Here is a 112,073-nt window from a genome sequence, read left to right on the forward strand (position 1 = left end):
AGAAAGCCACGTCTGCTGGATTTCTATGCAATCGCTCGATGCGTGGCTATCATGCGGGCCTCATTGTGAGGCGAGACCTGCATGCTGACGTTGTTAAAGCTTCTTAAAGATGGCCGATTCCATTCGGGTCAAGCATTGGGTGCCGCCCTGGGCGTCAGTCGTAGTGCTGTGTGGAAGCAGCTTCAGCATTTGGAAGCTGAGCTGGGTCTGTCTATTCATAAGGTTCGTGGGCGCGGCTATCAACTGTCCGCGCCATTGGCGCTGCTCGATCCTGCCGAGATTAGCGCTCAGGCGCACTCCTGCGCCTGGCCCGTCCAGGTTTACGACTCAATCGACTCCACTAATGCCGAAGCACTGCGCGCTATCGAGCGTGGGCAAGCGGCACCCTTTGTGGTGCTTTCGGAGCGGCAGACAGCCGGACGCGGGCGGCGTGGTCGCAAGTGGGTCAGTCCATTCGCAGAAAACGTCTATTACAGCCTGGTGCTACGCATTGATGGTGGGATGCGCCAGCTGGAGGGCTTGAGTCTTGTCGTTGGGCTCGCTGTCTTGCAGGCGTTGCGCGAGCTCGGTATTGCATCCGCTGGATTGAAGTGGCCTAACGATGTCCTTGTAGGCCAGAAAAAGATCGCGGGAATACTGCTCGAGTTGGTTGGTGATCCTGCTGATGTGTGCCACGTGGTCCTGGGGGTGGGGATCAATGTGAACATGCAGTCCGCTGATGAGGTGGACCAGCAATGGACATCCCTGCGGCTCGAGTCAGGCAAATTTTTTGACCGCAACCAATTGGTTGCGGTGCTGGGGGAGATGCTGCAGCGATACCTGGCTCGTCACCAGGCGGGTGGTTTTTTGGCCATCCAGTCGGAGTGGGAGCAAAATCATCTATGGCAGGGGCGAAGCGTGTCCTTGATTGCCGGCGTCAATCAAATTGATGGTGAAGTACTTGGTATTGATGGCCAGGGCGCTTTGCGCCTGAAGGTGGATGGTGTGGAGAAAGTCTTCAGTGGTGGTGAGTTGAGCCTGAGGTTGCGTGATGATTCTTGAGCTCGATTGTGGGAATAGTTTCATCAAGTGGCGTGTGCTTGCCGCTAATGCCGGGCAGGTGCTCGGTGAAGGGGTCGTCGATTCCAATCTTGGATTGCTGGAGGGTTTGGGGGCGATCAAAGGGCTTGCCCTCACGTTTTGCCGGTTGGTGAGCGTCAGGACCGCGGAGGAAACCGCTGCGTTGACGTCATTGCTCGGCGATACCTTTGATGTGCCGGTTGTATGCGCAACGCCTGCTCGCGAAATGTCAGGCGTGCGCAATGGCTATGAAGAGTTTGAGCGGTTGGGGCTGGATCGCTGGCTCGCAATGCTCGGAGGCTTTCATCTGGCCTCGGGTGCGTGTCTGGTGCTCGATTTCGGTACGGCCGTGACCGCTGACTTTATCGCGGCGGATGGAGAGCACCTGGGTGGTTTCATCTGTCCAGGGATGCCGTTGATGCGCAACCAGTTGCGCACCCACACCCGCAAAATTCGTTATGGGGATCTGGCGGCCGAGCAGGCTCAGGAAAGTCTTGTTCCTGGTCGCGCGACTGTCGAGGCTGTAGAGCGTGGTTGTCTGTTGATGTTGCGCGGCTTCGTGCTGACCCAGCTCGAGTTGGCGCGCAGTTACTGGGGTGAGGACTTTGTCGTGTTCCTCACCGGGGGGGATGCGAGCCTGGTTGCCGAGGTCGTGCCTCAGGCCAGGGTTGTTCCGGACTTGGTGTTTGTCGGATTGGCCATGGCCTGTCCCTTGTCCTGAGGTTTTTATGCGTTGGTTGTTTCTGCTGCTGCTTGTCCTCAATGGCTTCTACTACATCTGGCATCAACAAGAGGCTCCTTTGCGCGCGAAGGATGTCACGCCTTTGAGTCTGTATCGCGGATCTCAACAAGATATTCGCTTGTTGAGCGAAGCAAGTGACGTATCCAAGGATAAGGGAAAAGCTGCCTCGGCAGACAATGGCTGCCTTTATCTGGGCGGCTATGCGCGCCAGGAGGCCGCACAGGCGGTTGAGCGTCGTTTGAGCGGGATGGAGGTCAAGTTTCAGTCCCTGCCGAAAGCTGCGGCTGAAGGAGCGGCGTATTGGGTGCGTATCGCACCGGAAAGCCGGCGTTGGCTGGACGATTTGCAGCTGCAAAACCTTTCTAAAGAATTCAATGAGTTAAAACATAAAATAATGCCGTGCGAGGGGGTTGCACCCACCGAATAGTTTGCATAGAATGGCGCCCGCTCCACAGCGAACACCGGAAACGGTAAGCGGTGTGAAGCGAGGTCAACGCAGCTAAGCTCAGGTTTTTAATGAGAAAAATGCTTGACAGAAGGCTGGCATGATGTAGAATGCCGGCTCGCTTAGGAGGGGTTCCCGAGCGGCCAAAGGGATCAGACTGTAAATCTGACGTCTACGACTTCGAAGGTTCGAATCCTTCCCCCTCCACCATTTTTAGCGAGAGCTGTAAGCCTCGCGGGTATAGTTTAGTGGTAGAACCTCAGCCTTCCAAGCTGATGATGCGGGTTCGATTCCCGCTACCCGCTCCAAGTTTACGGGTTTTGCACAGTGTTACGCTCTTGTAGCTCAGTTGGTAGAGCACACCCTTGGTAAGGGTGAGGTCAGCGGTTCAAATCCGCTCAAGAGCTCCATATAACAAGGCAGATATGAAAATATCTGCCTTTGTTTTAGGTGGTAGTGGTTGCGCCTGATTGTGTTTCTGAGGGTTGCCGGTGTCATGGATGTCGGTGTTGCAGCCAGGATTGCCTCGTAAGTGTTGTAAAGTCTTTTTCGGGTCGGCATAATGGTCGGCCTGATTTTGTTTTAGGTCAGTAGCTCAATTGGCAGAGCGACGGTCTCCAAAACCGTAGGTTGGGGGTTCGATTCCCTCCTGACCTGCCAGATTCACTCGGTGTGTCTGGCTTTCTTTTCACAGGATCTTCATAGATGACTCCTAAAGCTGAAGCTCAAGGCTCTCGTTTCGACCTCCTCAAGTGGCTTGTAGTAGTCGCTCTGGTGGTTGTTGGCGTTGTTGGCAATCAGTACTTTTCTGCTTCGCCGATCCTGTACCGCGTACTCGCATTGCTTGCTATTGCTGCCGTAGCTGCCTTTGTAGGCCTGCAGACAGTCAAGGGCAAGTCTTTCTTTGTACTGGTTAAGGAAGCGCGCACCGAAATTCGTAAAGTCGTTTGGCCAACTCGCCAAGAAACCACGCAGACCACGTTGATCGTTGTGGCTGTTGTCCTGGTTATGGCGTTGCTGTTGTGGGGGCTTGATTCCCTGCTCGGCTGGCTTGTTTCCTTGATCGTCGGCTAAGGGTGTCCCGTGGCTAAGCGTTGGTATGTTGTGCATGCTTACTCCGGTTACGAGAAGCATGTAATGCGCTCGCTGATCGAGCGCGTAAAGCTGGCTGGTATGGAAGATGGCTTCGGCGAGATTCTGGTTCCCACTGAAGAAGTGGTCGAGATGCGCAATGGCCAGAAGCGCAAAAGCGAACGCAAATTCTTCCCTGGCTATGTGCTGGTGCAGATGGATATGAACGAGGGTACTTGGCACTTGGTCAAGGATACGCCTCGGGTGATGGGTTTCATTGGCGGTACTGCCGATAAGCCTGCACCAATCACCGATAAAGAAGCAGAAGCGATTCTGCGCCGCGTTGCCGATGGCAGCGACAAGCCGAAGCCGAAGACGTTGTTCGAGCCGGGCGAGTCGGTGCGTGTCAATGACGGTCCGTTCGCAGACTTTACCGGTGTTGTTGAAGAAGTTAACTACGAAAAGAGCCGGATCCAGGTCGCAGTGCTCATTTTCGGTCGCTCTACTCCGGTGGAGCTCGAGTTCAGCCAGGTCGAAAAGGTCTAGTTGAACAAAAATCCCAACCCCGCAGCCGTAGGCTGTGGGGTTTTGTCGTCACTGGGATAAACGCGCAAGTAACCGGGGAGCCTCTCGAGGCGTTCGAACCCGTAATTGGAGTGCCTCATGGCCAAGAAGATTACCGCTTACATCAAGCTGCAAGTGAAGGCCGCTCAGGCTAACCCAAGCCCACCTGTTGGTCCTGCTCTGGGTCAGCACGGCGTGAACATCATGGAATTCTGCAAGGCTTTCAACGCCCGTACTCAGGGTCTTGAGCCAGGTCTGCCGACTCCAGTGATCATCACTGTCTACAGCGACCGTAGCTTCACTTTCGAAACCAAATCCACCCCTGCTTCGGTTCTGCTGAAGAAGGCGGCCGGTCTGACCAGCGGTTCCGCTCGTCCGAACACCGTTAAGGTTGGCACCGTGACTCGTGCTCAGCTGGAAGAAATCGCGAAAACCAAAAACGCGGATCTGACTGCAGCTGATATGGAAGCAGCCGTGCGTACTATCGCCGGTTCTGCTCGTAGCATGGGCCTTAACGTGGAGGGTGTGTAATGGCTAAGCTGACCAAGCGTCAAAAGGCTATCGCCGGCAAAATCGAAGCAGGCAAGGCCTACAACTTTGTAGACGCCGCTGCCCTGCTGGCTGAGCTGTCGACTGTCAAGTTCAGCGAGTCGTTCGACGTAGCTGTAAACCTGGGTGTTGACCCGCGTAAATCCGACCAGGTCGTTCGTAGCGCTACTGTGCTGCCACACGGCACTGGCAAGACCGTTCGCGTTGCTGTGTTCACCCAGGGTCCAGCTGCTGAAGCCGCTCTGGCTGCCGGCGCTGACCGCGTAGGCATGGACGACCTGGCTGCCGAAATGAAAGGCGGCGACCTGAACTATGACGTAGTGATCGCATCCCCGGATGCAATGCGCGTTGTAGGTCAGTTGGGTCAGATCCTCGGTCCACGTGGCCTGATGCCTAACCCTAAAGTCGGCACCGTAACTCCAGACGTAGCTACCGCGGTTAAGAACGCCAAGGCTGGTCAGGTTCGTTATCGCACCGACAAAAACGGCATCATCCACACTTCCGTTGGCAAGATCGGCTTCGATGCCGTCAAGCTGAAGGAAAACGTTGAAGCCCTGATCGCTGATCTGAAGCGTATCAAGCCAGCTTCCTCGAAAGGCATTTACGTCAAGCGCGTTACCCTGAGCACCACTATGGGCCCAGGTCTGGTCATCGACCAAAGCTCGCTCGACGCGTAAGACACAAGTTGGCGCAAGCGATTGCGCCAATTGAAAAATTGGGGTCCCTGCCTGGCGGGGGCTATCCAAGACCGTAGGCGACGCAAGTCTTAAACCACAAGCCTACGCAGATGGTGCTCCCGGTTCCTTACCGAATCAGACACCAAAACGACATCCGGTTTCGACCAGATGAAACGGTAACAAGCAGGAGTTAAACCCGTGGCAATTAAACTCGAAGACAAGAAGGCCATCGTCGCTGAAGTCAACGAGGCTGCCAAAGTCGCTCTGTCCGCTGTCGTGGCTGATGCCCGTGGCGTAACAGTAGGCGCGATGACCGGACTCCGTAAAGAGGCTCGTGAAGCTGGCGTTTACGTACGTGTTGTACGTAACACCCTGCTCAAGCGCGCTGTTGCTGACACTGAATTCAGTGTCCTCAACGACGTGTTCACTGGCCCTACCCTGATTGCGTTCTCCAAGGAACATCCAGGCGCTGCTGCCCGGATCTTCAAGGAATTCGCAAAGGGTCAGGACAAGTTCGAGATCAAGGCAGCTGCGTTCGAGGGCAAGTTCCTCGCAGCTAACCAAATCGACGTACTGGCAACTCTGCCGACCCGTGACGAAGCAATTTCTCAGCTGATGAGCGTGATTCAAGGCGCTACCAGCAAGTTGGCTCGTACTCTGGCGGCAATTCGCGACCAGAAAGAAGCTGCTGCAGCCTAAGGCTCGTCAACTTCTCGCGTTTTTTGTTTTTTTCGATGGTCGCGTAGGCCGTCCCCAATATCAGGAATTAGATTCATGTCTATCTCTCAGAACGATATCCTTGAAGCAGTTGGCAACATGTCCGTAATGGAAGTTGTTGAGCTGATCAAAGCTTTCGAAGAAAAATTCGGTGTTACCGCTGCTGCTGCATCGGCTGGTCCAGCTGTTGCTGCTGCCGTTGCTGAAGAGCAAACCGAATTCAACGTCATGCTGACCGAAGCTGGCGAGAAGAAAGTTAACGTGATCAAGGCTGTACGTGAACTGACCGGCCTGGGCTTGAAAGAAGCCAAGGCTGTAGTTGACGGCGCACCTGCCATGGTTCTGGAAGCTGTTGCCAAAGACGCAGCTGACAAAGCCAAAGCAGCGCTGGAAGAAGCAGGCGCTAAAGTCGAGCTGAAGTAAGCATCGACTTTGCTCCTCCAGCCCGAGCGTTAAGCGACAGGCTGATGGCTGGTGGCTCTTGCCACCGGCCTTTTTCCGTTATTGGCAGCCGACTGGGTCGGTGCCGATAACGTGCTGTAACCACCCGATGCGGTGGCGCAAACCATGGGGTTTGCACGATTTTCTGGCTGCTCCCGTCGGGAGGGGCCAAACAAGCAGGTGACCAAGCTGGGGAACGCTGATGGCTTACTCATATACTGAGAAAAAACGTATCCGCAAGGACTTTAGCAAGTTGCCGGACGTCATGGATGTGCCGTACCTCCTGGCCATCCAGCTGGATTCGTATCGTGAATTCTTGCAAGCGGGAGCGACTAAAGATCAGTTCCGCGACGTGGGCCTGCATGCGGCCTTCAAATCCGTTTTCCCGATCATCAGCTACTCCGGCAATGCTGCGCTGGAGTACGTCGGTTATCGCCTGGGCGAACCGGCATTTGATGTCAAAGAATGCGTATTGCGCGGTGTAACTTACGCCGTACCTTTGCGGGTAAAAGTGCGCCTGATCATTTTCGACAAAGAGTCGTCGAACAAAGCGATCAAGGACATCAAAGAGCAAGAAGTCTACATGGGTGAAATCCCCCTGATGACTGAAAACGGTACCTTCGTAATCAACGGTACCGAGCGTGTAATCGTTTCCCAGCTGCACCGTTCCCCGGGCGTGTTCTTCGACCACGACCGTGGCAAGACGCACAGCTCCGGTAAACTGCTGTACTCCGCGCGCATCATTCCTTACCGCGGTTCGTGGCTGGACTTCGAGTTCGACCCGAAAGACTGCGTATTCGTGCGTATCGACCGTCGTCGCAAGCTGCCTGCATCGGTACTGCTGCGCGCGCTGGGCTATACCACTGAAGAAGTGCTGGACGCGTTCTATACCACCAACGTATTCCATGTGAAGGGCGAGACCCTGAGCCTGGAGCTGGTGCCTCAGCGCCTGCGCGGTGAAATCGCTGTCCTCGATATTCAGGATGACAAGGGCAAGGTTATTGTCGAGCAGGGTCGTCGTATCACCGCTCGCCACATCAACCAGCTGGAAAAAGCCGGGATCAAAGAGCTGGATGTGCCTCTGGACTACGTCCTGGGTCGTACAACCGCCAAGGTCATCGTGCACCCGGCAACCGGCGAAATCCTGGCAGAGTGCAACACCGAGCTGAACACCGAGATCCTGGCCAAAATCGCCAAGGCTCAGGTTGTTCGCATCGAAACTCTGTACACCAACGATATCGACTGCGGTCCGTTCGTCTCCGACACCCTGAAGATCGACTCCACCAGCAACCAACTGGAAGCGCTGGTCGAGATCTATCGCATGATGCGTCCTGGCGAGCCGCCAACCAAAGACGCTGCCGAGACCCTGTTCAACAACCTGTTCTTCAGCCCTGAGCGCTATGACCTGTCTGCGGTCGGCCGGATGAAGTTCAACCGTCGTATCGGTCGTACCGAGATCGAAGGTTCGGGCGTGCTGTGCAAGGAAGATATCGTCGCGGTACTGAAGACCCTGGTCGACATCCGTAACGGTAAAGGCATCGTCGATGACATCGACCACCTGGGTAACCGTCGTGTTCGCTGCGTAGGCGAAATGGCCGAGAACCAGTTCCGCGTTGGCCTGGTACGTGTTGAGCGTGCGGTCAAAGAGCGTCTGTCGATGGCTGAAAGCGAAGGCCTGATGCCGCAAGACCTGATCAACGCCAAGCCAGTGGCTGCGGCGGTGAAAGAGTTCTTCGGTTCCAGCCAGCTGTCCCAGTTCATGGACCAGAACAACCCGCTGTCCGAGATCACCCACAAGCGTCGTGTTTCCGCACTCGGCCCTGGCGGTCTGACTCGTGAGCGCGCCGGCTTCGAAGTTCGTGACGTACACCCGACTCACTACGGTCGTGTATGCCCGATTGAAACGCCGGAAGGTCCGAACATCGGTCTGATCAACTCCCTGGCCGCTTATGCGCGCACCAACCAGTACGGCTTCCTGGAAAGCCCGTACCGCGTGGTGAAAGACGCTCTGGTCACCGACGAGATCGTGTTCCTGTCCGCCATCGAAGAAGCCGATCACGTGATCGCTCAGGCCTCGGCCACGATGAACGACAAGAAAGTCCTGATCGACGAACTGGTAGCTGTTCGTCACTTGAACGAATTCACCGTCAAGGCGCCGGAAGACGTCACCTTGATGGACGTATCGCCGAAGCAGGTAGTTTCGGTTGCTGCGTCGCTGATTCCGTTCCTCGAGCACGACGACGCCAACCGTGCGTTGATGGGTTCGAACATGCAGCGTCAAGCTGTACCAACCCTGCGCGCTGACAAGCCGCTGGTAGGTACCGGCATGGAGCGAAACGTAGCCCGTGACTCCGGCGTTTGCGTCGTGGCTCGTCGTGGCGGCGTGATCGACTCCGTCGACGCCAGCCGTATCGTGGTTCGTGTTGCCGATGACGAAGTTGAAACCGGTGAAGCCGGTGTCGACATCTACAACCTGACCAAGTACACCCGCTCCAACCAGAACACCTGCATCAACCAGCGTCCGCTGGTGCGTAAGGGTGATCGGGTTCAGCGTAGCGACATCATGGCCGACGGCCCGTCCACCGATATGGGTGAACTGGCACTGGGTCAGAACATGCGCATCGCGTTCATGGCATGGAACGGCTTCAACTTCGAAGACTCCATCTGCCTGTCCGAGCGTGTTGTTCAGGAAGACCGCTTCACCACGATCCACATCCAGGAACTGACCTGTGTGGCTCGTGACACCAAGCTTGGCCCAGAGGAAATCACCGCCGACATCCCGAACGTGGGTGAAGCGGCTCTGAACAAGCTGGACGAAGCCGGTATCGTTTACGTAGGTGCCGAAGTTGGCGCAGGCGACATCCTGGTCGGTAAGGTCACTCCGAAAGGCGAGACCCAGCTGACTCCGGAAGAAAAACTGCTGCGTGCGATCTTCGGTGAAAAAGCCAGCGACGTTAAAGACACTTCCCTGCGCGTACCTACCGGTACCAAGGGTACTGTCATCGACGTACAGGTCTTCACCCGCGACGGCGTTGAGCGTGATGCTCGTGCCCTGTCGATCGAGAAGTCCCAGCTGGACGAGATCCGCAAGGACCTCAACGAAGAGTTCCGTATCGTTGAAGGTGCTACTTTCGAACGTCTGCGTTCCGCTCTGGTCGGCCACAAAGCCGAAGGCGGCGCCGGTCTGAAGAAAGGCCAGGACATCACCGACGAAGTTCTCGACGGTCTTGAGCACGGCCAGTGGTTCAAGCTGCGCATGGCTGAAGATGCTCTGAACGAGCAGCTCGAGAAGGCTCAGGCCTACATCGTTGATCGTCGCCGTCTGCTGGACGACAAGTTCGAAGACAAGAAGCGCAAACTGCAGCAGGGCGATGACCTGGCTCCAGGCGTGCTGAAAATCGTCAAGGTTTACCTGGCAATCCGTCGTCGCATCCAGCCGGGCGACAAGATGGCCGGTCGTCACGGTAACAAGGGTGTGGTCTCCGTGATCATGCCGGTTGAAGACATGCCGCACGATGCCAATGGCACCCCGGTCGACGTCGTCCTCAACCCGTTGGGCGTACCTTCGCGTATGAACGTCGGTCAGATCCTTGAAACCCACCTGGGCCTCGCGGCCAAAGGTCTGGGCGAGAAGATCAACCGCATGATTGAAGAGCAGCGCAAGGTTGCCGAGCTGCGCAAGTTCCTGCACGAGATCTATAACGAGATCGGCGGTCGTCAGGAAAGCCTCGATGACTTCTCGGACCAGGAAATCCTGGACCTGGCTCAAAACCTGCGTGGCGGCGTTCCAATGGCCACTCCAGTGTTCGACGGCGCCAAGGAAAGCGAAATCAAGGCCATGCTGAAACTGGCGGACCTGCCAGAAAGCGGCCAGATGCAGCTGACCGACGGCCGTACCGGCAACAAGTTCGAGCGCCCGGTTACCGTTGGCTACATGTACATGCTGAAGCTGAACCACTTGGTAGACGACAAGATGCACGCTCGTTCTACCGGTTCGTACAGCCTGGTTACCCAGCAGCCGCTGGGTGGTAAGGCGCAGTTCGGTGGTCAGCGTTTCGGGGAGATGGAGGTCTGGGCACTGGAAGCATACGGTGCCGCTTACACTCTGCAAGAAATGCTCACAGTGAAGTCGGACGATGTGAACGGCCGTACCAAGATGTACAAGAACATCGTGGATGGCGATCACCGTATGGAGCCGGGCATGCCCGAGTCCTTCAACGTGTTGATCAAGGAAATTCGTTCCCTCGGCATCGATATCGATCTGGAAACCGAATAACACGTGACGCGAATCGAGAGCGGGGCAGGATTGCCCGCTCTCTGCTCCGCCAGGAGGAAAGGCCTTGAAAGACCTACTGAATTTGCTGAAAAACCAGGGTCAAGTCGAAGAGTTCGACGCCATCCGTATTGGATTGGCATCGCCTGAGATGATCCGTTCGTGGTCGTTCGGTGAAGTTAAAAAGCCGGAAACCATCAACTACCGTACGTTCAAACCTGAACGTGACGGCCTGTTCTGCGCCAAGATCTTTGGCCCGGTAAAGGATTACGAGTGCCTGTGCGGTAAGTACAAGCGCTTGAAGCACCGTGGTGTGATCTGCGAGAAGTGCGGTGTTGAAGTCGCGCTGGCAAAAGTTCGCCGTGAGCGCATGGCGCACATCGAACTGGCCTCGCCAGTTGCCCACATCTGGTTCCTGAAATCGCTGCCGTCCCGTATCGGCTTGCTGATGGACATGACCCTGCGTGATATCGAGCGCGTTCTCTACTTTGAGAGCTACGTCGTTATCGATCCAGGCATGACCACCCTTGAAAAGGGTCAACTGCTCAACGACGAGCAGTACTTCGAAGCGCTGGAAGAGTTCGGCGACGATTTCGATGCCCGCATGGGTGCCGAAGCTGTCCGCGAACTGCTGCACGCTATCGACCTGGAACACGAGATTGGCCGCCTGCGTGAAGAAATTCCGCAAACCAACTCCGAAACCAAGATCAAGAAGCTGTCCAAGCGTCTGAAGTTGATGGAAGCCTTCCAGGGTTCCGGCAACCTGCCAGAGTGGATGGTGCTGACCGTTCTGCCGGTTCTGCCGCCAGATCTGCGTCCACTGGTCCCGCTCGATGGCGGTCGCTTCGCGACTTCCGACCTCAACGATCTGTATCGTCGAGTGATCAACCGTAACAACCGTTTGAAGCGCCTGCTGGATCTGTCCGCTCCGGACATCATCGTGCGCAACGAAAAGCGTATGTTGCAGGAAGCCGTCGACGCACTGCTCGACAACGGTCGTCGTGGCCGCGCTATCACAGGTTCCAACAAGCGTCCTCTGAAGTCCCTGGCTGACATGATCAAGGGTAAGCAGGGTCGTTTCCGTCAGAACTTGCTCGGTAAGCGTGTTGACTACTCCGGCCGTTCGGTAATTACCGTAGGTCCGACCTTGCGTCTGCACCAGTGCGGTCTGCCGAAGAAAATGGCTCTCGAGCTGTTCAAGCCGTTCATTTTCGGCAAGCTTGAAATGCGTGGTCTTGCTACCACCATCAAGGCTGCCAAGAAGATGGTCGAGCGCGAGCTGCCAGAGGTTTGGGACGTTCTCGCTGAAGTGATTCGCGAACACCCGGTTCTTCTCAACCGTGCACCGACCCTTCACCGTCTGGGTATCCAGGCGTTTGAACCGGTACTGATCGAAGGTAAGGCTATCCAGCTGCACCCTCTGGTCTGCGCCGCGTACAACGCCGACTTCGACGGCGACCAAATGGCCGTGCACGTACCGCTGACGCTGGAAGCCCAGCTCGAAGCGCGTGCGTTGATGATGTCGACCAACAACATTCTGTCGCCAGCCAACGGTGAGCCAATCATCGTTCCGTCGCAGGACGTTGTATTGGGTCTGTACTACATGACTCGTGAAGCGATCAACGCCAAGGGCGAAGGTCGTGTGTTCGCGGATCTGCAGGAAGTTGACCGTGTGTTCCGTGCCGGCGAAGCCGCACTGCACGCCAAGGTTAAAGTCCGGATCAACGAAACCGTCAACGACCGTGATGGCGGCAGCGTGAGCAACACCCGTATCGTCGACACCACTGTCGGCCGTGCTCTGTTGTTCCAGGTTGTGCCAAAGGGTCTGTCGTACGACGTCGTCAACCTGCCGATGAAGAAGAAGGCAATCTCCAAGCTGATCAACCAGTGCTATCGCGTGGTTGGTTTGAAAGAGACTGTGATCTTCGCTGACCAGTTGATGTACACCGGTTTTGCTTATTCGACCATTTCCGGCGTTTCCATCGGTGTTAACGACTTCGTTATCCCGGATGAAAAAGCCCGCATCATCAATGCTGCCACTGATGAAGTGAAAGAGATCGAAAGCCAGTACGCCTCCGGCCTGGTAACCCAGGGCGAGAAGTACAACAAAGTGATCGACCTTTGGTCCAAGGCGAACGACGAAGTTTCCAAGGCGATGATGGCCAACCTCTCGAAAGAGAAAGTCATCGACCGTCATGGCGTCGAAGTCGACCAGGAATCCTTCAACTCGATGTACATGATGGCTGACTCGGGTGCGCGGGGTTCCGCAGCACAGATTCGTCAGCTGGCCGGTATGCGTGGCCTGATGGCCAAGCCGGACGGTTCCATCATTGAAACGCCGATTACTGCGAACTTCCGTGAAGGTTTGAGCGTACTTCAGTACTTCATCTCCACTCACGGTGCTCGTAAGGGTCTTGCGGATACCGCGTTGAAAACGGCTAACTCCGGTTACCTGACTCGTCGTCTGGTAGACGTTGCACAAGATCTGGTTGTAACCGAGATCGATTGCGGCACCGAACACGGTCTGCTGATGACTCCGCACATTGAAGGCGGTGACGTTGTAGAGCCGCTGGGTGAGCGCGTATTGGGTCGTGTTATCGCCCGTGACGTATTCAAGCCAGGTACCGAGGACGTCATCGTTCCTGCCGGCACCCTGGTAGACGAAAAGTGGGTCGAGTTCATCGAACTCAACAGCATCGACGAAGTGATCGTGCGTTCGCCGATCAGCTGCGAAACCCGCTTCGGTATTTGCGCCAAGTGCTACGGCCGCGATCTGGCTCGTGGTCACCAGGTGAACATCGGTGAAGCGGTCGGCGTTATCGCTGCCCAGTCCATCGGTGAGCCGGGTACCCAGCTGACGATGCGTACGTTCCACATCGGTGGTGCGGCAAGCCGGACCTCCGCAGCCGACAGCGTTCAGGTGAAGAATGGCGGTACCGTCCGTCTGCATAACCTGAAGCACGTTGAGCGAGTGGATGGTCACCTGGTTGCTGTGTCCCGTTCCGGTGAGCTGGCCATCGCTGATGACTTCGGTCGTGAGCGTGAGCGTTACAAGCTGCCGTACGGTGCCGTGATTTCGGTTAAAGAGGGTGACAAGGTCGAAGCTGGCGCCATCGTGGCCAAGTGGGATCCGCACACTCACCCGATCGTTACCGAAATGAAAGGTACCGTGACCTACGTGGGCATGGAAGAAGGCATCACGATCAAGCGTCAGACTGACGAATTGACCGGTATGACCAACATTGAAGTACTCGACGCCAAAGATCGTCCAGCTGCCGGTAAGGACATCCGTCCTGCCGTGAAGATGGTCGACGACAACGGCAAGGATCTGTTGCTGCCAGGCACTGACGTTATCGCTCAGTACTTCCTGCCGGCCAACGCCCTGGTCGGTGTAGCGGATGGTGCGAAGATCGCGATCGGTGATGTTATCGCTCGTATCCCGCAAGAGACTTCGAAAACTCGCGACATCACCGGTGGTCTGCCGCGTGTTGCCGACTTGTTCGAAGCCCGTCGTCCGAAAGAAGCGTCGATTCTGGCTGAAGTCAGCGGCACCATCGCGTTCGGTAAAGAGACCAAAGGCAAACGCCGTCTGGTTATCACCCCGAACGACGGTACCGATCCGTACGAAGAGCTGATTCCGAAGTGGCGTCACCTGAACGTGTTCGAAGGCGAACAGGTAAACCGCGGCGAAGTTATCTCCGACGGTCCGAGCGATCCACACGACATCCTGCGTCTGCTGGGTGTGAGTGCGCTGGCCAAGTACATCGTCAACGAGATCCAGGACGTTTACCGTCTGCAAGGCGTGAAGATCAACGACAAGCACATCGAGACCATCCTGCGTCAGATGCTGCGTAAAGTTGAGATCGCTGAATCCGGCGATTCCAGTTTCATCAAGGGCGACCAGATGGAATTGACTCACGTACTGGTAGAGAACGAGCGTCTGAGCGGCGAAGACAAGTTTGTCTCCAAGTTCACTCGCGTTCTGCTGGGTATCACCAAGGCGTCGTTGTCCACCGAATCGTTCATCTCGGCGGCTTCCTTCCAGGAAACCACTCGCGTACTGACCGAAGCGGCGGTAACCGGCAAGCGCGATTACCTGCGCGGCCTGAAAGAAAACGTGGTCGTGGGTCGTCTGATCCCGGCTGGTACCGGCCTGGCTTATCACAGCGAGCGTAAGCGCCGCCGTGATGCAGACAAGCCGTTGCGCGTAAGCGCCAGTGAAGTGGAAGCTGCACTGACCGAAGCGCTGAACTCGAGCGGTAACTGAGTTCTGCGGTAAATGAGTGTGAGGCCCTGGTCACTCCGTTCATCGAATCGAGACAATTTGTCGAGATTGGATGAGTGGGGAGGGCGGGGCCTTGCCTTGACTGGGGACAAGATCCTCTTTAGACTCTTGTACCCCTAAATTTGGCGGGAACTCGTTCCTGCCATTTTGCTTTTCTTGCAAGACAATAGCGTCGCAAGACAACAGTGGAGCTAGTAGATGGCAACTATCAACCAGCTGGTACGTCAGCCGCGTAAGCGTATCGTCGAGAAATCCGACGTGCCTGCGCTGCAGAACTGCCCGCAACGCCGTGGCGTGTGCACCCGTGTGTACACCACCACGCCGAAAAAACCTAACTCGGCACTGCGTAAAGTATGCCGTGTGCGCCTGACCAACGGTTTCGAGGTTTCCTCGTACATCGGCGGTGAAGGCCACAACCTGCAAGAGCACAGCGTGGTACTGATCCGCGGCGGTCGTGTAAAAGACTTGCCAGGTGTTCGTTACCACACCGTTCGCGGTTCGTTGGATACTTCCGGTGTTAAAGGTCGTAACCAGGGTCGTTCGAAGTACGGTACCAAGCGTCCGAAGTAATCGGCCGTTTTGCAGTTTTTCATTTTATTGAGTCGATAAGAGTAAGGTCGGGCACGCATCCATAGGAGCTGTCCCGGGCTAACCTGAAGACCGTTTGAGGGCTTATCAATGCCAAGACGTCGCGTAGCAGCCAAGCGTGAGATTCTGGACGATCCGAAATACGGAAGCCAAATCCTCGCCAAATTCATGAACCACGTAATGGAAAGCGGCAAGAAAGCCGTTGCCGAGCGTATCGTTTATGGTGCCCTGGATACCGTGAAGGCTCGTAAGGCCGGCACCGATCCCCTGGAACTCTTCGAAAAAGCACTCGACGCCATCGCTCCGCTGGTCGAAGTGAAGTCGCGCCGCGTTGGTGGTGCTACTTACCAGGTTCCGGTCGAGGTTCGTCCTTCCCGTCGTAACGCTCTGGCAATGCGCTGGTTGGTAGACTACGCCCGCAAGCGCGGCGAGAAGTCTATGGCTCTGCGTTTGGCTGGCGAACTGTTGGACGCTGCCGAAGGTAAAGGTGCTGCAGTTAAGAAGCGTGAAGACGTTCACCGTATGGCTGAAGCCAACAAGGCTTTCTCGCACTACCGCTTCTAATTTTAGCGTCACTAATTTTGCGAGGGCTTTATGGCTCGTACAACACCGATTAATCGCTACCGTAACATTGGTATCGTTGCACACGTGGATGCTGGTAAAACCACCACCACTGAGCGCGTCCTTTTTTACACTGGCAAAAGTCACAAAATGGGCGAGGTGCATGACGGCGCCGCGACCACAGACTGGATGGTTCAGGAGCAGGAGCGTGGTATTACCATTACTTCTGCTGCCATTACCGCCTTCTGGCAGGGTTCCGCCAAGCAGCACAAAGACCAGTACCGTTTCAACGTCATCGATACCCCGGGCCACGTAGACTTCACTATTGAAGTTGAGCGTTCCCTGCGTGTACTCGACGGCGCGGTCGTTGTGTTCTGCGGTACTTCCGGCGTTGAGCCTCAGTCCGAAACCGTATGGCGTCAAGCCAACAAGTACGGTGTTCCACGTATCGTTTACGTGAACAAGATGGACCGTGCCGGTGCGAACTTCCTGCGCGTGATCGCTCAGATCAAGCAGCGTCTGGGTCACACTCCGGTGCCTATCCAGCTGGCTATCGGTTCCGAAGACAACTTCCAGGGTCAGATCGATCTGATGACCATGGAAGCCGTTTACTGGAACGATGCCGACAAGGGTATGACCCCTCGTCGTGAAGCCATCCCTGCTGAACTGCAGGAACTGGCTGAAGAGTGGCGCAACAACATGGTTGAGGCTGCGGCCGAAGCCAGCGAAGAGCTGATGAACAAGTACCTTGAAGGTGAAGAACTCACCATCGAGGAAATCAAGGGTGCTCTGCGTCAGCGTACTATCGCTGGTGAGATCGTTCTGGCTGTTTGCGGTTCTTCCTTCAAGAACAAGGGTGTTCCCCTGGTTCTCGACGCCGTTATCGACTACCTGCCGGCTCCAACCGACATTCCTGCCATCAAGGGTACTGACCCGGATGACGAGGAAAAGCAGATGGAGCGTCATGCAGACGACAACGAGCCGTTCTCGGCTCTGGCGTTCAAGATCGCTACCGACCCATTCGTGGGTACCTTGACTTTCGTCCGTGTTTACTCGGGCGTGTTGGCCTCCGGCGACGGCGTGATCAACTCGGTCAAAGGCAAGAAAGAGCGCGTGGGTCGTATGGTGCAAATGCACGCAAACGCCCGTGAAGAGATCAAGGAAGTACGCGCTGGTGACATCGCGGCCCTGATCGGCATGAAGGACGTCACCACTGGTGAAACCTTGTGCAACGCTGACAAGCCAATCATCCTGGTTCGCATGGACTTCCCGGAGCCGGTTATTTCGGTTGCCGTTGAGCCTAAGACCAAGGATGACCAGGAAAAAATGGGTATCGCTCTGGGCAAACTTGCTCAGGAAGACCCGTCTTTCCGCGTCAAGACTGATGAAGAGACTGGTCAAACGATCATCTCTGGCATGGGCGAGTTGCACCTGGACATCCTGGTTGACCGGATGCGCCGTGAGTTCAACGTCGAAGCCAACATCGGTAAGCCTCAGGTTTCGTATCGTGAGCGCATCACGAAGAATTGCGAAATCGAAGGCAAGTTCGTTCGTCAGTCCGGCGGTCGTGGCCAGTTCGGCCATTGCTGGATCCGTTTTGCTCCTGCTGACGAAGGTCAGGAAGGTCTGCAATTCGTGAACGAAGTAGTGGGTGGTGTGGTTCCTAAGGAATACATCCCGGCTATCCAGAAGGGTATCGAAGAGCAGATGAAGAACGGCGTAGTTGCCGGCTATCCGCTGATCGGCCTGAAGGCTACCGTGTTTGATGGTTCTTACCACGACGTCGACTCGAACGAGATGGCGTTTAAGGTGGCTGCTTCCATGGCGACCAAGCAACTGGCCCAGAAGGGCGGTGGTGAGTTGCTCGAGCCGATCATGGCGGTAGAGGTTGTTACGCCTGAAGACTATATGGGTGACGTGATGGGCGACCTTAACCGTCGTCGCGGCATGATTCTGGGTATGGAAGACACGGTCTCCGGTAAGGTGATCCGTGCTGAAGTTCCGTTGGGCGAGATGTTCGGTTATGCGACCGACGTTCGTTCGATGTCCCAGGGTCGCGCAAGCTACTCTATGGAATTCAAAAAATACAATACAGCTCCGTCGCACATCGTCGAAACTGTAACCAAAAAACAAGGCTGATTCAGTCCTTTAGGCAAGGAGTTAATTGTCGTGGCTAAAGAAAAATTTGATCGTTCCCTACCGCACGTCAACGTTGGCACCATCGGTCACGTTGACCACGGTAAAACCACTCTGACCGCAGCTCTGACTCGCGTTTGCTCCGAAGTTTTCGGTTCCGCAATCGTTGATTTCGATAAAATCGACAGCGCTCCAGAAGAAAAAGCTCGTGGTATCACCATCAACACCGCGCACGTCGAGTACAACTCGAAGATCCGTCACTACGCTCACGTTGACTGCCCAGGTCACGCTGACTATGTGAAGAACATGATCACCGGTGCTGCCCAGATGGACGGCGCGATCCTGGTTTGCTCGGCCGCTGATGGTCCGATGCCACAAACTCGTGAGCACATCCTGCTGTCCCGTCAGGTAGGCGTTCCGTACATCGTGGTTTTCCTGAACAAGGCTGACCTGGTAGACGACGCTGAGCTGCTGGAACTGGTCGAGATGGAAGTTCGCGACCTGCTGTCCACCTACGACTTCCCGGGCGATGACACTCCAATCATCATCGGTTCGGCTCGTATGGCGCTGGAAGGCAAAGACGATAACGAAATGGGCACCACTGCCGTTCGTAAACTGGTTGAGACTCTGGACAGCTACATCCCAGAACCAGAGCGTGCTATCGACAAGCCATTCCTGATGCCAATCGAAGACGTATTCTCGATCTCGGGTCGTGGTACTGTTGTGACTGGTCGTATCGAGCGCGGTATCGTTCGCGTTCAAGATGCACTGGAAATCGTTGGTCTGCGTGACACCACCACCACCACCTGCACCGGTGTTGAAATGTTCCGCAAGCTGCTCGACGAAGGTCGTGCTGGCGAGAACTGCGGCGTTCTGCTGCGTGGTACCAAGCGTGACGACGTTGAGCGTGGCCAGGTTCTGGTTAAGCCAGGTTCGGTTAAGCCGCACACCAAGTTCACCGCAGAAGTTTACGTTCTGAGCAAGGAAGAAGGCGGTCGTCACACTCCGTTCTTCAAAGGCTACCGTCCACAGTTCTACTTCCGTACTACTGACGTGACTGGTAACTGCCAGCTGCCAGAAGGCGTTGAAATGGTAATGCCAGGTGACAACATCCAGATGGAAGTTACCCTGATCAAGACCATCGCAATGGAAGACGGCCTGCGTTTCGCTATCCGTGAAGGCGGTCGTACCGTCGGCGCTGGCGTCGTAGCCAAAATCATCGAGTAAGCATCTCTTTTGAGATAGCTTCGATGCTTTGAAAAGCCCCCGCTCAGCGGGGGCTTTTTTATTGGGTTGACACCCATCTGGGGCGTCTATAGAATTGCGCCTCCTTTTAACGGGCGTATTGCGCTCGGTGGGAATAGCAGCCGGAGTCTGAAATCCAATGCAAAATCAGCAAATCCGTATCAGGTTGAAGGCTTTCGACCATCGCCTGATCGACCAATCAACCCAGGAAATCGTGGAAACCGCGAAACGTACTGGTGCTCAAGTGCGTGGTCCAATTCCACTGCCTACCCGTAAAGAGCGGTTCACCGTTCTGGTCTCCCCGCACGTCAACAAAGACGCGCGTGACCAGTACGAGATCCGTACTCATAAGCGCGTTCTGGACATCGTCCAGCCAACGGATAAAACCGTTGATGCTCTTATGAAGCTTGATCTTGCGGCCGGTGTGGAAGTGCAGATCAGCCTCGGCTAAGACTCGGTCTTAGTCGTGTAACGCTCTGAAATGGGCGGCCATAGCGGGTGAAAGCCCCGTACACTCATGAGGTTTACAACATGACTATTGGTGTAGTCGGTCGTAAATGCGGTATGACCCGTATTTTCACCGAAGAAGGTGTCTCCATTCCGGTCACGGTCATTGAGATCGAACCGAATCGCGTCACCCAGTTCAAAACTGAAGAGACCGATGGCTATCGTGCAGTGCAAGTCACTGTCGGCGAGCGTCGCGCTTCGCGTGTAACAGCAGCTCAGGCTGGCCACTTCGCTAAAGCGAACGTTGCCGCTGGTCGTACCGTAATGGAATTCCGCCTTGAAGAAGGCGAGTACCAGGCCGGCGATCTGATCAACGCTGAAATCTTCGCCGCTGGTCAACTGGTTGATGTAACCGGTCAGTCCAAGGGTAAAGGCTTCCAGGGTACGATCAAGCGTTGGAATTTCCGCGGGCAAGATAACACCCACGGTAACTCCGTATCCCACCGCGTTCCAGGCTCTATCGGCCAGTGCCAGACTCCTGGTCGTGTATTCAAGGGCAAAAAAATGTCCGGTCATATGGGCGCTGAGCGCGTGACCGTGCAGTCCCTCGAAGTAGTGCGCGTGGACGCTGAACGCAATCTGTTGTTGGTCAAGGGCGCTGTTCCTGGCGCTACTGGCGGCAACTTGGTTGTACGTCCAGCAGCCAAGGCTCGCGGTTAAGGGGAAGCTGACATGCAATTAAATGTAAATGACGCTCAAGCGATCGAAGTTTCCGAACTGACATTTGGCGGCGAGTTCAACGAGACGCTGGTTCACCAAGCAGTCGTAGCCTACATGGCTGGCGGTCGTCAGGGTTCCAAGCAGCAAAAGACCCGTTCCGACGTTCGTGGTGGCGGTAAGCGCCCATGGCGTCAGAAAGGTACTGGCCGTGCTCGTGCCGGTACTATCCGTAGCCCAATCTGGCGTGGCGGCGGTACCACTTTCGCAGCTCGTCCTCAGGATCACTCCCAGAAGCTGAACAAGAAGATGTATCGCGCAGCAATGCGTTCCATCCTTGCTGAGCTGGTGCGTACTGATCGTCTGGTCGTGGTTCAGGATTTCGCCGTTGAAACGCCGAAAACCAAAGACCTGCTGGGCAAACTGAACAACATGAGCCTGACCGACGTTCTGATCGTGTCCGACGCTGTTGATCAGAACCTGTACCTGGCTGCTCGTAACCTGCCACACGTAGATGTACGTGACGTGCAAGGTTCCGATCCAGTTAGTCTGATCGCATACGACAAGGTGTTGATCACCGTGTCGGCCGTGAAGAAATTCGAGGAGCTGCTGGGATGAACCAGGAACGCGTATTTAAAGTTCTGCTTGGCCCGCACGTTTCCGAGAAGGCTACGGTTCTGGCAGACAAGAAAGGCCAGTTCGTTTTCAAGGTTGCTACCGACGCAACCAAGCTGGAAATCAAGAAGGCCGTCGAAAGCCTGTTCAGCGTGAAAGTAGAGCGTGTTACTACCCTGAATGTTCTGGGTAAGAGCAAGCGCACTGCTCGCGGTCTGGGCAAGCGTAATGACTGGAAGAAGGCAGTTATCTCCCTTCAGCCAGGCCAAGATCTCGATTTCAGCAGCAGTGCTGAGTAAGGAAGGGGTGCATCATGGCAATCGTTAAATGCAAACCGACTTCCCCTGGCCGCCGTTTTGTGGTCAAGGTGGTCAACCAGGAGCTGCATAAAGGCGCTCCTCACGCACCGCTGCTCGAGAAGAAATCGAAGACTGGTGGTCGTAACAACAATGGCCGTATTACCACTCGTCACATCGGTGGTGGTCATAAGCAGCATTATCGTCTGGTCGACTTCCGTCGCAACGACAAAGATGGCATCTCTGCCACTGTCGAGCGTATCGAATACGATCCAAACCGTACTGCTCACATCGCTCTGCTGCTGTACGCAGATGGCGAGCGTCGCTACATCATCGCCCCTAAAGGCGTGAGCGCTGGCGACCAGCTGATCGCAGGTGCCCTGGCACCGATCAAGCCGGGCAACGCTCTGCAACTGCGCAACATTCCAGTTGGTAGCACCGTACACGGCATCGAATTGAAGCCAGGTAAAGGCGCTCAGATCGCTCGTTCCGCTGGTGCTTCGGCTCAGCTGATCGCTCGTGAAGGCGTGTACGTTACCCTGCGTCTGCGTTCCGGTGAAATGCGTAAAGTCCTGGCTGAATGCCGTGCGACCCTGGGCGAAGTCTCGAACTCCGAGCACAGCCTGCGTTCGCTGGGTAAAGCTGGTGCCAAACGCTGGCGTGGCGTTCGCCCAACCGTTCGTGGTGTTGCCATGAACCCGGTTGACCACCCACATGGTGGTGGTGAAGGTCGTACCTCTGGTGGTCGTCATCCGGTATCGCCATGGGGCTTCCCGACTAAGGGCGCGAAGACTCGTGGTAATAAGCGTACCGACAAAATGATCGTCCGTCGTCGCAAGTAAATAGAGGGATACGACAGTGCCACGTTCTCTGAAAAAAGGTCCTTTTATCGATCTTCACCTACTGAAGAAGATCGAAGTGGCGGCGGAAAAGAACGATCGCAAGCCGGTGAAAACCTGGTCGCGTCGTTCGATGATCCTGCCACAAATGGTCGGTTTGACCATCGCAGTACACAACGGTCGTCAGCACGTCCCGGTTCTCGTGAACGAAGACATGGTCGGCCACAAACTGGGCGAGTTCGCCGGTACCCGCACTTATCGCGGGCACGTGGCAGACAAGAAAGCCAAGCGTTAAGGGGTTAGGAAATGGAAGTAGCCGCTAAGTTGTCGGGCGCTCGAATCTCCGCCCAGAAAGCCCGCTTGGTCGCCGACCAGATCCGCGGGAAGAAGGTGGGCGAAGCGCTCAACCTGTTGGCTTTCAGCAGTAAGAAAGCCGCCGAGATCATGAAGAAAGTGCTGGAGTCGGCCGTAGCCAACGCCGAGCATAACGAAGGCGCAGACGTTGATGACCTGAAGGTCAGCACTGTTTTCGTCAACGAAGGGCGTTCGCTGAAGCGCATCATGCCACGTGCCAAAGGCCGTGCTGATCGCATCGTCAAGCGGTCTTGCCATATCACTGTCAAGGTTGCTGACAAGTAACGGAGTCGAAGAGATGGGTCAGAAAGTACATCCCATTGGCATTCGCCTGGGAATCGTCAAGGAGCACACCTCCGTCTGGTACGCAGACGGTCGGACTTATGCGGACTATTTGCTCGCAGATCTGAATGTGCGTGAGTACCTCCAAGACAAACTAAAAAGCGCGTCCGTAAGCCGTATCGATATCCATCGTCCGGCCCAAACTGCACGCATCACCATCCACACCGCTCGTCCAGGTATCGTTATCGGGAAGAAAGGTGAAGATGTTGAGAAACTGCGTCAGGACCTGACCAAGCAAATGGGTGTGCCTGTGCACATCAATATCGAAGAGATCCGCAAGCCGGAGCTCGACGGTATGCTGGTTGCGCAGAGCGTAGCTCAGCAGCTGGAGCGTCGCGTAATGTTCCGTCGCGCTATGAAGCGCGCTGTACAGAACGCCATGCGCATTGGTGCCAAAGGCATCAAAATCCAAGTGAGCGGTCGTCTCGGCGGTGCTGAAATCGCACGTACTGAATGGTATCGCGAAGGTCGTGTGCCGTTGCACACCCTGCGTGCCGACATCGACTATGCCAACTACGAAGCTCACACCACTTACGGTGTGATCGGTGTAAAGGTTTGGATCTTCAAAGGCGAAGTAATTGGTGGTCGCCAAGAAGAACTGAAACCACAAGCACCAGCGCCTCGTAAAAAAGCTGCTAAGTAAGGGGTACGCCAAATGTTGCAACCAAAGCGTACGAAGTTCCGCAAGCAAATGACTGGTCACAACCGTGGCCTGGCATTGCGCGGTAGCAAAGTCAGCTTCGGCGAATTCGCGCTGAAGTCTGTTGCTCGTGGTCGTCTCACCGCTCGTCAGATCGAGTCAGCGCGTCGTGCTCTGACCCGTCACGTAAAACGTGGCGGCAAGATCTGGATCCGTGTATTCCCGGACAAGCCTATTTCCAAGAAGCCACTCGAAGTTCGGATGGGTAAAGGTAAGGGTAACGTCGAATACTGGGTTGCCCAGATTCAGCCAGGCAAAGTCCTGTATGAAATCGAGGGTGTTTCTGAAGAGCTGGCGCGTGAGGCTTTCGCCCTGGCTGCTGCAAAGCTGCCGCTCGCCACCTCCTTTGTTAAACGGACGGTGATGTGATGAAAGCGAATGAACTTCGTGAAAAATCCGCACAGCAGCTGAACGAGCAACTGCTCGGCTTGCTGCGCGACCAGTTCAATCTGCGTATGCAGAAAGCAACTGGCCAGTTGGGGCAGTCTCATCTGCTCTCGCAAGTTAAGCGTGACATCGCTCGCGTGAAGACTGTGCTCAACCAGCAGGCAGGTAAGTAATCATGGCTGAAGCCGAAAAAACTGTCCGTACGCTGACTGGCCGTGTTGTCAGCGACAAGATGGACAAAACCATCACCGTTCTGATCGAGCGTCGCGTTAAGCACCCGATCTACGGTAAATACGTTAAGCGTTCGACTAAGCTGCACGCGCACGACGAAACCAATCAGTGCCACATCGGCGACAAAGTCACTATTCGTGAAACTCGTCCTTTGGCCAAGACCAAGTCTTGGGCGCTGGTTGATGTTCTCGAACGCGCTGTGGAAGTCTAAGGACTAGGGGTCGGAGAAATTATATGATTCAGACTCAATCCATGCTCGATGTGGCCGATAACAGCGGCGCTCGCCGCGTTATGTGCATCAAGGTGCTGGGTGGCTCCCATCGTCGTTACGCTGGTATCGGTGACATCATCAAAGTTACCGTGAAGGAAGCAATTCCTCGCGGTAAAGTGAAAAAAGGCCAAGTGATGACTGCTGTTGTAGTCCGCACTCGTCACGGCGTACGTCGTGCTGATGGCTCCATTATCCGCTTTGATGGCAACGCTGCTGTTCTGTTGAACAACAAGCAAGAGCCGATCGGCACCCGTATCTTTGGGCCAGTGACCCGTGAACTTCGTACTGAGAAGTTCATGAAGATCGTCTCGCTCGCCCCAGAAGTGCTGTAAGGAGATCCGACATGCAAAAGATTCGTCGTGACGACGAGATCATCGTGATCGCCGGCAAAGACAAAGGTAAGCGCGGTAAGGTGCTTAAGGTTCTCGCTAACAACCGTCTGGTTATTGGTGGTCTGAACCTGGTCAAGCGTCATACCAAGCCTAACCCGATGTCGGGCGTGCAGGGCGGTATCGTCGAAAAAGAAGCTCCACTGGATGCTTCTAACGTCGCCATTTTCAACGGCGAAACCAACAAGGCTGACCGCGTTGGTTTCAAAGTAGAAGACGGCAAGAAAATTCGTGTCTTCAAGTCGACCCAAAAAGCGGTTGATGCTTGAACACTGCTAGGTAGATGAGACCATGGCACGACTAAAAGAGATTTACCGGAAGGAAATTGCTCCGAAACTTAAGGAAGAACTTAAGCTTTCGAACGTGATGGAAGTTCCGCGCGTTACCAAAATCACCCTGAACATGGGTCTGGGCGAAGCGATCGGTGACAAAAAAGTCATCGAGCACGCTGTTGCTGACCTGGAAAAGATCACCGGCCAGAAAGTCGTTGTGACCTACGCTCGCAAATCCATCGCTGGCTTTAAAGTCCGTGAAGGTTGGCCGATCGGCGTCAAAGTGACCCTGCGCCGTGAGCGTATGTACGAGTTCCTGGATCGTCTGCTGTCGATCTCCCTGCCTCGGGTTCGCGACTTCCGCGGCCTGAATGCCAAGTCCTTCGATGGTCGTGGCAACTACAGCATGGGCGTGAAAGAGCAGATCATCTTCCCGGAAATCGACTACGACAAGATCGATGCTCTCCGCGGTCTGGACATCACCCTGACCACCACTGCCAAGAACGATGATGAAGGCCGCGCTCTGCTGCGTGCGTTCAAATTCCCGTTCCGCAACTGATTGGAGTAGGACCATGGCCAAGATGAGCATGAAAAACCGCGAGCTGAAGCGTCAGCTCACGGTTGCCAAGTACGCCAAGAAGCGTGCAGCACTGAAAGCTATCATCGTTGATCTGAACGCAAGTCCAGAAGCGCGTTGGGAAGCTACAGTAGCCCTGCAGAAGCAGCCACGTGACGCAAGCGCTTCGCGCATGCGTAACCGCTGCCGCCTGACCGGTCGTCCACACGGCGTTTACCGCAAGTTCGGCCTCGGCCGTAACAAGCTGCGTGAAGCTGCCATGCGTGGTGACGTACCGGGTCTGGTTAAAGCCAGCTGGTAAGTACTGTCAAAGTCTCGGTGTCCAGGATCGCAAGATCCTGACCACCGGTGGCCTTGAATCTGGATCAAGCCCCTTTTGGGGCTTGATTCATTTCCGGGGTGTGTCTAGAATACCCGGCTCGCCTGAGCCCGTGTTTTTCATGCTCGGAGATTCTCGGCGACACGTAATAGCCGCAAGGCTAATTTTTTTGTATTAGGAGCGTCTAGCCCATGAGTATGCAGGACCCGTTAGCGGACATGCTAACTCGTATCCGTAATGCCCAGATGGCTGAAAAGTCCGTCGTAAGCATGCCATCTTCCACGTTGAAGGTAGCTGTTGCCAAAGTCCTGAAGGACGAAGGTTACATTGCGGGTTATCAGATCAGCAGCGAAATCAAACCACTGCTGTCCATCGAGCTGAAGTACTTCGAAGGCCGTCCGGTTATCGAAGAAGTGAAGCGCGTTAGCCGTCCAGGCCTGCGTCAGTACAAGTCCGTCGATGATCTGCCAAAAGTTCGTGGCGGTCTCGGTGTGTCTATCGTCTCCACCAACAAGGGTGTGATGACTGATCGTGCTGCGCGCGCTGCCGGTGTCGGCGGCGAAGTTCTTTGCACTGTGTTCTAAGGGGGGATAAGCATGTCTCGCGTCGCTAAGAACCCCGTTAAGCTGCCAGCCGGTGTCGAAGTAAAATTCGCAGGCCAACAGCTTTCGGTGAAGGGTGCCAAGGGCACTCTCGAACTGAACATCCATTCGTCCGTTGAGATCGTTGAAGAAGCCGGTGAGTTGCGTTTCGCTGCTCGCAATGGCGATCAACAGACTCGCGCAATGGCTGGTACCACTCGTGCGTTGGTAAACAACATGGTCCAAGGCGTAAGCCAAGGCTTCGAGCGCAAGCTCCAGCTGGTCGGTGTTGGTTACAAAGCGCAAGCAAAAGGCACAGTGCTGAACCTGGCTCTTGGCTTCTCGCACCCAGTGGATTACGAACTGCCGGAAGGCATCACCGCTGAGACTCCTAGCCAGACCGATATCCTGATCAAGGGCATCGACAAGCAGCTGGTAGGTCAAGTGGCCGCCGAGATCCGCGACTTCCGTCCACCAGAGCCGTACAAAGGCAAAGGTGTGCGCTACGCGGACGAAGTCGTCCGTCGTAAAGAAGCCAAGAAGAAGTAGGGCATAGCAAATGACCGACAAAAAAGTTACTCGACTGCGTCGCGCTCGCAAAGCACGCCTGAAAATGCACGAACTCGAAGTCGTGCGTCTCTGCGTGTTCCGCTCTTCGCAGCACATCTACGCCCAGGTCATTTCGGCCGACGGCAACAAAGTCCTGGCAAGCGCCTCGACTTTGGATAAAGAACTGCGTGATGGTGCCACCGGCAACATCGACGCGGCCACTAAGGTTGGCCAGCTGGTCGCTACGCGTGCTAAGGCCGCTGGCGTCTCGCAAGTGGCTTTCGACCGCTCTGGCTTCAAGTACCACGGCCGCGTTAAAGCGCTGGCTGATGCTGCTCGTGAAGCTGGGCTGGAGTTCTAAGTTATGTCAAATAACGACCAAAAGCGCGACGAAGGCTACATCGAGAAGCTGGTTCAAGTTAACCGCGTAGCCAAAACCGTTAAAGGCGGCCGTATCTTCACTTTCACCGCGTTGACCGTGGTTGGTGATGGTAAGGGCCGTGTTGGCTTCGGCCGTGGCAAGTCGCGTGAAGTGCCTGCTGCGATCCAGAAGGCAATGGAAGCTGCTCGCCGCAACATGATCCAGGTTGATCTGAACGGCACCACTCTGCAGTACGCAATGAAGTCCGCTCACGGCGCTTCGAAGGTGTACATGCAGCCTGCTTCTGAAGGTACCGGTATCATTGCTGGCGGCGCCATGCGTGCTGTCCTCGAAGTTGCTGGCGTTCAGAACGTTCTGGCCAAGTGCTACGGCTCGACTAACCCGGTAAACGTGGTTCACGCCACTTTCAAAGGTTTGAAGGCCATGCAGTCTCCTGAATCCATTGCCGCCAAGCGTGGCAAAAGCGTCAAGGAGATCTTCTGATCATGGCTACCGTTAAAGTTACGCTGATCAAAAGCATGACCGGCCGCATCCCTAACCACAAACTGTGCGTTAAGGGTCTGGGTCTGCGTCGCATCGGTCACACTGTAGAAGTCCTGGATACTCCCGAGAATCGCGGGATGATCAACAAGGCTTACTACATGCTGCGTGTCGAGGGTTAATCGATGAAACTCAATGATCTGAGTCCAGCGCCGGGTTCCCGTCGCGAAAAGCATCGTCCGGGCCGTGGTATCGGTAGCGGTTTGGGTAAGACTGGTGGCCGTGGTCACAAAGGTCAGACCTCCCGCTCCGGTGGCACCATTGCTCCAGGCTTTGAAGGCGGTCAACAGCCGCTGCATCGTCGCCTGCCGAAGTTCGGTTTCGTTTCCCTGAAGGCCATGGACCGCGCAGAAGTGCGTTTGTCCGAGCTGGCTAAAGTGGAAGGCGACATCGTCACCGTGCAGTCCCTGAAAGATGCCAACGTGATCAACGTCAACGTACAGCGTGTGAAAATCATGCTGTCCGGTGAAGTGACTCGCGCTGTCACTATCGGCAAGGGAATCGGCGCCACCAAAGGTGCGCGTGCGGCTATCGAAGCAGCTGGCGGCAAGTTCGAGGAATAAATGGCTAAGCAAGGTGCTCTCTCTGCGCTCGGCAAAGGCGGTATGTCTGAACTCTGGGCTCGTCTGCGTTTTCTGTTCCTGGCGATTATCGTCTACCGAATAGGCGCACACATCCCGGTTCCAGGTATCAACCCGGACCGACTCGCGGACCTGTTTCGACAGAATGAGGGGACCATTCTTAGCTTGTTCAACATGTTTTCCGGCGGCGCGCTGGAACGGATGAGCATCTTTGCACTGGGGATCATGCCGTACATCTCGGCATCGATCATCATGCAACTGATGACCGCCGTCAGCCCGCAGCTGGAGCAGTTGAAGAAGGAAGGTGAAGCTGGCCGTCGCAAGATCAGCCAGTACACCCGCTACGGCACTGTCGTCCTCGCTCTCGTCCAGGCCATTGGCATGTCCATTGGTCTGGCGGGGCAGGGCGTTGCGTTCACTGGTGACTTTGGCTTCCATTTCGTCGCGGTATCCACTTTTGTGGCTGGTGCGATGTTCATGATGTGGCTGGGTGAGCAGATTACTGAGCGTGGTGTTGGCAACGGTATCTCGATGTTGATTTTTTCGGGTATCGTCGCCGGTCTTCCGAGAGCGATCGGGCAGTCTTTCGAGTCTGCACGTCAGGGTGATATCAACATCTTCGCCCTGGTTGCCATCGGTTTGCTGGCAGTAGCGATTATCGGTTTCGTGGTGTTCATTGAGCGTGGTCAGCGTCGTATTGCTGTTCACTACGCCAAGCGTCAGCAGGGCCGTAAGGTCTTCGCTGCGCAGACCAGCCACTTGCCGCTGAAGGTGAACATGGCCGGTGTTATTCCGGCTATTTTCGCGAGCAGCATTTTGCTGTTCCCGGCTTCGTTGGGTGCCTGGTTCGGTCAGTCTGAAGGTATGGGCTGGTTGCAGGACATCTCGCAGTCGATCGCTCCTGGTCAGCCGTTGAATATTCTGCTGTTTAGTGCAGGGATTATTTTCTTCTGCTTCTTCTATACGGCGTTGATGTTCAATCCGAAAGACGTAGCGGAAAACCTGAAGAAGTCCGGTGCCTTTATTCCGGGCATCCGTCCAGGTGAGCAGTCTGCGCGCTACATTGATGGCGTTCTGACTCGCTTGACCATGTTCGGTGCTCTTTACATGACGGCCGTCTGCCTGTTGCCCCAGTTCCTGGTGGTTGCAGCCAACGTACCGTTCTACCTTGGCGGGACCTCGTTGCTGATCGTCGTCGTGGTTGTGATGGACTTCATGTCCCAAGTACAATCGCACCTCGTTTCGCACCAGTACGAATCCCTGATGAAGAAAGCCAACCTGAAGGGTTACGGCAGCGGCATGCTGCGCTGACCCATAAGGTTCGAGGAGTTGGTGATGAAAGTTCGTGCATCGGTGAAAAAGCTGTGCCGTAACTGCAAGATTATTCGCCGCGAAGGTGTTGTTCGAGTAATTTGCAGCGCGGAACCGCGTCACAAACAGCGCCAAGGCTGAGTGTGATTGTGCTTCAAGCCCGGCAGCTAGTGCGCTGCCGGGTTGATTATTTGTTATTACAGCGATATTATCTCGCGCCCTATTTCTTGGCTTCCGGGGCGTAGGTAGCTGTCAATTGGAGTCCCACTGAATGGCCCGTATTGCAGGCGTTAACATTCCAGATAACAAGCATACTGTTATCTCGCTGACCTACATCTATGGTGTTGGTCGCACTACTGCACAGAAAATTTGTGCAGAGACTGGGGTAAACCCAGCAGCAAAGATCAAAGATCTGAGCGACGAGCAGATTGAACAGCTGCGTGGCGAAGTGGCGAAGTTCACCACTGAAGGTGACCTGCGTCGCGAAATCAACATGAAAATCAAGCGCTTGATGGACCTCGGTTGCTATCGCGGTCTGCGTCATCGTCGCGGTCTTCCAGTACGCGGTCAGCGTACCAAGACCAACGCGCGTACCCGTAAAGGTCCGCGTAAGCCGATCCGCAAGTAATCGCCCCAGCGAATCGACAGGAATTTAATCATGGCAAAACCTGCTGCTCGTCCTCGTAAAAAAGTTAAAAAGACAGTGGTTGATGGCATCGCCCACATCCATGCATCTTTTAACAACACCATCGTGACCATCACCGACCGTCAAGGTAACGCTCTTTCCTGGGCTACCTCCGGTGGTTCGGGTTTCCGCGGTTCCCGCAAGTCCACCCCGTTTGCTGCTCAAGTAGCTGCTGAACGTGCTGGTCAAGCTGCGCTGGAATACGGCCTGAAAAACCTTGACGTCAACGTCAAAGGTCCAGGTCCAGGTCGTGAATCCGCAGTCCGCGCTTTGAACGGCTGTGGCTACAAGATCGCCAGCATCACCGACGTGACGCCAATCCCGCACAACGGGTGCCGTCCGCCGAAGAAGCGCCGCGTGTAATCCAGGAGATTGTAAAGAATGGCTCGTTACATTGGTCCAAAATGCAAACTCGCTCGTCGCGAAGGCACCGATCTCTTCCTGAAGAGCGGCGTGCGCGCGATCGAATCGAAGTGCAACATTGAAGCAGCACCTGGTATCCACGGCCAACGCCGCGGTCGCCAGTCCGACTACGGCACCCAACTGCGTGAAAAGCAGAAGGTCCGTCGTATCTACGGCGTTCTCGAGCGTCAATTCAGCGGCTACTACAAAGAAGCTGCTGGCAAGAAAGGTGCAACCGGTGAAAACCTGCTGCAACTGCTCGAATGCCGTCTGGACAACGTTGTATACCGTATGGGCTTTGGTTCGACTCGCGCCGAATCCCGTCAGCTGGTATCGCACAAGTCGATCAGCGTAAACGGTCAGACCGTTAACGTTCCGTCCTACCAGGTTCGTGCTGGTGACGTGGTCGCTGTTCGCGAGAAAGCAAAAAATCAACTTCGCATTGTCCAAGCTCTCGATCTGTGTGCCCAACGTGGCCGCGTAGAATGGGTAGAAGTAGACACTGAGAAGAAGTCGGGCGTTTTCAAGAACGTTCCAGCTCGCAGTGATCTGTCCGCCGACATCAACGAAAGCCTGATTGTCGAGCTCTACTCCAAGTAAGGGCTAGAAAATAGGTGCATCCATGCAGATTTCGGTAAATGAGTTCCTGACACCCCGCCACATTGATGTGCAGGTTGTCAGTCCAACCCGCGCCAAGATCACTCTCGAGCCTCTCGAGCGTGGTTTCGGCCATACCCTGGGCAACGCGCTGCGCCGCATCCTGTTGTCCTCAATGCCCGGCTGTGCAGTAGTCGAGGCCGAGATTGACGGTGTGCTCCACGAGTACAGCGCCATCGAAGGTGTACAGGAAGACGTAATTGAAATCCTGTTGAACCTTAAAGGTCTGGCTATCAAGCTGCACGGTCGTGACGAAGTTACGCTGACCTTGTCGAAGAAGGGTTCGGGGGTGGTTACCGCTGCCGATATTCAGCTGGATCATGATGTCGAGATCGTTAATCCCGATCACGTAATCGCTAACCTGGCGTCTAACGGCGCCCTGAACATGAAGCTCGTAGTGGCTCGTGGTCGTGGTTATGAACCGGCAGACTCGCGTCAGAGCGATGAAGACGAAAGCCGCAGCATCGGTCGCTTGCAGCTTGACTCTTCGTTCAGCCCGGTTCGCCGTATCGCATACGTGGTGGAAAACGCCCGTGTCGAGCAGCGTACTAACCTGGACAAGCTGGTTATTGATCTGGAAACCAACGGTACTCTGGATCCTGAAGAGGCAATTCGCCGCGCTGCAACCATCCTGCAACAGCAGTTGGCTGCGTTCGTCGACCTCAAGGGTGACAGTGAGCCAGTGGTTGTCGAGCAGGAAGACGAGATCGATCCGATCCTGCTTCGCCCGGTTGACGATCTGGAACTGACTGTACGTTCGGCTAACTGCCTTAAGGCGGAAAACATCTACTACATCGGTGACCTGATTCAGCGTACCGAAGTAGAGCTGTTGAAGACTCCGAACCTGGGCAAGAAATCCTTGACTGAAATCAAGGACGTTCTGGCCTCCCGCGGTCTGTCCCTCGGCATGCGCCTCGACAACTGGCCGCCTGCAAGTCTTAAGAAGGACGACAAGGCGACTGCCTGATCGTCGTAATCACCGAACGTAGTGTTTGGTAAGGAATGAACCATGCGTCATCGTAAAAGTGGTCGTCACCTGAGCCGCACCAGCTCGCACCGCAAGGCCATGTTCCAAAACATGGCGGTGTCGCTGTTCGAGCACGAGCTGATCAAAACTACTCTGCCAAAAGCTAAAGAACTGCGCCGCGTTGCCGAGCCGCTGATCACTTTGGCCAAGATAGATAGCGTTGCTAACCGCCGTCTGGCTTTCGACCGTACTCGTTCGAAAGCTATCGTTGGTAAGCTCTTCAACGACCTGGGCAAGCGTTACGCTACCCGTGAGGGTGGCTACCTGCGCATCCTCAAGTGCGGTTTCCGCGCTGGCGACAACGCGCCTATGGCGTACGTCGAGTTGGTTGATCGTGCTACTGCTGGCGAAGCTGTATCTGCCGAGTAAGACGTCAGTCTGAAACAAAGAACCGGGCCTAGTGCCCGGTTTTTTGTGCCTGTAAGAAACGCGCCGTTTGTACAAGCGTCTCCTTCGTCCACATCGTCATGATGTGATGGGGATGGTCATTAGTTTTTCTCTATCGATGTCTACAGGTTAATGAATTTGTAGCTGTCATATTGATGATCAATACTCCTTCTCAGCCGATAGCCGGCAGTTCAAGACCGACAGAGGAAGGAACATCGCATGAGCCAAAACAAAACGCTTACTACCGCCAGTGGCGCTCCTGTTGCCGATAACCAGAATTCCCGTTCCGCTGGCCCTCGTGGCCCGCTGCTGCTCGACGACTTTCACCTGATCGAGAAGCTTGCTCACTTCAACCGTGAAAACATCCCAGAGCGCCGCGTACACGCCAAGGGCTCGGGTGCCTACGGTACGTTCACCGTGACGCGCGATATCACTCAATACACCAGCGCGAAGCTGTTTGAGGCAGTCGGCAAGCAAACCCCCACTTTCCTGCGGTTTTCCACTGTGGGTGGCGAGCGTGGTTCGGCCGATACCGAGCGTGATCCACGCGGGTTTGCCTTGAAGTTCTACACCGAGGAAGGAAACTGGGACATCGTGGGCAACAACACCCCCGTGTTCTTCATTCGTGATCCACTGAAGTTCCCGGACTTTATCCACACCCAGAAGCGTTTGCCGCAAAGCAACCTGAAGAGTGCCCAGGCGATGTGGGACTTCTGGTCGCATTCGCCCGAGGCGCTGCACCAGGTCACCATCCTGTTTTCCGACCGCGGTATCCCTGATGGATACCGTCACATGCACGGCTTCGGCAGCCACACTTACAGCCTTATCAACGCTCAGGGCGAGCGTCACTGGGTGAAATGGCACTACAAGACCAAGCAAGGGATCAAGAACCTTGCACCTGCCGAGGCTGCTCGCCTGGCGGGTACTGATCCGGATTACGCTCAGCGCGACTTGTTCAATGCAATCGACCAGGGTGATTTTCCGAAATGGCGCGTGTGCATTCAGATCATGAGCGAGGCTCAAGCAGCGGCGCACTACGAGAACCCGTTTGATGTCACCAAAACCTGGTCGCAGAAAGAGTTTCCACTGATTGAAGTCGGAGAACTTGAGCTCAATCGCAATCCGCAGAACTACTTCGCGGAAGTCGAGCAAGCCGCGTTCGGGCCCAGCAACATGGTTCCAGGCGTTGGACTGTCGCCGGATCGTATGCTGCAAGGTCGGGTCTTCGCCTATGCGGACGCTCATCGCTACCGTGTCGGCACCAATCACCAGCAGTTGCCCGTCAACGCTCCTCGGAGTCCGGTCAACAGTTATCAGCGCGATGGTTCGATGGCTTTTGGCAGCAATGGCGGTGCGACGCCGAACTACGAGCCCAACAGCTACGTCGAGTCGCCGAAGCAGGCGCCTCGTTACGCAGAGCCGGCGTTGGCCCTCAGTGGTGCCGCCGATCGTTACGACCACCGTGAAGACACGGATTACTACAGTCACGCCGGCGCATTGTTCCGCTTGATGACTGAAGAGCAGAAATCACTGCTGGTCAGCAACATCGCCGGTGCGATGGCGGGCGTGTCGAGTGATGTGGTTGACCGCCAGCTGCAACATTTCTACAAGGCTGACCCGGCGTATGGAGAAGCAATCGCAAAGTTGCTCAACGTACAGCTTAACGAAGTCTAAATGAGAAGCAGAACCGCCCTTGTTTGGGCGGTTTTTGCGTTATTTCAGCCGGTTTTCTCAGAATATCTTCGCTTTTATTGCGTCTTGCGAGTGACGATACCGGTATGTTGGTTCAAACTACAACTTTCAAGCAGGGAGATGTAGGGCGATGCAGGGCCACCCAGATGTAATCGATTACCTCAACACGTTGCTGACCGGCGAACTGGCCGCGCGTGATCAATATTTCGTCCACTCGCGGATGTATGAGGACTGGGGTTTCACCAAGCTCTACGAACGAATCAACCACGAGATGGAAGAGGAAGCAGGGCACGCTGATGCCCTGATGCGCCGGATTCTGATGCTCGAGGGCACGCCGCGGATGCGTCCGGACGATCTCGATGTCGGCACCACAGTCACCGAGATGCTCGAAGCGGATTTGCGCCTGGAATACAAAGTGCGGGCAGCGCTGTGCAAGGGCATCAAGCTCTGCGAGCAACACAAGGACTATGTCAGCCGCGAAATGCTGCGGGTTCAATTGCATGACACCGAAGAAGATCACACCTACTGGCTCGAGAAGCAGTTGGGTCTGATCAAGTTGATCGGGCTTGAGAACTACCTGCAATCCCACACCTGATTGCTGCGAATACAAAAAAGCCCCTGTCACTGATGAAGTGACAGGGGCTTTTTCATGGGGCCCGGTTAAGCCCTGTCGCGTTCCAGCAGCGGCTTGAGGTAGTAACCGGTGTGGGATTGCTTCATCTCTGACACCTCCTCCGGCGTGCCGACGGCAATGATCTGTCCGCCCTTGGAACCGCCCTCCGGACCCAGGTCCACCAGCCAGTCGGCGGTCTTGATCACGTCCAGGTTGTGTTCGATCACCACCACTGTATTGCCGTGGTCGCGCAGGCGGTGCAAAACGTCCAGCAGTTGCTGGATATCCGCGAAGTGCAGCCCGGTAGTGGGTTCGTCGAGGATGTACAGGGTCTTGCCGGTATCGCGCTTGGACAGTTCGCGGGACAGCTTCACCCGCTGGGCTTCACCACCGGAAAGCGTGGTCGCCGATTGCCCCAGCTTGATGTACGACAGTCCGACGTCCATCAAGGTTTGCAGCTTGCGCGCCAGGGCCGGTACGGCATCGAAGAACACCCGTGCTTCCTCGATGGTCATCTCGAGGGTCTCGTGGATGCTCTTGCCCTTGTACTTGATCTCCAGGGTCTCGCGGTTGTAACGCTTGCTCTTGCACACGTCACAGGGCACGTAGATGTCCGGCAGGAAGTGCATTTCCACCTTGATCAGGCCATCGCCCTGACAAGCCTCGCATCGCCCGCCTTTCACGTTGAAGGAGAAACGCCCCGGCCCGTAGCCCCGGGAGCGGGACTCCGGTACGCCGGCGAACAACTCGCGGATCGGTGTGAACAACCCGGTGTAGGTCGCCGGGTTGGAGCGCGGTGTACGGCCGATCGGGCTCTGGTCGATGTCGACGACCTTGTCCAGGTGTTCCAGACCCTTGATGCTGTCGTGAGCGGCAGCTTCAAGCGTCGTCGCGCCGTTCAGCGCCGTGGCGCTCAATGGAAACAGCGTGTTGTTGATCAGCGTCGACTTGCCCGAGCCGGACACGCCGGTCACGCAGGTCAACAAACCGATTGGAATCTCCAGGTCGACATTGCGCAAGTTGTTGCCGCGAGCACCCTTGAGCGACAGCGACAGCTTCTTGTTGCGCGGCGTGCGGTTGGCCGGGACTTCGATCTTCACCCGGCCCGACAGATATTTGCCGGTCAGGGAGTCAGGGTGAGCCATGACTTCGGCCGGTGTGCCTTCGGCGACGATGTGCCCGCCGTGCACGCCAGCGCCCGGTCCGATGTCCACCACGTAATCGGCCAGACGGATCGCGTCTTCGTCGTGCTCGACCACGATCACCGTGTTGCCGATATCGCGCAGGTGCTTGAGGGTGCCGAGCAACCGGTCGTTATCGCGCTGGTGCAGGCCAATCGAAGGTTCGTCGAGGATGTACAGCACGCCGACCAGGCCAGCGCCAATCTGGCTGGCCAGACGAATACGCTGGGCCTCGCCACCGGACAGGGTGTCCGCGCTGCGATCCAGCGACAGGTAGTCGAGGCCGACGTTGACCAGGAATTGCAGGCGCTCGCGAATTTCCTTGAGGATCTTGTCGGCGATTTCGCCACGTCGGCCGGTGAGCTTGAGCCCGCCAAAATAATCGGACGCATCGCCGATTGGCAGGTTGGTCACCGCCGGCAGGGTTTTCTCGCCAACCCACACGTGCCGCGCTTCACGCCGCAGACGGGTGCCACGGCAATCCGGGCACGACTGGGTGCTGAGGAACTTGGCCAGTTCTTCGCGCACCGATGCCGATTCGGTTTCGCGGTAACGGCGTTCCAGGTTCGGCACGATGCCTTCGAACGGGTGCGAGCGTTTGACGATATCGCCACGGTCGTTCAGGTATTTGAAATCGACGTTTTGCGAGCCGCTGCCGTGCAGGATGAATTTCTGCTGATCGGCGGGCAGTTCGTTGAACGGAACTTCCAGGCTGAATTTGTAGTGCGAGGCCAGCGAGCCGAGCATCTGGAAGTAATAGACGTTACGCCTGTCCCAGCCACGAATCGCCCCTTCGGCCAGGGTCAGTTCGCCATTGACCAGGCGCTTGATATCGAAGAACTGCTTCACCCCCAAACCATCGCAGGTCGGGCAAGCGCCGGCCGGGTTGTTGAAGGAGAACAGCTTGGGTTCCAGTTCGCTGATCGCGTGGCCGCAGATCGGGCAGGCGAAGCGTGCGGAGAAGATCATCTCTTCACCCGGCTCGTCGTCCATCGGCGCCACCAGGGCGATACCGTCCGCCAGTTTCAGCGCGGTCTCGAAGGATTCGGCCAGGCGCTGTTGCAGGTCGGCGCGAACCTTGAAGCGGTCGACCACGACATCGATGGTGTGTTTTTTCTGCTTGTCGAGCTTGGGCGCTTCGTCCAGTTCATAGAGCTTGCCGTTGATTCGGGCGCGGACGAAGCCCTGCGCGCGCAGCTCTTCGAAAACCGACAGGTGCTCGCCTTTGCGCTCGCGGATGACCGGCGCCAACAGCATCAGCTTGCTGCCCTCCGGTTCGGCGAGGACCAGGTCGACCATCTGGCTGACGGTCTGCGCTTCCAGCGGGATGTCGTGATCCGGGCAGCGGGGAATACCCACGCGTGCATAAAGCAGACGCAGGTAGTCGTAGATTTCGGTGATGGTGCCGACCGTCGAACGCGGGTTATGCGAGGTCGACTTCTGTTCGATGGAAATCGCCGGCGACAGGCCTTCGATGGTGTCGACGTCGGGCTTTTCCATCATCGACAGGAACTGCCGGGCATAGGCCGACAGCGATTCGACGTAGCGACGCTGACCTTCGGCGTACAGGGTGTCGAAAGCCAGGGACGACTTGCCGGAGCCGGACAGGCCGGTGATGACGATCAGCTTGTCCCGCGGCAGGGTCAGGTCGATGTTCTTCAGGTTGTGGGTTCGAGCCCCACGAATCAGGATCTTGTCCAAGGTGGCCTCGCTCGGCGGGCGTCGAAAACGTAGGAGTATACGGCCAAATACTGGATGGATGCACACTATCAAACGAGTGGGCTACTGTCTTACATGAAGAGTGTGTCAGCAATGCGCGTCAAAGCGTCGCGATATACCCTGCCAATCGATGGGACTGGTAGAATCGCCGCCGGTTCACATGAGGTTTTTCCATGCACGATCCCCACAGCGAGCGCATGAGTGGCAGCGAGACCCGCGCGGCAAGCGGTCTGGCCCTGGTGTTCGCCTTCCGTATGCTTGGCATGTTCATGGTGTTGCCGGTACTGGCGACCTATGGGATGGATCTGGCTGGCGCCACGCCGGCGCTGATCGGTCTGGCGATTGGCGCCTATGGCCTGACCCAGGCAGTGTTCCAGATTCCTTTCGGTTTCATTTCCGACCGCATCGGTCGCCGCCCGGTGATTTACCTGGGCCTGATCGTGTTTGCCCTCGGCAGTCTGCTGGCAGCCAATGCCGACTCGATCTGGGGCGTGATTGCCGGCCGGATCCTGCAGGGCGCCGGGGCGATTTCCGCGGCGGTCATGGCCTTGCTGTCCGACCTGACCCGCGAGCAGCACCGGACCAAGGCCATGGCCATGATCGGCATGACCATCGGCCTGTCGTTTGCGGTGGCCATGGTGGTCGGCCCGCTGCTGACCCGCGCCTTCGGGTTGTCCGGGCTGTTCCTTGCCACGGGCGGTATGGCGCTGTTCGGCATCGTGATCGTGATGTTCATGGTGCCGCGCTCCACCGGCCCGTTGCAGCACCGTGAGTCCGGTGTCGCGCGCCAGGCGCTGATCCCGACCCTCAAGCATCCGGACCTGTTGCGCCTGGACCTGGGCATTTTTGTGTTGCACGCGATGCTGATGTCCAGCTTCGTCGCCTTGCCGCTGGCGCTGGTCGAGAAAGCCGGGCTGCCCAAAGAGCAGCACTGGTGGGTATACCTGACCGCGTTGCTGATTTCTTTCTTCGCCATGATCCCGTTCATTATCTACGGCGAGAAGAAACGCAAAATGAAACGAGTTTTACTCGGCGCCGTCGTGACGCTGATGCTCACTGAGCTATTCTTCTGGCAGTTCGGCGACAGCTTGCGGACTCTGGTGATCGGTACGGTGGTGTTCTTCACCGCGTTCAATCTGCTGGAAGCTTCGTTGCCGTCGCTGATCAGCAAGGTTTCACCGGCTGGCGGCAAGGGCACGGCGATGGGGGTTTACTCCACCAGCCAGTTCCTCGGCTCGGCACTGGGGGGAATCCTCGGTGGCTGGCTGTTCCAGCATGGCGGTCTGTCGGTTGTGTTCCTCGGATGCGCCGCTCTCGCTGCCCTCTGGCTGGCCTTTGCTGTTACCATGCGCGAACCTCCCTACGTCACGAGCCTGCGCTTGCCGTTGTCGCCCGAGGCGATCCGCGAAGCGGGTCTGGTCGAGCGCCTGAAGGCGGTCGTAGGGGTAACAGATGCAGTCATCGTCGCGGAAGAGGCGGCGATTTACATCAAACTGGACACCGAACTATTGGATCGCACCACCCTTGAGCGCCTGGTGAACAACCCGGCCGGGGCAGCGTGCGTAGCCTAGGAGAACGTTATGGCCCGTGGGGTTAACAAAGTCATATTGGTCGGCACTTGCGGCCAGGATCCCGAAGTTCGCTACTTGCCTAACGGTAACGCCGTGACCAACCTGAGTCTGGCGACCAGCGAACAGTGGACCGACAAGCAAACCGGTCAGAAAGTCGAAAAGACCGAATGGCACCGTGTGTCGATGTTCGGCAAGGTTGCAGAAATCGCTGGCGAATACCTGCGTAAAGGTTCGCAGGTCTACATCGAAGGCAAGCTGCAGACCCGCGAGTGGGAAAAAGACGGTATCAAGCGTTACACCACCGAAATCGTGGTCGACATGCAAGGCACCATGCAACTGCTGGGCGGCCGTCCACAGGGCGACCAGCAAGGCCAGGGCGGCGGTAACAACTACCAGCAATCCGCTCCGCGCCAGCAGGCTCCGCGTCCACAGCAGTCGGCACCGCAACAGTCGCGCCCGGCTCCACAGCAGGCGGCTCCTCAGCCGGCTCCGGATTTCGACAGCTTTGATGACGATATTCCGTTCTAGCCTGGCTGCAAGCCTCAAGCTACAAGCGGCAAGCTGAAACACAAAACCCGCACTTCACTTCGAAGTGCGGGTTTTTTATGGGCGGTAAAATTTGGTTGCAGACTCAGGCCGCGAGGAACTCGTTGGTCGACACCACGCTGGCATACGCAAACGCCAGGGCTGCCATGAACGCCGCATGAACCTGCACCGCCGCAACCGTCACGCCATTGAACTCCAGGTCACGGGTGGCGCAGGCGTCGTGGATCACGGTGACCGTATAGCCAAAATCCGCCGCCGCACGGGTGATGCCGTCGACGCACATGTGGCTCATGCTGCCCACGACCACCAGTTCCTTGATGCCTTGCTCGTCGAGGATCGATTTCAATTCGGTTTCGCGGAATGAGTTGACGAAGTGCTTGAGTACCACCGGTTCGTCGGCGCGGTTGAGCACCTTCGGATGCAGCTTGGCGCCTTCGGAGTTCGGAGTGAAAAACGGCGCCTCTTCGGAGGTGAATTCGTGGCGGATGTGCACCACCGAATCCCCCGCGTCGCGGAAGGCCTTGATCAGGCGGACGGCGTTGTCGGCGGCGGCATCGGCACCGACCAGCGGCCACTTGCCTTGGGGGAAGTAGTCGTTCTGGATATCGACTACGATGAGCGCTTGCTTGGCCATGACTGTTTCCTCGAAGTGTGTGTTGGTGTGGAATGAAGTATTGGCTGTGGCAGGCAATCCGAGGATTGGCCGCACCGACAATAGAAGGGGGAAAACTGACAATGGACGCAGAAAGGGCAGTCGCCGAACTCGGTGTGCTGATCTATCCCGGCGCGCAGATGGCGGCGGTGCACGGCTTGACGGACTTGTTCGGGGTGGCGAACCGGATCGCCGCCGAGCATCAGGCTGCGCAGTTACCGCTGTTGCGGGTCAGCCATTGGCAGGTCGAGGGTGATCAGCCGCCGGTTCGGGTATTCGATAGTCATTCCGGCCCGGGGCGCGCCCTGGTGGCCGTGTTGATTCCGCCGTCGATCGGCGGTTTTTCCGAGGGCCAGGCGCCACAGGGATTGATCCGCTGGTTGCGTGAGCAACATGCCAGCGGTGCGACACTGGGCGGGGTTTGCGTGGGTTCTATCCTGTTGGCCGAAAGCGGTCTGCTTGACGGTCGCAGCGCCACTACCCACTGGACCTCGGCCAAAGCCTTCGCCGAGCGTTATCCGGCGATCAGGCTCAAGGCCGATACGCCGATTGTCGATGACGGCGACCTGATTACCACCGCCGGGCTGATGGCCTGGTCCGAACTGGGTCTGCGCCTGGTCAATCGACTGCTGGGGCCGAGCATCGCCACCAACACCGCACGTTTTCTGGTGGTGGAACACAGCGACAGCGCCAGTGAGTGCGGCAGCAACTTTGCGCCGATCCTCAGTCATGGCGATGCGGCGATCCTCAAGGTGCAACACTGGCTGCAAAGCACCGGGGCGACCGATGTGTCGCTGGCGGCGATGGCCGAAAAGGCAGGGCTGGAAGAACGTACCTTCCTGCGCCGCTTCCGCGCGGCCAGCGGGCTCAAACCCACCGAATACTGCCAGCATCTGCGGGTCGGCAAGGCCCGGGAAATGCTTGAGTTCACCAACGGCACTATCGATCACATCGCCTGGACCGTGGGGTATCAGGACCCCGGGGCATTTCGTACGACGTTCAGGAAAATCACCGGGTTGGCGCCGAGTGATTATCGGACGCGGTTTGGGGTGACGCCGGGGGCCGCGGCACGGTAGGCCGTTCACAACAAATCCCCCTGTGGGAGCGGGCTTGCTCGCGAATGCGGACTTTCAGTCAACATTTGCGGTGAATGACACTCTGCTTTCGCGAGCAAGCCCGCTTCCACATGTGTTCTGTGCCAGTCTGGAATCGTGCAAAATGCCGGAGTATCAAAGGGCGTCGTGCAGAATAAAACAGGCCTAATGCCATCGCTGTCTGTGCAACGGGCTGATTTTAAACCCCTTTTCCCTCGACGGGCCTTGGCCTGATCTCTGCACCCCTTCAGCTACATTCATCAAGCGTCGATTGAAGGGGGATGCATGACCCCAGCAAACTCCAGGAGACTGGTGGTCGCCCATTCGGTGCTCGCCGATGCACCGCAGCACGAAGTTGAAACCAACCGTGCGCTGGCCCGCTGGCTGGCTCAGATACTGGGGCTCAAGTATGGCGGCAGCTACGACCCGCAACTGCATGTCGGGCGGGACCTCTACCTGTTGCCGACCCAGACCCTGGTGGGCGCTGCGATTGCCCGGCAACTGGGGGTCAAGGGGCCGGAGGATTTGTGGGGTGGTTATGTCGACCACGACTTCATTTGCACCAAGGCCATCAGCCACGGATTGCTCAACCGCCACGCCCATGCGCCGCCAGGCTGGGCTCCGTTGTTTTCCGAGCGGGTGCGCAGCGTGGTGCTCGACGGTCTCAGTGTGTTCTCTCTGAAGGATGCGCGTCCGGCGGCAGAGCATTTGCTGTACACCGGGCCGATCCGCCTGAAACCGATTCATGCCTGTGCCGGACGTGGTCAGGAAGTGATCAAAAGCCTCGACGAGTTCGATGAGCTGCTTGCCCAGCCGGAAGCTGAGGCGATGTTCACCGAAGGCGTGGTACTCGAACAGGACCTGGACCAGGTGATCACCCACAGCGTCGGCCAGAGTCGTATCGGCGGCCACGTACTCAGTTACTGCGGTGATCAATATTTGACCGAGGACGCTCAGGGGGAACAGGTGTATGGCGGGTCCAACCTGCTGGTGGTGCCAGGCGGCTATGACGCATTACTGGAACTGGATCTTCCGGAAGACGTGTGCCTGGCGATCCATCAGGCACAGGTGTTCGACAGCGCGGCGGATGAAGCCTATCCCGGTTTCTATGCCTCGCGGCGCAACTACGACATCGCCCAGGGCGTCGGCAGCGACGGTCGGCCACGCAGCGGTGTGCTGGAACAGTCCTGGCGCATGGGCGGTGCCAGCAGCGCCGAGGTGGCGGCCTTGCAGAGTTTCGTCAACGATCCGGGGATATGCGCGATTCGTGTGTCTTCGGTGGAAACCTACATCGACCAGCCGCTACCGGCGGACGCCATCGAGGTGTACCGCGGGCCGGCGCAGGCCAGTGACTTTCTCCTCAAGTACGTGACGGTTGAATCCTATGACGGCTAGAAGCGAATCCATTCAGATCGACATCGACGACGAACAGATGAGCGGGACCTTCCTGAGTCCCAAATCGAAAGTTCCCGGTGTGCTCTTCGTGCACGGTTGGGGCGGCAGCCAGGAGCGGGACCTGGAGCGCGCCAAAGGCATCGCCGGCTTGGGATGCGTGTGCCTGACATTCGATTTGCGCGGGCACACCAATGGCACCGGTATCCCATTGACACGGGTGACCCGGGAAGACAATTTGCGCGACCTGCTGGCGGCCTATGACCGCTTGCTCGCGCACCCGGCTCTCGATACCTCGGCGATTGCCGTGGTCGGCACCAGTTACGGGGGGTATCTGGCCTCGATCCTGACCTCGCTCAGGCCGGTTCGCTGGCTGGCGTTGCGGGTGCCGGCGCTGTATCGCGACGAGCAATGGCACGCGCCGAAACGCGATCTGGACAAGCTGGACCTGCGTGATTACCGAAGCACCCTGGTGCGTGCCGACAGCAATCGCGCCTTGCATGCCTGCTCGCAATTCACCGGGGATGTCCTGCTGGTGCAGTCCGAGACCGACGACTATGTGCCCCATTCGACGATCATGAGTTACCGCGCGGCGTGCCAGCAGACTCACTCGCTGACCCATCGCATCATCGATGGTGCCGATCACGCGCTGAGCGACCCGGTTTCGCAGCAGGCCTACACCTCGATCCTTGTCGGCTGGATTACCGAGATGGTGGTGGGGGAGCGGTTGAGCATTATTCAATCCCGGTGATTTGCGGTGTGCTTGTGGACGCCTTCGCGGGCAAGTCGGATCGCCGCACCGCCGCTCCCACATGGATCGAGGGTGTACATAGAATCTGCATCCACCAACAGACCCTGTGGGAGCGGCGGTGCGGCGATCCGACTTGCTCGCGAAGGCGTCTTCACAACCAGCACAAAGTCACTTGGGTTTTTTCTCTATCCGCAGCGCCTTGGCCTTGGCTTCCACCAGCAAATACATCACCAGGGTAATCAACAGCGGCAGGATGAAATAAATCGCCCGATAGGCCAGCAGTCCCGCCACCAGGCTGCCCCGCGAAGCCTCGTGTTGCAGCAGGGCCACAAACACGGCTTCCAGCACGCCGAGCCCGGCCGGGATGTGAGTGATGACCCCGGCGATGGCGCTGATCAACAGCACGCCCAACACCAGTGGATAGTCCAGTTTGCTCGGCAGCAAGGTGAAAATCACCGCCGCCATCAGCGACCAGTTCAGGGCACCGAGGGCCAGTTGCAGCACCGCCATGCGCAAGGATGGCAGGTCGATTTCGATGCCGCGAATCGCCCACTCCCGACGCCTGGCAAACCGGCACGCCGCCAGGTACCCGGCGCTCAGCAGCAACAACAAGACCCCCACGCCTTGCAGCGTGCTACTGCTGAGCTTCCAGCCCGGAGGCATGCGTACCAGCCCGCTGCTGAACACGGCACCGGCAATTACCATGTACCCAAACCAGTTGGTCGCCAGGCTCAGGCCGAGGATTTTCGCGATGTTGCTCTTGCTGACCCCGAGCCGCGAATACAACCGGTAACGCATGGCGATGCCGCCGACCCAGGCGCTGAGGTTCAGGTTGAAGGCGTAGCTGATGATTCCCACCGGCAGGATTTGCTTCCAGGTCAGGTTCTGGCGGATGTAAGTGCGGCCGATCAGGTCGAAGCAGGCGTACACCAGAAAACTCACCAGGGTCAGCCCCGACGCAATGATCAGTGTGCGCACCTTGAAGTCCGCCAGGTTATCGAACACTTCGTTCCATTCCAGGCGCTGGGCGAGCATCGTGAACAGCACGATCAGCATCAGGAAGAACAGCATCGTCAGCGGTCGTTTCCAGCGGCTCCAGTGCGACTTGCCCGGGCTTTTGGCGTGAGTTGCCGTGTGGGGATCAGCGCGGTTCATGGTCAGCGCTCTCGGTCGGAGGGGGGAAGGGTTTCAGGCGAGGTTTATGCGCCGGCAACCAACCGGCCCATGCCGGGAAATGCCGCAGGAAGTGGAACACCAGAAAACCGATGGTCATGTGCCAGACACGCCCGCGTGGCGCGATGTCGTGAGACATGACCTTGCAGTGGTTGTCGCTGAGGTCTTCCAGGCGATCGAACAGAACTCGATTGAAGCCACGGTCGCGGATCAGCACGTTGGCTTCCAGATTCATCGACAGGCTCAACGGGTCGAGATTGCTCGAGCCAACGGTACTCCAGTCCTCATCCACCAGTGCGACCTTGCCGTGTAGTGGGCGGTCGCAATATTCGTAGATCTTCACCCCGGACTTGAGCAAGTAATCGTAGGTCATGCGCGCCGCGAGCTTGGCCACCCGCATGTCTGGCTGTCCCTGCAGGATCAACCGCACATCCACCCCTCGGCGTGCCGCGTTGCGGATCTCGCGCAGCAAGCGGAAACCGGGAAAGAAGTAGGCGTTGGCGATCACCACCCGGCGCTGCGCCTGGCGCAACACCTGGCGGTAAACCTCCTCGATGTCGGTCTGGTGTTCCCCGTTGTCGCGGTACACCAGCCGCACCTGGCCATCGTGATCACTGAAGGCCAGTTCCGAACGCCGCTGCCGACGGCGCTGCCACCAGTATTTGGCGTGTGCCGGGCGACCGCATTGCAGCAGGGCAAAGTGATGGATGTCGGCAACGGCCGGACCCTGAACCTCTACGGAATAATCCTGCTTGGCCTCGGGGCCGAAATCGGCCAGATGATCGGCGGAAAAGTTGATCCCGCCGACGAACGCGACGGTGCCATCGACCACCACAATCTTGCGGTGCAGGCGCCGGAACCAGTTGGTGCGGATGCCCAGGCGTTTCGGTGCCGGATCGAACATTTGCAGATGCACGCCGGCGGCTGTCAGGGCGGTGAGGAACCCGGTACTCAGTTCGCCGCAGCCAAAGCCGTCGAGGCTGACGGTGGTGCGCACGCCCCGTTGAGCGGCTTCGATCAGGATTTGTTGCAGCTCATTGCCCACCTTGTCCTCGAACAGAATGAAGGTTTCCAGCAAGATTTCACTTTGCGCCCGGCGCAGGGCTTCAAACACCCGGGGAAAATACGCCTCACCGTTTTCCAGCAACTCGACCCGATTGCTGCCTTGCCAGCCGTATTCGACATCGACCGCTGTCGGCTCGCGGGTCGGCGGAGCGGGAATGTGTTCCAGCGTGTTTTTTTCCATCGACTGGCTGCTCATAGCTCGATCTCCACCGACAGCGGGACGTGGTCGGAAAGGTGCGACCAGGGCCGGGAGGTCAGCACTCGCGGATGGCTGGCCTTGAGGTTGCGCACGTAGATGCGGTCCAGGCGCAATGCCGGCAAGCGCGCGGGGAAACTGCGTGCCGGTTTGCCATGGTGCGCGGCGAAGACTTCGCGCAAACCACTGGGTTTGAGCAACGCATCGGCGCGCTGGCGCCAATCGTTGAAGTCACCCGCGACAATCACCGGGGCGTCGCCGGGCAGGGCGTCCAGGCGTTGGGCGAGCAGCTTCAGTTGTGCGGTGCGATGGGTTTCGAGCAACCCCAGGTGTACGCAAATGGCATGCACCTCCTGGCCATCGCCGGGCAGGCGCAACACGCAATGCAGGAGCCCGCGGTTCTCGTGGCCGCTGATGGATACGTCGAGGTTGTCGTGGCGGATGATCTGGAACTTCGACAACAGCGCATTGCCGTGATCGCCCGCCGGATACACCGCATTGCGGCCATAGGCGAACTGTGGCCACAGGCTGTCGGCGAGGAATTCGTATTGCGGCATCGCCGGCCAGTTGGTGTAGCGCCTGGGATGCTGTTCGTGGGTGCCGTGGACTTCCTGCAAAAACACCACATCGGCAGACACACTGCGCACCGCGTCACGTAGTTCCGGCAGGATGAAACGGCGATTGAGCGCGGTGAAACCTTTGTGGGTGTTGACCGTCAGCACTGTGAAGCTGCGCACTGTCGTATTGATGGGTGTCTGCTCGTCCGTGACGCCGACCGGCTCGGGAATGTTCATGGCAGCACGCCCTCGGTGGCAGGCTCACCGGGGACGGTGGCGAGGTTTTTGTCGAGGTGCAGGCGTTGCAGCAAATGGCGTGCATCAAAGGGGGCGCGGATTTTGATGTCGTTATCGAAATAGCAGAATACCTCCCGGGATTTGCACGCCTTTGGTTTCTGCCGGGGCGCGATCAGTTGTGCATCATCCGGTTGCCGGCCGTGATGCCAGGCTTCGATTCGTTCGCCCCAGTGTTTTAGTGCCTGCGGGGTGTAGCCGCTGGCATAGAGTGTTTCGGCGCCATGCAGGCGCAGGTAGACGAAATCGCTGGTGATGTCTTCGCGGTACGGCCATTTACCTGCCGTGTCGGCGATGACCAGGGCCGTGTTGTAGCGCTTGAGCAAGCGGACGAACAGCGGATCGATAAAACTGTCGTGACGGATCTCTACGGCATGGCGCAAGGGCTGTTTTTTGTGAGCCTTCAGACTCGCATGGCCGGTGACGTGGGAGTCGTGCTGGCGGGCGAGGGCGGCGGCCTGTTCGGTATTGTGGGGCAATTGGTCGAGGAAGTTTTCGAACAACTCGGCATCGAATTTGAAACTGGGGGGAAACTGCCAGAGGACAGGGCCGAGCTTTTCTTTTAATTCCAGCACTCCGGACGCAAAGAAATTGGCCAGCGGTCTGTGGATGTCCCGCAGCCGCTTGATATGGGTAATGAAGCGCGGGGCCTTGACGCTGAAAACGAAGTCGAGCGGGGTTTCGCCGTACCACTGGGCATAACGTTCGGGCCGCTGCAGCGCGTAGAACGATCCATTGATTTCGATGCTGTTGACCGCCCGCGAGGCGAATTGCAATTCGCGCTTGTGGGGCAGGCCACTGGGGTAGAAGTCTCCCCGCCAGGGCGTGTAGCGCCAGCCTGAAATACCGATATGAATCGTCGCCATGTCGCCTCCGGTCTGACAGCGCCTGTCTTGAGATGACTACGAGGCTGCGGCGAAAGTTTCGATGGCGCTACGGACGGTAAATTTTCTATAGAGCACCACTTGTGGGCGATATATTCCGGCACGTAGCTGCCGATGAGGGCGATTACATCCGGAGGCAAAACGGCAAGGACGGTTTCACACCAGCCCAAATGCTGGCCGATGAATGTCCCCAGCGGCACGCCGGTGACCAACGCCGGTCAGGCTGGTGAACATGCTCGCAATCGTGCTGGCGGCTTTTCCCTTCGGCACTAGACTGGTGGCGATAGTCGAGTCGATCGAGAAAAACACCCCGTGGGCAGCGCAGCGTCGGGATTTGGCTCGTTCAGAAAAATACAGGGAAGGACATTTGATATTTGCCTCGGGCGCAAAGATCGCGAGCGCGGGTGTTAGTCTGTGGCGAGGGATCTATATCCGAACTTGTCCGGCATTTCTCGATCAGTTCCCTACCGATACAGCCAAAGGAGCGGGTGTTTTGATCAGGCTCAAGACCGCGATACTGCTCGGTGCGTTGCTGTTTGTGGGCAGCGAGCAACTGGAAGCCGCCGCGATACCGGGGCTGCCCGCCGCCGCGACGCCGCCGGCCCACCCCGAGCCGCTGGTGCAAGGCGGGTTACTGGGGGCCATCAGTTCAAGCATCGACGAGGTCCAGACCAAACTCGATCTCAATGAAAATCTCGTCGACGTCTGGCGCCTGCGTGCCGACCTGGCAGTCGATGAAGTGGATCAGTTAGTCAATCAGCCTTCGGCCCGTTCGCCCTGGAGCGTCGCCGGCGATTTCCTGCTGCTGACCTGCGTGTGGGCGGTGGTGTTTGCCTGTCTTTGGCTGCTTGGGCGGATGGCCGTCAGGCGCCTGTGCGAGCATCGTCTGCTGCTCAGTCGTGAGCGGGGCCAGGCGTTGCTCGGCTACGTGCTGCCCTACACCCTTGCGGCGGTGATCAGTCTGCCGTTGACGATTTATGCCAGTCAGTTCTTGCCGATATCGGCGGGACGGGCGCTGGCGCTGTGTCTGGCCTATGCCGCCAGCGCGGGGATATTTGCCGCGTCATTGGTGCTGTCGCTGGTGGTGGTGTTCAATGTCGGGCACAAGCGGCGGGCGGTGCAGATCATCCGCGAGAAGAGTCCCCGCCCCTTGTTCGTCATCGGCTTTCTGGTGGCATTGAGCGATGCCCTGACCAGCCCGCAGATCGCCCATCAACTGGGCAACAATCTCACCAGCAGCATCGCCGTGTTCACCGGGTTGGCAGCATCGATGTCCTTCGGCTTGCTGGTGATCCGCATGCGCCGACCGGTCGCCCATGTGATCCGCATCCTGCCACTGGCCCAGCGCCTCAGGCAGCCGGCGCTGCGTGAAACCCTGCGGATATTTTCCGGGCTCTGGTATTGGCCGATTCTGTTGATGGTACTGGTTTCGATCATCAACCTGATCGGTGCCGGGGCGGACAACCAGAGAGTGCTGCGCAGCGCCTTGTTCACCACTGTATTGCTGATTGCCACGGTGTTCCTCAGCACCACGCTGCACCATTTGTTCAAGGCCCACAGCGAGACGGAGCTGCGCCGCAGCAGCGCCTACAAGGAACGCTTTCTCAATCTGTCCCACGCCTTGCTGCGCATCGGCATGGCCATCGTGTTCATCGATATCCTCGGACGGATCTGGGGCGTGTCGCTGTTCGAATTCGCAGTCACCAATGCCGTGGGCCGGGCGATCAGCGATTCCCTGAGCCACATCGGTTTGATCCTCCTGGTGACCTGGATGGTCTGGGTGTTGCTCGATACGGCCATTCAGGAAGCCCTGAAACCACCCACCAACAAGCGCTCGGCGCGCCAGCCGAGTACGCGGGTGAAAACCATCCTGCCGCTGCTGCGCAACGCGATCAAAATCATCCTGGTGGTGATTTGCGCGATCACCACCATGGCCAACCTGGGAATCAACGTCGCGCCATTCCTGGCCGGTGCCGGGGTCATCGGCCTGGCGATCGGTTTCGGTTCCCAGCAACTGGTGCAGGATGTGATTACCGGGTTGTTCATCATCATCGAAGACACCCTGTCCATTGGTGACTGGGTGGTGCTCGATTCCGGCCACGCAGGCACCGTCGAAGGCCTGACCATTCGCACCTTGCGCCTGCGCGACGGCAAGGGATTCGTGCACTCGGTGCCGTTCGGGCAGATCAAGGCCGTGACCAACCAATCGCGGCAATTCGCCTATGCGTTTTTCTCGGTGCAGTTCACTTACGACACCGATGTCGACAAGGCCATCGAACTGATCCGCGAGGCCGGGCACTCCATCAGCAACGACCCGTTCCTGCGCTACAACCTGCAAGGATCGCTGGATGTGTTTGGCGTCGACAAGATGGACCTCAACGGTGTGGTGCTGACCGCGCAATTCCGCACGGTGTCCGGTGGTCAATACGCGGTGAGCCGGGCCTTCAACCAGCGGTTGAAAAAGCTTGTGGATAACTGTCCGTGGGTGAACTTCGCGCAGACTTATCCACAGCAGGCGCTGGTGCCGCGGCATCCGGTCGAAGCGCCGCCGGAGATCGAACCAGAGCATGCTGCTGTACTGATGCCGGATAGGCCGCGTTCTCAGTAGAAGGTTTTGTCCTGAGGTTCTTTGTTGGCTGTGATGGCCTCTTCGCGGGCAAGTCGGATCGCCGCACCGCCGCTCCCACAGGGTTTTGTGTTGGAACACCAATCTGCGTCCGAACATAGATCCAATGTGGGAGCGGGCTTGCTCGCGAAGGCGCCAGACCAGACAACTTCAATGCCGAATCAGTTTGTTGCGCACCTCGGCACCACCGAGCTGATCCAACTCCCCCCAGAACTGCTGCTTGCCGGCAATCTCGGCAGCCACCGGCAACCCGTCCCGATACACCAGCCGATTGCTCGCCAGTGCCGGGACTTTTGCGCCGGGCAATAGCGTGCCGGCGAGGTTCAGCGGATCGACCCCGCACACCGCGACCAGGCTGCCGTCATGGGGCCGACGCCGCACCTCTCGCAACAAGGGGATCGCCTCGGGCAGGGCGAATTGCTCGCCCGCCAGGCCACTGACAAACCGCCCGCCGCGAATCTCGCCGCGTGCCTCCAGCCGATGGAAGGTACGCAGCAGTTCCCGCCAGCTCGGCAACCAGTCCGCCTCGCGTTCCAGCAAGCGCCAGAACACCACGCCGTAGCGGCGCAGCAAGGTCATGGCGATGTGTTCAAGGGTTTCGGCAGACATCCGCTGGTTTTGCACCATCGGCCCGGTAGGTGCGCGTCGCAACAGGGCCCAGCGTCCGGCGTCGTCCATGCCACCGATGAATGCTCCGCGTCCACGCCGACTGTTGCGCGGCTGGCGCTTGCTGGCCGGGGTAATCAGGGCGCGCAATCCGGCGAAGCTGTCGGCGTTCACCAGCCCCGCGCCCACCAGTTCCTGCAGGGCGATTTCCAGCTCTGAACGCAGCAGGTGGGCCTCATGGATCAGCTCATCGAAAAACAGCGCGCCATGCTGGCTGAGGGCGGCGTGGACCCTTTGCGTTTTCGGCGACAGTTCGCTGACCGGCGTCTGTTCGGTCAAGCTGCTCCAGAGGCCGACCTGGTTGCGCGGCAGCAACACGATCGGCGTGCTGCGCAGGGCGGTGCTGGCGCTTTTGTTGTGTGCAGTCAGGCGTGTCCATACCAGTCTGCCGCTGCGGCACAACTCATCCAGCCAGGTCGCCGAGTAGTCCTTGATTCGCGCTGGCAGGATATCGCTGTCCCAGGCTGATGCAGCGGCGGGGTAGCCTTCGAATTGCGCAATAACGGCCGGCAAAACCGCCGCGCCCTGGCCCTGGCTTGCGCTCGATACATGCTGCCAGTCGAACAGGAATCGCATGAAATCCTGCAACGCCACCGGCTCGATTTCCCGGCGCAGGCGCTTGACCGTATAGCGGTGAATCCGCGCCAGCAAATGCCGCTCGCACCATTCTTCCTGGGCGGTGCCCGGGGTGAATCGGCCGCGCAGCACGTAACCTTCGCGTTCCAGTTGCGCCAGGGCCTGGTTGACCTGCGCAGCGGGCAAACCGAGCGGTTCGGCAATGCGCTCGAGAGCCAGCGGCCCGAAGGCGCTGAGCCGTGCACGGATCAGTTCGAGGATGGCGTCGTCGGGTTCCCAGGCCTCCTCGAAGTCCGGCAGCGCTTGCAGCGATGGCGTCAATTCGGCCTGTGGATAAATCGCCCGCAGGCAGGTCAGGCGTTCCAGTGCCAGCCACAGCGATTGCCCGGCGTTGATCTGCAAACGGCTCGCGCGCCCGCTGTCGGCCAGGGTTGTGAGCCAGTCTAGCCACTGCGGATTGGCGCTGGCCTCGGCATTGGTGATGCACGCCAGGCTCATCAAGGCCTCATGCATTTCATCGACACCGGAGGGCGCCGGCCAGGCTTCGTCGCGCACGGCGGCAATCGCCTCGGCGTCCAGCGCACCAAGATCATCGGTGGACTGCGGGTCGCTCCAGCGCCGATTGAGCACCGCTTGGGTGCGGCGTTCTTCCAGTGGTGCATCGTCGAGAAAGGTATAGGGCCGGGCGCTGAGAATCTCCGCCGCCAGCGGCGAGGGTGCCGGCAAGTCGCGGCTGATCAGGCGAATGTCGCCGCGCTCCATGCGTCGAAGCAAAGCCAGCCAGCCTTCGGTGTCCATGGCTTCGTGCAGGCAATCGTCGAGGGTCTGTTCCACCAACGGATGGTCGGGAATCTCCCGTTCGCCAGCGAGGTTTTCCACGCAGGCGATCTGATCGGGAAACACGCTGGCGATCAGGTCTTCGCTTTTCATCCGCTGAATCTGCGGCGGGACCTTGCGCCCGCCGCTGTAGCGCGGTAGCGCCAGGGCCACGCCGGCATTCCAGCGCCAGCGCACGCCGAACAGCGGCGCGTCGAGCACGGCTTGAATCAGGATGTGTTCGGCACTGTTGCTGTGCAGGTAGCGCCAGACGTCATCCAGTTCAAAACTGTGGCTGGTGGACAGCGACAGCACGATGGCGTCTTCGCTGGCGGCTGCCTGCAGCTCGAAGTTGAAGGTGCGACAGAAGCGCTTGCGCAAGGCCAGGCCCCAGGCGCGGTTGATGCGGCTGCCGAACGGCGTGTGAATGACCAGTTGGGTGCCGCCGGACTCGTCGAAAAAGCGTTCCATCAGCAGCGTGTCCTGGGATGGCAGGGCACCCAGTGCTTGCCGTGCGCGAGCCAGGTAGTCCACCAGTTGTTCGGCGCTGGCAACGTTCAGGCCCAGGGTCTCGGTCAGCCAGTCGAGCGCTGGCTGCAAGTTGCCTGGCGCAGCCCCCAGCAGGTCGTCGAGTTGTGCCTGCAAGCGCGCCACCGCCGCGGACAATTCGGCGCTGCGCCCCGGTGCTTCACCGAGCCAGAACGGAATGGTCGGCGGCAGGCCCCGGGCATCCTCGACCCGGACTTTGCCGGTTTCCACCCGCAGGATCCGATAGGACGTGTTGCCCAGTTGGAAGATATCCCCGGCAATGCTTTCCACGGCGAAGTCTTCGTTGATGGTGCCGATGTTCAGCCCTTGAGGCTCCAGCAGCACGCTGTAGTCGGCGTTGTCCGGAATGGTCCCGCCACTGGTCACCGCCGTCAGTTTTGCGCCCCGGCGCCCGCGCAGGGTGCGGCTCACGGCGTCGCGATGCAGATAGGCGCTACGGATGCCCTGACGGCCGTTGTAGCCCTCGGCGAGCATGTGCAGCAGCGCCTGATAGTGTTTGTCGTCGAGTGCGGCGTAGGGCGAGGCGCGGCGCAGCATGCGCAGCAGCGCTTGCTCCGGCCATTCCTGACAACTGACCTCGGCGATGATCTGCTGCGCCAGCACGTCCAGCGGCGCTCGCGGGATCAGCAAGGTATCGAGTTCGCCCCGACGCACGCAGTCGAGCAGCGCGGCACATTCAATCAGGTCGTCGCGGGTGGTGGCGAACAAACGGCCCTTGGGCGTGCCGCCGACCTGGTGCCCGGAACGGCCGACCCGTTGCAGAAACCCGGCAATCGAACGCGGCGAGGCGATCTGGCACACCAGGTCGACGTCGCCGATGTCTATCCCCAGTTCCAGCGATGCCGTGGCAATCAGCACTTGCAGGTCGCCGCGCTTGAGTCGCTGCTCGGCATCCAGGCGAAATTCCTTGGCCAGGCTGCCGTGATGGGCGGCCACGGCATCCTTGCCCAGGCGCTCGCTCAGGTGCCGGCTCAGGCGCTCGGCGAGGCGCCGGGTGTTGACGAAAATCAGTGTGGTCCGGTGCTCCCGGGCGAGGGCGGCGAGGCGGTCGTACACCAGTTCCCAGACATCGTTGGCCATCACGGCCGATAGCGGCACGGGCGGCACTTCGATGTCCAGGTCGCGGGGGCGGGCGTGGCCGATGTCGACGATCTCGCACGGACGATCGCCACCGACAAGGAAGCGCGAAACGGCTTCGATGGGCTTTTGCGTGGCCGACAGACCGATGCGCAGCAGCGGCTCCGGGCAGAGTGCTTGCAGGCGTTCAAGGCTCAGTGCCAGGTGGCTGCCGCGTTTGCTGGCGGCCATGGCGTGGATCTCGTCGACGATCACCGTGCGTGCCGTGCCGAGCATCTGCCGGCCGGAATCGGAGCCGAGCAGCACATACAGGGATTCCGGCGTGGTCACCAGAATGTGCGGCGCCGTTTTGCGCATCGCCGAACGGTCTTTTTGCGGTGTATCGCCGGTGCGCACGGCAGTGCTGATCTGCAGTTGCGGCAGGCCCATCACGCCCAATTGCTCGGTAATGCCGGCCAGCGGGTTTTGCAGGTTGATCTGGATGTCGTTGGACAGCGCCTTGAGGGGCGAGACGTAGACCACCTGGGTGGCGTCGGGCAAGCCTTCGGGGTTTTCCAGGCCGCGGTGTACCAGGTCATCGATGACAGCGAGAAAGGCGGTAAGGGTCTTGCCGGAACCGGTGGGCGCGGCGACCAGGGTCGAGCGGCGCTGGCGGATCAACGGCCACGCCCGGGCCTGGGCGGCGGTGACGGCCGGGAACGTATGGTTGAACCAGGCGCTGACGGCAGGGTGAAAGCCGCTCAGGGCACTGTCTGCGGGGATGGGCAGGTTCATGCAGCAATTTATGCGGGTGGGGACGGGAAGTTGCAAGTACCGCTCAAGACCTTCGCTGGTCTTCAGGGCCTCATCGCGAGCTTGCTCGCGATGAGGCCAGTGGCGGCAACGCAAAAGTCGGACATCTACACTTTACGGGTGACGGTTGCGCACTAAACCCGCAAAATGCAACGATTCCGGCAATTATCAACGACATCGCCTGGGGCGGTGTCGATAAAGCCATCGTTTCAATCAGACTGGGCCTGCTGACTCTATGCGAATGCGCCTTATGTTACTGGGCGGCGGAAATGCCCTTGGGCAGGCGCTGATTCGCCTTGGTGCGGAGGAAGACATCGGATTCCTCGCCCCCCGCCCGCCCGAAGACGGCTGGGATGCCGCGAGCCTGACACAACTGCTCGACGACACCCGTCCCGATGCATTGATCAACCTTGCCTACTACTTCGACTGGTTTCAGGCCGAGGCAGTGAGCGAATCGCGCCTGGCCGGCCAGGAGCGCGCGATCGAGCGTCTGGCGGAACTGTGCCAGCACCACAACATCGTTCTGCTGCAACCCTCCAGCTATCGCGTGTTCGACGGCTCCCGCGCCACGGCCTACAGCGAAAAAGACGAACCGGTACCCCTGGGTCTGCGGGGTCAGGCATTGTGGCGGATCGAGCAAAGTGTGCGCGCTACCTGCCCCCAGCACGTGCTGTTGCGTTTCGGCTGGCTGCTGGACGATAGCCCGGACGGCGCCCTTGGCCGCTTCCTCGCCCGTGCCGAGCAACCCGAAGAACTGTTGATGGCCGACGACCGACGGGGCAATCCGACGCCGGTCGACGATGCGGCCCGCGTGATCATTTCAGTGCTCAAGCAACTCGATTGCGCCGCGCCGCTGTGGGGCACCTACCACTACGCCGGGCATGAGGCGACCACGCCGCTGGCGCTGGGGCAGGCGATCCTGACCGAAGCCCGCAGCCTGCATCCGCTGGCTATCGAAGCCCCGACCGCCCAGGCCCACGCCGCGCGTCCGGATGCCGCCGAAGAACCGCAACACGCGGTACTGGCCTGCAAAAAAATTCTGCACACCTTTGGAATCAAACCGCGCGCCTGGCGTGCGGCGCTTCCCGGTCTACTGGACAGGTTTTATCGCCATGGCTGACGGCCCCGTTTTGATCACCGGTGGTGCCGGTTTCATTGGTTCTCACCTGACTGACGCGCTGCTTGCCAAGGGCCACTCGGTGCGGATTCTCGATGACCTGTCCACGGGCAAACGCAGCAATCTGCCGCTGGACAATCCCAGGGTCGAACTGATCGTTGGCGACGTGGCCGATGCAGCTCTGGTTGCCCGGGCGATGGCCGGTTGCAGCGCCGTGGCGCACCTGGCGGCCGTGGCTTCGGTGCAGGCCTCGGTAGACGATCCGGTGCGCACGCACCAGAGCAACTTCATCGGCACGCTGAACGTCTGCGAAGCCATGCGCCAGACCGGGGTCAAGCGTGTGCTGTTTGCTTCGAGCGCGGCGGTGTATGGCAACAACGGCGAAGGTGAGTCGATTGACGAAGACACGCCCAAGGCGCCGTTGACGCCTTACGCGGTGGACAAACTGGCCAGCGAGCATTACTTCGACTTCTACCGCCGCCAACATGCGCTGGAGCCGGTGATTTTCCGCTTCTTCAACATCTTCGGTCCGCGCCAGGATCCGTCCTCGCCGTACTCCGGGGTAATCAGCATATTCAGCGAGCGCGCGCTGAAGGGCTTGCCGATCACGGTGTTCGGCGATGGCGAGCAGACCCGGGATTTTGTCTATGTCGAAGATCTGGTCGACTTGCTGGTGCAGGCCATCGAGAAGCCCCGGGTCGAAGACGGTGCGGTCAACGTCGGCTGGAACCAGGCGACGACCCTCAAGCAAATGCTCGAAGCGCTCGAAGCGGTGGTCGGCAAGCTGCCACCGGTGAGCTACGGCCCGGCGCGCTCCGGTGACATTCGTCATTCCCGGGCGAACAACCGGCGCCTGTTGGAACGCTTCAGTACCACTGAGCAGACCCCGATGCGCGAGGGGCTGGCGCGGTTGCTGGGGCGATAGATCGCTTCCATGCGGACATGAAAAAGGCGCCTTTTTACAGGCGCCTTTTTCATGGCCGGAATTTACGTACAACTTGTGCAATTCCTGTGGCGAGGGAGCTTGCTCCCGCTCGACTGCGCAGCAGTCGTAAATCCAGTCAATGCGGTTTGTTTGAATCACCGCTTTTGTCGGTTTTAGGGTCGCTTCGCAACCCAGCGGGAGCAAGCTCCCTCGCCACAACAGCCAGGTTCACCACCACGTGAACATTCTTCCAGCAGTGTCGCTTAGAACTTGTAACCCAGACCCACCATGTAGACGAACGGATCCACATCAACGTCTACCTTGGCCCGGGTGCCCGGTGCAATGGCGTTGTTTTCCACAGTGGCGGTGGTATCGATGTCGATGTAGCGCACCTGGGCGTTAATCATCACGTTGTCGGTCAGCATGTAGTCGGCACCGACCTGCCAGGCCAGCCCCCAGGAATTATCCGCCTTGAAGTTGCTGAAACCGGCGGACTGGGCTCGGCTGCCGACATGTTCGTCGTAGATATAGGTGTAGTTGATGCCACCGCCGATGTACGGCTGGAACGCCGACTTGGGATCCAGCGGGTAATACACCAGGCTCAAGGTCGGCGGCAGCTGTTTGATGCTACCGAGCTTGCCGTTGGCGGGTGCCAGCGCGGTGCCCTTGATTTTTACATCATGTTCAAATGGGGTCGCCGCCAGCAGCTCGATGCCCAGGTGGTTGGTGAGCATGTAGGCGAAGTTCAAGCCCAGTTGCGTATCGCTGCTCAGTGTCGCCTTGCCACCCAGGTCGGCACCCGCCAGCGGGCCTTGATCAACCTTGACACTGGAGCTGTCGGCTTCCGGGTTGACGGTGATTGCACCGGCGCGAAGGAGAATGTCGCCCGCCTCGAAGGCGTGGGCGAGCGGGGCTGCAAGCGCGAGGGCAACCAGCGAAGCGCTGAGCATGGACTTGTTCATGGGGGCTCCAGAGGACGTTAAAAAGTTCGATGTCCAATGGTAAGCGGGCTAACTATTCGGTCTTTTGATGCAGCTCAATGAAAGTGGGGTGGGAGTGATTTTTGTGGTGTTTTTCATGGCCTCATCGTCGGATCGCCGCCCGGAGCAAGCTCGCTCCCACAAGGAATTGTGGTGTGCTGAAGATTTGTGTTTCAGCACTTGACCCTGTGGGAGCGAGCTTGCTCGCGATGGCGGACAGACAGTTGACACAATACAGTCGGACTCACTCCGGCAGTTCATACAGGTAAATCTTGTCCGCCTCCATCTGATATCCGGCATCCGCCAGTTCGCTGGTGGACGCCTTGACCTGCAACGCGCCTTCGATCCAGTAAGGCTGATACAACTCGTCGAGCTTCACGCCAACCTCACTTTTGACGTGCACGATCTGGTTCGACGGCGGTGGCGGCACATGGATGCAGGCGCCGAAATACGGCACCAGCAGAAACTCCGTGGTGCGGCCTTCCTCGCTCACTTCCAGCGGCACGATGTAACCCGGCAGGCGAATGTTCTGGCCATCGAGGGCCTTGACCACCGGGGCGTTGGGCATGTCCTGTTTGGCTGCTGGCGCCGACTCTGCCGAGAGCGTGCTGCTCATCTGCGAAAGATCGTGCAGCGGCGTCATGTTCGGCACTTCTTTTGGCGCGTCGGGCGGGATCATCTCCGACCAGGTCAGGTCTTTTGGCTGGGCCGCCCACAGCGGCAGGGCGACCAGCATCAACAGCGCAAGTACGGCGCGGGGCATTTTCAACGTCCTCATAAACGGATCGACAGGCCATCGACCAGGGATTGGCGATAGGCGCGCCAGGCCGGCACACTGCCCATCAGCAGCGCGGCGATCAGGATGCCACCGAGCAGCGTCCATTCATATTCGCTCGGCCAGGACAGCGGCAGGAACAGACCGTAGTTGGCTTGCACATAGCCCTGGGCCGCCGCGATGCACGCATACAACAACGCCACACCGGCGATCACGCCCGACAGCGCCAGGGCAAAGGCTTCCAACACCAACAGCGTCGCGATGTGCCAGGGGCGTGCGCCCACCGAGCGCAGGATCGCCATCTCCCGGCGGCGTTCATTGAGGCTGGTGAGAATCGCCGTAAGCATGCCGATCAACCCGGTCAGCACCACAAACAGCGAGACCACGAACAAAGCCTTTTCCGCGGTGCCCATCAGACTCCACAGCTCCTGCAACGCCACGCCCGGCAGGATCGCCAGCATCGGCTCACCACGGAACTCGTTGATTTCCCGTTGCAGGGCAAAGGTCGAAATCTTGTTGTTCAGGCCGAGCATGAACGCGGTGATCGCTTGCGGCGTGAGGTCCATGTTGCGCGCCTGGTCGGCGGTGATGCGCCCCTCGCCCCGGGCCGGCACGCCGTTATGCCAGTCGATGTGAATCGCTTCCATGCCACCGAGGCTGATGTGCAGCGTGCGGTCCACCGGTGTGCCGGTGCGTTTGAGAATGCCGACCACGGTGAACGGCTTGTCGTCGTGCTTGACCAGGCTGATCGCCGCCACGCCGTGGGCCAGCACCAGTTTGTCACCGAGTTTGTAGTGCAGTGCATCGGCCACTTCGGCGCCGAGCACCACTTCGAACGGGTCAGTGGCAAAAGCCCGGCCATCGGCCAGTTGCAGGTGTTGCTGGCGTCCGTACTGGTAATGTTCGAAGTACGCCTCAGTGGTCCCCATCACCCGATAACCACGATGGGAGTCGCCGAGGGACATCGGGATCGCCCACTTCACTTTCGGGTTGCTGGCGAAGTGTTCGAAGCTGTCCCAGCGGATGTTGTTGGTGGCGTTGCCGATACGGAACACCGAATACAGCAACAGGTTCACCGAGCCGGAGCGGGCGCCGACGATCAGGTCGGTGCCGCTGATGGTGCTGGCGAAACTGGCCTTGGCTTCGGTGCGCACGCGCTCCACAGCCAGCAACAGGCACACCGACAGGGCAATGGCGAACGCGGTGAGGATCGCGGTGAAGCGACGGTTAGCCAGGCTGGCCATGGCTAGACGAAACAGATACATCTCAGACCTCGGGCGGGGTGGCGGCGCGATTGAGTTCGGCCAGCGACAGGTTGTGGTCGAACAGCGGCGCCAGGCTCTGGTCATGGCTGACGAACAACAGGCTCGACCCGGCTTCGCGGCACTCGGCGAACAGCAGGCGAATGAAGTTCTCGCGGGCGTCGTAATCGAGGGCCGAGGTCGGCTCATCGGCGATCACCAGTTCCGGTTGACCGATCAGTGCGCGGGCGGCGGCGACCCGTTGCTGCTGGCCGATGGACAGCGAGTCGGCGCGGCGACCGAGGATGTTTTCATCCTTCAAACCCAGGTGGGCGAGCAGCGTGGCGGCGGCTTTGTCGACGCTGCCGTGGCGTTGTTTCGCCCGTTCGGCGCGCAGTTTCGAGAAGTGGCAGGGCAGTTCGACGTTCTCGCGCACCGACAGAAACGGCAGCAGGTTGAACTGCTGGAAGATGTAGCCGGTGTGATCGACGCGGAAGTGGTCGCGGGCGCCGGCCGAGAGTTGCGTCAGTTCCTGGCCGAGCAGGCGGATGCTGCCGCGATCAGGCTTTTGCACGCCGCCGAGCAAGCCGAGCAGGGTGGTCTTGCCGCTGCCGCTGGGGCCTTTGAGGAACAGGGTTTCGCCGCGCTCCAGGCGAAACGCCGGGATGTCCAGCAGCGGCGGGTGACCGGGCCAACTGAAGCCCAGGTCGGACAGTTCGATGAGTGCTTGGGTCATTTAGCCGATTTCATGGGTGTTGATTGACCTGTGTAGGAGCTGCCGCAGGCTGCGATCTTTTGATCGTTGAAGGTCAAAAGATCGCAGCCTCGTTTCACTCCGCAGCTCCTACAGGGGGGCTTCAGTGAATTCAGAATTTCAGCGCAGCAGCCTTGGCCGTCACTTCAACCCCTTGCTGCCCGCTCGGGCCGATCAGTTGTACCTGAATTTTCCGGGTGGCCGGGAAGCGGGTGAAAATATTCGCCAGGTCCAGGGTCTTCAATGCATCTGGCGTGGCGCAGGTGAACTGATAGCGAGCGTGGATTTCGCTGTGATCATGATGATGTTCGTGGCCGTCTTCGTCCTTGGCGTCTTCATCGTGATCATCGTCGGCCTCGGGTTTGTCGCCGAACAGCGGGCTTTCCAGTTCCTGGTTTTCCACCACGCAACCGGCGGCTTTCGGCAGGTTGAACAGGGCCAGTGGTTGCTCGAGTTGCGCGCGGGTGGCGGCGACCTTGGCTTTGTCGGCGTCGCTGGTGGCGACGTGCTCGAAACCCACCAGGTTCATGGCCGGGCTTTCCAGCTCCAGCTCCAGGGTCTTGCCGTCCAGGGCCGCGTTCAGGCGTCCCACGCCATGTTCGTGGGCGGCCAGGCTGCCATGCTCATGATCGTGTTCGTCGGCGGCATGGGCGACAGCCAGCGGCAACATGGCAAACGGCAGGGCGAGAAGCAGACGGCGCATGACGAGTCTCCGAAAAGTAAAATGAAGAAAATGTTATGTGATCTTATAACGTAAGTGCGGAGAGTTTGACTGCCTGCTTGGCGTTGCACAAGTCCCATGGGAGCATGCCGGGAAGAAATGTGCGGGAGCAGACCTATGTTGCGAATTCGCGGAAGCATCGGCGATTGGCCGGTGGATTTGACCCTGGAGATGGACGACGCGGACTGGGCGCGGCTAGGGGCGCAGTTGCAGGTGGAAAAATCCGCCGTCAGCGTGCCAGCGGCGAAACCACTGAATCAGGATGATGCGCTGTGGCAGATCGCCAGGGATTTGCTGCGCAAGGCAGGGCAGCTCAGCGGGCCGGACCTGCTTGATCAACTCGAAGGGCTGACCGGCAGCGCGGCGGCGGGCAAACGCCTGCTGGTGCGTTTGCGCCATAGTCCGGACGTGAAGGTAGTGAGCGGCGGGGATACGCCGCTCTACAGCTGGATCGAGTAGACCGTAAAAAGATCGCAGCCTGCGGCAGCTCCTACAGGGTGAATACATATTCTCTGTAGGAGCTGCCGCAGGCTGCGATCTTTTGATTTTTAATAGAGGGCGGCAAACAACTTGCGGCGGTAGGTGCTCACCAACGGATGATCATTGCCCAGCAACTCGAACACCTGCAGCAAGGTCTTGTGTGGCAGGCCTTCGCTGTAGCTGCGGTTGCGGGTGAACAGCTTGAGCAAAGCCTCCAGAGCGGCGTCGTACTGCTGACGGGCCAGTTGCTGGATCGCCAGTTGATAGACCGCTTCATCGTCCAGCGGGTCTTTTGCCAGCCGGGCCTTCAGATCGGCGGCATCCGGCAGGTCCTTGGCCAGACCGAGAAACTTGATCTGTGCCTTGGCGCCAGCCAGCGCGGCCTTGTGCTCGTCGCTCTTGACCGCATCCAGCACGGCTTGCGCTTCGCCCAGTTCACCGCGCTCGGTCAGGCAGCGGGCGTAGAGGATCAGTGCCTTGGCGTTGGTGTTGTCTTCACCCAGGATCACTTTGAGCAGCGCTTCGGCATCGGCAAAGCGACTGTCGTCGAACAGCGCCTGGGCCTGTTCGAACGGATCGGCGGCGGCCGGTGGCGGCATCTGCACGTGGGGTTCGAGCAGGGCGCGCACGGCGGATTCCGGCTGGGCACCGGCAAAGCCGTCGACAGGCTGGCCGTCCTTGAACAGCACCACGGTCGGCAGGCTGCGGATGCCGAAGCGGGCGACGATGTCTTGTTCGAGGTCGCAATTGACCTTGGCCAGCAGCAATTCACCCTGATAGCTCTCGGCAATGCTCTGCAACATCGGCATCAGCACTTTGCAGGGCGCGCACCATTCGGCCCAGAAATCCACCAGCACCGGCTTGTGGAAAGAGTTCTCGATCACCGACTGGTCGAAATCGGCAGTCGTGGCGTCGAAGATGTACGGCGTTTCCTGACTCATGGGCAATCTCGTAAAAGCGTGAATGGGGCAACTATACGACTTGGTGGGGGGCGGCCGGAAGCGGGGTGGCCGTGAGCGGTGTGTTGCCTGACCGGGCTTGCTCCGGGCGGCGATCCGACGAAGCTTTTAGCTAGCGCGTTGCGCGTGGTACAGGCTCACATGCCGAAACTCGTGGGGCTCGGCCAGATCCGGCAGGGTCATGGCTTCAAGCATTTCGATGCGCCGGTACAACGGATGGCGAAAATCCCGCACTCGGGAATCCGCCACCAGCGCCTCTCGGCCGCGGCTGAGGAACTGGTCGAGCAGCGGCAGGTTGGCCCGGTCGTACAGCACATCCGCCACCAGAATCAGGTCGAAGCGATCGGCCTCGGCGAAAAAATCTGTCGAGTAGTTGAGTTCTACGTCATTGAGCTTGGCATTGGCCCGACACGCGGCAATCGCCAGCGGGTCAAGGTCGCAGGCCAGCACTTCGAGCGCGCCGGCCTTGGCTGCGGCAATCCCCGCCACCCCGGAACCGGCACCAAAATCCAGCACGCGCTTGCCTTCGACCCAATGCCGGTTTTCGGCCAGATAGCGGGCCACGGCCAGACCGCTGGCCCAGCAGAAGCTCCAGTACGGCGGCTCATGCAGGATGCGCCGGGTCTCTTCCGGGCTGAAGGCGCGGTCCATGTTGTCGCCGTCGATCAGCCACAACTTCAGATCGGTCCCTGGTAACTCACAGGCAACCAATTGCGCATCACCGAGCAGTTCACCCAACGCCTTTTGCAGGTCGAGCGGTGCACTCATGGGGCTTTGACAAATTGCAGTTGGCCCAGGGCCTGGGTGGTCGGCTGGGTAATCAGCTGCGACGGCAAGTGCAGGATCAGCTGCCCGGACTGACTGGCGCGGCCTCGCAGTTCAACACGGCCCCCGGACGGGAAGGATTGCGGATTGAAACGCAGGTGAAATGGCAGCACCTGGTTGTTGCCGATCAGGCTGGAACTGGCGAGCAATTGTTGCGGGCGGTCCTTATCGTCGATCACCAGCAATGCCAGTTCGACCTCAGCGCCGGCTGGAACGCCTTGCAGGGTACCGCTCAGTTCACGCTGATAGGCGGGCAGAGGGCCGAGGTCAGCCGCCTCCCGGGCTTTCTTCTGCGCTTGCTGCGGCGCCGGGCCTGGCGTTGGCGGCTGGGACTTGGGGGCATCGCTGCCGCAAGCCACCAGCAGACTGAAAACACTGAGCAAAATGAGCGGACGTAACGACATTGGTGGCTCCATAAAGCTGAATTCCATGGATCAAGTGATCATCCCGTCTGTATACCGCAAACCCTATGGCTTGTCTTGCCACCGGGATGCGCTACCATGGCCCTCCCTTTTTTTGTTGCCTGCCACCATGCACTGTCCCTTCTGCGGTGCCAACGACACCAAGGTCATCGACTCGCGTCTGGTCGCCGAGGGCGAACAGGTGCGCCGCCGGCGTGAATGCCTGGCCTGCGGCGAGCGTTTCACGACGTTCGAGACGGCTGAACTGGTGTTGCCGCGCCTGATCAAAACCGACGGCAGTCGCCAGCCGTTCGACGAAGAAAAACTCCGCGCCGGCATGCAGCGCGCGCTGGAGAAGCGCCCGGTGAGTGTCGAGCGCCTCGAGTCGTCGCTGGTGCACATCAAACACAAACTGCGCGCCACGGGCGAGCGCGAGGTCAAATCCCTCGTGGTCGGCGAACTGGTGATGGCCGAGCTGCAGAAGCTCGACGAAGTCGCCTATATCCGCTTCGCTTCGGTATATCGTCGCTTCCAGGATCTCAATGAGTTCCGCGAAGAGATCGATCGCCTGGCCCGTGAACCGGTGAAAGAATGACCACACCCGCAGAACAAGCCATCCTCGACGCCCATTTCATGGCCCGTGCCCTGGAACTGGCGCGCAAGGGACATTACACGACGCACCCCAATCCGCGTGTCGGTTGCGTGATCGTGCAGGGCGGGCAGATTGTCGGCGAAGGCTGGCACGAGCGCGCCGGCGAGCCCCACGCTGAAGTCCACGCCTTGCGCGCGGCCGGTGAGCAAGCTCGTGGCGCCACCGCATACGTGACGCTTGAGCCTTGCAGCCACCACGGCCGCACACCGCCTTGCGCCGATGCACTGGTCAATGCCGGTGTGGCCCGCGTGGTCGCAGCGATGCAGGACCCGAATCCGGAAGTCGCCGGTCGCGGTCTGCAACGCCTGGCCCAAGCCGGTATCGCCACTGAAAGCGGTGTGCTGGAAGGCGAGGCGCGCAAGCTTAATCAAGGCTTTCTGAAACGCATGGAACACGGCTTGCCGTTCGTGCGGGTCAAGCTGGCCATGAGCCTGGACGGGCGCACGGCGATGGAAAGCGGCGAAAGCCAGTGGATCACCGGCCCGGCAGCGCGTTCGGCGGTACAACGGCTACGTGCCCAGGCGAGTGTGGTGCTGACCGGTGCCGATACGGTGCTGGCGGACAGTGCTCGTTTGACCGTGCGTGCCGATGAGTTGGGTCTGGATGCCAGGCAAACGGCACTGGCCATGAGCCGTCCACCGCTGCGGGTGTTGGTCGACGGGCGCCTGCGGGTGCCGCTGGATGCGCCGTTCTTCAAGGCTGGCCCAGCGCTGGTCGCCACCTGCGTGGCGGTGGAAGAGCAATACGCCAACGGTCCGGAATGCCTGATCGTGCCGGGCTACGATGGCCAGGTCGATCTGCGCCAGCTGCTGGTTGAGCTCGCCGCCCGTGGTGCCAACGAGGTGCTGGTCGAGGCCGGCCCGCGTCTGGCGGGTGCCTTTGCCCAGCTCGGTCTGGTGGACGAGTTCCAGATTTTTATTGCCGGCAAGTTCCTGGGTTCCTCGGCGCGGCCGCTGCTGGACTGGCCGCTCGCGCAAATGAAGGATGCGCCCGAGCTTAAAATCATCGAAATTCGCGCGGTGGGCGATGACTGGCGAGTCATTGCCATTCCTACGCCAGCAGCGAGCGTATAATTTCCGGCCATCGCTATAGCGCTGGCTTTGTTCTCGAGGAGAACCTCATGTTTACCGGCATCATCGAATCCATCGGCAGTATTCGTGCATTGACCCCAAAGGGCGGTGATGTGCGGGTTCACGTCGAAACCGGCAAGCTCGACCTGAGCGACGTCAAACTGGGCGACAGCATCGCGGTCAACGGCGTGTGCCTGACGGCCGTGGAATTGCCGGGCAATGGCTTTGCGGCGGACGTCAGTCGCGAAACCCTCGACTGCACCGCCATGAACGACCTGAAAAGCGGCAGCCCGGTCAATCTGGAAAAAGCCCTGACCCCGACCACTCGCCTCGGCGGGCATCTGGTCAGCGGTCACGTCGACGGCGTGGGCGAAGTGGTTGCCCGTACCGAGAACGCGCGCGCCGTGGAATTCCGCATCCGCGCGCCGAAGGACCTGGCCAAGTACATCGCCCATAAAGGCTCGATCACCGTCGACGGCACCAGCCTGACCGTGAACGCAGTCGATGGCGCCGAGTTCCTGCTGACCATTATTCCCCACACCCTGAGCGAAACCATCATGGCGTCGTATCAGCCAGGCCGCCGGGTGAACCTGGAGGTGGACTTGCTGGCCCGTTACCTGGAGCGCCTGCTTTTGGGCGACAAGGCCGCAGAGCCGACTGCCGGCAGCACCATTACCGAAAGCTTTCTGGCCCAAAACGGCTACCTCAAATCCTGAGCTCTAATTTCGAAAGAAGGGGGGTGCCTTGTGGCGCTCAATAGCATCGAAGAACTGGTTGAAGACATCCGCCAAGGCAAGATGGTCATCCTCATGGATGACGAAGACCGCGAGAACGAAGGCGACCTGATCATGGCCGCCGAGTGCTGCAAGCCCGAGCACATCAACTTCATGGCCAAGCATGCCCGTGGCCTGATCTGCATGCCGATGAGCCGCGAGCGTTGCGAACTGCTCAAGCTGCCATTGATGGCGCCGCGCAACGGTTCCGGTTTCGGCACCAAGTTCACCGTATCGATCGAAGCGGCCACCGGCGTGACCACCGGCATCTCGGCCGCCGACCGTGCGCGTACCGTGCAGGCTGCCGCTGCCCGTGATGCCAAGGCTGAAGACATCGTCAGCCCGGGCCACATCTTCCCGCTGATGGCTCAGGCCGGCGGTACCCTGGCCCGTGCCGGCCACACCGAAGCGGCGTGCGATCTGGCGCGCATGGCCGGTTTCGAGCCGAGCGGCGTGATCTGCGAAGTGATGAACGACGACGGCACCATGTCCCGTCGCGCCGAGCTGGAAGCTTTTGCCGCTGAACACGACATCAAGATCGGCACCATCGCCGACCTGATTCACTACCGGATGATCCACGAACGTACCGTTCAGCGGATTGCCGAGCAGCCACTGGACAGCGAACTGGGCCAATTCAACCTGGTGACCTATCGTGATTCGGTGGAAGGCGACGTGCACATGGCGCTGACCCTGGGCAACGTATGTGCCGAAGAACCAACCCTGGTTCGCGTGCACAACATGGACCCGCTGCGTGACCTGCTGATGGTCAAGCAACCCGGCCGCTGGAGCCTGCGCGCCGCCATGGCCACGGTTGCCGAGGCTGGCAGCGGCGTGGTGCTGTTGCTCGGTCACCCGCTCGATGGCGACGTGTTGCTCGCGCATATCCGCGAAACCGCCGATCACGCAGCGGTGAAAAAACCGACCACCTACAGCACTGTCGGTGCCGGTTCGCAGATCCTGCGTGACCTTGGCGTACGCAAAATGCGCCTGATGTCGGCACCCATGAAATTTAATGCGATATCCGGTTTCGATCTGGAAGTTGTAGAATACGTGCCCTCCGAATAATGACCGGTTGTTTCCGGCCTTGAATTCGCGGTTCAAATATCACCGAGGGACGCGTACGAGACGCGTCCCGGCTCTTTAAGAGATCTATCGAATGACCCTGAAGACCATCGAAGGTACCTTCATCGCCCCTAAAGGCCGCTACGCTCTGGTAGTGGGCCGTTTCAACAGCTTCGTCGTTGAAAGCCTGGTCAGCGGTGCAGTTGATGCCCTGGTTCGCCACGGCGTGAGCGAAAGCGACATCACCATCATCCGCGCACCTGGCGCCTTCGAAATCCCGCTGGTTGCGCAGAAAGTCGCCCAGAAAGGCGAATTCGCGGCAATCATCGCCCTGGGCGCGGTCATTCGTGGCGGCACCCCGCACTTCGAATACGTGGCTGGCGAGTGCACCAAGGGCCTGGCCCAGGTGTCCATGGAGTTCGGCGTACCGGTCGCTTTCGGCGTCCTGACCGTTGATTCCATCGAGCAAGCCATTGAACGTTCCGGCACCAAGGCCGGCAACAAAGGTGCTGAAGCTGCCCTGTCCGCTCTGGAAATGGTCAGCCTGCTGGCGCAGTTGGAGGCCAAGTGATTAGCGACGAAAGCGATCGTTTCAACCCGCGCGATCCAAAGCCTGCGGATGCCGGCAAGCCATCGAAAAGCGTCAAGCGTCGCGAAGCCCGTCAGCTCGCGACTCAGGCGCTGTACCAATGGCACATGGCCAAGCAGTCGCTGAACGAGATCGAAGCGCAGTTCCGGGTCGATAACGATTTCAGTGATGTCGACGGCGCGTACTTCCGCGAAATCCTGCACGGGGTTCCGCAGTTCAAGACCGAAATCGACACCGCGCTCACGCCTTGCCTGGACTTGACCATCGATGAGCTGGACCCGGTTGAACTGGCGGTTCTGCGTCTGTCCACCTGGGAGCTGCTCAAGCGCGTCGACGTGCCGTACCGCGTTGTGATCAACGAGGGTATCGAACTGGCCAAGGTCTTCGGTTCCACCGACGGCCACAAGTTCGTCAACGGTGTGCTCGACAAGCTGGCCCCGCGTCTGCGTGAAGCTGAAGTGAAGGCGTTCAAGCGCTGATCGGCGCTTGGAATGTCGACACGAAGCCATGGGCGAGTTTGAGCTGATCCGCAATTTCTTCGCCGCCGCGCCTTGTGCGCAGGGCGGCGAAGGCGTTGCCCTCGGGATCGGCGATGACTGCGCCTTGCTGGCTGTTCCCTCCGGGGAGCAGATCGCGATCTCTACCGATACGTTGGTGGCCGGCGTGCATTTCGCCGATCCCTGCGATCCGTTTCTGCTCGGTCAGCGCTCGCTGGCCGTGGCCGTCAGCGACCTGGCCGCCATGGGCGCCACCCCGGTTGCCTTTACCCTTGCCCTGACTTTGCCGACGGTGACCGCCGATTGGCTGCAAGCCTATGCCCGTGGTTTGAACCAGATGGCGCAAAGCTGCGGCGTGGCGCTGGTGGGGGGCGACACGACCCGCGGGCCGCTGAGCCTGACCATGACCGTGTTCGGACGCGTGCCGGCCGGCCTGGCGCTGACCCGCAGTGGAGCGCAACCGGGCGACCTGCTGTGTGTCGGCGGCAACCTGGGCAATGCCGCCGGTGCCTTGCCCTTGGTGCTCGGCCAGCGCACAGCCGAAGCGCGCATTGCCGAGCCATTGCTGGCGCATTACTGGTCGCCGCAACCGCAGCTCGGTTTGGGTCAGGCGCTACGGGGCAAGGCCACTTCGGCAATGGATATCTCCGACGGCCTGCTCGCGGATTGCGGGCATATCGCGCTGGCGTCGAAGGTCGGAATCGAAGTCGAGCGGGATCGATTGCCGCTGTCGCAGAGTCTGGTCGACTTTCTCGGTCAGTCGGACGCACAGGTTGCAGCCCTGAGCGGCGGCGACGATTACGTCCTGGCCTTCACCTTGCCGCCCGTCGAGTTGCCGCTATTACTGGCCGATGGCTGGCCGATCCATGTAATTGGCCAGGTTGTGACAGGGCAGGGCGTGAGGCTGCTGGACGCCGATGGCAAAGACATCACCCCGCAATCCCGGGGTTATCAACATTTTCGGGAGTCACCGTGACAGATCATCCCAAACAGGTCCCGGCGGAGTTCGTACCGCCGTCGGTCTGGCGCAATCCATGGCATTTCCTGGCGTTCGGCTTTGGCTCGGGCACCTTGCCAAAGGCGCCCGGCACTTGGGGGTCGTTGGTTGCGCTGCCCTTTATCCCGTTGTGGCAGATGCTGCCCGACTGGGGTTACTGGCTGATGCTGGGCATCACCATGCTGTTCGGCTTCTGGCTGTGCGGCAAAGTGGCCGACGATTTGCGGGTACACGACCATGAAGGCATCGTCTGGGACGAAATGGTCGGGATGTGGATCACCCTGTGGCTGGTGCCGGAAGGCTGGCAGTGGTTGCTGGCGGGTTTCCTGATGTTCCGCTTCTTCGACATCCTCAAGCCATGGCCGATTCGCTGGATTGACCGGCACGTACATGGCGGCGTCGGCATCATGCTCGATGATGTCCTGGCCGGGGTGTTCGCCTGGTTGGCGATGCAGGGACTGGTGTGGTTTTTCGCCTGACCGGGGATTCCAGGCGTTGATCATGAGAGCTGTTGATTCGAACTGACACGGTTCTTAAGGTAGATGATGTATCCATTGTGGGAGCGGCGGTGCGCCGCTCCCACATTGATTGTGGTGCGGTGTATATCAAACATTTTGATAGTTATCGCCGATAATTCAGCCTAAGCGTCCTCCGGAACCTGCTGTTACAATGCCGGCTCTGCGAATCTTCAGACTTTTAGATCAGGAGCACACCGGTGCCTGTCGTTTTTGTCGCCGCTTCCAAGCTGCCAACGCCTTTTGCGCAATTCACCATGCATGGCTTTCTCGATGAAGCCACCGGCCGCGAGCACGTTGTGCTGAGCCTGGGTGAGATTGCCGACGGTGCCCCGGTACTCGGCCGGTTGCACTCCGAATGCCTGACGGGCGATGCCTTGTTCAGCCAGCGCTGCGACTGCGGGTCGCAACTGGAGGCCGCCTTGCAGGCCATCGCCCGCGAAGGTCGTGGCGTCTTGCTCTACCTGCGCCAGGAAGGCCGGGGCATTGGCCTGCTCAACAAGATCCGAGCCTATGAGTTGCAGGACGGTGGCGCCGATACCGTCGAAGCCAACGAACGCCTGGGCTTTGCCGCCGACCAGCGTGACTACGCCATGTGCCTGCCGATGTTGGAGCACCTGGGCGTGAAGTCCTTGCGCCTGATGACCAACAACCCGCGCAAGGTCAAGGCCTTGACCGACATGGGTATCGTGGTCGCCGAGCGCGTGCCGCTGCACACCGGCCACAATCCGCATAACCGACTCTACCTGGCGACCAAGGCCAGCAAGCTCGACCACATGATGGGCAATGAGCATCAGGGCGAGGTAGATCGGGCGTGACCCGCGGTCAGGTGCGGCGGCGATTGTCCTTCAACTGGTGGCAATACCTGGCGCTGGCCTTGTTGCCGCTGTTTGTGATCAACGCGGTATTCGGTCAGAGCGAAGCGATTCTGCCGGTGCTGGCGATGCCGTTGTTCATCGCCGGAGTCGCCTCGATGTTTGTCAGCCTGAAATTTTTCGGTGCCTACAAACACGCGCTTATCGCCACCCAGAAAGCCCTCGATACCCCTGAAGAACCTGGCGCCTGGATCAGTCTGGCGGCCAAGCGGCGCACGGCATTCCTGGCCGCCGGGCTGCCGGCCTGGATCGGTGCCCTGGCGGTGTTCGTCGGTCTCGAAGCCGTGCCGCTGATGCTGCTGGCCCTGTCGACCGCCGTGCTGTTCTATCTTTACCGTATTCCGCGTCAACTCGGTTGATGCGCGCGCTCTGGCTGGCGGTGTTGCTGCTGGCCGCCAGCGGCTCGGCATTCTCGGTCGAACGGGTTGTCAGCCTCGCCCCGTCGCTCTCTGAAATCGTCGTTGAACTGGGTTCCGCCGACCTCCTGGTAGGGGTGCTGGATGCCGGTGAACGACCTGCAGAACTCAAGAACCTGCCCTCCGTTGGCCGCTATGGCCAGCTGGACATGGAGCGCCTGCTCAGCCTGAAACCCGATCTGTTGCTGCTATGGCCCGGTAGCGTCGGCCCGGCCCAGCGTGACCAGCTCAAGCGACTGAATATGCCCACCTACGTCGCCGAACCCCACAGCCTGAACCAGCTCGCCGCACAGATCGAGGCCATTGCCGCTCAGCTCGGTCGGCCTGAGCGCGGAACTTCATTGGCCGGCGATTTACGCCAGCGGCTGGATGAATTGCGTCAGCGCTATCGCCGGGACAAGCCGTTGCGAGTGTTCTATCAGGTCTGGGATCGGCCGCTGTATACGGTTGGCGGCGAGCAGATCATCAGCGATGCGCTGGAGGTCTGCGGTGCGCAAAACGTATTTGATGACCTGAAGCTGCCGGCACCGCAAGTCAGCGTGGAAGCCGTGTTGCAGCGCAATCCCGAGGTAATCCTGGCCAGCGATCAGGCGCAGCTCGATGCGTGGAAAGCCTGGCCGCAGGTGGCGGCCGTGGCACAAGGGCAATTGCGACTGGTGACGGACAAGGGCCTGGAGCGGCCGAGCGGGCAGATGATTGAGGCAACTGCAAAACTGTGCCAGTTGATCGCGCCGAATTTGTAACTGTGGCGAGGGAGCTTGCTCCCGCTGGGCTGCGAAGCAGCCCTAAAAACCAACACTGCAATTTGTCTGATTGCCCTGTCAGCTTTGATTGCGACTGCTGCGCAGTCGAGCGGGAGCAAGCTCCCTCGCCACAATGATTTGCGTCAGCCTCAGATCTCCGGCGTCCAGGTTACCCCGAACATCCACGCCCGACCTTCCTCGCGATACCCGTACTGGCTCCCTTGGAAGCTGTACAGCGCCCGGCTGTAACCCTTGTCCAGCAGGTTGTCGACCTTCAGCTCCAGCCGGATTTCACGATTGAGCTCCCAACTGCTGCGCAGTCCCAACAAGGCATAACCGCCCAATGGCTGTTGATTGTTCAGGTCGTCATAGCTGCTGCTGACCGCTTGCCAACTGGCGCCAAGGCCCAGGCGATCGAACTGACGGTCCAGATCCCAACTCAAGGTGCGGCGCGCGCGACGGGCCAGGGTGTGACCCGTGTCACGATCTCGTGGGTCGATAATCGCCACGCCAAGGTTGCTCTGCCAGCCGAACAGTTCCTGTTTCAGCGCTGCTTCGAAGCCGTTGATCCGTGCCGAGGCAACGTTCTCGGGGCGCGAGTTGCTGCCGAAAATGATCGCGTCTTCAAGGTCGGTGCGATACAGCGACGTCTCCAGGCGACTGTCCTCGGTCAATTGGCTACGCCATTGCAGCTCATAGCTTTTCGAGGTTTCAGGCTTCAGGTCGGGGTTGCTGAAGTCAGGGTAATACAGGTCGTTGAAGGTCGGCGCGCGGAAGCCTTCGCTGTAGGTCAGCAGCACTTCGTTGTCCGGGTTCAGCGGCAGGGTGAAGGTGCCGCTCCAGGTGTTCTGGCTGCCGAACTGCTGGTTATCGTCGTGGCGCAGGCCCAACTCCGTGGAAAAACTGTCTGCCTGATAGCGATGCTGGATAAACGCGGCGCGGTTCCAGCGGCTGTCTTCGTCGAATGCCGTGGTGCTATTGATCCGGTCTTCGTACCAGTCGCCGCCGAGCATCAGGCTGTTGCGCTCATTGAGCGTCAGGTCGTTTTGCCAGGTCACCGAGTCGCGATAGGTGTTGAACACGGTGCGCTCATCGCTGAGCTTGTCGAGGGTCTTCTCGCGGTTTTCACTGTGGCCGACATCAACGCGGGTTTTCCAGAGATCGTTGATCCGTGCATCGACATAGCTGCTGACGCTGCTCACGTCGAAGTCGCTGTAGGGCTGTTGCTGGACCGATTCGAACGTATTCATGTCGAAGCGACCGAACGGGTTGTCGAACTCGCTCTTGCCACGGTTATCCAGCAGGTTGGCGCCGACTTCGATGTCTTGCGTCAGGGCGTGACTCAGGCTCAGGCTGAGCGACTTGTTGCGATATTCGTCATGGTCGCCATCACTGGGATACGACTCATGGGTGCGATTGATGCCGGCGGTTTCGTCGAGGCTGGCGCCGAGGTTGAAGCGGGTTTGCTCATCACCGCCGGACAAACCGAGACTGCGCTCCCAGGTCTGGTTGCTGCCAAATCCCATGTGCAATCGAGGTTGCAGGCCTTGCTCGCCACCACGGCGGGTGAAGATCTGGATCACCCCGCCAATCGCATCGCTGCCATAAATCACCGAGCGGGAGCCGCGCAGCACTTCCACGCGCTCGACCTGCTCGATATTGATGTGTTGCAGGTTGCTGTCGCCGGAGGTCGAACTGCCGATGCGCTGGCCATCCACCAACACCAGGCTCTGGGCCGACTGGGTGCCACGGATGTAGACACCCGGAATGCTGCCGCGCCCGCCGGACTGCGAGACTTGCACGCCCGGCACCCGACGCAACAGGTCAGTGACGCTATAGGGTTGCAGGCGATCGATGTCTTCGCGGGTGAATACGGTGTTGGCGGCGCTGCTGTCGTTGCGCGCTTCGACCTGGCGGTTGGCGCTGATCAACACGTCGGGCAGCTTCAGGGCCTGGTCGCGTTCGAAGGCGTCGGCCAGCAATTGACCGGCCGGCAGCAGGGTCAGCGTCAGGGCGAAGGGAGAGAGTTTCATGGAGTATCCGAGATTTCAGATGCGACGCAACTCTCCGTAGGAGCTGCCGAAGGCTGCGATCTTTTGATTTTGATTTTTTCAGATATGGAGTTGTCGAAGGCCAGGATCAAAAGATCGCAGCCTTCGGCAGCTCCTACACAGGGTTTTGCGTTTAGAGGTTGAGCAGTTGCAGGCGTTCGCGAATGGACGCTTCGATTCCCGCCTCGTCCAAGCCACACTCGGCCAGCATTTGCGCCGGCTTGGCGTGCTCGACGTAAATATCCGGCAAGCCCAGGTGCAGCATCGACTTGAGGATGTTTTCGCGGGCGAGGAATTCGTTGACCGCGCCACCGGCGCCGCCCATGATCGCGTTTTCTTCGACGGTCACCAGCAAGTCGTGGCTGCCGGCGATTTCGCGAACCAGCGCTTCATCCAGCGGTTTGACGAAACGCATGTCGACCACGGTCGCGTCCAGCGTCTCGGCGACTTTCAGGGCTTCGGCCAGTTGCACGCCGAACACCAGCAGGGCGACTTTGCTGCCCTGTCGGCGAATCACACCCTTGCCGATCTCGATCGGCTCGAGGTCTTTCTCGATGGTCGCGTTCGGGCCGTTACCCCGTGGATAACGCACCGCCGCCGGACCTTCGTACAGGTGGCCGGTAGTGAGCATCTTGCGCAGCTCGTTTTCATCGCTCGGGGTCATCACCAGCATGCCGGGGATGCAGCGCAGGAACGACAAATCGAAGCTGCCGGCGTGGGTCGGACCGTCTTCGCCCACCAGGCCTGCGCGGTCGATGGCGAACAGTACGTCGAGATTCTGCACCGCGACGTCATGCACCAACTGGTCGTAGCCGCGCTGCAGGAAGGTCGAATAGATGGCCACCACGGGTTTGGCGCCTTCGCAGGCCATGCCGGCCGCGAGGGTGACGGCGTGTTGCTCGGCAATGGCGACGTCGAAGTAGCGCAGCGGGAAGCGTTCGCTGAAAGCAACCAGGTCCGAGCCTTCCTTCATCGCCGGGGTAATCCCGACCAGGCGCGGGTCGGCAGCCGCCATGTCGCACAGCCATTCGCCGAACACACCGGAGTACTTCGGCCCGCTGGCTTTTTTCGGCGCGGCGGCCGGGGCGTCCAGGGGTTCGAGCTTGGTGATGGCGTGGTAACCGATCGGGTCGACTTCCGCCGGGGCGAAGCCTTTGCCTTTCTTGGTGACGACGTGCAGGAACTGCGGGCCTTTCAGATCGCGCATGTTGCGCAGGGTGGCGATCAGGGTCGGCAGGTCGTGGCCATCGATGGGGCCGATGTAGTTCCAGCCCAGTTCTTCGAACAGCGTGCCGGGAACCAGCATGCCCTTGGCATATTCTTCGGTCCGGCGAGCGATTTCCCAGGCACCGGGCAGGCGCGACAGCACCTTTTTGCTGCCTTCGCGCATGCTCGCGTAAGTGCGGCTGGAAAGGATCTTCGCCAGGTAGTTCGACAAGCCACCGACGTTACGCGAGATCGACATGTCGTTGTCGTTGAGAATCACCAGCATGTTGGCGTCCACTTCCGGCGCATGGTTCAGCGCCTCGAACGCCATGCCCGCGGTCAACGCGCCGTCGCCAATCACCGCGATCGCCTTGCGCTCGCTGTTTTGCAGGCGGGCGGCAATCGCCATGCCCAGCGCGGCACTGATCGAGGTGCTGGAGTGACCGACGCCAAAGGTGTCGTACTCGCTCTCGGAGCGGCGCGGGAACGCAGCGACGCCGTCCTTCTGGCGCAGGGTGCCCATGCGCTCGCGACGACCGGTGAGGATCTTGTGTGGATAAGCCTGATGACCCACGTCCCACACCAGCCGGTCGTCCGGGGTGTCGAAGACGTAATGCAGCGCGATGGTCAGCTCGATCACGCCCAGGCCGGCACCGAAATGCCCACCGGTCTGGCCGACCGTGTAGAGCAATTCCAGGCGCAACTCATCGGCCAGGGTTTCCAGCTCGGCTTCGCCTAACCGGCGCAGGCCGTCCGGCGTGTTCGCGCGGTCGAGCAGGGGCGTGGTCGGGCGCTTGCGGGGAATCTCATGAAACGTCGTGGGCATCAGGCGAATCGTTATAGGTATAAAAGATGCGGCAGTTTACCTGATGCATCGCCCCCTGCCCACGCGTTGGGCTTTTTTGGCGCAATCGCCTTCAGCTGCGGCGATCGACGATATACCGGGCCAGATCACGCAAGGGTTCGGCCGCCGCGTCAAACGGTCGCAGCGCGTGCAGGGCCTGGTCGCGCAGCTCCAGGGCATAGGCCTTGGCGGCGTCGAGGCCGAGCAGGGCCGGGTAGGTCGGCTTGTCCCGGGCAATGTCGGCGCCCTGGCGTTTGCCGAGGGTTTCGGTATCGCTTTCGACGTCGAGAATGTCGTCCTGGACCTGGAATGCCAGGCCGATGGCCTGTGCATAAGTCTGCAGGGACTTGAGTTCGTCTTTTTCGGCACGGCCGCTGGCCAGGGCACCGAGCTTGACGCTGACCTCGATCAGCGCGCCGGTCTTGTGCCGGTGCATGTACTCCAGGGCTTTCTGGTCAAGCTTCAGTCCGACCGAGCCGAGGTCGATGGCCTGACCGCCGACCATGCCCGCCGGGCCTGCGGCCAGTGCCAGGGAGCTGACCATTTGCAGGTGGATTTCGGCATCCAACGCGCTCAGGCGCGGGTCGAGCAGGGCGCTGAAGGCCAGGCTCTGCAAGCCGTCGCCGGCGAGGATCGCGCAGGCTTCATCGAATTTCTTGTGGGTGGTGGGCTGGCCGCGACGCAGATCGTCATCGTCCATCGCCGGCAAATCGTCATGCACCAGCGAATAAGCATGGATCAGCTCCACGGCACAGGCTGCGCCGTTGGCTTGCTCGGGTTTGCCGCCCAACGCTTCGCACGCGGCGTAGGTCAACAGTGGACGCACGCGTTTGCCGCCATTCATTACGCTGTAGCGCATGGCCTCGTACAGCCGCGCCAGCTCGGGGCTCGGGGCAGTGAACAGGGTTTCCAGAGCCGCATTGACGCGGGCCTGGCTGGTTGCCGAGTACGCTGCAATCATTCTGGCTGATCCGCTTCGAAGGGTTCCTCGGCCAGCTCGCCATCACGCTCGAGCAGCACCTGAACCTTTTGCTCGGCCTGGGCCAGCGCCGCCTGGCAATCGCGGGTCAGACCGATGCCTTGCTCGAAAGCGGCCAGCGAGTCCTCCAGCGACAATTCGCCATTCTCCAGACGCTCCACCAGCGTTTGCAGGTCGGCGAGGGACTGTTCGAAATCCAGTGCAGCTTTTTTGCGGGCCATGGCGGCGATTTCCGGTTGACGTTAAACCGGCGCGACACTAGCAGATAGGGGGTTCATGGGCAAATGAGCGGGGTGTTTGACACGCGAAAAGCGGAGCCCTGTGGCGAGGGAGCTTGCTCTCGTTGGGGCGCAAAGCGGCCCTAAATTCATCTGCCAAGTTTTTCAGGAATACTGAGGTCAATTGATTGGGCCTGCCTCGCAAGCCAGCGGGAGCAAGCTCCCTCGCCACAAAGTAAGTGGACCTCAAGTGTACTGAGGATTATTCGGCTCACTTTATGAGCCGAATAACATCGCTATTCGGCTCACCGTCCACCCATTACCGTGATTCCCACCGCAATTTCGCAGCCGTCCGATTGTTAAAAAACACCCGAATGGATAACCTTCGAGCCCTATACGACCTGGCAGTCACAGGTCTTTCAGACGAAACGCAGTATTCGCATCTGTAACGTGCCCAGGATCAGGCGCAAGGTTTCGTCGTGCATGGCAGGAGGCGTCGCATGCGCTCATTTCTTTTGCTGCTGATCGGGCTGGTTTTCGCGCCCGTGATTCTGGCTGCGCCGAATGCCGAGTTATCGGAACCGGTGGGTGGATGGCGTTACAACGGTCTGTTGGACCGTAGCGAAAACCCGCAAGTCGCCTATCCCACTCCACCCATCGACCGGGGTGTGCAGCGCAATCGCACGATGATCGAAGGCCAACTGAAGGCCCTGGGCACCCAGCGCGGGCCGCACACCTTGGCGGTCAACGGCAATCCGCTGAACCTCTACACCGACGAGCAAGGGCGTTTCGCCCGGCCCTATGCGTTTGGCGCCGGCTCCAACAGCGTCGAAGTGCGCAGCGCCGAAGGCCAGTCCCTCAAGCGCGTTCAATTCTATGAAGCCAACAACCTGCGCACCCCGGCGCGGATTCGCGTGGTGCTGGGTTGGGATGATCCGAAAGCCGAACTCGATCTGCATATTGTCACGCCCGATGGCCAGCATGCCTTCTGGGCGCACCCGGCCTTGACCAATGGCGGCGGCCTCGACCCTGACGGCGTCGATGGCCCGGGTCCGGAAATGTTCACCATGACCGCGCCGCTGCGTGGCACCTATCTGGTTTACGTGAACTATTGGGGCAACTTCGGCAGCGGCGGCTATAACTTCGATGAGTCCGGCAACCAGAACGAGGTGATTACCTCGCAGATCAACCTGGTACTCAACGAAAACACCGTCGATGAAAAACGCGAGACGTTCATCGTGCCCCTGCGCGCAATCGGCGACCTGCTGCTGGTCAAGACTTTCAACTACTAGGCATCCCCGCTCCACGGATGAACATCGGGTTTTGTGAACATGAGTGATAGCACTGTTACTCCGGCCGCAGGCGCACCAGCGGCCAAACCTTCTCTGCATTGGCCGACGCTGCTGATCGGGATATGCCTGGTCATTGGCGTGGCCGGTGGGCTGGGGTGGTTCATGCACAAACCCAAGGCCCCGGCGCCTGTGTTGGCCAGTGACAAACTGGGCATGAGCCGCCCGGATGGCTTGCTGGAAACCCACTCCTTGAGCCAGTTACCCAAGGACTTGTTGGCAGTGCCGTTCCTCAAGGAAACCCTGACCGAAGATTTCGTCTTCTATTACGAATCCCACGCCGATCGCCTGGGGTTGATCGGCAGCTTGCGGCGGATCATCTACGAACATGACTTGAAACTGCAGGACACCTTGATCGAGCAACTATTCGATCAACCGGCCGACGTAGCGTTGTGGCGCGGGGCGGATGGACGGCTCAAGGAATTCCTGCTGGTGATGGATCGCGGCGGGCTGGCCAAGGTGCTGGAGCCGCTGGCCAAAGTGGCACTGGACGACTCGCAACTGAGCAAGGTTGCGGACCTGAAGGTCGGTACCGACGACGTGGCGCTCTATCAACTCGGTTACAACGCGAGCAAGGCGCTGCTGTTCGCATCCCATGGCGACAAACTGGTGGTGTTGTCCAATCCGGCGAAACTCTACGATCCGCAAAGCGGTGCAACGGAAGAATCGGGCAGCGTGTCGACAACGGCCATTGCTGCGCTGCTCAATGGCGACAAATTGTTCCCCGACGCTTTCGGCCTGCCGCCGCGCGCGCCGGAGGTGAAACAACGTCTGTCGGTCAATGCCAGTGTGTTGGCCATGGGTTACCAGCGCTTCATACCGAACTTCGCCGGCCTGCGTTTCGACATGGACGACAAGGGCTGGCACAGCTTCCTGGCCATGGATGAACTGGAGAATCAGCCGGACTTCGATTTCAAACCGATCTGGCAAGCCATGCCCATGGGCGCCAGCGCTTGCGTGGCGTTGCCGCTGGCTGCCGAACAACAGAAGCCGCTGCTGGTGAAACTCGGTGCCGAAGATAGCGTGGCACAAGCGTTGACCGAACACATGGCCGGTGCGGCGGGGCTCTGCTGGTACGCTGATTCGCGTCTGTACACGCCGTTGCTGGTGGCCAGTCTGAGCGACGAGGATAGCGGCACGCTCGATGGCGATCTGGGCAAGCTGTTCGGCTCGATGGTCGGCGCCTATGAAAGCAATGTCGCCGGGCACGCATTCCCGGTGGTGGAGAAACAGGAAGGGCAGAGCCATCAGTGGCAGCGACAAGTCAGTTCCAGTTTCGGCCCGTACAAAGCCAAGGACGCCGAAAATCCGGAGGCGATCAGCGGCAAGGCGTTCATGCGTGTGAGCTTGGCCCGCCACGGTTCAACCTTGCTGTTTTCCCTCGATGACAAACTCGTCGACAAGGCTCTAGGCACCCTCGACAAACGCTTCCCGCCGATGGCCGACGTGGTGCCCAAGGACCTGCTGATGCCGGTCTATTTCGGCCCGGATTCCATGGCGCAACTGATGCAGCAGGAAACCTTCGACAGCCTGCCCCAGGACATGGAACCGGTGTTCTACAACGCCGCGCAAACCTACCTTATCCCGAAGCTGCGCAAGCTCGGCGGCTACGGCAAATACGCCCTGACCTTGCCCGAAGGCAGTGAGCCCGACGGCCATTGGCAATGGCTGCCGCTGGAGTGGAAAGCCCTGTGACGGCATTGATCCGAAGTCTCGGCCTGCTGGCGTTGTTGTTGAGCGCGGGTGCCCACGCTGTCGAGGCACCATCGCTCGACCCGCAGCAATCCCAGGTGTTTCGCGCCTGGTTCGTGCGTATCGCCCAGGAGCAACTGAGCCAGGGCCCGAGCCCCCGTTGGTATCAGCAAGACTGCGCCGGGCTGGTGCGCTTCGCTGCCAATGAAGCGCTGAAAGTCCATGACGACAAATGGCTGCGCAGCAATGGCCTGTCCAATCGTTACCTGCCGCCGGAACTGCAACTGAGCGACGCCCAGCGCAGCCTTGCCCAGCAATGGCAGCAGGGCGGCGGCAAGGTCGGGCCATACGTCAATGCGATCAAGTTGATCCAGTTCAACAGCCATCTGATCAGCCGCGATGTGTCTCAGGCACGCCCTGGCGACCTGATGTTTTTCGATCAGGGCGATGACCAGCACCTGATGATCTGGATGGGCCGCTACATCGCCTATCACACCGGCACCAGCACACCCACCGACAACGGCATGCGTTCGGCAAGCCTGCAGCAACTCATGACATGGAAGGACACCCGATGGATACCCGACGCAGCCAACCCCAACTTCATCGGCGTCTATCGACTGAATTTTCTTTCCCAATGACCGGTGCCCGCATGCTGCGTTTTCTGTTTCTGATGTTGGTATTGCTGCTGCCGTTCTCGGCGGTTTACGCCGACGATTCGGTCCCGGCCAGCGGCTATGCGCCGGTGGCGGGCGAGAGTTTTTTCCTGCTGGCCGACAGCAGTTTTGCCAGCGATGAACCGGCGATGGTGCGCCTCGAAGCACCGGGCCGCGACTATCGCCGGTTTCGCATGGAGCCCTACGGCGGCGCCGACATTCGGGTGTACCGCATCGACAAGCCGCTGGATTTCCTCAAGCGCCAGAAGAACCTGCATCGGGTGGTCAGCGATGGTCAGTTCAAGGGTGAAGGCCTGTCCAACACCCTCGCTTACCTGTGGGACAACTGGTATCGCAAATCCCGTCGGGTGATGCAGCGGGCATTTTCCTACGAGTCGCGTAAACAAGTTACCGAGGAAGTGCCGGAACTGAAGATGGGCAACGCGATGGCCGCGCCAACGCCCTACGATGCGCAGCCGCAATTCGCACTGATACCGGGTTTGCCGGTGGTCAGCCAGTTCCGTTATCCGTTGTGGCAGGCCAAGCCGATTCAGCCACCTGCCGGGGTGAACCTGGCCGGTTCTTCCAGCGAGTTCGTCAGCGTCGCGCCGGGCAACGTCTACATCCCGTTGGGTAATCTCAAGCCGGGTCTGTATCTGGTGGAAGCGCTGATCGGCAAATACCGCGCGACCACCATGGTGTTCGTCTCCAACACCGTGGCGGTGAGCAAGATCGCCGGTGACGAATTGTTGGTGTGGGCCGCGCGCAAACACGAAGGCAGCTCGGTGCCAAAGGTCAATGTGCTGTGGACCGATGGCCTCGGCGTAATGAGCAGCGGCGCTACGGATATCGATGGCTTGCTGCGCCTGAAACACGTCAGCCCCGAGCGTTCGTTCGTGATCGGCGAGGACGAAGAGGGCGGGGTGTTCGTCTCCGAGAACTTCTACTACGACAGCGAAATCTACGACACCAAACTCTATGCCTTCACCGACCGACCGCTGTATCGGCCGGGGGATTGGGTGTCGCTGAAAATCGTCGGGCGTGAATTCAAGAACGCGCGGGATTCGGTGCAGCCAAGCGCGGCCGACGTCAATGTAACCGTGCTGGATGCGACCGGTACGGCACTGCAATCCCTCGATCTGAAGCTCGATTCCAAGGCTGGCACCCAAGGCCGATTCCAGTTGCCGGACAACGCCGTGGCCGGTGGATATGAACTGCGTTTCAACTACAAGGATCAGGCCTACAGCAGCGCCTTTCGCGTCGCTGAGTACATCAAGCCGCACTTCGAGATTTCACTCAACCTGGCCAAGCAGGATTACCGTACTGGCGAGCCGGTCAAGGGCAACTTGGTGCTGCTGTACCCGGACGGAAAACCGGTGGCCAATGCGAAGTTGAGCCTGAGCCTGCGTGCCCAACAGCTGTCGATGGTCGACAACGAACTGCAATACCTCGGGCAATTTCCGGTGGAGCTGACCAGCACCGAATTGACCACCGACGCCAAGGGCAATGCGTCCCTCGACCTGCCGGCAGCCGAGAAGCCAAGTCGCTACATGCTCACGGTGTTTGCCAGCGACGGAGCGGCGTATCGGGTCAAGACCACCAAGGAAATCCTCATCGACCGTGGCGCGGCGAATTTCCGCTTGGGCGCGCCTCAACGCTTCAGCGCGGTGGGTGACAAGGTTGCGTTCAGCTACGCCCGCGAAGGCGAGCAGGTCGATGCCGTTACTCCGGGCAGCTATGGCTGGGTGCGTTTGGAAGACCAGAGCACCGGCGAAGGCAAACTCGCGGCAACCGACAAGGGGTTCACCCTGGCCTTTGACCGGCCGGGCACCTACAACCTGACGCTCAAGGATGATCATGGCCGGGTGGTCGGCGCCACCGGCCATTCGGTTACCGGCGAAGGTGTCAAAGCCGTACCCGGCACCGTGGAAATCGTCCTCGACAAGCCCGAGTACATCGCAGGCGATGAAGCGCTGGCGCTGATCACTTTCCCGGAACCGGTCAGCGATGCCTTGCTGTCGCTGGAGCGGGACAAGGTCGAAGCCACTGCGCTGCTGTCCAAGGGCGGCGACTGGCTGAAGATGGAAAAACTCAGCGATACCCAATATCGCGCGCGCATTCCGGTGAAGGACGGTTTCGCGCCGAACCTGACCTTCTCGGTGCTGTACACCAAGGGTGGCCAATACAGTTTCCAGAACGCCGGCATCAAGGTGGTCACGCCACAAATCGACGTGGCCATCACCACGGATAAGGAAACCTATCAGCCGGGTGAAACCGTCTCGGTGGACCTGACCACCCAGTTCGCCGGCAAAGCGATTCCCGCGCACCTGACGGTCAGCGTGGTCGATGAAATGGTCTATGCCTTGCAACCGGAAGTCGCGCCGAGCATCGACCAGTTCTTCTATCACCCACGCCGCAACAACGTGCGCACCAGCGCCAGTTTGTCGTTCATCAGTTATGACGTCGCCTTGCCGGGCAGCCCCGGTGCACCGGGCAAGGCCAATCGCAGTGAGCGCGGCGTGAAGGTTCTGGAGCGACCGCGTCGCGAGGATGTCGACACGGCGGCGTGGCAACCTGAATTGCTGACCGATGCCAACGGCAAAACCCGCTTCACCTTTAAGATGCCCGACTCCCTGACCCGCTGGCGCATCACCGCCAGGGCCATCGCCGATGGCGGGCAGGTCGGGCAGAAGAAGCAATTCGTGCGCTCGGAAAAACCGCTGTACCTGAAGTGGAGCGGCCCGACCCGATTCCGCGCTGGCGACAAACCGGACCTTGGTGTGTTCGCCTTCAGTCAGGCCGAGAAACCGGTCAAGGCCGAACTGGTGACCCGTTACGCCGGCAACGAACAACGCGTGCCTGTGACCCTGAACAGTGGCATCAACTACATCCCGTTGCCAGAATTTGAACTGGCCAATGGCGAGTGGAGCGCCGAGCTGGTGCAGGATGGCAAAACCGCTGACGCCCTGGCGGTGCGCCTGAGCGCGACCGGTGAAGGCTGGCAGGTGACTCAAACCCAGAGCCTCGATGTGGCTGAGGGCGATACGCCGCTGACGTTGCCGACAGACGCCAGTGATATCCGCCTGCGTCTGGACGACAGTGCGCAAGCGTTGTTCCGTTCTGCCCTCGACGATCTGTTGAGCTACCCCTACGGTGGCGTCGAGCAGACCGCCAGCCGCCTGCTTCCGTTGAGCATCGCTTACCCGACGCTGGCGGCGAATCCGCAGATCCGTGATCGTCTGCGCCTGATCATGCAAAACAGTCGTTTGCGCCTGGTGCAAATGGCCGGCCCTTCGGCGAGCTTCACCTGGTGGGGCATGGACGGCGAGCCCGATGCCTTCCTCACCGCCTATGCCTATTACGCCGACTGGCACGCCAGCCAGGTGCTGGAACTGAGCCTGCCGCCGGAGCATTGGCAGCGGGTGCTGGAGGTCTACGCCAAGCAGGCGAAGAACACGCCGCTGTTGCAGCGGGCGCTGATCCTGTCGTTCGCCAAACAGATGCAGTTGCCGGTCAATACCTTGCTCAGTGGCTTGATGGACGACCTGGCGAAAGCGGGCGAGGGCACTGCCGCGAACCTGATGGAAGACGGCGAAGACAGCCTCGTCATGAGCGATCCGGATTCCGCCTTGGGGCTGGCGGGTGCACGAGTGCTGACGGCATCGCTGGCCAGGCAGGCGAAGGTCGCTTTGCCGGACAGGTTCAATCGGCAACTGGCCGACGCGCAGCAACGTCTGGCGGTCAGTTCCCAGCCGTTTGCCGAAGCGCTGAACCTGTCGCTGCAACCCTTCGATCAGGCTCGCGCTCAAGCGCTGTTACAACGTCTATTGCCGCAGCAATCAACCCTGGAACGTGCCTTGGCGCTCACCTGGCTGCAACGCAGCATCGAGCAGGCATCGCCCACCATTGCATTGGCGCCGGGTGAAGGCTGGAAGAAGCAGTACGGGGTTTCTGGTGAGATATACTGGACGTGGCAGGGGCCTGCGCCAGTGCCGGCGGTATTGACGCTGACCGGCGCGCAAGAGCGTCCACTGCGCGCTGCATTGAGCTACCGCAGTCAGCAGCCGGCGGTCGATCCGATGCCCGTGACCATTACCCGTCGCCTGTCGCGACTGGTGCCGGGGGATGAGGCTTTCACCTTCAAACTCGAAGCGGTCGGCAGCGCGCAGCTGTCCAGCGACAGCCTCTATCTCGATGAAGTGATCATCACCAGCAAAGCCGCCAGACCGTTGCGCTATGGCCTGCTGGAAGTGCCGCTGCCACCGGGTGCCGATGTCGAGCGCACCACCTGGGGCATCAAACTCATGGGCAAGGCCGGCACCGAACCGACATCGCTGGAGAAGGCGCGTTTCGAGCCGGGGCAAATGGCTTATGCCGTTCCGGTCGATGCCTTGAGTGGCGAATTGCGCCTGCGGCATTTGGTGCGTTTCTCGCAGAAGGGGCAGTTCAACTTGCCGCCGGTGCGTTTCACTCAGGTGTATGCGCCGCAGCATCAGGCGATGGAACAAAAGGCTGCCCTTGGCCAGGTCACGGTTCACTGACGTGCACAGGCGGCTGATCGCTTGGTTGCTGTGTTTGATCCCTATGCTGGCAACGGCGCAGGACGAACCTTTGCGCCTGGCCTTCAAGGGCGATTTGTTGTCTCTGAGCCGAACGCAGGTGATCACCCGCGAGCCGTTGCCGCAGCCGTTACAGACGCCGCTGGGCAGTGTGTGGAAGTTGTTCGTCTACGCCTGGCTGGTGGACACCGGCGCGCGCGAGCCGGCTTATGAATGCCGCGGCCAGTCGAAAGAAGAGGTTTATTGCTGTACGACGGGCGGCAGGATCGGGCGTGATCAGGCGTTGGTGAAGTCATGCGGTCTGTATTTCGACCCCGCGCGGTTGGGCATCGGTGATGCCGACTGGCGAGCCTATTGGCAGACGCGGCAGGCGCCGCAATGGCTGCTGGATTTGCCTTCGTTGCAACCGGCTACCCGGGTTTCGGTGGCGGAGCTTTTGAAGGTGTTGGCCGTGCTGCCAGCGCAGGATCAAGCCCGACGTGTGTTGCTCGATGTGGTGCTCAATGCCGCCGATGGCCAAGCCGTCGGCGAACTCGGAAGCCGCCTGCGGGTAAAGACCTGGAGCTGGTTGGCGGATCAGGATGCAACATCGCGTCAGGGCGGGTTTGCCGGTTGGACAGCGGACGGCACACCGGTCTGGGCCGGTGGGCGCGGCACCAGTCAACGGGTTCTTCGAGATTACGCGCAGGCACTCTCTACGGTGATTCCAGTTGCATGGCCTGCGGATGCAGGGCAGTGCGTAGAGGTCGACCTGTTCTCCCGCTATCCACTTCGGCGCGTGCTGTCAGGGAACACCGCAGTGACTTCCGGGGCATTGCAGGGTGACTACCGCGTTGAATTCGCCAACGGCAATGCGCTGGATATCCACAGCGACGGCGAACTGTTTCTGCTGAACCACAAGCTCGTTGCACGTCTGGATCGCGAAGAATACGTTGCCCGTGTTCTCCAGCGCGAAGCCAGCGCCGAGCCGGTCGAGGCCGCCAAAGCCCTGGCCGTGGCCATCCGCACCTACCTGCTGCAAAACGCCACGCGCAGCGGTGATTGCCTGAGCATCGACGACAGCAGCAGCCGTCAGCGGGTCGCACCGCGTCCGGCGTCGCCCGAGTCGCGCGACATCGCCGCCTGGACCAGCGACCTGGTGCTGGCCGGCAGCACCGTCACCTACCATTCCGATCAACCCGGCCCGGACAAGCTGTCCTGGCAGCAAGCCGTCGAACAGGCCCGTGCCGGCCAGCGCTACGACGCCATCCTGCTGCACGCCTACCCACGCGCCAGTCTCAGTCGCTGGGACAACCCGATCGCGTCCTGCGAAGCGTTGCCCGCCGCACAAGAATGGCTGCAAAAGCAACGACGCGGCTGGCGCCAGAAACTTGAAAGCGAAACCGGCTACAACGAAGTCAGCACCTTCGCCGTTTGCCGCCTGGCCTTCGGTCGCCCCTATGTCGACCGCGAACGTCGGCGCATCTACGTGCGTGGCGTGCAGACACTGCAAGACCGCCTCGACCTGACCCACGAATACCTGCACCTGGCCTTCGAAGCACACCCCAATGGCCAGGATGAAACCTACATCGAAGGGCTCGCCCGCCACCTCTTGCTGGAATAGTCCATGAAACTCCGTTATCCACAGGTCTTGCTGTTGCTCTGCTCGCTGGTGGCGTTGCCATCGGTGATGGCGGCTGACAGCGTCAAACTCGACACCCCCGCAGGTGGCTGGCGCACCGGCGCGCCTGAGGGCGAAGGGGAACACTTCCGGCAGACCGTGAACTACCCGGCCTCGTCGGTGAATACCCCGGCAGGGCAGGCCAACACCGCGCGCATCAGCGGGCAGATCAAAGCCACGCCCAAATCCACAGAGCCCGGCCGGTTGATCGTCAACGGAGTGAGCATGCCGCTGAAAATCGACCCGGCCGGCCGCTTCGATCGCCCGTTCTCATTCCCCAGCGGCAGCAACAGCGTCGAGGTGCGCAGCCCCGATGGCCAGCAACGTCAGCGCACGCAATTTCTCAACAGCAGCGGCGGTGCGACCCCGGCCAAACTGCGCGTCTTGCTGGCGTGGGACAGCGACAACACCGACCTCGACCTGCACCTGATCACCCCCGACGGCGCGCACATCTGGTACGGCGACCGCGTCGCCCCCAACGGCGCCGCGCTCGACGTCGACGTCACCACCGGCTACGGCCCGGAAATCTTCGCCATGCCCGCACCGATCAAGGGGCAATATCTGGTCTATGTGAACTACTTTGGCGGCGGCTACAGCAGTGATGAAGAGGGGCAGGAAGATGCGGTGCAAGCGTTGACCACGGCGCAGGTGACGGTGATTGCCGAGGAAGGCACGCCGAACGAGAAGATGGAAACCTTCCTGGTGCCGATGCGTGCGGTGGGGGAGTTGACGTTGGTGAAGTCGTTTAGTTATCCGTGAGGTTGAGGTGCAACTTACGCAGGCTTTGCACACGGCGAGGTGGAGGCCAATTAGCGTTGTTTCATGCAGACATACATTGTGAATGTTTCTGTATCGGCATCAGGAGTAATTGAAAGGGCCCTCCAACTGACATGGAAATGCCCTGACGTGAATGATCTTCCTGGCAATACCTCCCTCGATTCAGCTTTCAGCGAAATTACCCAACTGATCGTGACCGCGCGACAACGCGCCATGCGGGCGGTCAACACCGAACTGATTGAGCTGCACTGGCAGGTTGGGGCCTACATCAGTCGCAAAATTGAAGCGGCGGAGTGGGGTGATGGGGTGGTGGCTCGATTGGCTACTCACCTCGCTCGTACTCAGCCTGGACTGAGGGGTTTTACCCGGCCTAATTTGTTTCGTATGCGTCAATTTTTCGAAGCGTACAGGCATGACGTAAAAGTCTCAGCACTGCTGAGACAATTGCCCTGGACACACAACATGATCATCCTCAACCAGAGCAGACACCCGGAGGAGCGTGAGTTTTACCTGCGCATGGCAATCCAGGAGAAGTGGTCGAGCCGTGAACTGGAGCGTCAGTTCAAGGTGGCTCTGTTTGAGCGTTCAGTGGTCAGCCCGGCAAAAGTCTCAGCACCGCTGCGACAAATTCATCCCCAGGCCCTGGACGTATTCAAGGATGCCTACGTGGTCGAGTTTCTGGCCCTGGACCGTGGTCATGCAGAGACAGACTTGCATGGAGGCCTGCTGCACAAGCTCAGGGATTTTCTGATCGAACTGGGCAGGGACTTCTGCTTTGTGGGATCGCAATATCCGTTGCAGGTAGGTGGGCGGGACTTTGCGCTGGATCTGTTGTTTTTCCACCGTGGGCTGAACTGCCTGGTGGCGATCGAACTCAAGGTCGGGCGCTTTGAGCCGGAATACCTTGGGAAGATGGATTTTTATCTCGAAGCGTTGGACCGCAACGTCCGCAAGCCACACGAAAACCCGGCGCTCGGCGTATTGCTGTGCGCGAGCAAGGAGGACGAAATCGTCGAGTACGCCCTGAACCGCTCACTGTCGCCGGCCTTGATTGCGGAGTACCACACCCAATTGCCAGACAAGAAACTGTTGCAAGCCAAGCTGCAGGAGTTTTATGCGCTGAATACGGAAGGAGTTGGGTGAATTTTTTCGTGAATCACTTTCTTTCAGGCATTAAAAAGCCGGCTTGTGGCCGGCTTCTCGGGGACTGGCTTGGATCATTTTTGGTAAACCGCGCCAGCCTTCAAAACGTACACCCGGATCTTGCGTCCGGCTGTGGGACCTGGTGAGAAAGTCATCTGTCAGGCCAGTGCATCTGAGCCGCTGGGCGGTTCGATGCGCAAATGTGGGGCGCAGCATACGCAGGTTTGATGGAAATTCCCAGCGGGAAGTGCCGGGCAGAGCCGTTTGGCCACTCGGGTGGGCGGCCGATGGGCGTTCTGGAGTGCTTAAAGAAAGGGCACCGTTGGCCGTCGTTTGTTCAGGGTCGACCACCAGAACACCCAGCCCAGCACCCTGATGTTCTGCTCTTCGATTTGTGCGGCCCTGAAGATTTCATCCGGGTATTCGGCGCGGTTGTGGCTGCGCAGTCGCAGGGAGTTGCCCGGCAGTCGATGCAGGTACTTGATGCGCAGCATGCCGTCATGTTCGATGGCGTAGATCTCGCCATCGACAATCTGGGTCAGGCCACGGTCAATCGCCAAGGTCGAACCGTCTTCAATTTTTTCCCCCATGCTGTTGCCGCTCATCAGGGCGCAGATGGCGTCTGAGTGATTGATTTCCAGGGAATCGAGGTGGCTGCGGGGCAGGCGGATGGATTTCTCGGGGTCTTCTATGACGTGGGTTTTGTTGGAGCCCAAGGCGGTGACAGCTTCCTTGAGGAATGGCAGTTCGACGTCGACAGGCTCGATGACCGTGTAGACACCGCGGATGGTCTGGGCATCGAAGGTGTTGCCAGTTTCGACGAGCAGGCGCAGGAGCTGGGCATCTTTCGGGCCTTCGCCGGTTTTCAGCCAGTCGCTGCTGACGGAGAGTTTTCGGGCGACTTCTTCCATGCAATGGGCGGGCACACCGCGGGTGTACCAGTTATGTACATTTTGTGGAGCCGTATCCAGGAATTCGGCAAATCCGGTGGTCGTGATGTTCGCTGCTTCGAGGAGCGCTTTAAAGCGTGGGCCGCTAGTGTTCTTTTTCATGAACGTGAGTCTACTGGCGGCTAACAAGGGTTTGAATAAACGCCTCGTTCAAATTTTGCGGGTAATTTACGACCGGATGTAAGACGTTCCTGGGGCGTTTTAAACAAGCAAAAACTATTGGAAGACCTGTTTAAACGGGGTGTTTGGCGTGCTTATCAAACGCCCACAAAAAACCCCGGATTACCCGGGGTTTTTCTTGCCGTTTGCAGCTAAAAGCCAGCAGCCGGGCTTAGCCTTTGTAGGCGGCAACCGACTTGGTGATCGCTTCGCGGGCGGCGTCTGCACCGGCCCAGCCTTCGATCTTCACCCATTTGCCTTTTTCGAGATCTTTGTAGTTCGCGAAGAAGTGCTCGATCTGCTGGATCAGCAGTGGTGGCAGGTCGGTGTATTCCTTTACGTCCACGTACAGCTGGGACAGCTTGTCGTGTGGGACTGCGATGACTTTGGCATCGCCGCCGCCGTCGTCGGTCATGTTCAGGATGCCGACCGGACGGGCGCGGATTACCGAACCTGGAGCAACCGGGTAAGGGGTTACGACCAGCACGTCGAGGGGATCACCGTCGTCAGCCAGGGTGTTCGGGATGTAACCGTAGTTGGCCGGGTAGAACATTGGGGTGGCCATGAAACGGTCAACGAACAGGCAATCGCTGTCTTTGTCGATTTCGTATTTGATCGGCGCGTGGTTGGCCGGAATCTCGATCGCGACGTAGATGTCGTTCGGCAGGTCTTTGCCAGCCGGAATCTTGCTGTAGCTCATTGGGCGTTGCCCCCGTTAGTTGACCAAAAACACTTGGCCGGATTGACCAAAAAGTGGCGGCGATTATAGGCATATTCCTGTGTCGACGCCATGGACCAGAAGTCGTATGGCGCTTACTGGTGTGCCTGATAGACAGGGTCATGCGCCTGAAGTTGCTTCAACCTCGCCAACGGGTCCTGGCGATAGAACAGCTTCAACTGCTGGTACACCTGTGGATAAGCCTCGTGCAGTAAATCCGGGGCGCTGAAGAAGTATTCGCTGGTGACGGCGAAGAACTCGGCAGGATTCTCGGCGGCATACGGGTCGATGGCGGTTTCGGCATCGGGATTGCGTTCCAGTTGCCGGTCGAGGTCGTCGTAGGCCTCTTGCATGACGCAGGCCCAGTCACTGACACGCATGTCGGGATGCAACGGAGGCAGGCCGTTGGCGACACCGTTGAGCATGTCGAGTTTGTGCGCCAGTTCGTGGATCACCAGGTTGTAGCCTTCCCAGCCACCACTGGCCATTACACCGGGCCAGGCGAGGATGATCGGGCCCTGCTGCCAGGCTTCACCGCTGTGCTCACCGTCCCATTCGTGCTCGACGCCGCTGGCATCGCGATGGCGCTGGGGGCTGAGGAAGTCGTCGGGGTAGAGAATGATTTCGTGGAAGCCCTGATACCAGTTCAGGTCGCCGAGGTGGAGCAGCGGCAGCTGTGCCTGAGCGGCGAGCAGCAAGCGTTGTTCCTGGTGCAGTTCGACACCGGGCAGGGTGCTCAGGTGCTTGTCTTCGAGGAACAGCACGCAGGCTTCGCGCAGCCATTGGTCTTCGGCGGCGCTGATGCCATCGAGAAAGCTCAGGTGATGGCGCACCCGTTGCCACATGTCATCGACAATCGGGTGCTTTGCCAGGGTGCGCCGGCGACGCCAGGCGCTCAGGGACCACATCGTGTCAGCGCGATTCGGCTTTGGAGTTCGAACCGGCGAGGCGGTTGCGCACCATGCCAATGATCATCGGAACCAGCGATATCAGGATGATGCCGACTACTAGTAGCGACAGGTTCTTCTTGATGAACGGCACGTTGCCAAAGAAGTAACCGAGCGTCACCAGGCCGCCGACCCACAGGATGGTGCCCAGCACGCTGAAGGCAAAGAAACGCGGGTAAGGCATTTTCCCCACGCCGGCGACGAATGGCGCAAAGGTGCGGATGATCGGCAGGAAGCGCGCCAGGGTCACGGTTTTGCCACCATGCTTATCGTAGAAATCGTGGGTTTGTTGCAGGTAGTCACGACGGAAGATCTTCGAGTCCGGATTGCTGAACAGCTTTTCACCCGCCGTTCGTCCGATGATGTAGTTGGTGCTGTCGCCCAGGATCGCCGCCAGCATCAGCAGGCCGCCGAGCAGGACCGGGTCCATGCCGCCGCCGGCCGCCACGGCGCCAGCAATGAACAGCAGAGAGTCGCCCGGCAGGAAAGGCATGACCACAAGGCCGGTTTCACAGAAGATCACCATGAACAGAATGGCGTAGATCCATGCCCCGTAGTTGGTTACAAGCATGTCGAGGTAGACGTCGAGATGCAGGACAATGTCGATCGGGTTGAAATCCATGGAAAGCACCTGTGGTGACGGCCCGACTCGGCAGGCCTGTGCGGATGACTTCGCGTAAGACTACGGATAGGGGTAGTTTTTCTTACAAGCCGGGAATATCGGGATTATACGAGGCGAGTGGTGAAAATCGCGTCGAGATTGTAGCGGGGAATGTCATCACAGGGCTGATGTTTGATAACGATCGGGTGGGAGCGAGCCTGCTCGCGATGCCGTTGCCTCGTTGGACCAGTGTAATCCAGTCGATGCCATCGCGAGCAGGGTGCAGGTGATTCAGAGTTCTTCGCTGATCGGCAGCACATAGTTCTTGAATTCGGTGTCTTCCTTGAATCCGATGGACTCGTAGGTTTTCTGCGCGACTTCGTTGTTGCTGCTGGTGGAAACACGCATGCGCACGGCATTGGTTTCCTTGGCCATTTTTTTCGCAGTGCGGATCAGGTTGTCGGCCACCAACTGGCGGCGAGCGTCCTCGGCGACATAAATATCGTTGAGGATCCATACCCGCTTGAGCGAAAGCGAAGAGAAGCTCGGGTACAGCTGGCAGAAGCCCATCAGTTTGTTGCTGTCGTCATCGGACAGCGCCAGATAGATCACCGATTCCTTGCGACGCAGGCGTTTTTCGAGGAACGCCCGGGACGAGTCCGGATACGGCAGGGAACCATAAAACTCGCGATATTTGACGAACAACGGGGTCAGCAGGTCCAGGTGTTCGAGGGTCGCTTGAATAATCCGCATGGTAGGTCTCGTCTTCAAGTGGCTGTCTTGCGTCTCTGACGGCGATGGGAAACCCTTGGCGGGCGCGCAACGATCCTGCCTGAAACTGGTACGAATGTGCAATGCGCAAGCGGTTCAGGCATTCGGCGGGCCGAGCAGGAAATTTCCTTTCATATCGCCTCCAGTGTCCGACTCCAGTGTCTGAACCTGTGCTTCGTCCTTCAGATTCACCCCTGACAACTGCCGTCGGCAGGCTTCGCGCATCAAATACAGCAAACGGTGTGCGGCCATGCCGTAGCTCAGGCCTTCGAGCCGAACGTTGGAGATGCAATTACGGTAGGCATCGGTAAGACCGACCTTGGGATTGTAGGTGAAATATAATCCCAGGCTGTCCGGAGAGCTGAGGCCAGGGCGTTCGCCGATGAGGATTACGGTCATTTTTGCACCAAGCAACTCACCGATTTCATCGGCGACGGCCACCCGGCCCTGTTCCACGAGTACGACTGGCGCAACAGTCCAGCTGTCGCCGGCCATTTGCTCTTCGAATCGCGCCAGAAACGGTAGGGTATGGCGATGAACGGCCAATGCCGACAGTCCGTCGGCGACCACGATCACCAGATCCACACCACCCGGATGGACCGTCGCGTAGTCACGCAGGGTCTGCGCCGAGGCATCACTGAGTTTTCGCCCCAGGTCGGGGCGTTGCAGGTAGGTGTTGCGATCCGTCGCCGCACTGTGCAGCAAAAGGCACTGGCGATCACGTTCGGCCAATTGCGCGCTGAGGGAGGCATGGTCAAACGGCAAGTGCACCGCATCTCGCGCCTGGGCGTGGGCGTATTGGAAGTCCAGTTGTGCACGGGTGGGAATGCTGGTGCCGGTGCGGCCCAGAGCGATTCGCGCTGGTGTCAGGCGTCGTAGCTCCAGCCAAGGGTTGTGTGGATCGAAGGGTAGTTTTTCCATGTCGATGCTCATCCCAGTTGCGCCAGGGCCTGCCGGAAGGCTGGCGGCAGGCTGTCGCCGAAGAGAACCCTGCCATCGGCTTGAGTGAAGATGCCCATTTTCGCCAGCCACTGTTCGAATTCCGGTGCGGGCTTCAGGCCCAGGGTCTGCCGGGCGTAGAGCGCATCGTGGAACGAAGTGGTCTGGTAGTTGAGCATGATGTCGTCGGAGCCGGGGATGCCCATAATGAAGTTGATCCCGGCGACGCCCAGCAGGGTCAGCAGGGTGTCCATGTCATCCTGGTCGGCTTCGGCGTGGTTGGTGTAGCAGATGTCGCAACCCATGGGCACACCGAGCAATTTGCCGCAGAAGTGGTCTTCCAGGCCGGCGCGGATGATCTGTTTGCCGTTGTACAGGTATTCCGGGCCGATGAAGCCGACGACGGTATTTACCAGGAACGGTTTGAAATGCCGCGCGACGGCATAGGCACGGGTTTCGCAGGTTTGCTGATCGACGCCGTGATGGGCGTTGGCCGACAGGGCGCTGCCCTGGCCGGTTTCGAAGTACATCAGGTTCTGGCCCAGTGTGCCGCGATTGAGGCTCAAACCTGCGTCGTAACCTTCCTGCAATATATTGAGGTTGATGCCGAAACTGGCGTTGGCCGCCTCGGTGCCGGCGATCGACTGGAACACCAGGTCCAATGGGACGCCGCGATTGATCGCTTCGATCGAGGTGGTGACATGGGTCAGCACGCACGCCTGGGTCGGGATTTCATAGCGCTGGATGATCGCGTCGAGCATCTCCAGCATGGCGCAGATCGAGGCGATGCTGTCGGTCGCCGGGTTGATGCCGATCATGGCATCGCCGTTGCCGTGCAGCAGGCCGTCGAGAATGCTCGCGGCGATGCCGGCCGGTTCGTCGGTGGGGTGATTCGGTTGCAGGCGCGTGGACAGTCGACCGCGCAGGCCCAGGGTGCCGCGAAACTGGGTGACCACGCGGATTTTCTGCGCCACCAGCACCAGATCCTGCACGCGCATGATCTTCGACACGGCGGCGGCCATTTCCGGCGTCAGGCCAGGGGCGAGGGCGCGCAGGACCTGCTCGTCGGCGGCATCGCTGAGCAGCCAGTCGCGAAAGCCGCCGACGGTGAGGTGGCTGACGACCGCGAAGGCTTGTTTGTCGTGAGTGTCGATGATCAAGCGGGTGACTTCATCGGACTCATAGGGAATCAGCACCTCTTGCAGGAAGTGGGATAGCGGAATGTCGGCCAACGTCATCTGGGCCGCGACGCGCTCGCCGTCATTGAGGGCCGCGACGCCAGCCAGAAAATCCCCGGAACGCGCAGGGCTGGCCTTGGCCATCACATCCTTGAGGCTGTCGAAGCGATAGGTCTGGGCGCCGACGGAATGGGCATATACGGCCATGGGGCGGGGGCCTCCTGATCAATTTAAAATGCGATCCGCTTTTCTGTGGGGAATTGCATGCACTTCAATAATGCAGGCGCCAGGCTCGAGGCCCGGCGCCGGTGCATTCATATACCTTCGAGCATAGCGTCTGCCGGTGCCTCGGAACGTTGCTTGGCGGTCAACTGGAAGTACAGGTAGCCGACAACCATGAAGCCGAGGAAAACCAGGCCGATCACAGTGTTGAACCAGGCCATCGCCACCAGGCACACCACCGCCAGGAACAGCGCGATCCCCGGTACGATCGGATAACCCGGTGCGCGGAAGGTGCGTTCCAGGTTCGGTTCGGTCTTACGCAGCTTGAACAGGCTCAGCATACTGATGATGTACATCACGATGGCGCCGAATACCGACATGGTGATCATTGCCGCCGTCAGGGTCATGCCTTGCAGGTTGACCAGGCCGTCGCTGTAGATCGCCGCGATGCCGATCACGCCGCCGGCCAGAATCGCCCGATGCGGGGTCTGGAAACGCGAGAGTTTGGCCAGCCCCTTGGGCAGGTAGCCGGCGCGAGCCAGGGCGAAGAACTGTCGTGAGTAGCCAAGAATGATCCCGTGAAAACTTGCCACCAGGCCGAAGAGGCCGATCCAGACCAGCATGTGCATCCAGGTCGAGTTATTGCCGACCACGGCTTTCATCGCCTGGGGCAGCGGATCGTTGATGTTCGACAGTTGACGCCAGTCGCCGACGCCGCCGGCCATCACCATCACGCCGATGGCCAGGAACACCAGGGTCAGAATGCCGCTGACATAGGCTCTGGGAATCGTGCGTTTCGGGTCCTTGGCTTCCTCGGCGGCCATGGCCGCGCCTTCGATGGCGAGGAAGAACCAGATCGCAAAGGGGATCGCCGCAAAGATCCCGGGAATCGAGTCCATCGTGAACTCGTTCGAGCCCGACCAGCCATTGAGTACGAAGTTGCTGAAGCTGAAGCCCGGGGCGACCACGCCCATGAACACCAGCAATTCAGCGACTGCCAGCACGGTGACCACCAGTTCGAAGGTGGCCGCGATGCTGACGCCGAGGATGTTCAGGCCCATGAACACGAAATAGGCGCCAACGGCGGCGATCTTCGGGTCCAGTTCCGGGTATTGCACGTTGAGGTAGGCGCCGATGGCCATGGCGATGGCCGGTGGCGCGAAGACGAATTCGATCAGGGTGGCGATGCCGGCGATCAACCCGCCTTTCTCACCAAAGGCCCGGCGGCTGTAGGCAAACGGCCCGCCAGCGTGGGGAATCGCCGTCGTCAGTTCGGTGAAGCTGAAGATGAAGCAGGTGTACATCGTCGCCACCATCAGCGCGGTGACGAGAAAGCCCAGTGTGCCAGCGGTGCCCCAGCCGTAACTCCAGCCGAAGTACTCGCCGGAAATCACCAGGCCGACGGCAATACCCCATAAATGCAGGGTGCCGAGTGTGGGTTTGAGCTGTGTGGAAGAAGTAGTCATAAGTCCTCTCTAATTTTTATTGTTCAATCTTTTGGACTTTCGGGTACGACGGGTTGGGTGCAAATCCTGAATGATGGGTAGGCAAGGCCCGTGCCAGAGCGGCCAGGCCTTGTGTGTTGGGTCATTTAAGAAGGCGGTAGAAAGGGCGACACAGAAATACCTGTGTCGCCCCCGGTTTTTAGAAGAAGCCCAGCGGATTGATGTCGTAGCTCACCAGCAGGTTTTTGGTCTGCTGATAGTGGTCGAGCATCATCTTGTGGGTTTCACGGCCGACGCCGGACTTCTTGTAGCCACCGAACGCGGCGTGCGCCGGGTACAGGTGGTAGCAGTTGGTCCACACACGACCGGCCTTGATGGCGCGGCCCATGCGGTAGGCGCGGTTGATGTCGCGGGTCCAGAGGCCGGCACCCAGGCCGAACTCGGTGTCGTTGGCGATGGCCAGGGCTTCGGCTTCGTCCTTGAAGGTAGTGATGCTCACCACCGGGCCGAAGATTTCTTCCTGGAACACGCGCATTTTGTTGGTGCCCTTGAGTAGCGTCGGCTGGATGTAATACCCGCTCGCCAGGCTGCCCTCGAGTTTTTCCACCTTGCCGCCGGTCAGCAGCTCGGCGCCTTCGCCCTTGGCGATTTCCAGGTACGAAAGGATTTTGTCGAATTGCTGCTCGGACGCCTGTGCGCCGACCATGGTGTCGGTGTCCAGCGGGTCGCCACGTTTGATTTGCAGGACCTTCTTCATCACCACTTGCATGAATTCGTCGTAGATCGACTCCTGCACCAGCGCGCGGGAAGGGCAGGTGCAGACTTCGCCCTGGTTGAAGAACGCCAGTACCAGGCCTTCGGCGGCCTTCTCGATGAAGGACGGTTCGGCCTTCATGATGTCTTCGAAGAAGATGTTCGGCGACTTGCCACCCAGCTCCACGGTGGACGGAATGATGTTTTCCGCCGCGCATTTCATGATGTGCGAGCCGACCGGGGTCGAGCCGGTGAAGGCAATCTTGGCGATGCGCTTGCTGGTGGCCAAGGCCTCGCCGGCTTCGCGACCGAAACCCTGGACGATGTTCAGCACGCCCGGTGGCAGCAGGTCGCCGATCAGTTCGACCAGCACGGTGATGCCCAGCGGGGTTTGCTCGGCGGGCTTGAGCACCACGCAGTTGCCGGCGGCCAGCGCCGGGGCGAGTTTCCAGGCGGCCATCAGGATCGGGAAGTTCCACGGAATGATCTGCCCGACCACGCCCAGCGGTTCATGGATGTGATAGGCCACGGTGTTGCCGTCGATCTCGGCGGCGCTGCCTTCCTGGGCACGGATGCAACCGGCGAAGTAGCGGAAGTGGTCGGCGGCCAGCGGGATGTCGGCGTTGAGGGTTTCACGCACGGCTTTGCCGTTGTCCCAGGATTCGGTGATTGCCAGCAGTTCAAGGTTCTGTTCGATGCGGTCGGCGATTTTCAGCAGCACCAGCGAACGCGCCTGGGCTGAGGTGGCGCCCCAGGCATCGGCAGCGGCGTGGGCAGCGTCCAGGGCCTTGTCGATGTCTTCGGCCGTGGAACGGGGGAATTCGGCAATCGGTTGGCCATTTACTGGCGAGGTATTGGTGAAGTACTGACCTTTGACAGGCGCGACGAACTCGCCGCCGATGTAGTTACCGTATTTGGCTTTGAACGAAACGATAGCGCCTTCAGTACCGGGGTGAGCGTAACGCATGGTGGTCTCTCCTTGCTTTTGTGCTTATAGGGAGTCGCGCATGTGCGCTTGCTTTAAGCGTAGAGCAAGGGCCGGGCCAGTGCCTTGCATGTCAGGTAAATCAAGGCTTTGCGAGGTTTTTGTCGGACGGGCGGGCGGCGCCTGTGGCGCTTTGGGTACAGCCTGGGTGACACTTTGTACCCTTTGTGGCACAGCTTGTGACCAACCGGTCTTGCAGGCATTGCAATGCGGGCCGGGCTGGAGGATGCTCGGCATCACCTCATGCACGGGACGCCGAGCCCCGGGGAGAATAATAAGAAATGCACGACAATCATTTGAGTCGCCATGCCCAGCAAGTATTGACGGTGACTCAGGGCAAGACCCACCTGCACGGTCCTGGCAGTGATCCGTCCATCGCCCGTTCCTGGCTGCGCTGCCTTGAGGACTATCACCTCGATCCGGCCCTGAGCATCGCGCCGACGGTGCTGGAACATGGCCGTGTCCTGGAAAGCCGCGAGCGCTTGCAGCAAGTGCTGCACATCGCCGGCAATGAAATGACCAGCTTGCATCAACAACTCTCCGGCGCCGGTCATGCCGTGCTGCTGACCGACGCCCGCGGCGTGATCCTCAACTGCGTCACCGCGCCCGCCGAACGACAGATCTTCGAGCGCGCCGGCCTTTGGCTCGGGGCCGACTGGAGCGAGGCCTGCGAAGGCACTAACGGTATCGGCACCTGCCTGGTGGAGCGTCAGTCGCTGACCATCCATCAGGACGAACACTTTCGCGGCCGCCACACCGGCCTGACCTGCTCGGCGAGCCCGGTCTTCGATCCCCATGGCGAATTGCTGGCGGTGCTCGACGTGTCGTCGGCGCGGCGCGATGTGTCGCGGCAAAGTCAGTTCCACACCATGGCGCTGGTCAATCTGTCGGCGAAGATGATCGAGAGCTGCTACTTCCTGCGCTGCTTCGACAATCAATGGTTGTTGCGTTTTCACTTGCAGGCCGAGTCCGTCGGTTTGTTCAGCGAAGGCTTGCTGGCGTTCGACGGGGAAGGGCGCATTAGCGCGGTCAACCAGAGTGCGCTGAACCTGCTGGGACATATTCGCGGCGGCTTGCTTGGCAAGCCGGTGGAGGCGTTTTTCGATTGCTCGCTCGATGAGTTGCTCGGACGCGCGAGCACCAATGCCGCCGCCAGTTGGCCGTTGCGCACCCGTGATGGCCGCAAGCTGTTCGCGGTATTGCGCGGTGAGGCACGGCGACCGCTGCCGATTCCGATGGTGCCCGCGGCCAAGGTTGTACAAGCGCCGCGCCTGTCGGGCATTTGCCTGGATGACGCGATGTTGCAGGCGGACTTCCGCAAAGCCTTGCGCGTCTACGAGCGCGACGTGCCGCTGCTGATCAATGGTGAAACGGGGTCCGGCAAGGAGGCCTTTGCCAAGGCGGTGCACCACGCCAGCCAGCGGGCGGAGAAAGCCTTTGTCGCCCTCAACTGCGCGGCCATTCCCGAAAGCCTGATCGAAAGCGAGCTGTTCGGATATCGCGGCGGCAGCTTTACCGGTGCGCGCAAGGAAGGCATGCGCGGCAAGTTGCAGCAGGCCGATGGTGGGACCTTGTTCCTCGATGAAATCGGTGACATGCCACTGGCCATGCAGACGCGCTTGCTGAGGGTGCTCGAAGACCGTCAAGTGGTGCCGATCGGCGGCGAGCCGGAATCGGTGAATGTGCGGATCATCAGTGCCACTCACCGTAACTTGCTGGATCGTGTGCAGGACGGCAGCTTCCGTGAGGATTTGTATTACCGCCTCAACGGGCTGGAAGTCGCGTTGCCGGCCTTGCGTGATCGTAGCGACAAATCCCGGTTGCTCGACTTTCTGCTGGCCGAGGAGGCGGGCGGCGAAACCGTGTTGATCGACGGGCCGGCGCGGGCGGCCTTATTGGGATTCGCCTGGCCGGGAAACGTGCGGCAGTTGCGAAATGTGCTGCGTACGTTGGCCGCCCTGTGTGAGGACGGGCGGATTGGCCTGGAGGATTTGCCGGCGATGATTCGTTCAGCCAGGCCGGCGGTGGCGCAGGCTATCGAGGAACCATCGGAGCATCCGCTGGAAGATGCCGAGCGGCTGGCGTTGCTCACGGCGCTGGAGCAGACACGCTGGCACATGACCAACACGGCGGAGCAGTTGGGGGTCAGCCGCAATACCCTTTATCGCAAGCTGCGCAAGCACGGTATCGCCCGGTAAAAGCTTTTGTGGCGAGGGAGCTTGTCGGATCGCCGCACCGTCTCGCTCGACCGCGCAGCAGTCGCCTGTCGATTGCCCCCCGACTCAGTTCAGAACGACTGCGGTTCAAGGGTTTGGGGCTGCTGCGCAGCCCAGCGGGAGCAAGCTCCCTCGCCACAATGACCGCGGTGAATCTCAGCTAAAGAGTGCGATTTTCCCCTCCCTAAGCTAACCTGCGGCCATGTTTACGAGGTCGACTATGCACATTCATATTCTTGGTATCTGCGGCACTTTCATGGGGTCAATGGCGGTTCTGGCCAAAGAGCTGGGCCATCACGTGACGGGCTCCGATGCCAACGTCTATCCGCCGATGAGCACTCAGCTGCAAGCCCAGGGCATTGAATTGACCCAAGGCTACGCCCCGGCGCAACTCGATCCGGCCCCTGATCTGGTAGTGATCGGCAATGCCATGTCCCGGGGCAACCCGGCTGTGGAGTACGTGCTGAACAAAGGCCTGCCCTATGTCTCCGGTCCGCAATGGCTGGCCGATCACGTGCTGCAAGGTCGCTGGGTACTGGCGGTTGCCGGTACGCACGGCAAAACCACCACCAGCAGCATGCTGGCCTGGGTGCTGGAGCACGCGGGCATGAGCCCCGGCTTCCTGATCGGCGGCGTACCGCAGAACTTCTCGGTGTCGGCGCGTTTGGGCGATACGCCGTTCTTCGTCATCGAAGCCGACGAATACGACAGCGCGTTCTTCGACAAGCGTTCCAAGTTCGTTCACTACCGTCCACGTACGGCCATCCTGAACAACCTGGAATTCGATCACGCGGACATTTTCCCGGACCTGCCGGCCATCGAGCGGCAGTTCCATCATCTGGTGCGAACCATCCCGAGCGAAGGCCTGGTGATTCATCCGACTACTGAGCCGGCCTTGCTGCGCGTGATCGAGATGGGTTGCTGGACTCCGGTGCAAACCACCGGTGCCGGCGGCCAGTGGCAGGTCAAGCTGCTCAGTGAAGATGGCTCGAAGTTCGAAGTGATGTTCGAAGGCGTCGCCCAAGGTGTGGTCGAGTGGGACATGACTGGCCAGCACAACGTCGCCAACGCCCTGGCGACCCTGGCGGCCGCACGCCACGTCGGTGTGGTGCCGTCCATGGGCATCGCCGCGTTGAGCGCGTTCAAAAGCGTGAAGCGCCGGATGGAGAAAGTCGCGGAAGTGGGTGGCATCACCATTTATGACGACTTCGCTCACCATCCGACCGCCATCGCCACCACGCTGGATGGCCTGCGCAAGCGCATCGGCGATGCACCATTGATCGCGATCATCGAGCCGCGTTCCAACTCCATGAAGCTTGGCGCGCACCGTGACGGATTGCCGGAAAGCGTGGTCGATGCCGATCAGGTGATCTGGTACGCACCGGCCAACCTCGGCTGGGATCTGGCGGGTACCGCGGCGCTGTGCACCGTGCCGTCGATTGTCAGCGATTCCCTGGAAGGCATCATCGAGCGCGTGAAGAGCCAGGCTCAGCCGGGCACCCACGTGGTGATCATGAGCAACGGCGGCTTCGGCGGCCTGCACGGCAAACTGGCCGAGGCGCTCAAATGAACCATGGCCCGGACCGCATCACCCTGGCCATGACCGGCGCTTCGGGCGCCCAGTACGGTTTGCGTCTGCTCGACTGCCTGGTGCGGGAAGATCGTGAAGTGCACTTCCTGATTTCCAAGGCCGCGCAGTTGGTGATGGCCACCGAAACCGACGTCACACTGCCGGCCAAGCCGCAGATGATGCAGGCGTTCCTCACCGAATACACGGGGGCTGCCGCCGGGCAGATTCGGGTATACGGCAAGGAAGACTGGATGTCGCCGGTGGCCTCGGGTTCCGGCTCTCCGGCGGCGATGGTGGTGGTGCCGTGTTCCACGGGCACGTTGTCGGCCATCGCTACCGGTGCTTGCAACAACCTGATCGAACGGGCCGCCGACGTGACGCTCAAAGAGCGTCGGCAGTTGATCCTGGTGCCCCGTGAAGCGCCGTATTCGAGCATTCACCTGGAGCACATGCTCAAGTTGTCGAACATGGGCGTGACAATCCTGCCGGCATCTCCGGGCTTCTATCATCAGCCGCAAACCATCGACGACCTGATCGATTTCGTCGTGGCGCGGATCCTCAACCTGCTGAATATTCCTCAGGACATGTTGCCGCGCTGGGGCGAGCATCATCTGACCAGCGATGAATAAGCTGCTGGTGATGGTGCTGGCGCTGCAATTGGCCGGATGTGCGACCGTGCGCACCCTCGATGCAGCGAAGCCGGGGGCGCCGGTGGTGTACTCGGGGACTCGCCTGGATTTGTACGCGTTGAACGGTGGGTGCTGCGCGATGGACCGTTTCGGAGCCGAAGCACCGAGTTATCCGGGCGTTGATCTGCCGGCCAGTGCGTTGCTCGACACGCTGCTGTTGCCGTTGTCGTTGCTGACGGTGATCGGGGTGAGCTTTCAGGCGACGGGTGGATTGTAAGAGAGCGCTTCGCGCTCTATCGCGAGCAAGCTCGCTCCCACAGGATTTTGTGTTGTACACAAATTTTGTAATCGCTGAAAAAACCTGTGGGAGCGGGCTTGCCCGCGATGAGGCCCGCTCAGGCACCATAAAATTACTTGCCCAACTTCCTCAGCTCATCCGACTCGACAATCCTGACCCCGTCCTGCTCTTCCAGTGCCAGACGCCACATTGCCCGGGCCAACTGGCACGCTTCGATGCCGTGGTATTTGCCAGGAATCAGCCGAGACAGCGGGCCGGCGACTTTCTCGCCCAGTCGCGGTTCGGTGCGATCACCCAGCAATAGCGAAGGGCGGCAGATGGTCAACTGCGGCCAGTCCTGCGCGCGCAGTGCGTACTCCATCTCGCCTTTGACCCGGTTGTAGAAAATCGAGGATCTGCGATCGGCTCCCAGAGCACTGATCACGATCAGGTGCCGTGCGCCCATCTCCCGTGCACGTTTGGCAAAGGCTACGACCATGTCCAGGTCCACCGCGCGGAACGCCTGTTCCGAGCCCGCCTGTTTGATGGTGGTGCCCAGGCAGCAGTAGGCGATATCGACCCGGCCGTTCAACTGCGGCAGAAACTCCGCCGGGTCGCCGACGGGGTTTTCAAGGTGCGGGTGCTCGGCCAATGGCCTGCGTGAGGGGGCCAATACCCGTGAAATCGTTGGCTCGTTGAGCAAACGATCAAGCAGATGTTCACCGGTCAGTCCGGTGGCTCCGGCAAGCAATACGTGCTGAGGCGTCAAGTACATAGTGTTTCTCCCTTGATACTATTCAGCTTAGTTGCTGTTTGCATCCTTGCTTTCGATGGACGCACTTTGCAGGGCTTTTCGTGCCTGCTGTTTGCGCAGCAGTTGCCAATGCGAGAGGACGGTTTTCGGTGCCCAGATCTGTGGTTCGGACGCTTCGAAACCGTCCGCCAGTTCACGTTCGGCGACAGTGGCCTTGGCCAGTTTGAAGGCTTGTTCCAGGTCATCGGTCTGGTTCAGGGCCTGGGCGAACAGGGCATCGCCGAAGTAAGTGAAGTTGGCTTCCTCCGAGCAACCGAAGGACACTCGGTCGGCCCGCGAGGCTGTCATGATCAGGGTCCGTTCATCCTTGAGGGCGGGGATGAAACCGCCGGAGTAGCAGGACGAAATCACGATGATCTTGTCGCGGTTCTTCAGTGGGGCGAGAACAGCGGCCAATTCGTCGGCCGGCAGATCGGCCAATTCCATGCGTGGCTGGTCTAGCACCAGTTCGTGTTCGCTGGTGCCATGGCTGGTCAGGTAGATGAAAATCAGGTCTTCCGGACCGCTGCGTTCGGCCAGCGTCAGGGCTGCGCGGCGCAGGTTTTCCCGGGTAGCCATCGGGCGGTCGGCGAGGTGGTCACGATGGTTCACCAGGCGGATCTGGCCAAAGGTGCCGAAACGGGTGTTGAGCATGTTGGCGACATAGTCGGATTCGCGCAGAAACACGCTTTGCTTGCCATCGCCACCCAGGGTCAACGAATACAGCTCCACCGCCGGGGTCGAGGGTGGAACGTTGGCCAGCGCTGCGTCGAGCAGGCGCCCCTGGGCCAGCAGGCCGAGCTCCAGGGTGTCGGGCAGTAATTTGCCCTCGGCGTCGCGTACGCGCTGGCCGTTGATCCAGGTGCCGCTGAGCACGGTGCCGTCGGTCAACACCAATGTGCCGCGCCCCTGGTAACTGTCGTTGTCGAACTGGCCGGTGTAAAAGCTGCCGTCGGACAGGTTCAAGCGACCCTGGCCGGAAAAGCGCCAGTCATTGAACTGGCCGATGTAGTGGCTGCCGTCAGTGCCGATCAACTCGCCCTTGCCGTTCAGCGAGCCTTCCTTGAACTGACCCAGCCAGACATCGCCGTCGGCGTTTTCGTAGCGGCCCTTGCCGTGCAGTTGATTGTTCTTGAAGCTGCCGACATAGATGTCGCCGTCGGCGCTGTTGAAAGTCCCGTTGCCTTCCAGCTGGCCGTCGACGAAATGCCCGGTGAACTGATTGCCGTTGCCGTCGCCGCGCTGACCTTCGCCATTGGGTTTGCCGTGGGCGAACTGGCCTTGATAGGAGCTGCCGTCTTCGAGTTCGAGTCGCCCCAGGCCGGCGTATTGATCGGCCTTGAACTCTCCGCGATAGCTCATGCCGTTTTCTTTGAGTGTGCCTTCGCCGTTGCGCCGGCCGGCCTTGAAGCCGCCGCTGTAGCTGCTGGCGTTGGTGGTCAGTGCCCCCTGGCCGTCGAACAGTCCCTGATTGAACTGCCCGCGATAGACTTCGCCATTGCTGCCATGCCATTCGCCCTGGCCCTGCCACTGGCCTTTGTCGAACTCGCCGGCGTACCAGCTGCCATTCGGGTAGTCGATACGCCCCTTGCCTTGCAGCAAACCATTGACCAGATCACCGCGATAGCGTCCGCCGTCCGGCAGGCGTGCGTCAGGAGGCAATGGCGATTCGCCGTCGCCGCAAGCGGTGAGCATCAGGGTCAAGGCGAGGAGTGCAAGTGGGCGCATAGCGGATTCCGGGCAATTAGGCGAGGGAGTATGCCGCAGCTATGTGCCCTTATACAGGTCGAGGTACCGCGTGAGGTCGCGAAACAGCGTGAACTGCTTCGCATCCAGGACGGTTTATACGAAGCACAGGGACAGGGGTTCGGCGATGTACGCCGGTTTGTCCGAACCTTCGATTTCCAGGGTGGTGGTGGCCTTGAGCAGCCATTGGCCGGGTTTCTTCTCGATGACTTCGGTCAGGTCGACCTTCAGGCGCACTTTCGAATTGACCTTGACCGGCTGGATGAAGCGCACGCTGTCGAGGCCGTAGTTGACCACCATCTTCAAGCCTTCTGGCATGACGAGGATGTCTTCCATCAATTTCGGGATCAGCGACAACGACAGGAAGCCGTGAGCGATGGTGCAGCCAAATGGCGTTTGCGCGGCCTTGACCGGGTCGACGTGGATGAACTGAAAATCCCCTGTGGCTTCGGCGAACAGGTTGATGCGGTCCTGGTCGATGGTGAGCCATTCGGAACGTCCAAGTTCCTTGCCGACATAATCTTTGAGCTCTGCAACTGGAACATAGGGCATTGAGACTCTCCTTGGGTTCATCGGTTTTATGGTTTTGGCTTGCGGGGATCTGACCTCCCGGCTTACCACTTTAGATCAACATGGCCAAACGCTCCGGTCAACTGACCATGCTTTTGGCGAATGCCGGTCTATAGCGCGAGCATGCTTATAATGCCCTGCCAATGCGGGTGACGGATTTTGCGGGAGATCTTTGATGCTGTTACGGGGCCTGACGTGGCTGGTGCTGTTCCAATTGCTCGGCACTGCGATCAATCATTTGTTCTTGCCGGTGCTGCCGGGGCCGATTGTGGGGTTGCTGCTGTTGCTGGTGTACCTCATCTGTCGCGGACAGGTCGGCGAACCGCTGAACCTGGCGGCCAGCAGCCTGCTGCGCTACCTGCCGCTGTTGCTGGTACCGCCGGCCGTGGGCGTAATGGTCTACGCCGCTGACATCGCGGCGGATTTCTGGGCCATTGTCGGTGCACTGGTGTTGTCACTGCTGCTTTCGATGGCCTTCGCCGGGGTGCTGATGCAGCGCATGGTCAAGCGTCACGCTCACTCCGAGGACAACCAATGATCTTCGACTGGCACGGCGCCTGGACGTCGGTAATTCATCATCCCTTGTTTGGTATCGGCATCACTCTTGGCGCCTACCAACTCGTCCTGGCGGCATTCGAGAAAACCCGATGGATCTTTTTGCAGCCGGTGCTTGTCTCCATGTTGCTGGTGATCGGCGTGCTGGTGGGTTGCGGCCTGACCTACGCCGAGTACCGCAAGAGCACCGAGATTCTCAGCATCCTGTTAGGCCCGGCCACTGTCGCGCTGGCGGTGCCGCTTTATCTCAACCTGCGACGGATTCGGCAGTTGTTCTGGCCGATATTTACTACGCTGGTGATAGGTGGGGTGGTGGCCACGGGGATGGGTGTGTTACTGGGCTGGTCGTTCGGTGCCGAGCACATGATCCTGATGACCATGGCGCCGAAATCGGTGACTTCGCCTATCGCCATGTTGGTGGCTGAGCAGATCGGTGGTGTCGCGGCGCTGGCAGCGGTGTTCGTCTTGATTACTGGCGTGATCGGCGCGATTTTCGGCCCGGCGTTGTTGACCCGTCTCGGCGTGCACAGCCCGGAAGCCAGGGGCATGGCGCTGGGCATGACGGCCCACGCGGTCGGAACGTCGGTGGCGTTGCAGGAAAGTGAAGAGTGCGGTGCCTTCGCGGCGCTGGCGATGAGCCTGATGGGTGTGGCCACGGCGGTGTTCCTGCCGTTGGCGGTATCGATGGTGGTGTAAGGAAATGTCTATGAGTCTGCCGCTTTTTCCGCTCAATACAGTGCTGTTTCCAGGCTGCATCCTCGACTTGCAGATCTTCGAGGCGCGCTATCTGGACATGATCGGCCGCTGCATGAAGCAGGGCGGCGGGTTCGGCGTGGTATGCATCCTCGATGGCGAAGAAGTCGGTATCGCCCCGGCTGGATACGCCCTGGTCGGGTGCGAGGCGCTGATCACCGATTTCAAGCAGCAGGAAAACGGCCTGCTGGGGATCCGGGTTCAGGGCGGGCGGCGTTTCCATGTATTACGAACGGACGTCCAGCGCGATCAGTTGACCGTCGCCGAGGTCGAGTGGCTGGAAGACGAGCCGGAGCAACCGTTGCAGGACGAAGATGCCGACCTGGTGGCGCTGCTCAAGGCTTTGGCCGAACACCCGATGGTCGAAGCCTTGAACATGGGCACCGAAGCGACCGGCCAGCAGTCGCTGGCCAATCAGTTGGCGTACCTGTTGCCCTTCGCTGAACTGGACAAGATCGACCTGCTGCAACTCGATGATCCGCAGCAACGACTGGATGCGATTCAGGCGTTGCTGGATGAGTTGCAGGGGGAATTGTTTGCCTGATTAATAATGATAAACCAACGATTGTTTGGCTGGGTGTTGTTTGGTTGGGTCATCAATTTAATGGTTGGTTGTTCAGGGGTAGTAGTCAGTTTGCCTGTCTGGTCGTTGTATTGATTTATAATAAATTCGGGTAGTGGTTTGTGTTGATCTGTAAAGTTCAGCTGATTATATTTGCGTTGCCTGCATGAGGCGGGCATTACATATATAAGGAGCTGTTTTGTGAGAGATTTAAATGGTGATGAACGTACGTTGTGGGGGTTGTGCTTTTCCCGTGTCATGGTGAAGTATGTTTTTGTAAATACAGCACCGGTCGACGTTGAGTTTGCGGCGAACTCGGCGGCGAATGCGGCGAATGCGTTGGTCCTGGAGCGACGTTCGGGTGTGAGTGCCAATCGCGATAGTTTTGAACAACGACTCTGGGATGATTATGCGGGGGAGGCGATGATCAAATTCTCTACGCAAGTTCGTTGGAAGATGGATGACTATGTTGCCGTCGCTCGTCAGGTTGCCAGTCATGCCAAAGCAGCCATTGAGAAATATCGTGGTGTTAGTGGTTCGAATTTGCCAAGCTTCCCTTTTGATGTGTGAGATTTAATATAAGTCATCAGGAATCGTTGTTGTTTGGTATGGAGGCGATTGCTGGTTGGCCTGCAGTGATTGAATGAGTCACTGAAAAGTTGTTTGTCTGGCATTGTTGAGAAGATCGCAGTCTTTGGCAGCTTCTACAGGGCTAACACCCCATTCATGTAGGTGCGACTGAACGCTGCGATCTTCTGTTTTATCTAGTACGCATACCGCAACATCGTATGCGGTAAATGCCTCAACACGAAGAAGCCGAACAATGCCAGCAGCGCCGGCAACACCAGCCACCAGACCTTGGGCGGCAAAGCGTTGAGCGGTTCTTTGCGCTGGATCAGCCACAGGCTGGCCGCGCAGACACACGCCGCCAGCATTGCGCCGGCCAATACATCCGTCGGCCAATGCGCTCCGAGGTAGACCCGCGAAAGCGAAATTGCCATTGCGGGCAGGCAGCCCACCAATAACCAGGTCAGACGCATCCGGGGCGGTTGCCCGCGGCCGGCCAGGACGGCGAGGGTCAGGAACAGCGCGAAAGACCCTGAAGCATGGCCGCTGGGCATGCTGTAGCTGGTGAGCGGGTCGCTCAACACTTCGGGGCGCACGCGGGCGAAAAAGTACTTGGTCGCGGTATTGGCCAGTGCCGTGAAGAGCAGCGTGCTGCCCGCGAAGATCGCGTGCTGCCATTGCCGCATCAGCAGCAGCAAACCGGTCAGTAGCGCACTGAACAGCAACATGTTGCGGAATTCGCCGATCAGCGTGAAGACCACCGCTACTTCATCCAGCAACGGTTTACGATGTTCCTGCACCAGCGTCATCACGCCTTGATCGAGTGCGGACAGGTGCGAATATCCGATAAACAGCCCCGCCAGAATCAGCAGACTCATCCCGGTAATGAACAATGTCGCGCGGCGATGCCGGCGCAGGCTGCTGGTCGCGCTCAAGCCGACCATCAGAGCAATACTGCCGGCAACAACCCCGGCCTGGAGCCAGAAACCTTCGGGTAAAGGCAAGCGGATTGCCGCGCCCGTGGCCCAGCCAGGCATCAGATAAGCGACAGACCAACCCGCGCCGGCCAGCAGGCTGACAGCGAAGAAACGCGGGAAAGGCATGTCGCACATGCCGGCCACCATGGGCAGCATGGGCCGCAGGGGGCCGATAAAACGCCCGACCAGCAGGCTGGCGATGCCGTAGCGCTGGAAATATGACTCGGCCCCGGCGATCCATTCCGGATGATGGCGCAAGCCCGGCAGGCGCCGGATGTTCTGATGGAAGTGCCGTCCCAGAAAATACGAAATGACGTCACCCAGCACCCCGGCGACGAAACCCAGCAAGAGCGTCTCACTGAGCGTCAGCGCGCCACTGCCTGCCAGTACCGCCACGGCGAACAGTAACACCGTGCCGGGAACGATCAGCCCGGCAATCGCCAGGCATTCCACAAAGGCCACGATGAATACCGCTGCCGCCAGCCACTGCGGGTTGACCGCCAACCATCCGGTCACGCTATCGAGCCATGGGCCCATAAAAACCACTCCATCAAATGTTCAATTGCTTCCAGGGGATAAGTGCAACTTTGAATACGCCACTGACCCCTGTGGGAGCGGGCTTGCCCGCGAATAGGCCCTATCGGTCAATATTGACGTCGCCTGACACGCCGCCTTCGCGGGCAAGCCCGCTCCCACAGGGGATCTCCGTTTGCATCAAGTCTGAGCCAATCTCAGGTCAGCACAAAATAATCGCGACCTTCGACCTGGCCCCGTCGTAGCGGGTTGCGCGTGCAATAAGCCGCGTAGGCTGCATCGACGAAGCGGTACATCAGGTGTTCATCGCGCCCGTGGGGGATGCCCAGCCGCGTGGTCTGGATGATGTGGGCGGGCGTCTGGCCGACGTGTTCCACCAGCAGCACCTCATGATCGAAGCGTTTGGCGTCCCACACCGGTACTTTCAGGCCCAGTGCCTTGCACAGCAGGGTTTGCCCGGCGCAG

The 112,073-nt window shown here is 59.4% G+C and carries 113 protein-coding genes, 4 tRNA genes and 1 pseudogene (1 of these 118 running past the window's edge); 84 read left to right on the top strand and 34 right to left on the bottom strand.

The window, feature by feature from the left end; genetic code table 11:
• Positions 1 to 81: 81 nt before the first annotated feature.
• The 49 genes from birA to bfr all read left to right on the top strand — a co-directional run bounded on the left by birA (position 82) and on the right by bfr (position 35,498).
• Positions 82 to 1,041: a bifunctional biotin--[acetyl-CoA-carboxylase] ligase/biotin operon repressor BirA gene (gene birA, locus ACM6G4_RS24355; RefSeq protein ID WP_056728984.1), complete on the top strand. Its 960-nt coding sequence runs from the start codon at positions 82 to 84 to the stop codon at positions 1,039 to 1,041.
• The gene (locus ACM6G4_RS24360; RefSeq protein ID WP_414914786.1) at positions 1,031 to 1,780 is read left to right on the top strand and encodes a pantothenate kinase; all 750 of its coding nucleotides are present in this window, start codon (positions 1,031 to 1,033) and stop codon (positions 1,778 to 1,780) included. Before birA ends, ACM6G4_RS24360 begins: the two co-directional genes overlap by 11 nt.
• Before the next feature lie 7 nt (positions 1,781 to 1,787).
• Positions 1,788 to 2,228, top strand: a complete 441-nt coding sequence (locus tag ACM6G4_RS24365) for a hypothetical protein (RefSeq protein ID WP_056728980.1) — start codon at positions 1,788 to 1,790, stop codon at positions 2,226 to 2,228.
• A gap of 143 nt (positions 2,229 to 2,371) precedes the next feature.
• Positions 2,372 to 2,456: transfer RNA gene (locus ACM6G4_RS24370), tRNA-Tyr, on the top strand.
• Positions 2,457 to 2,480: 24 nt separating this feature from the next.
• Positions 2,481 to 2,554: transfer RNA gene (locus tag ACM6G4_RS24375), tRNA-Gly, on the top strand.
• Positions 2,555 to 2,580: 26 nt separating this feature from the next.
• Positions 2,581 to 2,656 (top strand) — tRNA-Thr (locus ACM6G4_RS24380).
• A 174-nt stretch (positions 2,657 to 2,830) separates the two neighbouring features.
• Positions 2,831 to 2,906: transfer RNA gene (locus ACM6G4_RS24385), tRNA-Trp, on the top strand.
• A 45-nt stretch (positions 2,907 to 2,951) separates the two neighbouring features.
• Positions 2,952 to 3,320 (top strand): preprotein translocase subunit SecE, encoded by a 369-nt coding sequence (gene secE, locus ACM6G4_RS24390; protein ID WP_007984402.1) that lies wholly within the window; start codon positions 2,952 to 2,954, stop codon positions 3,318 to 3,320.
• A gap of 9 nt (positions 3,321 to 3,329) precedes the next feature.
• On the top strand, positions 3,330 to 3,863 hold the full coding sequence (gene nusG, locus ACM6G4_RS24395; protein ID WP_007984405.1) for a transcription termination/antitermination protein NusG: 534 nt from the start codon (positions 3,330 to 3,332) through the stop codon (positions 3,861 to 3,863).
• Between the two features lie 117 nt (positions 3,864 to 3,980).
• Positions 3,981 to 4,412: a 50S ribosomal protein L11 gene (gene rplK / locus ACM6G4_RS24400; RefSeq protein WP_007933726.1), complete on the top strand. Its 432-nt coding sequence runs from the start codon at positions 3,981 to 3,983 to the stop codon at positions 4,410 to 4,412.
• On the top strand, positions 4,412 to 5,107 hold the full coding sequence (gene rplA / locus ACM6G4_RS24405; protein ID WP_003186095.1) for a 50S ribosomal protein L1: 696 nt from the start codon (positions 4,412 to 4,414) through the stop codon (positions 5,105 to 5,107). The genes rplK and rplA overlap by 1 nt, the downstream gene beginning before the upstream one ends.
• Before the next feature lie 198 nt (positions 5,108 to 5,305).
• Positions 5,306 to 5,806 (top strand): 50S ribosomal protein L10, encoded by a 501-nt coding sequence (rplJ, locus tag ACM6G4_RS24410; protein ID WP_007970413.1) that lies wholly within the window; start codon positions 5,306 to 5,308, stop codon positions 5,804 to 5,806.
• 75 nt (positions 5,807 to 5,881) lie between these two features.
• Positions 5,882 to 6,247: a 50S ribosomal protein L7/L12 gene (rplL, locus tag ACM6G4_RS24415; protein WP_007970414.1), complete on the top strand. Its 366-nt coding sequence runs from the start codon at positions 5,882 to 5,884 to the stop codon at positions 6,245 to 6,247.
• Positions 6,248 to 6,467: 220 nt separating this feature from the next.
• Entirely contained in the window at positions 6,468 to 10,541 is a 4,074-nt protein-coding gene (gene rpoB / locus ACM6G4_RS24420; protein ID WP_053162836.1) for a DNA-directed RNA polymerase subunit beta, read from the top strand.
• Positions 10,542 to 10,605: 64 nt separating this feature from the next.
• Entirely contained in the window at positions 10,606 to 14,805 is a 4,200-nt protein-coding gene (gene rpoC, locus ACM6G4_RS24425) for a DNA-directed RNA polymerase subunit beta' (RefSeq protein WP_056728978.1), read from the top strand.
• 216 nt (positions 14,806 to 15,021) lie between these two features.
• A complete protein-coding gene (rpsL, locus tag ACM6G4_RS24430) occupies positions 15,022 to 15,393 on the top strand; it encodes a 30S ribosomal protein S12 (RefSeq protein WP_003186084.1) in 372 nt (123 codons plus the stop codon).
• Positions 15,394 to 15,501: 108 nt separating this feature from the next.
• Positions 15,502 to 15,975: a 30S ribosomal protein S7 gene (gene rpsG / locus ACM6G4_RS24435; RefSeq protein ID WP_007994653.1), complete on the top strand. Its 474-nt coding sequence runs from the start codon at positions 15,502 to 15,504 to the stop codon at positions 15,973 to 15,975.
• 30 nt (positions 15,976 to 16,005) lie between these two features.
• The gene (gene fusA / locus ACM6G4_RS24440; RefSeq protein ID WP_007994652.1) at positions 16,006 to 18,111 is read left to right on the top strand and encodes an elongation factor G; all 2,106 of its coding nucleotides are present in this window, start codon (positions 16,006 to 16,008) and stop codon (positions 18,109 to 18,111) included.
• 30 nt (positions 18,112 to 18,141) lie between these two features.
• A complete protein-coding gene (gene tuf / locus ACM6G4_RS24445; protein ID WP_008053875.1) occupies positions 18,142 to 19,335 on the top strand; it encodes an elongation factor Tu in 1,194 nt (397 codons plus the stop codon).
• Between the two features lie 157 nt (positions 19,336 to 19,492).
• Positions 19,493 to 19,804, top strand: coding sequence for a 30S ribosomal protein S10 (rpsJ, locus tag ACM6G4_RS24450; protein WP_003186070.1), 312 nt, complete (start codon positions 19,493 to 19,495; stop codon positions 19,802 to 19,804).
• A gap of 80 nt (positions 19,805 to 19,884) precedes the next feature.
• Positions 19,885 to 20,520: a 50S ribosomal protein L3 gene (rplC, locus tag ACM6G4_RS24455; protein WP_003186059.1), complete on the top strand. Its 636-nt coding sequence runs from the start codon at positions 19,885 to 19,887 to the stop codon at positions 20,518 to 20,520.
• A 12-nt stretch (positions 20,521 to 20,532) separates the two neighbouring features.
• Positions 20,533 to 21,135 (top strand): 50S ribosomal protein L4, encoded by a 603-nt coding sequence (gene rplD / locus ACM6G4_RS24460; protein WP_003228735.1) that lies wholly within the window; start codon positions 20,533 to 20,535, stop codon positions 21,133 to 21,135.
• Positions 21,132 to 21,431 (top strand): 50S ribosomal protein L23, encoded by a 300-nt coding sequence (rplW, locus tag ACM6G4_RS24465; RefSeq protein ID WP_002555488.1) that lies wholly within the window; start codon positions 21,132 to 21,134, stop codon positions 21,429 to 21,431. The genes rplD and rplW overlap by 4 nt, the downstream gene beginning before the upstream one ends.
• Before the next feature lie 14 nt (positions 21,432 to 21,445).
• Positions 21,446 to 22,270 (top strand): 50S ribosomal protein L2, encoded by an 825-nt coding sequence (gene rplB, locus ACM6G4_RS24470; RefSeq protein WP_003176423.1) that lies wholly within the window; start codon positions 21,446 to 21,448, stop codon positions 22,268 to 22,270.
• A gap of 16 nt (positions 22,271 to 22,286) precedes the next feature.
• Positions 22,287 to 22,562 (top strand): 30S ribosomal protein S19, encoded by a 276-nt coding sequence (gene rpsS, locus ACM6G4_RS24475; RefSeq protein ID WP_002555486.1) that lies wholly within the window; start codon positions 22,287 to 22,289, stop codon positions 22,560 to 22,562.
• An 11-nt stretch (positions 22,563 to 22,573) separates the two neighbouring features.
• The gene (gene rplV / locus ACM6G4_RS24480) at positions 22,574 to 22,906 is read left to right on the top strand and encodes a 50S ribosomal protein L22 (protein ID WP_003103908.1); all 333 of its coding nucleotides are present in this window, start codon (positions 22,574 to 22,576) and stop codon (positions 22,904 to 22,906) included.
• A 13-nt stretch (positions 22,907 to 22,919) separates the two neighbouring features.
• Positions 22,920 to 23,606: a 30S ribosomal protein S3 gene (gene rpsC, locus ACM6G4_RS24485; protein ID WP_007970424.1), complete on the top strand. Its 687-nt coding sequence runs from the start codon at positions 22,920 to 22,922 to the stop codon at positions 23,604 to 23,606.
• 12 nt (positions 23,607 to 23,618) lie between these two features.
• A complete protein-coding gene (gene rplP, locus ACM6G4_RS24490) occupies positions 23,619 to 24,032 on the top strand; it encodes a 50S ribosomal protein L16 (RefSeq protein ID WP_003228729.1) in 414 nt (137 codons plus the stop codon).
• The gene (rpmC, locus tag ACM6G4_RS24495) at positions 24,032 to 24,223 is read left to right on the top strand and encodes a 50S ribosomal protein L29 (RefSeq protein ID WP_002555481.1); all 192 of its coding nucleotides are present in this window, start codon (positions 24,032 to 24,034) and stop codon (positions 24,221 to 24,223) included. Before rplP ends, rpmC begins: the two co-directional genes overlap by 1 nt.
• Before the next feature lie 2 nt (positions 24,224 to 24,225).
• On the top strand, positions 24,226 to 24,492 hold the full coding sequence (gene rpsQ, locus ACM6G4_RS24500) for a 30S ribosomal protein S17 (protein WP_003176419.1): 267 nt from the start codon (positions 24,226 to 24,228) through the stop codon (positions 24,490 to 24,492).
• Positions 24,493 to 24,515: 23 nt separating this feature from the next.
• Entirely contained in the window at positions 24,516 to 24,884 is a 369-nt protein-coding gene (gene rplN / locus ACM6G4_RS24505) for a 50S ribosomal protein L14 (RefSeq protein ID WP_002555479.1), read from the top strand.
• A gap of 11 nt (positions 24,885 to 24,895) precedes the next feature.
• Entirely contained in the window at positions 24,896 to 25,210 is a 315-nt protein-coding gene (rplX, locus tag ACM6G4_RS24510; RefSeq protein WP_003176416.1) for a 50S ribosomal protein L24, read from the top strand.
• Positions 25,211 to 25,232: 22 nt separating this feature from the next.
• Positions 25,233 to 25,772, top strand: a complete 540-nt coding sequence (gene rplE / locus ACM6G4_RS24515; RefSeq protein ID WP_003210069.1) for a 50S ribosomal protein L5 — start codon at positions 25,233 to 25,235, stop codon at positions 25,770 to 25,772.
• Between the two features lie 13 nt (positions 25,773 to 25,785).
• Entirely contained in the window at positions 25,786 to 26,091 is a 306-nt protein-coding gene (gene rpsN, locus ACM6G4_RS24520) for a 30S ribosomal protein S14 (RefSeq protein ID WP_003176414.1), read from the top strand.
• A 209-nt stretch (positions 26,092 to 26,300) separates the two neighbouring features.
• A complete protein-coding gene (gene rpsH, locus ACM6G4_RS24525) occupies positions 26,301 to 26,693 on the top strand; it encodes a 30S ribosomal protein S8 (RefSeq protein WP_003186040.1) in 393 nt (130 codons plus the stop codon).
• 12 nt (positions 26,694 to 26,705) lie between these two features.
• Positions 26,706 to 27,239 carry a 50S ribosomal protein L6 gene (rplF, locus tag ACM6G4_RS24530; protein WP_003176412.1) on the top strand — a complete coding sequence of 178 codons (534 nt, stop codon included), beginning with the start codon at positions 26,706 to 26,708 and terminating at the stop codon, positions 27,237 to 27,239.
• Positions 27,240 to 27,249: 10 nt separating this feature from the next.
• On the top strand, positions 27,250 to 27,600 hold the full coding sequence (gene rplR / locus ACM6G4_RS24535; protein WP_003186037.1) for a 50S ribosomal protein L18: 351 nt from the start codon (positions 27,250 to 27,252) through the stop codon (positions 27,598 to 27,600).
• A gap of 3 nt (positions 27,601 to 27,603) precedes the next feature.
• Positions 27,604 to 28,104 carry a 30S ribosomal protein S5 gene (rpsE, locus tag ACM6G4_RS24540; protein WP_003186035.1) on the top strand — a complete coding sequence of 167 codons (501 nt, stop codon included), beginning with the start codon at positions 27,604 to 27,606 and terminating at the stop codon, positions 28,102 to 28,104.
• Positions 28,105 to 28,106: 2 nt separating this feature from the next.
• Positions 28,107 to 28,283: a 50S ribosomal protein L30 gene (rpmD, locus tag ACM6G4_RS24545; RefSeq protein WP_003186033.1), complete on the top strand. Its 177-nt coding sequence runs from the start codon at positions 28,107 to 28,109 to the stop codon at positions 28,281 to 28,283.
• 3 nt (positions 28,284 to 28,286) lie between these two features.
• On the top strand, positions 28,287 to 28,724 hold the full coding sequence (gene rplO / locus ACM6G4_RS24550; protein ID WP_003228720.1) for a 50S ribosomal protein L15: 438 nt from the start codon (positions 28,287 to 28,289) through the stop codon (positions 28,722 to 28,724).
• On the top strand, positions 28,725 to 30,053 hold the full coding sequence (gene secY, locus ACM6G4_RS24555) for a preprotein translocase subunit SecY (protein WP_003228718.1): 1,329 nt from the start codon (positions 28,725 to 28,727) through the stop codon (positions 30,051 to 30,053). It begins immediately after the preceding gene.
• Between the two features lie 24 nt (positions 30,054 to 30,077).
• Entirely contained in the window at positions 30,078 to 30,194 is a 117-nt protein-coding gene (rpmJ, locus tag ACM6G4_RS24560; RefSeq protein WP_002555468.1) for a 50S ribosomal protein L36, read from the top strand.
• A 130-nt stretch (positions 30,195 to 30,324) separates the two neighbouring features.
• Positions 30,325 to 30,681 carry a 30S ribosomal protein S13 gene (rpsM, locus tag ACM6G4_RS24565; protein WP_009045849.1) on the top strand — a complete coding sequence of 119 codons (357 nt, stop codon included), beginning with the start codon at positions 30,325 to 30,327 and terminating at the stop codon, positions 30,679 to 30,681.
• A 30-nt stretch (positions 30,682 to 30,711) separates the two neighbouring features.
• Positions 30,712 to 31,101, top strand: coding sequence for a 30S ribosomal protein S11 (gene rpsK / locus ACM6G4_RS24570; protein WP_002555466.1), 390 nt, complete (start codon positions 30,712 to 30,714; stop codon positions 31,099 to 31,101).
• Between the two features lie 18 nt (positions 31,102 to 31,119).
• Complete coding sequence (rpsD, locus tag ACM6G4_RS24575; RefSeq protein WP_003176404.1) at positions 31,120 to 31,740, top strand: 30S ribosomal protein S4; 621 nt, start codon at positions 31,120 to 31,122, stop codon at positions 31,738 to 31,740.
• Positions 31,741 to 31,762: 22 nt separating this feature from the next.
• Positions 31,763 to 32,764, top strand: coding sequence for a DNA-directed RNA polymerase subunit alpha (locus ACM6G4_RS24580; protein WP_007970428.1), 1,002 nt, complete (start codon positions 31,763 to 31,765; stop codon positions 32,762 to 32,764).
• A gap of 42 nt (positions 32,765 to 32,806) precedes the next feature.
• On the top strand, positions 32,807 to 33,193 hold the full coding sequence (rplQ, locus tag ACM6G4_RS24585) for a 50S ribosomal protein L17 (protein WP_046041617.1): 387 nt from the start codon (positions 32,807 to 32,809) through the stop codon (positions 33,191 to 33,193).
• Between the two features lie 237 nt (positions 33,194 to 33,430).
• Positions 33,431 to 34,885, top strand: coding sequence for a catalase (locus ACM6G4_RS24590; RefSeq protein WP_414914787.1), 1,455 nt, complete (start codon positions 33,431 to 33,433; stop codon positions 34,883 to 34,885).
• 148 nt (positions 34,886 to 35,033) lie between these two features.
• Positions 35,034 to 35,498, top strand: coding sequence for a bacterioferritin (bfr, locus tag ACM6G4_RS24595; protein WP_008053867.1), 465 nt, complete (start codon positions 35,034 to 35,036; stop codon positions 35,496 to 35,498).
• A 65-nt stretch (positions 35,499 to 35,563) separates the two neighbouring features.
• Here bfr and uvrA read toward each other — a convergent pair whose 3' ends face one another.
• Positions 35,564 to 38,398 carry an excinuclease ABC subunit UvrA gene (gene uvrA, locus ACM6G4_RS24600; RefSeq protein ID WP_056728975.1) on the bottom strand — a complete coding sequence of 945 codons (2,835 nt, stop codon included), beginning with the start codon at positions 38,396 to 38,398 and terminating at the stop codon, positions 35,564 to 35,566.
• A gap of 191 nt (positions 38,399 to 38,589) precedes the next feature.
• Here uvrA and ACM6G4_RS24605 point away from each other — a divergent pair, with 191 nt between their 5' ends.
• On the top strand, positions 38,590 to 39,987 hold the full coding sequence (locus tag ACM6G4_RS24605) for an MFS transporter (protein WP_056728973.1): 1,398 nt from the start codon (positions 38,590 to 38,592) through the stop codon (positions 39,985 to 39,987).
• A 9-nt stretch (positions 39,988 to 39,996) separates the two neighbouring features.
• Positions 39,997 to 40,515: a single-stranded DNA-binding protein gene (locus tag ACM6G4_RS24610; protein WP_007984430.1), complete on the top strand. Its 519-nt coding sequence runs from the start codon at positions 39,997 to 39,999 to the stop codon at positions 40,513 to 40,515.
• Between the two features lie 103 nt (positions 40,516 to 40,618).
• On the opposite strand, the gene ACM6G4_RS24615 is transcribed toward ACM6G4_RS24610, so the two are convergent.
• A complete protein-coding gene (locus tag ACM6G4_RS24615) occupies positions 40,619 to 41,167 on the bottom strand; it encodes a cysteine hydrolase family protein (RefSeq protein WP_056728971.1) in 549 nt (182 codons plus the stop codon).
• Between the two features lie 101 nt (positions 41,168 to 41,268).
• On the opposite strand from ACM6G4_RS24615, the gene ACM6G4_RS24620 reads away from it, so the two are divergent.
• From ACM6G4_RS24620 to ACM6G4_RS24630, 3 genes are all read left to right on the top strand, one after another.
• Positions 41,269 to 42,261, top strand: coding sequence for a GlxA family transcriptional regulator (locus ACM6G4_RS24620; protein ID WP_414914788.1), 993 nt, complete (start codon positions 41,269 to 41,271; stop codon positions 42,259 to 42,261).
• 303 nt (positions 42,262 to 42,564) lie between these two features.
• Positions 42,565 to 43,674: a DUF3182 family protein gene (locus ACM6G4_RS24625; protein ID WP_414914789.1), complete on the top strand. Its 1,110-nt coding sequence runs from the start codon at positions 42,565 to 42,567 to the stop codon at positions 43,672 to 43,674.
• The gene (locus ACM6G4_RS24630) at positions 43,664 to 44,422 is read left to right on the top strand and encodes an alpha/beta hydrolase family protein (RefSeq protein ID WP_056728965.1); all 759 of its coding nucleotides are present in this window, start codon (positions 43,664 to 43,666) and stop codon (positions 44,420 to 44,422) included. The genes ACM6G4_RS24625 and ACM6G4_RS24630 overlap by 11 nt, the downstream gene beginning before the upstream one ends.
• Before the next feature lie 168 nt (positions 44,423 to 44,590).
• Here ACM6G4_RS24630 and ACM6G4_RS24635 read toward each other — a convergent pair whose 3' ends face one another.
• From ACM6G4_RS24635 to ACM6G4_RS24655, 5 genes and pseudogenes are all read right to left on the bottom strand, one after another.
• Positions 44,591 to 45,577 (bottom strand): lysylphosphatidylglycerol synthase domain-containing protein, encoded by a 987-nt coding sequence (locus ACM6G4_RS24635; protein ID WP_056728963.1) that lies wholly within the window; start codon positions 45,575 to 45,577, stop codon positions 44,591 to 44,593.
• Positions 45,564 to 46,856 (bottom strand): cardiolipin synthase ClsB, encoded by a 1,293-nt coding sequence (gene clsB, locus ACM6G4_RS24640; RefSeq protein WP_414914790.1) that lies wholly within the window; start codon positions 46,854 to 46,856, stop codon positions 45,564 to 45,566. Before clsB ends, ACM6G4_RS24635 begins: the two co-directional genes overlap by 14 nt.
• Positions 46,853 to 47,650 (bottom strand): endonuclease/exonuclease/phosphatase family protein, encoded by a 798-nt coding sequence (locus tag ACM6G4_RS24645; RefSeq protein WP_414914791.1) that lies wholly within the window; start codon positions 47,648 to 47,650, stop codon positions 46,853 to 46,855. Before ACM6G4_RS24645 ends, clsB begins: the two co-directional genes overlap by 4 nt.
• Complete coding sequence (locus ACM6G4_RS24650) at positions 47,647 to 48,573, bottom strand: DUF72 domain-containing protein (protein WP_414914792.1); 927 nt, start codon at positions 48,571 to 48,573, stop codon at positions 47,647 to 47,649. Before ACM6G4_RS24650 ends, ACM6G4_RS24645 begins: the two co-directional genes overlap by 4 nt.
• Before the next feature lie 101 nt (positions 48,574 to 48,674).
• Positions 48,675 to 48,912, bottom strand: a pseudogene (locus ACM6G4_RS24655) (MFS sugar transporter); the annotation flags it as partial.
• Positions 48,913 to 49,084: 172 nt separating this feature from the next.
• Here ACM6G4_RS24655 and ACM6G4_RS24660 point away from each other — a divergent pair.
• Positions 49,085 to 51,199, top strand: coding sequence for a mechanosensitive ion channel family protein (locus tag ACM6G4_RS24660; RefSeq protein WP_414914793.1), 2,115 nt, complete (start codon positions 49,085 to 49,087; stop codon positions 51,197 to 51,199).
• A 168-nt stretch (positions 51,200 to 51,367) separates the two neighbouring features.
• Here ACM6G4_RS24660 and ACM6G4_RS24665 read toward each other — a convergent pair whose 3' ends face one another.
• Positions 51,368 to 55,675, bottom strand: a complete 4,308-nt coding sequence (locus ACM6G4_RS24665) for a DEAD/DEAH box helicase (protein ID WP_414914794.1) — start codon at positions 55,673 to 55,675, stop codon at positions 51,368 to 51,370.
• Between the two features lie 253 nt (positions 55,676 to 55,928).
• Between ACM6G4_RS24665 and ACM6G4_RS24670 the strand changes: the two genes are divergently transcribed.
• The gene (locus tag ACM6G4_RS24670; RefSeq protein ID WP_008053852.1) at positions 55,929 to 56,813 is read left to right on the top strand and encodes a sugar nucleotide-binding protein; all 885 of its coding nucleotides are present in this window, start codon (positions 55,929 to 55,931) and stop codon (positions 56,811 to 56,813) included.
• Positions 56,806 to 57,735 carry an NAD-dependent epimerase/dehydratase family protein gene (locus ACM6G4_RS24675; RefSeq protein ID WP_414914795.1) on the top strand — a complete coding sequence of 310 codons (930 nt, stop codon included), beginning with the start codon at positions 56,806 to 56,808 and terminating at the stop codon, positions 57,733 to 57,735. The genes ACM6G4_RS24670 and ACM6G4_RS24675 overlap by 8 nt, the downstream gene beginning before the upstream one ends.
• 263 nt (positions 57,736 to 57,998) lie before the next feature.
• On the opposite strand, the gene ACM6G4_RS24680 is transcribed toward ACM6G4_RS24675, so the two are convergent.
• The 5 genes from ACM6G4_RS24680 to ACM6G4_RS24700 form a co-directional block, all read right to left on the bottom strand.
• Entirely contained in the window at positions 57,999 to 58,697 is a 699-nt protein-coding gene (locus tag ACM6G4_RS24680) for an OmpW/AlkL family protein (RefSeq protein ID WP_056728947.1), read from the bottom strand.
• A 262-nt stretch (positions 58,698 to 58,959) separates the two neighbouring features.
• Positions 58,960 to 59,478: a DUF3299 domain-containing protein gene (locus tag ACM6G4_RS24685; RefSeq protein WP_414914796.1), complete on the bottom strand. Its 519-nt coding sequence runs from the start codon at positions 59,476 to 59,478 to the stop codon at positions 58,960 to 58,962.
• A gap of 11 nt (positions 59,479 to 59,489) precedes the next feature.
• Positions 59,490 to 60,755, bottom strand: coding sequence for an ABC transporter permease (locus ACM6G4_RS24690; protein WP_414914797.1), 1,266 nt, complete (start codon positions 60,753 to 60,755; stop codon positions 59,490 to 59,492).
• Position 60,756: 1 nt separating this feature from the next.
• Positions 60,757 to 61,467, bottom strand: a complete 711-nt coding sequence (locus ACM6G4_RS24695; protein WP_056728942.1) for an ABC transporter ATP-binding protein — start codon at positions 61,465 to 61,467, stop codon at positions 60,757 to 60,759.
• A gap of 130 nt (positions 61,468 to 61,597) precedes the next feature.
• Entirely contained in the window at positions 61,598 to 62,188 is a 591-nt protein-coding gene (locus ACM6G4_RS24700) for a DUF2796 domain-containing protein (protein ID WP_414914798.1), read from the bottom strand.
• Between the two features lie 135 nt (positions 62,189 to 62,323).
• Between ACM6G4_RS24700 and ACM6G4_RS24705 the strand changes: the two genes are divergently transcribed.
• Complete coding sequence (locus ACM6G4_RS24705; protein ID WP_056728938.1) at positions 62,324 to 62,665, top strand: hypothetical protein; 342 nt, start codon at positions 62,324 to 62,326, stop codon at positions 62,663 to 62,665.
• A gap of 89 nt (positions 62,666 to 62,754) precedes the next feature.
• Here ACM6G4_RS24705 and trxA read toward each other — a convergent pair whose 3' ends face one another.
• The 3 genes from trxA to ACM6G4_RS24720 form a co-directional block, all read right to left on the bottom strand.
• Complete coding sequence (gene trxA, locus ACM6G4_RS24710; protein ID WP_414914799.1) at positions 62,755 to 63,627, bottom strand: thioredoxin; 873 nt, start codon at positions 63,625 to 63,627, stop codon at positions 62,755 to 62,757.
• A gap of 126 nt (positions 63,628 to 63,753) precedes the next feature.
• On the bottom strand, positions 63,754 to 64,413 hold the full coding sequence (locus tag ACM6G4_RS24715; protein WP_414914800.1) for a class I SAM-dependent methyltransferase: 660 nt from the start codon (positions 64,411 to 64,413) through the stop codon (positions 63,754 to 63,756).
• Positions 64,410 to 64,874: a YbaY family lipoprotein gene (locus tag ACM6G4_RS24720; RefSeq protein WP_056728934.1), complete on the bottom strand. Its 465-nt coding sequence runs from the start codon at positions 64,872 to 64,874 to the stop codon at positions 64,410 to 64,412. The genes ACM6G4_RS24715 and ACM6G4_RS24720 overlap by 4 nt, the downstream gene beginning before the upstream one ends.
• Positions 64,875 to 65,001: 127 nt before the next feature.
• Here ACM6G4_RS24720 and nrdR point away from each other — a divergent pair, with 127 nt between their 5' ends.
• From nrdR to ACM6G4_RS24775, 11 genes are all read left to right on the top strand, one after another.
• Positions 65,002 to 65,466, top strand: coding sequence for a transcriptional regulator NrdR (gene nrdR / locus ACM6G4_RS24725; protein ID WP_003228656.1), 465 nt, complete (start codon positions 65,002 to 65,004; stop codon positions 65,464 to 65,466).
• Positions 65,463 to 66,596, top strand: coding sequence for a bifunctional diaminohydroxyphosphoribosylaminopyrimidine deaminase/5-amino-6-(5-phosphoribosylamino)uracil reductase RibD (gene ribD, locus ACM6G4_RS24730; RefSeq protein ID WP_414914801.1), 1,134 nt, complete (start codon positions 65,463 to 65,465; stop codon positions 66,594 to 66,596). Before nrdR ends, ribD begins: the two co-directional genes overlap by 4 nt.
• Before the next feature lie 47 nt (positions 66,597 to 66,643).
• The gene (locus tag ACM6G4_RS24735; RefSeq protein ID WP_046815884.1) at positions 66,644 to 67,309 is read left to right on the top strand and encodes a riboflavin synthase; all 666 of its coding nucleotides are present in this window, start codon (positions 66,644 to 66,646) and stop codon (positions 67,307 to 67,309) included.
• A gap of 30 nt (positions 67,310 to 67,339) precedes the next feature.
• Positions 67,340 to 68,431 carry a bifunctional 3,4-dihydroxy-2-butanone-4-phosphate synthase/GTP cyclohydrolase II gene (gene ribBA, locus ACM6G4_RS24740; protein ID WP_007984459.1) on the top strand — a complete coding sequence of 364 codons (1,092 nt, stop codon included), beginning with the start codon at positions 67,340 to 67,342 and terminating at the stop codon, positions 68,429 to 68,431.
• A 91-nt stretch (positions 68,432 to 68,522) separates the two neighbouring features.
• Positions 68,523 to 68,999, top strand: coding sequence for a 6,7-dimethyl-8-ribityllumazine synthase (gene ribE / locus ACM6G4_RS24745; protein WP_003228649.1), 477 nt, complete (start codon positions 68,523 to 68,525; stop codon positions 68,997 to 68,999).
• Positions 68,996 to 69,496 (top strand): transcription antitermination factor NusB, encoded by a 501-nt coding sequence (gene nusB, locus ACM6G4_RS24750; protein ID WP_056728930.1) that lies wholly within the window; start codon positions 68,996 to 68,998, stop codon positions 69,494 to 69,496. The genes ribE and nusB overlap by 4 nt, the downstream gene beginning before the upstream one ends.
• Before the next feature lie 28 nt (positions 69,497 to 69,524).
• Entirely contained in the window at positions 69,525 to 70,490 is a 966-nt protein-coding gene (gene thiL / locus ACM6G4_RS24755; protein ID WP_414914802.1) for a thiamine-phosphate kinase, read from the top strand.
• Positions 70,487 to 70,990, top strand: a complete 504-nt coding sequence (locus tag ACM6G4_RS24760) for a phosphatidylglycerophosphatase A (RefSeq protein WP_007970166.1) — start codon at positions 70,487 to 70,489, stop codon at positions 70,988 to 70,990. The genes thiL and ACM6G4_RS24760 overlap by 4 nt, the downstream gene beginning before the upstream one ends.
• Positions 70,991 to 71,226: 236 nt before the next feature.
• Positions 71,227 to 71,844: a GTP cyclohydrolase II gene (gene ribA, locus ACM6G4_RS24765; RefSeq protein WP_056728926.1), complete on the top strand. Its 618-nt coding sequence runs from the start codon at positions 71,227 to 71,229 to the stop codon at positions 71,842 to 71,844.
• Positions 71,841 to 72,260, top strand: a complete 420-nt coding sequence (locus ACM6G4_RS24770) for a hypothetical protein (protein ID WP_056728924.1) — start codon at positions 71,841 to 71,843, stop codon at positions 72,258 to 72,260. Before ribA ends, ACM6G4_RS24770 begins: the two co-directional genes overlap by 4 nt.
• On the top strand, positions 72,260 to 73,060 hold the full coding sequence (locus tag ACM6G4_RS24775; protein WP_414914803.1) for a cobalamin-binding protein: 801 nt from the start codon (positions 72,260 to 72,262) through the stop codon (positions 73,058 to 73,060). Before ACM6G4_RS24770 ends, ACM6G4_RS24775 begins: the two co-directional genes overlap by 1 nt.
• Positions 73,061 to 73,209: 149 nt before the next feature.
• Here the strand turns inward: ACM6G4_RS24775 and ACM6G4_RS24780 are convergent, their stop codons facing one another.
• The 4 genes from ACM6G4_RS24780 to ACM6G4_RS24795 all read right to left on the bottom strand — a co-directional run bounded on the left by ACM6G4_RS24780 (position 73,210) and on the right by ACM6G4_RS24795 (position 78,361).
• Positions 73,210 to 75,093, bottom strand: coding sequence for a TonB-dependent receptor domain-containing protein (locus ACM6G4_RS24780; RefSeq protein WP_414914804.1), 1,884 nt, complete (start codon positions 75,091 to 75,093; stop codon positions 73,210 to 73,212).
• Positions 75,094 to 75,244: 151 nt separating this feature from the next.
• A complete protein-coding gene (gene dxs / locus ACM6G4_RS24785; protein WP_414914805.1) occupies positions 75,245 to 77,143 on the bottom strand; it encodes a 1-deoxy-D-xylulose-5-phosphate synthase in 1,899 nt (632 codons plus the stop codon).
• Positions 77,144 to 77,234: 91 nt separating this feature from the next.
• Positions 77,235 to 78,122, bottom strand: a complete 888-nt coding sequence (ispA, locus tag ACM6G4_RS24790) for a (2E,6E)-farnesyl diphosphate synthase (protein WP_414914806.1) — start codon at positions 78,120 to 78,122, stop codon at positions 77,235 to 77,237.
• The gene (locus tag ACM6G4_RS24795; protein WP_056728915.1) at positions 78,119 to 78,361 is read right to left on the bottom strand and encodes an exodeoxyribonuclease VII small subunit; all 243 of its coding nucleotides are present in this window, start codon (positions 78,359 to 78,361) and stop codon (positions 78,119 to 78,121) included. Before ACM6G4_RS24795 ends, ispA begins: the two co-directional genes overlap by 4 nt.
• 497 nt (positions 78,362 to 78,858) lie before the next feature.
• On the opposite strand from ACM6G4_RS24795, the gene ACM6G4_RS24800 reads away from it, so the two are divergent.
• The 7 genes from ACM6G4_RS24800 (at position 78,859) to ACM6G4_RS24830 (ending at position 90,191) form a co-directional block, all read left to right on the top strand.
• The gene (locus ACM6G4_RS24800; RefSeq protein ID WP_414914807.1) at positions 78,859 to 79,650 is read left to right on the top strand and encodes a YfaP family protein; all 792 of its coding nucleotides are present in this window, start codon (positions 78,859 to 78,861) and stop codon (positions 79,648 to 79,650) included.
• Positions 79,651 to 79,689: 39 nt separating this feature from the next.
• Positions 79,690 to 81,402 carry a DUF2138 domain-containing protein gene (locus ACM6G4_RS24805; RefSeq protein WP_414914808.1) on the top strand — a complete coding sequence of 571 codons (1,713 nt, stop codon included), beginning with the start codon at positions 79,690 to 79,692 and terminating at the stop codon, positions 81,400 to 81,402.
• Positions 81,372 to 82,037 (top strand): DUF1175 domain-containing protein, encoded by a 666-nt coding sequence (locus ACM6G4_RS24810; protein WP_414914809.1) that lies wholly within the window; start codon positions 81,372 to 81,374, stop codon positions 82,035 to 82,037. Before ACM6G4_RS24805 ends, ACM6G4_RS24810 begins: the two co-directional genes overlap by 31 nt.
• Positions 82,034 to 86,593 (top strand): alpha-2-macroglobulin family protein, encoded by a 4,560-nt coding sequence (locus ACM6G4_RS24815; protein WP_414914810.1) that lies wholly within the window; start codon positions 82,034 to 82,036, stop codon positions 86,591 to 86,593. Before ACM6G4_RS24810 ends, ACM6G4_RS24815 begins: the two co-directional genes overlap by 4 nt.
• A 43-nt stretch (positions 86,594 to 86,636) precedes the next feature.
• Positions 86,637 to 88,214 carry a DUF2300 domain-containing protein gene (locus ACM6G4_RS24820; RefSeq protein WP_414914811.1) on the top strand — a complete coding sequence of 526 codons (1,578 nt, stop codon included), beginning with the start codon at positions 86,637 to 86,639 and terminating at the stop codon, positions 88,212 to 88,214.
• 3 nt (positions 88,215 to 88,217) lie between these two features.
• Positions 88,218 to 89,030, top strand: a complete 813-nt coding sequence (locus tag ACM6G4_RS24825) for a YfaP family protein (protein WP_414914812.1) — start codon at positions 88,218 to 88,220, stop codon at positions 89,028 to 89,030.
• A 147-nt stretch (positions 89,031 to 89,177) separates the two neighbouring features.
• Positions 89,178 to 90,191 carry a PDDEXK nuclease domain-containing protein gene (locus ACM6G4_RS24830; RefSeq protein WP_414914813.1) on the top strand — a complete coding sequence of 338 codons (1,014 nt, stop codon included), beginning with the start codon at positions 89,178 to 89,180 and terminating at the stop codon, positions 90,189 to 90,191.
• Between the two features lie 305 nt (positions 90,192 to 90,496).
• Here ACM6G4_RS24830 and ACM6G4_RS24835 read toward each other — a convergent pair whose 3' ends face one another.
• From ACM6G4_RS24835 to ACM6G4_RS24875, 9 genes are all read right to left on the bottom strand, one after another.
• Complete coding sequence (locus tag ACM6G4_RS24835) at positions 90,497 to 91,243, bottom strand: LexA family transcriptional regulator (protein ID WP_414914814.1); 747 nt, start codon at positions 91,241 to 91,243, stop codon at positions 90,497 to 90,499.
• Positions 91,244 to 91,472: 229 nt separating this feature from the next.
• On the bottom strand, positions 91,473 to 92,000 hold the full coding sequence (ppa, locus tag ACM6G4_RS24840; protein WP_003205933.1) for an inorganic diphosphatase: 528 nt from the start codon (positions 91,998 to 92,000) through the stop codon (positions 91,473 to 91,475).
• A gap of 113 nt (positions 92,001 to 92,113) precedes the next feature.
• Complete coding sequence (locus tag ACM6G4_RS24845) at positions 92,114 to 92,926, bottom strand: zinc-dependent peptidase (RefSeq protein WP_414914815.1); 813 nt, start codon at positions 92,924 to 92,926, stop codon at positions 92,114 to 92,116.
• A 4-nt stretch (positions 92,927 to 92,930) separates the two neighbouring features.
• Entirely contained in the window at positions 92,931 to 93,587 is a 657-nt protein-coding gene (locus ACM6G4_RS24850) for a DedA family protein (RefSeq protein ID WP_008052342.1), read from the bottom strand.
• A gap of 270 nt (positions 93,588 to 93,857) precedes the next feature.
• A complete protein-coding gene (locus tag ACM6G4_RS24855; protein WP_056728900.1) occupies positions 93,858 to 94,319 on the bottom strand; it encodes a GNAT family N-acetyltransferase in 462 nt (153 codons plus the stop codon).
• A gap of 114 nt (positions 94,320 to 94,433) precedes the next feature.
• Positions 94,434 to 95,258: an ethanolamine ammonia-lyase subunit EutC gene (eutC, locus tag ACM6G4_RS24860; RefSeq protein ID WP_414914816.1), complete on the bottom strand. Its 825-nt coding sequence runs from the start codon at positions 95,256 to 95,258 to the stop codon at positions 94,434 to 94,436.
• Between the two features lie 8 nt (positions 95,259 to 95,266).
• Positions 95,267 to 96,661: an ethanolamine ammonia-lyase subunit EutB gene (locus tag ACM6G4_RS24865; protein ID WP_409078825.1), complete on the bottom strand. Its 1,395-nt coding sequence runs from the start codon at positions 96,659 to 96,661 to the stop codon at positions 95,267 to 95,269.
• 107 nt (positions 96,662 to 96,768) lie between these two features.
• On the bottom strand, positions 96,769 to 98,142 hold the full coding sequence (gene eat, locus ACM6G4_RS24870) for an ethanolamine permease (protein ID WP_414914817.1): 1,374 nt from the start codon (positions 98,140 to 98,142) through the stop codon (positions 96,769 to 96,771).
• A gap of 178 nt (positions 98,143 to 98,320) precedes the next feature.
• A complete protein-coding gene (locus ACM6G4_RS24875; protein ID WP_223542021.1) occupies positions 98,321 to 99,841 on the bottom strand; it encodes an aldehyde dehydrogenase family protein in 1,521 nt (506 codons plus the stop codon).
• A 299-nt stretch (positions 99,842 to 100,140) separates the two neighbouring features.
• Here ACM6G4_RS24875 and ACM6G4_RS24880 point away from each other — a divergent pair, with 299 nt between their 5' ends.
• The 4 genes from ACM6G4_RS24880 (at position 100,141) to ACM6G4_RS24895 (ending at position 104,551) form a co-directional block, all read left to right on the top strand.
• Complete coding sequence (locus tag ACM6G4_RS24880) at positions 100,141 to 102,057, top strand: sigma-54-dependent Fis family transcriptional regulator (protein ID WP_414914818.1); 1,917 nt, start codon at positions 100,141 to 100,143, stop codon at positions 102,055 to 102,057.
• Positions 102,058 to 102,295: 238 nt separating this feature from the next.
• Positions 102,296 to 103,645 carry a UDP-N-acetylmuramate:L-alanyl-gamma-D-glutamyl-meso-diaminopimelate ligase gene (mpl, locus tag ACM6G4_RS24885; RefSeq protein WP_414914819.1) on the top strand — a complete coding sequence of 450 codons (1,350 nt, stop codon included), beginning with the start codon at positions 102,296 to 102,298 and terminating at the stop codon, positions 103,643 to 103,645.
• Positions 103,642 to 104,274, top strand: a complete 633-nt coding sequence (gene ubiX / locus ACM6G4_RS24890; protein ID WP_056728890.1) for a flavin prenyltransferase UbiX — start codon at positions 103,642 to 103,644, stop codon at positions 104,272 to 104,274. The genes mpl and ubiX overlap by 4 nt, the downstream gene beginning before the upstream one ends.
• The gene (locus tag ACM6G4_RS24895; protein WP_056728886.1) at positions 104,267 to 104,551 is read left to right on the top strand and encodes a YceK/YidQ family lipoprotein; all 285 of its coding nucleotides are present in this window, start codon (positions 104,267 to 104,269) and stop codon (positions 104,549 to 104,551) included. Before ubiX ends, ACM6G4_RS24895 begins: the two co-directional genes overlap by 8 nt.
• Before the next feature lie 133 nt (positions 104,552 to 104,684).
• Here ACM6G4_RS24895 and ACM6G4_RS24900 read toward each other — a convergent pair whose 3' ends face one another.
• The 3 genes from ACM6G4_RS24900 to ACM6G4_RS24910 all read right to left on the bottom strand — a co-directional run bounded on the left by ACM6G4_RS24900 (position 104,685) and on the right by ACM6G4_RS24910 (position 107,642).
• Positions 104,685 to 105,326, bottom strand: coding sequence for an oxidoreductase (locus ACM6G4_RS24900; protein WP_056728884.1), 642 nt, complete (start codon positions 105,324 to 105,326; stop codon positions 104,685 to 104,687).
• Between the two features lie 27 nt (positions 105,327 to 105,353).
• Positions 105,354 to 107,072 (bottom strand): C13 family peptidase, encoded by a 1,719-nt coding sequence (locus tag ACM6G4_RS24905; protein WP_056728881.1) that lies wholly within the window; start codon positions 107,070 to 107,072, stop codon positions 105,354 to 105,356.
• 114 nt (positions 107,073 to 107,186) lie between these two features.
• Positions 107,187 to 107,642 (bottom strand): MaoC family dehydratase, encoded by a 456-nt coding sequence (locus tag ACM6G4_RS24910; RefSeq protein ID WP_056728879.1) that lies wholly within the window; start codon positions 107,640 to 107,642, stop codon positions 107,187 to 107,189.
• Between the two features lie 193 nt (positions 107,643 to 107,835).
• Here ACM6G4_RS24910 and ACM6G4_RS24915 point away from each other — a divergent pair, with 193 nt between their 5' ends.
• The 4 genes from ACM6G4_RS24915 (at position 107,836) to ACM6G4_RS24930 (ending at position 110,100) form a co-directional block, all read left to right on the top strand.
• Positions 107,836 to 108,198, top strand: coding sequence for a CidA/LrgA family protein (locus tag ACM6G4_RS24915; protein WP_056728878.1), 363 nt, complete (start codon positions 107,836 to 107,838; stop codon positions 108,196 to 108,198).
• Positions 108,195 to 108,911, top strand: a complete 717-nt coding sequence (locus ACM6G4_RS24920; RefSeq protein ID WP_347909344.1) for an LrgB family protein — start codon at positions 108,195 to 108,197, stop codon at positions 108,909 to 108,911. The genes ACM6G4_RS24915 and ACM6G4_RS24920 overlap by 4 nt, the downstream gene beginning before the upstream one ends.
• Positions 108,912 to 108,921: 10 nt before the next feature.
• On the top strand, positions 108,922 to 109,512 hold the full coding sequence (locus ACM6G4_RS24925; RefSeq protein ID WP_056728875.1) for an LON peptidase substrate-binding domain-containing protein: 591 nt from the start codon (positions 108,922 to 108,924) through the stop codon (positions 109,510 to 109,512).
• Positions 109,513 to 109,731: 219 nt separating this feature from the next.
• Complete coding sequence (locus tag ACM6G4_RS24930) at positions 109,732 to 110,100, top strand: hypothetical protein (protein WP_414914820.1); 369 nt, start codon at positions 109,732 to 109,734, stop codon at positions 110,098 to 110,100.
• Positions 110,101 to 110,294: 194 nt separating this feature from the next.
• On the opposite strand, the gene ACM6G4_RS24935 is transcribed toward ACM6G4_RS24930, so the two are convergent.
• Both ACM6G4_RS24935 and ACM6G4_RS24940 read right to left on the bottom strand, forming a co-directional pair.
• A complete protein-coding gene (locus ACM6G4_RS24935) occupies positions 110,295 to 111,611 on the bottom strand; it encodes a bifunctional DedA family/phosphatase PAP2 family protein (RefSeq protein ID WP_056728871.1) in 1,317 nt (438 codons plus the stop codon).
• A 194-nt stretch (positions 111,612 to 111,805) separates the two neighbouring features.
• A protein-coding gene (locus tag ACM6G4_RS24940; protein ID WP_414914821.1) for a DNA-3-methyladenine glycosylase crosses the window boundary here: on the bottom strand, positions 111,806 to 112,073 show its end. It continues 431 nt past the right edge of the window; only the last 268 of its 699 coding nucleotides appear in the window; its start codon lies beyond the right edge, outside the window; it ends in the stop codon at positions 111,806 to 111,808.

It is taken from the genome of Pseudomonas sp. IT-P258, from assembly GCF_949767825.1.
Taxonomy (GTDB): domain Bacteria; phylum Pseudomonadota; class Gammaproteobacteria; order Pseudomonadales; family Pseudomonadaceae; genus Aquipseudomonas; species Aquipseudomonas monachiensis.

Coding starts and splice junctions, on each gene's coding strand:
- ACM6G4_RS24845 (WP_414914815.1), bottom strand. CDS start 92,926: ATGTGGTCCCTGAGCGCCTGGCGTCGCCGGCGCACCCTGGCAAAGCAC.
- ACM6G4_RS24920 (WP_347909344.1), top strand. CDS start 108,195: ATGATCTTCGACTGGCACGGCGCCTGGACGTCGGTAATTCATCATCCC.
- ACM6G4_RS24910 (WP_056728879.1), bottom strand. CDS start 107,642: ATGCCCTATGTTCCAGTTGCAGAGCTCAAAGATTATGTCGGCAAGGAA.
- ACM6G4_RS24650 (WP_414914792.1), bottom strand. CDS start 48,573: ATGGCGACGATTCATATCGGTATTTCAGGCTGGCGCTACACGCCCTGG.
- ACM6G4_RS24810 (WP_414914809.1), top strand. CDS start 81,372: ATGGCTGCCGCTGGAGTGGAAAGCCCTGTGACGGCATTGATCCGAAGT.
- ACM6G4_RS24875 (WP_223542021.1), bottom strand. CDS start 99,841: ATGCGTTACGCTCACCCCGGTACTGAAGGCGCTATCGTTTCGTTCAAA.
- ACM6G4_RS24635 (WP_056728963.1), bottom strand. CDS start 45,577: ATGAACCGCGCTGATCCCCACACGGCAACTCACGCCAAAAGCCCGGGC.
- ACM6G4_RS24630 (WP_056728965.1), top strand. CDS start 43,664: ATGACGGCTAGAAGCGAATCCATTCAGATCGACATCGACGACGAACAG.
- rpsG (WP_007994653.1), top strand. CDS start 15,502: ATGCCAAGACGTCGCGTAGCAGCCAAGCGTGAGATTCTGGACGATCCG.
- ACM6G4_RS24590 (WP_414914787.1), top strand. CDS start 33,431: ATGAGCCAAAACAAAACGCTTACTACCGCCAGTGGCGCTCCTGTTGCC.
- ubiX (WP_056728890.1), top strand. CDS start 103,642: ATGAACCATGGCCCGGACCGCATCACCCTGGCCATGACCGGCGCTTCG.
- rpmC (WP_002555481.1), top strand. CDS start 24,032: ATGAAAGCGAATGAACTTCGTGAAAAATCCGCACAGCAGCTGAACGAG.
- rpsM (WP_009045849.1), top strand. CDS start 30,325: ATGGCCCGTATTGCAGGCGTTAACATTCCAGATAACAAGCATACTGTT.
- ACM6G4_RS24580 (WP_007970428.1), top strand. CDS start 31,763: ATGCAGATTTCGGTAAATGAGTTCCTGACACCCCGCCACATTGATGTG.
- rplN (WP_002555479.1), top strand. CDS start 24,516: ATGATTCAGACTCAATCCATGCTCGATGTGGCCGATAACAGCGGCGCT.
- ACM6G4_RS24680 (WP_056728947.1), bottom strand. CDS start 58,697: ATGAACAAGTCCATGCTCAGCGCTTCGCTGGTTGCCCTCGCGCTTGCA.
- rplB (WP_003176423.1), top strand. CDS start 21,446: ATGGCAATCGTTAAATGCAAACCGACTTCCCCTGGCCGCCGTTTTGTG.
- rplP (WP_003228729.1), top strand. CDS start 23,619: ATGTTGCAACCAAAGCGTACGAAGTTCCGCAAGCAAATGACTGGTCAC.
- rplD (WP_003228735.1), top strand. CDS start 20,533: ATGCAATTAAATGTAAATGACGCTCAAGCGATCGAAGTTTCCGAACTG.
- eat (WP_414914817.1), bottom strand. CDS start 98,142: ATGACTACTTCTTCCACACAGCTCAAACCCACACTCGGCACCCTGCAT.
- ACM6G4_RS24645 (WP_414914791.1), bottom strand. CDS start 47,650: ATGAACATTCCCGAGCCGGTCGGCGTCACGGACGAGCAGACACCCATC.
- thiL (WP_414914802.1), top strand. CDS start 69,525: ATGGGCGAGTTTGAGCTGATCCGCAATTTCTTCGCCGCCGCGCCTTGT.
- ACM6G4_RS24685 (WP_414914796.1), bottom strand. CDS start 59,478: ATGCCCCGCGCCGTACTTGCGCTGTTGATGCTGGTCGCCCTGCCGCTG.
- rpmJ (WP_002555468.1), top strand. CDS start 30,078: ATGAAAGTTCGTGCATCGGTGAAAAAGCTGTGCCGTAACTGCAAGATT.
- rpsJ (WP_003186070.1), top strand. CDS start 19,493: ATGCAAAATCAGCAAATCCGTATCAGGTTGAAGGCTTTCGACCATCGC.
- ACM6G4_RS24675 (WP_414914795.1), top strand. CDS start 56,806: ATGGCTGACGGCCCCGTTTTGATCACCGGTGGTGCCGGTTTCATTGGT.
- rpsD (WP_003176404.1), top strand. CDS start 31,120: ATGGCTCGTTACATTGGTCCAAAATGCAAACTCGCTCGTCGCGAAGGC.
- ACM6G4_RS24705 (WP_056728938.1), top strand. CDS start 62,324: ATGTTGCGAATTCGCGGAAGCATCGGCGATTGGCCGGTGGATTTGACC.
- rplK (WP_007933726.1), top strand. CDS start 3,981: ATGGCCAAGAAGATTACCGCTTACATCAAGCTGCAAGTGAAGGCCGCT.
- rpsN (WP_003176414.1), top strand. CDS start 25,786: ATGGCCAAGATGAGCATGAAAAACCGCGAGCTGAAGCGTCAGCTCACG.
- ACM6G4_RS24935 (WP_056728871.1), bottom strand. CDS start 111,611: ATGGGCCCATGGCTCGATAGCGTGACCGGATGGTTGGCGGTCAACCCG.
- ACM6G4_RS24915 (WP_056728878.1), top strand. CDS start 107,836: ATGCTGTTACGGGGCCTGACGTGGCTGGTGCTGTTCCAATTGCTCGGC.
- ACM6G4_RS24780 (WP_414914804.1), bottom strand. CDS start 75,093: ATGAAACTCTCTCCCTTCGCCCTGACGCTGACCCTGCTGCCGGCCGGT.
- ACM6G4_RS24825 (WP_414914812.1), top strand. CDS start 88,218: ATGAAACTCCGTTATCCACAGGTCTTGCTGTTGCTCTGCTCGCTGGTG.
- ispA (WP_414914806.1), bottom strand. CDS start 78,122: ATGATTGCAGCGTACTCGGCAACCAGCCAGGCCCGCGTCAATGCGGCT.
- secE (WP_007984402.1), top strand. CDS start 2,952: ATGACTCCTAAAGCTGAAGCTCAAGGCTCTCGTTTCGACCTCCTCAAG.
- ACM6G4_RS24895 (WP_056728886.1), top strand. CDS start 104,267: ATGAATAAGCTGCTGGTGATGGTGCTGGCGCTGCAATTGGCCGGATGT.
- fusA (WP_007994652.1), top strand. CDS start 16,006: ATGGCTCGTACAACACCGATTAATCGCTACCGTAACATTGGTATCGTT.
- ACM6G4_RS24695 (WP_056728942.1), bottom strand. CDS start 61,467: ATGACCCAAGCACTCATCGAACTGTCCGACCTGGGCTTCAGTTGGCCC.
- ACM6G4_RS24615 (WP_056728971.1), bottom strand. CDS start 41,167: ATGGCCAAGCAAGCGCTCATCGTAGTCGATATCCAGAACGACTACTTC.
- rpsE (WP_003186035.1), top strand. CDS start 27,604: ATGTCAAATAACGACCAAAAGCGCGACGAAGGCTACATCGAGAAGCTG.
- ACM6G4_RS24880 (WP_414914818.1), top strand. CDS start 100,141: ATGCACGACAATCATTTGAGTCGCCATGCCCAGCAAGTATTGACGGTG.
- ppa (WP_003205933.1), bottom strand. CDS start 92,000: ATGAGCTACAGCAAGATTCCGGCTGGCAAAGACCTGCCGAACGACATC.
- ACM6G4_RS24620 (WP_414914788.1), top strand. CDS start 41,269: ATGGACGCAGAAAGGGCAGTCGCCGAACTCGGTGTGCTGATCTATCCC.
- rpsL (WP_003186084.1), top strand. CDS start 15,022: ATGGCAACTATCAACCAGCTGGTACGTCAGCCGCGTAAGCGTATCGTC.
- rplF (WP_003176412.1), top strand. CDS start 26,706: ATGTCTCGCGTCGCTAAGAACCCCGTTAAGCTGCCAGCCGGTGTCGAA.
- ACM6G4_RS24360 (WP_414914786.1), top strand. CDS start 1,031: ATGATTCTTGAGCTCGATTGTGGGAATAGTTTCATCAAGTGGCGTGTG.
- rplO (WP_003228720.1), top strand. CDS start 28,287: ATGAAACTCAATGATCTGAGTCCAGCGCCGGGTTCCCGTCGCGAAAAG.
- rplC (WP_003186059.1), top strand. CDS start 19,885: ATGACTATTGGTGTAGTCGGTCGTAAATGCGGTATGACCCGTATTTTC.
- ACM6G4_RS24865 (WP_409078825.1), bottom strand. CDS start 96,661: ATGGCCGTATATGCCCATTCCGTCGGCGCCCAGACCTATCGCTTCGAC.
- ACM6G4_RS24805 (WP_414914808.1), top strand. CDS start 79,690: ATGAGTGATAGCACTGTTACTCCGGCCGCAGGCGCACCAGCGGCCAAA.
- nrdR (WP_003228656.1), top strand. CDS start 65,002: ATGCACTGTCCCTTCTGCGGTGCCAACGACACCAAGGTCATCGACTCG.
- eutC (WP_414914816.1), bottom strand. CDS start 95,258: ATGGAAAAACTACCCTTCGATCCACACAACCCTTGGCTGGAGCTACGA.
- ACM6G4_RS24795 (WP_056728915.1), bottom strand. CDS start 78,361: ATGGCCCGCAAAAAAGCTGCACTGGATTTCGAACAGTCCCTCGCCGAC.
- rplV (WP_003103908.1), top strand. CDS start 22,574: ATGGAAGTAGCCGCTAAGTTGTCGGGCGCTCGAATCTCCGCCCAGAAA.
- rpsH (WP_003186040.1), top strand. CDS start 26,301: ATGAGTATGCAGGACCCGTTAGCGGACATGCTAACTCGTATCCGTAAT.
- rpsQ (WP_003176419.1), top strand. CDS start 24,226: ATGGCTGAAGCCGAAAAAACTGTCCGTACGCTGACTGGCCGTGTTGTC.
- ACM6G4_RS24815 (WP_414914810.1), top strand. CDS start 82,034: ATGACCGGTGCCCGCATGCTGCGTTTTCTGTTTCTGATGTTGGTATTG.
- ACM6G4_RS24905 (WP_056728881.1), bottom strand. CDS start 107,072: ATGCGCCCACTTGCACTCCTCGCCTTGACCCTGATGCTCACCGCTTGC.
- ACM6G4_RS24900 (WP_056728884.1), bottom strand. CDS start 105,326: ATGTACTTGACGCCTCAGCACGTATTGCTTGCCGGAGCCACCGGACTG.
- rplQ (WP_046041617.1), top strand. CDS start 32,807: ATGCGTCATCGTAAAAGTGGTCGTCACCTGAGCCGCACCAGCTCGCAC.
- rplW (WP_002555488.1), top strand. CDS start 21,132: ATGAACCAGGAACGCGTATTTAAAGTTCTGCTTGGCCCGCACGTTTCC.
- ACM6G4_RS24855 (WP_056728900.1), bottom strand. CDS start 94,319: ATGCGGATTATTCAAGCGACCCTCGAACACCTGGACCTGCTGACCCCG.
- bfr (WP_008053867.1), top strand. CDS start 35,034: ATGCAGGGCCACCCAGATGTAATCGATTACCTCAACACGTTGCTGACC.
- ACM6G4_RS24925 (WP_056728875.1), top strand. CDS start 108,922: ATGAGTCTGCCGCTTTTTCCGCTCAATACAGTGCTGTTTCCAGGCTGC.
- ACM6G4_RS24610 (WP_007984430.1), top strand. CDS start 39,997: ATGGCCCGTGGGGTTAACAAAGTCATATTGGTCGGCACTTGCGGCCAG.
- ACM6G4_RS24690 (WP_414914797.1), bottom strand. CDS start 60,755: ATGTATCTGTTTCGTCTAGCCATGGCCAGCCTGGCTAACCGTCGCTTC.
- rplR (WP_003186037.1), top strand. CDS start 27,250: ATGACCGACAAAAAAGTTACTCGACTGCGTCGCGCTCGCAAAGCACGC.
- clsB (WP_414914790.1), bottom strand. CDS start 46,856: ATGAGCAGCCAGTCGATGGAAAAAAACACGCTGGAACACATTCCCGCT.
- ACM6G4_RS24800 (WP_414914807.1), top strand. CDS start 78,859: ATGCGCTCATTTCTTTTGCTGCTGATCGGGCTGGTTTTCGCGCCCGTG.
- ribD (WP_414914801.1), top strand. CDS start 65,463: ATGACCACACCCGCAGAACAAGCCATCCTCGACGCCCATTTCATGGCC.
- rplE (WP_003210069.1), top strand. CDS start 25,233: ATGGCACGACTAAAAGAGATTTACCGGAAGGAAATTGCTCCGAAACTT.
- ACM6G4_RS24625 (WP_414914789.1), top strand. CDS start 42,565: ATGACCCCAGCAAACTCCAGGAGACTGGTGGTCGCCCATTCGGTGCTC.
- ACM6G4_RS24850 (WP_008052342.1), bottom strand. CDS start 93,587: ATGGATTTCAACCCGATCGACATTGTCCTGCATCTCGACGTCTACCTC.
- ACM6G4_RS24720 (WP_056728934.1), bottom strand. CDS start 64,874: ATGTCGTTACGTCCGCTCATTTTGCTCAGTGTTTTCAGTCTGCTGGTG.
- dxs (WP_414914805.1), bottom strand. CDS start 77,143: ATGCCCACGACGTTTCATGAGATTCCCCGCAAGCGCCCGACCACGCCC.
- ACM6G4_RS24715 (WP_414914800.1), bottom strand. CDS start 64,413: ATGAGTGCACCGCTCGACCTGCAAAAGGCGTTGGGTGAACTGCTCGGT.
- rpoB (WP_053162836.1), top strand. CDS start 6,468: ATGGCTTACTCATATACTGAGAAAAAACGTATCCGCAAGGACTTTAGC.
- secY (WP_003228718.1), top strand. CDS start 28,725: ATGGCTAAGCAAGGTGCTCTCTCTGCGCTCGGCAAAGGCGGTATGTCT.
- rplX (WP_003176416.1), top strand. CDS start 24,896: ATGCAAAAGATTCGTCGTGACGACGAGATCATCGTGATCGCCGGCAAA.
- ACM6G4_RS24365 (WP_056728980.1), top strand. CDS start 1,788: ATGCGTTGGTTGTTTCTGCTGCTGCTTGTCCTCAATGGCTTCTACTAC.
- ACM6G4_RS24820 (WP_414914811.1), top strand. CDS start 86,637: ATGCTGGCAACGGCGCAGGACGAACCTTTGCGCCTGGCCTTCAAGGGC.
- rplL (WP_007970414.1), top strand. CDS start 5,882: ATGTCTATCTCTCAGAACGATATCCTTGAAGCAGTTGGCAACATGTCC.
- rpmD (WP_003186033.1), top strand. CDS start 28,107: ATGGCTACCGTTAAAGTTACGCTGATCAAAAGCATGACCGGCCGCATC.
- ACM6G4_RS24700 (WP_414914798.1), bottom strand. CDS start 62,188: ATGCGCCGTCTGCTTCTCGCCCTGCCGTTTGCCATGTTGCCGCTGGCT.
- ACM6G4_RS24775 (WP_414914803.1), top strand. CDS start 72,260: ATGCGCGCGCTCTGGCTGGCGGTGTTGCTGCTGGCCGCCAGCGGCTCG.
- rplA (WP_003186095.1), top strand. CDS start 4,412: ATGGCTAAGCTGACCAAGCGTCAAAAGGCTATCGCCGGCAAAATCGAA.
- mpl (WP_414914819.1), top strand. CDS start 102,296: ATGCACATTCATATTCTTGGTATCTGCGGCACTTTCATGGGGTCAATG.
- rpsC (WP_007970424.1), top strand. CDS start 22,920: ATGGGTCAGAAAGTACATCCCATTGGCATTCGCCTGGGAATCGTCAAG.
- ACM6G4_RS24735 (WP_046815884.1), top strand. CDS start 66,644: ATGTTTACCGGCATCATCGAATCCATCGGCAGTATTCGTGCATTGACC.
- birA (WP_056728984.1), top strand. CDS start 82: ATGCTGACGTTGTTAAAGCTTCTTAAAGATGGCCGATTCCATTCGGGT.
- ACM6G4_RS24605 (WP_056728973.1), top strand. CDS start 38,590: ATGCACGATCCCCACAGCGAGCGCATGAGTGGCAGCGAGACCCGCGCG.
- rpsK (WP_002555466.1), top strand. CDS start 30,712: ATGGCAAAACCTGCTGCTCGTCCTCGTAAAAAAGTTAAAAAGACAGTG.
- ACM6G4_RS24835 (WP_414914814.1), bottom strand. CDS start 91,243: ATGAAAAAGAACACTAGCGGCCCACGCTTTAAAGCGCTCCTCGAAGCA.
- ribE (WP_003228649.1), top strand. CDS start 68,523: ATGACCCTGAAGACCATCGAAGGTACCTTCATCGCCCCTAAAGGCCGC.
- ACM6G4_RS24665 (WP_414914794.1), bottom strand. CDS start 55,675: ATGAACCTGCCCATCCCCGCAGACAGTGCCCTGAGCGGCTTTCACCCT.
- ACM6G4_RS24670 (WP_008053852.1), top strand. CDS start 55,929: ATGCGAATGCGCCTTATGTTACTGGGCGGCGGAAATGCCCTTGGGCAG.
- trxA (WP_414914799.1), bottom strand. CDS start 63,627: ATGAGTCAGGAAACGCCGTACATCTTCGACGCCACGACTGCCGATTTC.